Below are 115,343 nucleotides of genomic sequence, written 5' to 3' on the forward strand. Positions count from 1 at the left end.
AGCTGCCGGAGGACGGCTCGGTCATCATCGACGCCGGCACCACCACCGGCCGCCTGGTGCAGATCCTGCCCGCCGACCGGGAGCTCACGGTCGTGGTCAACTCACCGCCGCTGGCCACCGCGCTGGCCGCCCGCGCCAACCTCAGCGTCATCGTGCTCGGCGGCCGGCTGCGCGGCCGGACGCTGGCCACCGTGGACGACTGGGCGCTGCGGCCGCTGTCGCAGTTGCACGTGGACGTGGCGTTCATGGCGACGAACGGCTGCTCGGTCGCCAAGGGCCTGACCACGCCGGATCCGGCGGAGGCGGCGATCAAGCGGGCGATGGTGTCGGCCGCGGAGCGCAGCGTGCTGCTGGCCGATCACACCAAGTTCACCAACACCTACCTCGCGAGCTTCGCCGAGCTGAGCGAGATCGACGTGGTGATCACCGACGCGGGCCTCGACCTGGCGCTGGCCGCCGACCTGTCCGCCGCGGGCCCGGAGGTGGTTCGGGCATGATCCGTCACTCAGACCTCGGCAGTGGTTCGGGCATGACCTCTTACGGAAACCTCGGCGGCGGGTGGCGGCCATGATCCTCACGCTGACGCTCAACCCCAGCCTGGACCGCACGATCGAGATCGGCTCGCTCGACCGGGGTGCCGTCATCCGGGCCGCCGCCGCCCGCCTGGACCCCGGTGGCAAGGGCGTGAACGTCTCGCGCGCGCTGCTCGCCAACGCGGTCGCCTCGCGCGCCGTGGTCCCGTTCGGCGGCGACGAGGGCAGGCAGCTCGTCCGCCTGCTCACCCTCGAAGGGCTCGACATGGTGACGGTCCCGGTGACCGGCACGACCCGCTCGAACGTCACCCTGGCCGAGCCCGACGGCACCATCACCAAGATCAACGAGCCCGGCACCGCTCTGTCCCCCGGTGAGCTGGACACGATCGCCGACACCGTACTGGCCGCCGCGCACGAGGCCGACTGGGTGGTGGCCTCGGGCAGCCTGCCGCCGGAGGTACCCGCCGACGTCTACGCCAGGCTCTGCCGCCGCTTCGCCGGCGCGGGCATCCACGTCGCCGTCGACACCAGCGGCCCGGCGCTGGCCAACGCGCTGGCCGCCGGCCCGGCCCTGGTCAAGCCGAACCTGGAGGAGCTCGCCGCCGCCACCGGCATGCCGATCCGCTGCCTCGGCGACGTGGTGGAGGCCGCGGGCAAGCTCCGGGCGGCGGGGGCGCGTACCGTCCTGGCCAGCCTCGCCGCCGACGGCGCGGTTCTCGTCGAGGACAGCGGCATCTGGTACGGCCACGCCACGGTGACGGAGCCGCGCAGCTCGGTCGGGGCCGGAGACGCCATGCTGGCGGGTTTCCTGGCCGGCGGCGCGCACGGCGAGCGAGCGCTGGTCGAGGCGCTGGCCTGGGGCGCGGCGGCGGTGTGCCTGCCGGGCAGCCGGATGCCCGGGCCGGGCGACATCCGCCGCGACGGCGTCCGCACCGGCCCGCCCCTCCTGACCCGTCCCCTGGAATCCCCCGCCGACCCCACCTGACTCGACATACCAGGAACCTGCTCATCCCCCCGAAGGAGCATGTCCAATGGCCGAAACCTACACACCCCAGGTCTATGGGACCGGGGCCAAGGCCACCATCCAGCGCATCGGCGGCCATCTGGCCGGCATGATCATGCCGAACATCGGCGCGTTCATCGCCTGGGGGCTGATCACCGCGCTGTTCATCCCCACCGGCTGGCTGCCGAACGCGGCGCTGGGCGCGATGGTCGACCCGATCATCAAGACGCTGCTGCCCATCCTCATCGCCTACACCGGCGGCCGGATGGTCCACGGGCAGCGCGGCGCGGTGGTGGGCGCGGTCGCGGTGATGGGGGTGATCGTGGGGTCGGACATCCCGATGTTCCTGGGCGCCATGATCATCGGCCCCCTCACCGCCCTGATCCTGAAATATGTGGACAAGTTCACGGAGGACCGGACCAAGTCCGGCTTCGAGATGCTCGTTGACAACTTCACCGCGGGCATCGTCGGCGCCCTCATGGCCATCGTGGGGATGTGGGCCATCGGGCCGGTCGTCCGCGTCGTGACCACGGCCGCGGGCAACGCGGTCGAGTGGCTCATCGTCAACAACCTGCTGCCCCTCGCCTCGGTCCTGATCGAGCCCGCCAAGGTCCTGTTCCTCAACAACGCCGTCAACCACGGCGTCCTCGGGCCGCTCGGCGTCGCCGAGTCCGTCAAGCACGGCAAGTCGATCCTGTTCATGCTGGAGTCGAACCCGGGCCCCGGGCTCGGCCTGCTCATCGCGTTCCTGCTGTTCGGCCCGCGCCCGCTGCGCCCGAGCACGCCCGCCGCGATGATCATCCACTTCTTCGGCGGGATCCACGAGATCTACTTCCCGTACGTCCTGATGAAGCCCCGCCTCATCCTCGGGGTCATCGCGGGCGGCGCGGCCGGCGTGTTCACCTTCATGATCACCGGCGCCGGGCTGGTGGCGACTCCTTCACCGGGCAGCATCTTCGCCTACCTGGCGGTGACCCCGAAGGGCGGCTGGCTGGGCGTGCTCGCCGGCATCCTCATCGCCACCGCCGTGTCGTTCGCGGTCTCCTCGCTCCTGCTCGGCTTCGGCCGCGGCGAGAAGGAGGAGCCGCCGGAGGACACCCCGCAGGCCGCCGCCGCCGACGCCGGTGTCCCCGAACCCGCCGCCGACCGCGTCGATGAGAGCGGCCGCGTCGGCGAGACCGGCGACAACGACCGCGAGACCCAGGCCCAGCCCGTCGCCAAGGAGGCGTGAACCATGGCCAGCATCGACAGCAAGGACATTCACAAGATCATCGTGGCCTGCGACGCGGGCATGGGCAGCAGCGTCATGCTCGCCAGCCAGCTGCGCAAGCAGCTCAAGGACACCGGCGTCACCGTGGAGCACACGCCGGTGAACGAGATCCCGGCCGACGCCGACGTGGTGGTCTGCCACTCCGGGCTGGCCGCCCGGGCCAGGGTCTCGGCGCCGGGCAAGGTACTGGTGCCCTTCCAGATCTTCCTCGGCGACCCGGCTGTGACCAAGCTGGTCGCCACTATCAAGAACGGTGGCACGGTCGATGCGTGAGGACCTGCTCGACCCACGCGCCGTACTCCTGCACGAGAGCGCGGCCGACCGGGACGAGGCGATCAGGCGGTGCGGGCGCGCCCTGGTGGACGTGGGCGCGGTCGCCGAGCCGTACATCGACGCCATGCTCGAACGCGAGCAGACGATCTCCACCTACGTCGGCGAGGGCGTGGCCATCCCGCACGGCACCGCGGCCGCCAAGGAGGTCGTCCGGCACGACGCGATCTGCGTCGTCCGCTTTCCGAACGGCGTCGACTGGGGCGGCGAGCCCGTCACCCTCTGCGTCGGCATCGCCGCGAAGAACGACGGGCATGTACAGCTGCTGGCGGCGCTCGCCGACATCCTGCTCGACCCCGAACGCGCCAGAGCACTCCGTGAGGCGACGGAGGTCGGCCAAGTGATGAAGGAGCTCAGATCGTGAAAGTCGCCCGATTCCATGCCCCCGGGGACATCCGGGTGGAGGACGCGCCGGAGCCGGTCGCCGGTCCCGGCGAGCTGAAGATCCGGGTACGCAACTGCTCGACCTGCGGCACCGACGCCAAGATCTTCAAGCACGGCCACCACCACATCCGCCCGCCCCGGGTGATGGGCCACGAGATCGCCGGCGAGGTGGTCGGCACGGGCGAACGCGTGCAGGTGATCGCGGCCATCCCGTGCGGCACCTGCGAGGAGTGCCGGCGCGGCCGCCTCACCGTCTGCCCGAACCAGGAGTCGATGGGGTACCACTACGACGGCGGTTTCGCCGAGTACATGGTGATCCCGGCGAAAGTACGGGCCGTGAACGGCGTCAACGTCATCCCGTCCGGCGTCGGGTTCGCCGAGGCGTCGGTGGCCGAGCCGCTCGCCTGCGTGCTGAACGGCCAGTCGCTGGCGCGGGTCGGCCCGGGCGACGACGTGGTCGTCATGGGCGCGGGCCCGATCGGCTGCCTGCACGTGCGGCTGGCCCGCGCGCGCGGCGCCGCGCGGGTGTTCCTGGTCGACGTGAACGCCGACCGGCTGGCGATGGCGGCGGAGCTGGTACGCCCCGACGCGGTCGCCGACACCGACGCGGTGGACCAGGTGCTCAAACTGACCGGTGGCCGCGGCGCCGACGTGGTGATCACGGCGGCGGCCTCCGGCGCGGCCCAGGAGCAGGCCCTGCGCATGGCGGCCAGGCAGGCCAGGATCAGCTTCTTCGGCGGTCTGCCCAAGGACGACCCGATCATCGCCCTGGACTCCAACCTGGTGCACTACCGCGAGCTGACCATCGTCGGCGCCAACGGCTCCAGCCCGGCGCACAACGCCGAGGCCCTCAAGCTGATCGCCGAAGGTCTGGTGCCGGTGGCGGACCTGATCACCCACCGGCTGCCGCTCTCCCAGGTGCTCGACGGGATCGACCTCGTCAGCCGGGGCGCGGCCATCAAGGTCACGATCGAGCCCTGAGGGGGGTTGTGATGGCACAACGTACGGTGACGGTGGCATCGGCGAGCGGCCTGCACGCGCGGCCCGCGAAGCTGTTCGTCCAGGAGGCGGTGCGGCTGGGGGTTCCGGTGCGGATCCGGGTGGGCGAGAAGTCGGTGCCCGCCAACAGCATGCTGGGCGTGCTGTCACTCGGCGCCACCCACGGCACCGAGGTGACGCTGGAGTCGGACGCGCCGGGCGCGGACGCCGCGCTGGACGCGCTGGTGGCGCTGCTCGCCCAGGACCTGGACGCGGAAGGGGCCCTCGATGGCTGACCCCGGCCGGTCGGCCACGCCGGGCGAGAGCCCACCAGGTGCCGAGCCGGCGGGTGCCGAGCCGGCGGGTGCGGAGTTGGCGGGGCTGGGGGTCAGTCAGGGGCGGGCCGCCGGGCCGGTGATACGCATGGCGCCGCCGCCCGTACTTCCCAGCCCGCGGCAGGTCGCCGACCTGGCCGCGGAGGCCGCCGCGGTGGGTAAGGCGCTGGAGTCGGTCACCGCCGACCTGCGGCAACGCGCGGCCAGCGCCGCACGGGGCGCGGGCGGTGGCGCGACCCCGGAGGGCGGCGAGGGGTCGGCTCCAGCCGGTGGCGGCGACGCGGCGGAGATTCTCGACGCGCTCGCCATGATCGCCGACGATCCGATGCTGCGCGAGGACGCCGAGGCCGCCGTCCGCGACGGCCTGGACGCGCCCCACGCCCTGGACGCCGCCTTCACCCACCACCGCGAGACGCTGGCCGCGCTGGGCGGCTACCTCGCCGAGCGGGCCGCCGACCTGGACGACCTCAAGCACCGCGCCATCGCCGCCTGCCTGGGCCTGCCGATGCCCGGCATCCCCGCCCCCGGCCACCCGTACATCCTGGTGGCCGAGGACCTCTCCCCCGCCGACACGGCGGGCCTGGGCACGGACGTGGTGGCACTGGTCACCGAGAAGGGCGGCCCGACCAGCCACACCGCGATCCTGGCGCGCGGCCGCGGCCTGCCCGCCGTGGTCGCCTGCGCGGGCATCACCGCCCTGACCGACGGCACGGTCATCTCGGTCGACGGCAAGACCGGCCGGATCGGCGTCGGCCTGACGGACGAGGCCGTGGCGGAGGTCCTCAGGAGCGACCGGGAAGAGCGCGAGCGCCTGGCGAACAGCAGCGGCCCCGGCCGGACGGCCGACGGCCACCCGGTCAAGCTGCTGCTCAACATCGGCTCGGCCGCCGACCTCCGGCCCGGCGCGGAGGGGGTCGGGCTGTTCAGGACCGAGTTCCTGTTCCTCGACCGCAAGCAGGAGCCGTCGTTCGAGGAGCAGGTGGCCGCCTACGCCGCGGTGTTCGCGCGGGCCGGGACGGTCGTGGTGCGCACGCTCGACGCGGGCACGGACAAGCCGCTGCCGTTCCTCGCTCTGCCGCCGGAGCCGAACCCGGCGCTCGGCATCCGCGGCCTGCGGGTGGACCGCGTGCTCCCGGCCGTACTGGACACGCAGCTCGACGCGATAGCGGAGGCGGCCCGCGCGACGGGCGCCGACGCCTGGGTGATGGCCCCGATGGTCACCACCCCGGCGGAGGCGGCCGGCTTCGCCCGCCGCGCCCGTGCCCGGGGCCTCACCAGGGTCGGCGCGATGGTCGAGGTGCCGGCCGCCGCCCTGCTGGCCGACCGCCTGCTGGCCGAGGTGGACTTCCTCAGCATCGGCACCAACGACCTCAGCCAGTACACCTTCGCGGCCGACCGCCAGCACCCGGGCCTGGCCGATCTCCTGGACCCCTGGCAGCCCGCGCTCCTGAAGCTCATCGCCGCCTGCGCGGACGCCGGCCGCGCCGCCGGCAAGCCGGTCGGTGTCTGCGGCGAGGCCGCCGGCGATCCCCGGCTCGCTCCGGTGCTGGTGGGATTGGGGGTGACGAGCCTGTCCATGGCGGCGGTGTGCGTGCCGTCCGTACGCGAGGAGTTGTCCCAGCACACCCTGGAGGAGTGCCGCAAGCTGGCGGCACTCGCCCTGTGACGGTCAGGGGCGCCGGCGGAGTTTCGCCTCGGACAGCTCCGGGGGCTGCCAGCCCTCGTCGCCCGGGTTGATGGTGACGCCCGGCGCCACGATGGCGTCGATCCTGTCCAGTACGTCGTCGCCGAGCCGGACATCGGGGGCGGAGAGCTGGCCCTCCAGGTGTTCCATCGTGCGCGGCCCGATGATGGCCGAGGTGACCGCCGGGTGCCTGATCGTGAACGCCAAGGCCAGCTCGATCAGCGTGTGCCCGGCCTCCTCGGCCAGGACGGCGAGCTGTTCGACGGCGTCGAGCTTGCGCTGGTTGACCTCCAGCTTCATGTCGTAGCGGTGCGGCAGCCTGCTCGCGCGGCGGCTCTCCGGAAGTTCCTGGTTCTTGCGGTAGCGGCCGCTCAGCCAGCCGCCCGCCAGCGGGCTCCAGACGATGGCGCCCATGCCGTACTTCTGGACGGTGGGCAGCACGTCGGCCTCGATGCCGCGGGCGAGCAGGGAGTACGGGGGCTGCTCGCAGACGAAGCGTTCGAGCCCGCGCCGCTCGGCCGCCCACTGGGCCTCGACCACCTGGTGCGCGGGGAAGGTGGAACTGCCGATGTAGCGGACCTTGCCCTGCCGGACGAGGTCGGTGAGGGCGCCGAGCGTCTCGTCGATGTCGGTGGCGGGGTCGGGGCGGTGGATCTGGTAGAGGTCGATCCAGTCGGTGCCGAGGCGGCGCAGGCTGTTCTCGACGGCCTGGAAGATCCAGCGCCTCGAGTTGCCCCCCTCGTTGGGGCCGTCACCCATGGCGCCGTGGCACTTGGTGGCCAGAACGACGTCGTCTCGCCTGCCCGACCTGGCCAGGGCCTGGCCGACGAACTCCTCCGACTGGCCCCGCGAGTAGACGTCGGCGGTGTCGACGAAGTTGATGCCCGAGTCGAGGGCGCGGTCGATGATGTCGGCCGACTTCTCGGCCGACTCCTCGCCGAACCCGCCGAACATCATCGCGCCGAGGCAAAGAGGGCTGACCTTGAGACCGGTATGTCCGAGTACGCGATATTCCGTCATTCCCTCACTCTGGCATGACCGCCTCGTCGGATTGGACGCGGCGTGGCCGCCCGCGATGAGGACGTCCATGGCGGCCGTGGTGTCATGGAGCCATGACGGAGTTCTCCCACGCACCCACGTTCCCGCAGGCACCCACACCGGCGTTCCTCTTCGACCTCGACGGCACCTTGATCGACAGCGTCTACCAGCATGTCATCGCCTGGCGCCAGGCGCTGTCCGGGCTGGGCATCGACCTGTCGGTGTGGCGCATCCACCGCCGCATCGGGATGAGCGGCGGGCTGTTCGTGAGCGCGCTGCTGCGGGAGACGGGGCTGAAACTGTCGGCGGAGCAGATCGACGAGTTGCAGACGATCCACGGTGACGCCTACACCGAGCAGATCGACTCCGTCCGCCCGCTGCCGGGCGCCGCCGAGTTGCTGAGCGAGCTGACCGGGCGCGGCGTGCCGTGGGCGATCGCGACCAGCGGTTACGCGCGTACGGCCCGGCTCGCGCTGGGCATGCTGGGCCTGCCGGAGGACACCCCGATGGTGACCCGCGACCTGGTGCGCAGGGCCAAGCCGGACCCCGACCTGTTCCTTGCGGGTGCGGCGCTGCTGGAGATGGATGTGCGGCATGCGATGGTGGTAGGAGACAGTGTCTGGGACCTGCTCGCCGCCCGCCGTGCGGGGGCGCTCGGGATCGGGGTGCTGTCCGGTGGATACGGCAGGGATGAGCTGGAGCGCGCGGGTGCTTTCCGCGTGTACGCCGACCCGGCCGACATGCTGCATCGGCTCGACGAACTGGGCGTACGCCAAAGCGACTGAAATATTGGAATATCCAGCCGAACCTCTACCGCTGGATCATGCGTATCCCCCACAGAGGAGCTTGATATGGACTTGGCAGATATCGGGGTCACCGGCCTGGCGGTCATGGGCAGGAACCTGGCGCGCAACCTGGCCAGGCACGGTTACGCGGTGGCCGTGCACAATCGCACGCCCAGCCGGACGCAGCAGCTCGTCAAGGAGTTCGGCGGAGAGGGCACGTTCGTACCGTCGGAGGAGCTGGCGGACTTCGTGGCCTCGCTCAAGCGGCCGCGACGGGCGATCATCATGGTGAAGGCGGGTCCGGGCACCGACGCGGTGATCGACCAGCTCGCCGAGCTGATGGAGCCGGGCGACATGATCGTCGACGGCGGCAACGCGCACTTCGCCGACACCCGGCGGCGCGAGGCGGCCCTGCGCGACAAGGGGATCCACTTCGTCGGCACCGGCATCTCCGGCGGCGAGGAGGGCGCGCTCAACGGCCCGAGCATCATGCCCGGCGGCTCCAAGGAGTCGTGGGAGGCGCTCGGCCCGATCTTGCAGGACATCTCGGCCAAGGTCGACGGCGTCCCGTGCGCGGTGCACGTGGGTCCCGACGGTGCCGGACACTTCGTCAAGATGGTGCACAACGGCATCGAATACTCGGACATGCAGCTCATCGCCGAGTCCTACGACCTGCTGCGTCAGGCTCTCGGCGCCACCCCGGCGGAGCTCGCCGGAGTGTTCCGCGAGTGGAACGAGGGCGAGCTGGAGTCCTATCTGATCGAGATCACCGCCGAGGTGCTCGACCAGGTGGACGCGGCCACCGGCAAGCCCTTCGTGGACATCGTGGTGGACCAGGCCGAGCAGAAGGGCACCGGCCGCTGGACCGTGCAGGGCGCGCTCGACCTGGGCGTTCCGGTGACGGGCATCGCCGAGGCGGTGTTCGCCCGCGCGCTGTCGGGTCACCCGGAGCAGCGCGCCGCGGCCGCGTCCCTGGAGGGGCCGAAGCTGTCGGGCGTCGGCGGGCGGGAGCTGATCGAGGACGTACGGCAGGCGCTGTACGCCTCCAAGATCGTCGCCTACGCGCAGGGCTTCGACCAGATGGCCGCCGCCTCCAAGGAGTACGGCTGGGACCTGGACCTGGGCGCCATGGCCACGATCTGGCGGGGCGGCTGCATCATCAGGGCCCGCTTCCTCGACCGGATCCGCGCCGCCTACGACACCGACCGGGCGCTGCCGACGCTGCTGGCCGACCCGACGTTCGCGGCGGCGCTGAACCTGGCGCAGGAGTCCTGGCGCCGGGTGGTGACCACGGCGGTGCAGATCGGCGTGCCGACGCCGGGCTTCTCCTCGGCGCTGGCCTACTACGACGGGCTGCGCCGCGAGCGGCTGCCCGCCGCGCTGATCCAGGGGCTGCGCGACTTCTTCGGCGCGCACACCTACCTTCGGGTGGACCGTGAGGGCGCCTACCACACCGACTGGTCCGGCGACCGCACCGAGCGCCCCGCGTAGTTTTCAGCCGATCCGTTCTTCAGCTTTTCAGCGGGTCCGCAAGGGGATCGGGTTGGCCACGGCGGTCACGAGGCAGAAGCCGATCGGCCCGGCGGCGTCGTGCAGGGTGCACTGCCCTGTGGCGACGCCGCCGTCGCTGAGGTGCCCGGTCGCCTCCACGCCGACCAGTTCCCCCTCGGGGACCCGGCCGAGCGTGATCGTGTAGTCGGCGTTGATGAAGTGCACGCCGCCGGTGCCGCCGGTGCTGAGCGGGCTGGCGAAGTCGGCCGCGAGCGCCACCCTGGTGAACGGCGTGACCGGCTCGTCGTCCACGAGCGGATGGGTCTCGCGCAGCCAGACCCGGTTGGGGCCCGGCTCGCTCCAGTCGGTCAGCCGCCACAGGTGGAACGGCGGCTCCCACTCCCCGCCCGTCACAGGCGGTCCGGCGGGCGGCGGCTCGTCCCACGCGGGCGTGTCGTTCCGCTCGCCGTCCGGCTGCTCGCCCTGCCTGAGCAGTACGGCACTGGCCCGGCCGATCACGCCCTGGTCGGTGCGGATCGTCACGTCGGCCACCCGGATCCGGCGCCCGTCCCTGACCAGCTCGGTCTCGACGGTGACCGCAAGCATCGGGCTGTTGCGGAACAGATCGACGGTGAGGCGGGCGAACCGCAGGTCCGGCTCACCGTACTCCTGCTCGACGGCCATGGCGGCCAGGCCCCCGAGCAGGCGGCCGTGGAGCATGTCGGGCGACCAAGGGCTGCGGGCGCGCGGAGCGGGCACGAACTCGCCCGTCTTACGCGTGAAGAACGCTGACGTCACAGAATGAGATTCTAGAGGGTGGTGAGGCGCCGCCCGAGCCCGCGCAGCCGTTCCTTGAGTTCGACCGGCTCCAGCACCTCGAAGTCGAGGTCGAGGAAGGCCACCACCACGGCGATCAGATGCAGGTCGTCGCCGCGCAGGGTGAGCACACAGGTGTCGTCGCCGACCGGCTCGACGACGCCCGCCGTACGGCCCGCGACCTGATCGGCCGGGGCGTACAGCAGGACGCGGGCCTGGATCGGCCACATGTCGTGGCCCAGCCGGCGCTCGACCCAGGCGGCGACGTCGCCCCCCGGCGGCTCGCGCGGCGTGCAGCGGGGACCGTTCGGCGTGCGCAGGCGCAGGCGGTCGGCGCGGTAGGTGCGCCAGTCCCGCCGGTCGACGTCCCAGCCGACCAGGTACCAGCGGCGCGACCAGTTGACCAGGGTGATCGGCTCGGCCTTGCGCTCGGTGGTGACGCCGTCGCGGCCGGTGTAGTCGAAGCGGAGCTGCTCGTGGTCGCGGCAGGCGGCGGCCACGGCGGTCAGCACCTCGGCAGCGACCGTCGGACCGTCGGGGGTGATCGGCACGGTGTGGGTCTGCAGCGCGTTGACCCGCTGCCGCAGCCGGGCGGGCAGCACCTGCTCCAGCTTGGCCAGCGCGCGCAGGGACGTCTCCTCGATGCCCGTCACCGTGCCGCCGGCGGCCGTGCGCAGGCCCACGGCGACGGCCACGGCCTCCTCGTCGTCCAGCAGCAGCGGCGGCAGTTCGGCGCCCGCGCCCAGCCGGTAGCCACCGGAGACACCCCGCGTGGAGTGGACCGGATAGCCGAGGCCGCGCAGCCGCTCGACGTCGCGGCGCACGGTCCTGACCGCGACGCCGAGCCGTTCGGCCAGGTCGGCGCTGGGCCAGTCGCGCCGCGCCTGCAGCAGGGACAGCAGGCGGAGCAGCCTGGCCGAGGTGTCCAACATGAGGGCAATTGTGTCCTGATCCTGGCCGCAATGCCGCCTAGCTTGGCGACATGGAGAAATTCGTGATCGATGTCCCGCAGGCCGAGTTGACCGATCTGGCGGAGCGGCTGCGCCGTACTCGCTGGCCCGACGCGCTGGAGGGCGTGGGCTGGTCGTACGGCGTACCGCCGGAAGCGGTCCGCGAGCTGGCCGATTACTGGCTCGACGGCTATTCCTGGCGTGCGCACGAGGCCCGGCTGAACGCCCTTCCGCAGTACACGACCATGATCGACGGGCAGCGCGTGCACTTCGCGCACCTGCGCTCCCCCCGCGAGGATGCCCTGCCGCTGCTGCTGACGCACGGATGGCCCAGCACGTTCGCCGACTTCGCGCGCGTCGCCGAACCCCTCAGCCGCGACTTCCACCTGGTCATCCCGTCGATCCCCGGCTTCGCCTTCTCGGGACCGACGGCGGAGACCGGCTGGGGCGTACGGCGCGTCGCCGCCGCCTGGGCGGAGCTGATGAGCAGGCTCGGTTACGCGCGGTACGGCACGCAGGGCGGCGACTTCGGGTCGCTGATCTCCCCGGAGGTGGCCAGGCTCGACCCCGACCACGTCGTCGGAGTGCACCTGAACGCGCTCACGACGCTCATCAACGACGACCAGGCCGGGCTGAGCGCGGCCGAGGTGGAGCGGGCCAAGGGGGTGGAGCGCTGGCACCGCCACTACTCCGGGTACGCCATGATCCAGGGGACCAGGCCGCAGACCCTGGCCTACGGCCTGGCCGACTCGCCGACCGGCCAGCTCGCCTGGAACCTCGACGCCTACGCCTCCTGGGGCCAGGACATCGGCGGCCTGTCGCGCGACGACATCCTGACCAACGTGACGATCTACTGGCTCACGGACACGGCGGGCTCCTCCGCGCGCCTCTACCGCGAGGGCGCCTCAGCCTGGGAGCCGCCCGCCGAGCCGGGCAGGACGCCGACCGCCGTGGCGGTCTTCCCCGGCGACAGCTCGGTGCGGCGCTACGCCGAGGTCGCGCACAACGTGGTGCGCTGGTCGGAGTTCCCCTCCGGCGGCCACTACGCCGCGCTTCAGGCGCCGCTGCTGCTCGCCGAGGACATCAGGGAGTTCTTCATGGCGCTCAGCCCCCGATCCATGAACTCGGCGACGACGGGCACCGCCTCCTCAGGATAGAGATCCGCGTGCCAGACGAACCGCGAACGGCCGTCGCCCTCGTCCAGCACCGTCGAGGACGCGTTGTGGTGCCGCAGCCCGAGCGGGCTGTCGACTATGGCGTAGGCGATGCGGCGGGCCGCGTCGTCGACGTCCACGATGAGCTCGTGGGCGACGGCTCCGTTGAAGAACGTGACGATCCTGACATCACCCTCCATGCGGCACTCGAGCACGAACCCGGGCGCGAGCCGGTCAACCCGGCCGACCTCGCGCAGAGCCGCCCACACCCGCTCGGCGGGGACGTCGAGCAGCGCCTCCTTGTGAATGGCGGCCATGGGGTCAGCCACCTGCCGCGACGCAGAACGGGTGGCCCTCAGGGTCGGTGAGCACGGTCCAGTCGGCGCCACCCGGCTGGAACTCCGGTACGGCGGCACCGAGCCCGACCAGCTCCTTGACGGCGATCTCGACGTCGGTCACCTGGAGGTCGAGGTGGACGTGCTTGGCGTCGTCGGGCCAGCCGGGGCTCCGGTAGCCGGAGACACGCTGGAAAGCCAGCCCGACGGGGCCGCCCTCGACGGTGGCGAAGTCGTCGTCGCTGTGGCTGATCCGGCCGCCGGTGGCCTTGGCGTAGAAGTCGGCAAGGACGGCCGGGTTCTGGCAGTCGAAGATCACGCTGGAGACCGTGATGGTGGTTGTCATGGGTCCAGGGTGGGGCGGGGTGGGCGACCGGGTCTTGAACATCCTTGCGACACCGCTGGGCGTTCGTGGACTGGCGGCGACGGCGCTGAGCGGCACCGCGCCAGCGCGACGGCGCCAGGAATGTCGTAGCCGGAGCGTAGGGTTCGGCACGTGCGTTCAGCAGTCCGTCTCGGCACCGGGCCCGGGTTCACCCTCGACGCGGTGACCTGCCACGACGATCACCGCAGGTGGTCGCCGCCCGAAACGAGCTCCGACTACCGGGTGGTGCTGGTGCGCCGCGGCCGCTTCCGCCGCAAGGCCGACGGTCGGGCCGCCGTGGTCGATCCGACGATGGCCTATCTCGGCATTCCTGGCGAGGAGGAGCATTTCGCACATCCGGGGGGTGGCGACGTGTGCACCTCCCTGTGCGTGACACCGGACCTGTGGCGCTCGCTCGCGGGCGACAACATGGCGCCCTCCCGCTCCACCGTCTACGTGGACGCCCGCCTCGACCTGGCGCACCGCCACTTCCTGGCCGCCGCCCGCACCGGCGACACGGCTTTCGAGCTCGCCGAAGCCCTGCTGCCCCTCCTGTCCACCGCCCTCGCCCAGCTCGCCCCCATGCCGGTGCGGCGCGGCCGGGCTCCGGCGAGCTCGGAGATGATCGTGGAAGGTGCCCGGGAGGCCATCGCCGCAGGCCATCCCGCCGCCGACGGGCTCCTGCCGCTGGCGGAGTTCCTGGCCGTCTCGCCGTACCAGCTGAGCCGGGCCTTCACCCGAGAGCTCGGCATATCCCTGACCCACTACCGCAACCGGGTGCGCGTCGGACGGGCTCTCGACCACCTGGAGGGCGGCGCGGCGAACCTGGCGCTGCTGGCCGCCGAGCTGGGATTCGCCGATCAGGCCCATCTGACCCGCACGGTCCGCCGCCACGCCGGTCGCACCCCCGCGGCCCTGCGCCGCCTGCTCGCCCCTCCAGGCTCGCCGACGCAGGGCCCTCGTGGCATCCGGGGATAGCCGCACCGGATTCGATCAACGACGGCCGGGTGGCGTAAGCTCCCTCGCGTGCGTGATTCAGGTGAGGACCCCCGGCCCGCCCGCGGTGCGGTGCGGGAGATCCACTCGCTCAGCCAGGCGGCGACCCTGTCCTACTCCCCCGACCTCGACGGGCTGGCCGACCCCGGCGAGATCGTCTGGGCGTGGGTGCCCTACGAGGAGGATCCGGAGCGCGGCAAGGACCGGCCGCTGCTGATCGTGGGCCGCACCGGCCGCAGGCTGCTGGGCATGATGCTGTCCAGCCAGGGCGACGACGGCCCCGACTGGCTGGAGGTCGGCGTCTGGGGGCGCGACGGCAAGACGTCATACCTGCGGCTGGACCGCGTGTTCGCCCTGGACGAGGACGACATCAGGCGTGAGGGCGCGGTGCTCGACGGCACCCGGTTCGCCCGCGTGGCGAGCCACCTCATGAAGGCGTACGGCTGGACCGCAGGCGGCTGACCCGCTTCGTTCGGCGTCCCCCTGGCTGAGATCATGGGCACATGCGTGTTGCGGTGATCGGAAGCGGGATCGTCGGAGCGGCCGCGGCCTGGCACCTGAGCGGGCGCGGGGTCTCCGTGACGGTGGTGGACGGGGCTTTCACCGGGCGGGCGACGGAGGCCGGCGCGGGGATCGTGTGCCCCTGGGTGGACCATGCCGACGACGACGCCTGGTACGCGCTGGCTCGTGAGGGGGCTCACCGCTACCCGGCCCTGGTCTCGGCGCTGGGCGAGGACATCGGGTACGCGCGAGTGGGGGCGCTGCTGGTGGCCCCGGATCCGGCCGAACTGGATCCGGTACGCGCCCTCCTGCTGCGCCGCCGTCCGCAGGCACCCGAAATGGGGGACATCACGGATGTGGCAGCTCCGTCGGCACTGTTCCCGCCGCTCAGGGAGGGTCTGAGCGCGATCCACGTGCCGGGGGCCGCTCGAGTGGACGGTCGGGCGGTACGTGATGCCCTCCTCCGCGCCGCCGTCCGCCAAGGCGCCGACCTCCGTACGGGCACCGCGACCCTCACCCCCGACGGCGACCTGCTCCTCCGCACCACCACCGGCACGTCCGTCCCGGAGCCGACCACGGAGCCGCAGTTCGGGGAGGCGGGGATACCGAGCAACAGGCTCAAGTCCTCAGCCGAAGGACCAGGGACCCCCAGCGAGAGGATCCTCGCGCCGGGCGATGGAGCAGGAATCCCCAGCGACAGGTTCAGGTCCCCGGCTGAGGGACCAGGGATGCCCAGTCAGAGGGTCCTCGCGCCGGGCGAGGAGGCCGGGGTGCGGGTGGCGGCGGATGTGGTGATCGTGGCCGCCGGGGCCTGGAGCGGGGAGGTTTGCCGGGGACTGGGGGTGGAGATCCCGGTGTTCCCCAGGCGGGGGCAGATCGTGCATGCCGCCCTCGACGGTGTGGACACCACCTCCTGGCCGATCGTGCTGCCCCGGAGCGGGCCGTACCTGCTGGGGTTCCCCGGCTCGCGGCTGGTGGTCGGCGCGACCGTGGAGGACGCCGGGTTCTCGCCGTACGTCACCATCGGCGGCGTCCACGAGGTGCTGGCGGCGGGCCTGCTGCTGGCGCCCGGCTTGGACGGCGCGAGGGTGGTGGAGACGAGGGTGGGCCTGCGTCCGGTGTACGCGGCGGGCACGGCGCTCATCGACCGGCTCACCGAGCGGGTGGTGGTGGCGACGGGCCTGGGCGCGTACGGCCTGACGGCCGGCCCGTTCACCGGCCAGATCGCCGCCGCGCTCGCACTAGGCGAGACGCCACCCATCGACATCAGCCCGTACGCGCACATTCCCGCCTGAGCCCGCCCATCGGCATCCGGCCCCTGGACTGCGGGCAGAACGACTAACCCAAGCCCCGGTCAGTGCCCACACCACGTAGCAGAGTGTCGACCAGGAGTGTGGCCAGGGTGTCGGCGTCGTCGCCCTGGCTCTGCGCGGCCTCGTGGATCAGCGCGTAGTAGACGCGCCTGGCCCAAGCCGGATCCACGTCGGCCCGCAGCAGCCCGGTGGCCTGCGCCTTGAGGAACAGCCGCTCGCACCTGTCCTCGACCTCCGAGTGCACGCGGGCCACCTCGGGATCCGACGACGCGCGGCTCATCGCGAATCCCCAATCGATCTTCACCCGCAGCACGCTGGCCGTGACCTGGTAGAGCGCGACCAGCGGCGGCGCGGTCTCGGGGTTGGCGGAGTCGACCGCCGCCGCGAACTGCCGCGTCGCCCACCCCTCCATCGCACTGACCAGGGCATCGCGGGACGCGAAACGCCGGTGCACGGTCGTGCGGGCGACCCCGGCCGCCTCGGCGATCTGCTCCATGCTGGCCGACGGATTCTTGCTGAGCACGCGCTCGGCCGCCTCCAGGATCGTGCGTACGGTCCGTTCGGCGTCGGAACGCAGCGCGCGCCCCTGCTGACTCGCTTCCACAGTGCAACCATACACCCCGGACTTGCAACACTGATGTTGCAAGTGCTACGTTCTTGGCATCACCAGCGATGCACTTACGGAGGAATCCATCATCATGGACATGCGACTCACCGGCAAGACCGCCGTCGTCACCGGCGCCAGCAGGGGCCTCGGTCTCGCCATCGTCGCCGCGCTGCGAGCGGAGGGGATGCGGGTGGTGGCCGGTTCGCGGACGATCTCGCCCGAGCTGAAGGAGACCGGCGCCACGGCGATCGCGGTCGACCTGTCCAGCGCCGAAGGCCCGGCCGAGCTGATCGGCACCGCCCTGGCCGAGTTGGGCGAGATCGACCTGCTGGTCAACAACGTCGGCGGCGGCGACGGTGGCGAGGGACAACTGGACGGGTTCCTGGGCTTCACCGAGGAGCAGTGGCACCAGGCCCACGACCTCAACTTCCTCAGTGCCGTCCGCGCCACCAAGGCCGCCCTGCCCAGCCTGCTGCGCCAGGGCGGGACCGTGGTCAACATCTCCTCCAACGGCGCCCGCATGCCGCACGCCGGCCCGATCGTCTACACCACGGCCAAGGCCGCGCTGACCGCTTTCGGCAAGGCGCTGGCCGAGGAGTTCGGGCCGCAGGGGGTGCGGGTCAACACCGTCTCCCCCGGCGCCTGCCGCACTTCGATGTGGGAGGACCCCAACGGTTACGGTGCGGCGCTCGCGGCCAAGATGGGCCTGGAGCACGACCAACTCCTGGCCGGGCTGCCGTCGAGCACGGGGATGACGACGGGTAGGTTCGTCGCTCCCCAGGAGGTCGCCGCCCTGGTGACCTATCTGGCCTCACCGCACGCCGCGAGCGTCAACGGCGCCGATTACGTCATCGACGGCGGCGCGATCAAGACGGTCTGAATCTATCGCGATATATCGTCCAAATCGGGAACATCGGAGATATCGCGATCAGTTGAGTGGTGTGGACCGACTTTCAGGGGAGTGTGAGCGATGGCGAGACTGCGGACGATACGACGGCTTCTCGTAGGCGGGGCGGCCTTGGCCGCGGCGGGCTGGGCCCTGCGCGACGTGCCCGCCGAGCTGGGCGTGCGGCCTTTGACCTCGGGACCGGACCGGGCGGCCAGGGTGCGGCGCTCGCCGCAGTTCAAGGACGGCGCCTTCTACAACCCGATGCCGGAACCCACCACCATGCTGTCCGCGCCACCCGCGGGTCTGCTGCGCGAGATGTCCAAGGACAGGGACCAGCGCCGCCCGTCCGGCCCCGTTCCGCTGCGCGTCCCGCCGACCGGTGACCCGTCGCCGACCGGGCTGAGAGCGATCTGGTACGGCCACGCCTCCACGCTGGTGGAGATCGAGGGGCGTCGAGTGCTGTTCGACCCGGTGTGGAGCAGGCGGCCGTCTCCGTCGCAGCTTGTCGGGCCGAAGCGGCACCACCCGGTGCCCATCCCGCTGAACCGGTTGCCGCAGGTCGACGTGATCGCGATCTCACACGACCACTACGACCACCTCGACATGGGGACCGTGCGCTCGCTCACCGCGACGCAGAAGGCGCCGTTCCTGGTGCCGCTGGGCATCGGCGCCCACCTGGAGCGGTGGGGCGTGCCCGCCTACCGGATCATCGAGCTCGACTGGAACGAGGAGGCCGAGGTGGCCGGGCTGCGCTTCATCGCGACGGCCGCCCGCCATTTCTCCGGCCGCGTGCTCACCCGCAACGACACGCTGTGGGGCTCCTGGGTGGTGGCCGGAGCGAACAAGCGGGTCTTCTACGCGGGCGACTCCGGCTACTTCGAGGGCTACCGGGGCATCGGGTCGGCGCACGGCCCGTTCGACCTGACGCTGATGCCGATCGGCGCCTACAGCCCCTCCTGGCCCGACATCCACATGAACCCGGAAGAGGCGATCAACGCCCACCTCGACCTGGGCGGCAGGCTGCTGCTGCCGGTGCACTGGGCGACGTTCACGTTGGCGCTGCACCCGTGGTCGGAGCCGGTGGAGCGGCTGTGGCGCGAGGCGAAGGCCCGCGACGTCGAGATCGTGGTGCCGCGCCCCGGTGAGGCCGTGGACACCGACGGCGCTCCGGCCGTCGACGGCTGGTGGGAGACCCTGGGCTGACCTCCTTCGACCACACCCGGCGGGCCTGCTACGCCGGATATGTCACCCAGGCCATCGTCAACAACCTGGCGCCGCTGCTGTTCATCGTCTTCCAGACGCGCTACCAGGTGCCGTACGAGATGCTGGGCCGCCTGGTCCTGCTCAACTTCGCCACTCAGCTCATCACCGACCTGATCGCGGTCAAGGTGGTGGACCGGACGGGTTACCGGGTGCCCCTGGTGCTGGCGCACGTGTTCAGCGTGGCCGGGCTGGCACTGCTGTCGGTCGCTCCGTCGGCGCTGCCGTCGCCATACGCGGGGCTGGCCGTGGCGGTGGTGGTCTACGGGATAGGCGGCGGTCTGCTGGAGGTCCTGGTCAGCCCGGTGGTGGACGCCCTGCCCGCGCCGGCTGAGCACCGGGCCGCCAGGATGAGCCTGTTGCACTCCTTCTACTGCTGGGGCCAGGTCGCCGTCGTGCTGGGCACGACGCTGGTGCTGGCCTGGGTCGGCGACGCGGCCTGGCAGGCGCTGCCGCTGCTGTGGGCGCTCGTACCATTGGCCGGCCTTGTGCTCTTCCTGCGGGTCCCGCTGCCCGCGACGGTGCCCGACGAGCACCGGACCGGGCTCGGGGCGCTGCTGCGGACCCCGTCCTTCGCTGCGGCGCTGCTGCTGATGCTCTGCGCGGGCGCGGCCGAGCTGACCATGTCGCAGTGGTCCTCGCTCTTCGCCGAGCAGGGGCTGGGTGTGGCCAAGGTGTGGGGGGACCTCGCGGGACCGTGCCTGTTCGCGGTGCTCATGGGGTTCGGCCGGATCGCCTACGGTCTCTGGGGGAGCCGGATTCCCCTGCTGCCGGCCGTGATCGCCTGCGGTGTGCTGGCCACCGCCTGCTACCTCACCGCCGCCCTGGCCCGGGACCCGGTGCTCAGCCTGGTCGGGTGTGCGCTGTGCGGGCTGGCGGTCAGCCTGATGTGGCCGGGGACGTTCAGCCTGACGGCCGCCCGCTTCCCGCTGGGCGGGACCGCGATGTTCGGGGTCCTGGCGATGTTCGGCGACGCGGGGGCGGCGGCGGGTCCGTGGCTGGCGGGCGCCGTCGCCCAAGGTGGCCTGCTCGGCGACGGCGCCCTCACCCAAGGAGGCCTACTCGGCGATGGCTCCGGACTCCGTGCCGGACTGCTGGTCGGCACCGTCTTCCCGCTCGCGGTCGTCGTGGTGGGCATCGCGCAGTCGCTCCTGGTCCGCCGCCGCGCCCCCGCTCCCGCCGGGAGCTGATCCATGCCGTCGTACTCCGCCCCGCTTCCGCTCCCACTCTCCCTGCCGCACCGCCCCTGCTGAAAGCTGATCCATGGCGTCGTACAGTGCCGTCGTACAGTTCATTACGTGAGCAACCTGGAGCAGGACCCCAACGAGATCCGCTGCGGCGCCGGGAGCGGTGGTGAGACCGAACTGCTCGCCGGGCGCGCGGTGCCGCTGGGCGGCCCGCGCGGCATGTCGGTGAGCAGGACACTGCCCAACGCGCACCGCCGCATGATCGGCGCGTGGTGCTTCGTGGACGCCTACGGCCCCGAGGTGGCGGTGATGCGGGTGCCTCCGCATCCGCACACCGGCCTGCAGACCGTGAGCTGGCTGCTCGCCGGCGAAGTACTGCACCGCGACAGTGTCGGCAGCCTCCAGGAGGTACGCCCCGGCCAGCTGAACCTGATGACCGCCGGGCGCGGCATCTCCCACTCGGAGGAGTCGCCCGAGACGCTGCTGCACGGCGTTCAGCTGTGGGTGACGCTGCCCGGCGCGGACCGGCGGACCGGGCCCGGGTTCGAGCACCACGCGTCACTGCCCGTACGGTCCGGCCCCGGATTCGACGCTACGGTGATCATGGGGTCGCTCGGCGGCGTTACCTCGCCCGCGACCACCTACAGCCCCTTGGTGGGCGCCGAGGTGGCCGTCGAAGGGAGCGCCGAGGTGCCGCTCGACCCCGGCTTCGAGCACGGGGTGCTGCTGCTCGACGGGGAGGTCGAGCCGCTGGAGGCGGGACCGCTGCTCTATCTACCGCCGGGCCGCAGCCTGTTGCGGTTGAGCGGGCGCGGACGGGTGCTGCTGATCGGCGGCGAGCCGTTCGGCGAGGAGATCGTGATGTGGTGGAACTTCGTCGGCCGCGACCACGACGAGATCGTCGCGTTCCGCAAGGAGTGGATGGAGGGCGAGGGGTTCGGCACCGTCGAGGGGTTCGACGGCGGGCCGCTCCCCGCGCCCGTCCTGCCCGGCACCCGACTGCGGCCCAGGGGTCGCGTCCGCTAGCGCCGTTTCCACACATAGCGCTCTGTCGCGGGTCAGCCGCTATGGCTGATCCAGCACTCGATGTGATCGGTTCAGCTCGCGGACAGCGACGTGCGCAAAACAGGGCTCGTTGCGGTGGTGTGCGGAAGCCAGGGCCAGGTCCGGTGAGGTGCGGAAAACAGGACTAGTTTCGGGGATGTGCGAAAACGGGGCTAGTTTCGACGCGGGAAGGTGTAGATCACGTCCATGTTCGAGCTGTTCGTCGGTATCTCGGCCAGCAGGCGCACCGCGGTGCCCGTGAAATCGACCACCTGTATCTGCTGCTTCTCCGCGCTCGCGTCGGGCCTTGTCCAGCAGACCAGGTGGCTGTCGTCGTACCAGGTGGCCAGGCCGGTGCAGGGCGACTCGAAGCGCTTCAGCTCGGCGCCGGTCTGGGTGTCGTAGACGCAGTTGTTGCCGCTGCCCAGGCCGGGGCAGTTGGTGACGAACTGCTTGCCCGACGGCGAGAACAGCGACTCGGCGATGCCCGGGCCCACGTTCGGGATCCGGCGCAGCCGCAGCCCGTTCTCGTCGAAGAAACGCAGCGCCTGCTGCTTGGCGTCGTTGGACAGGGCCACCACGCCCGTGTCGGCCTGGTCGAAGCCATAACGGATGCCGTGCAGCGAGCCCTCCCTGAGCGAGGCGACCGTGGCCTGCCTGGTGGCGACGGTCACGATCGCGAACCCGGTCGACTGCCAGACGCCCTTCACCGGGTTGCCGACGTTGAACAGCAGGCGGCCGCTGTCACGCGACCAGCCCTGCACGTACGCGCTGAGCGGCTGGCGTGAGGTCTTGACCGTGAACGCCTCACCCGACACCTTGTCGGTGATCTTGACGCTGTCGTAGCCGTCGGCGAACTTCTTGCCGCGCTGGGCCAGGTACCGGCCGTTGGGCGACAGCATGCTTTCCCACATGTCTGGATATTTCGTGAACGGTCCGGCCAGCGAGTCCCGGGCGTAGTAGATCCAGTCCTGGGTCTTGGCGTCGCGGACCAGGTAGGTGGTGAGTCTGACGGCATCGCCCGGATTCTCGTAGATGACCGCGTCGGTGCCGGGAAGCGTTGAGGTGACCAGGTTCGCGGTGGGAACGACCGCAGGGGCCGCGGATGTGGCCGCACCTTCGGCGCTCGGTGTCGGGGTCGACGGGCCGGGCAGATTGGTCAGCGCGACGGCCACCACGGCGATGGTCGCGACAATGGCCACGACCGCGGCGATCGCCGCCACCACATAGCTCTTCTTGCCGCCCGATCGGGGTGACGGCACCTGCGGGCCGGAGCCGTACTGCGGGGGCTGCCCCTGCGTGGCCGGGGGGACCCACGGCGGCTGCTGGTGCGGCCCCGACTGTGCTTGCGGACCTTGTAGTGGCGGGCCTTGTAGTGGCGGGCCCTGTGGAGACGGGCCCTGTGGAGACGGACCTTGGAATGGTGGCCCGTACGGGTGCGCTGCCTGCGGTTGCGGTCCCTGGGGGTATGGCCCCGGCTGTGGTTGCGGTCCTGGGGAGTACGGTCCCGACTCCGCGTACGGAGCCTGGGGGTATGGCCCTTGAGGGTACGGCCCCGGCTGCGCGTACGGGACCTGACCGTATGAGGGCTGTCCATACGGGGGCCCCGACCCCGGCTGGGACGGAGGCTGAGGCTGAAACGGAGGCGGAGGCGGCGCTGCCGAGGGGTGAGACGGGGGCTGAGGCGGAACCGGGGGGTGAGACGGGAGGCCGCCGACCACGGCGGCCGCCTGCTCCAACTCCGCGGGATTCGACGTGGGATGCTCCAGCAGCCGCATGATCACCTGCTCGGCGGTGGGCCGCCGGACGGGGTCCTTGGACAGGCAGGCGGCCACGAGCTCGCGCAACGGCCCGGTCAGCGAGGACAGGTCGGGCTCGTTGTAGAGCACCTGGTCGACGATCTGCGGCACCGACTCCGCCTCGAACGGCCCGGTGCCGGTGGCGGCGAACACGATGGTGCTCCCCCACGCGAACATGTCCGCGGCCGGCCCCACGGGGTGTCCCAGAACCTGCTCCGGCGCCATGAACGCGGGCGTCCCCACCGGGGTGGAGGTGATCGTCGAAGTGGCGTCGAGCGCCTTGGCGATGCCAAAGTCGATCACCCGGGGACCTTCGCCGGCGAGCAGCACGTTGTTCGGGCTGAAGTCGCGGTGCACGATGCCCGCCTGGTGGATGGCGGCCAGTGCGGTGACGCTCCCGATGGCCAGCCGGTACAAAGCGGCGTCCGCGCGCGGCCCCTCCTCGGTCACCACCTGCCGCAGCGGCGGCCCATCGACGTACTCGCTGACGATGAACGGCCGCTCCTCGTGCACTCCGGTCGCCAGCACCTTCGCGGTGCAGAACGGCGCCACCCGCTGCGCCACGGCCGCTTCCCGCGCGAACCGCTCGGCCGCGACCACGTCGCCCGCCAGGTTCGGGCGTAACCACTTGATGGCGGCCTGGCCGCCCTGCTCGTCGACGCCCAGATAAACGACGCCTTGTCCGCCTTCTCCCAGCCGTCCGCGGATCTCATAACCTCCGAGACCGGCGGGATCTCCTGCTCTCAGCTCACTCATCGACGGCATGCCCAAATTATGGGCATGCTTCTTGCGAATGACTTAACTAGCTCTGTCCGGAAATTTCGTGTCAGTGCGCAGGGACGCCGGTGCGCGCGTGGCCATCGGGATCAGTGGGCCCGCGGCCTTGACGGGTCAGTGCGCAGGGACGCCGGTGCGCGCGTGGCCATCGGGATCAGTGGGCCCGCGGCCTTGACGGTGTGCAGTACGGGGGCCGTTTCGAGTGTGTGGATGGCGTCGAGACCACCCAGCCGACGGGTGAGGTAATCGTGCAGATCGGCGGGGCTGCGGCAGAGCGCGTTGGCCAGCAGGTTGGTCCGGCCGGTGGTGGCGGCCACCAGGGCGAGTTCACGGTGACCGGCCAGGGTGGTCGCGACGCGGTCGAGGCGTCCTGGCTGGACGGACATCCAGAGCAGGGCTTGGGTGGTGGCCCCGAGGGCGGCGGGGGCGACCTCGATATCGAAGAAGATCGTTCCGTTGGCGCGAAGTTCGGCCAGGCGGCGGGCGACGGTGGCTTGGGACACTCCGGTGGCCGCGGCGAGGTCGGCATGCGTGGCCCGGCCGTCGTGGCGCAGAGCGTCGATCAGGTCATGATCGGCGCGCGCCAGCGGCCGGTCGGACGGCTGATGGGTCGAGGATGGCCGGCGGGTCGACTGACGGATCGACAATGGCAGGTGGGCCGGCTGATGGGTCGGCGTTGACCGGCTGGTCGGCGGATCGGTCGGTGATGGCAGGCGAGCCGGCGAATCAGTGTCGCGGGCCTGTGCGAGCCGCTGTTGCTGCTGGTCGGTGAGGGTCTCGAGGCGGCCTCGCCACGCGGTCGGCCCGCCCAGATAGGTGTGCAGCAGGCAGTGGGCGGAGACCGCGGTGATGCCGGCCCTTCGGGGGATGTCGTGCAGCAACAGCGACGGTACGGCCTGCGCGCCGCTCGGCGCGTGGATGATGGCGAAGATCTCCGTGCCTCCGGAGGCCAGTTTGACCCACGAGGTGTCGGCTCGCCGGGCCAGCGAATGCGAAAGATCTCGCACGGCGGACGGGGTGGCGGTGAGCCGGATCAACCACTGGGTCTGGCCTGCCCGGTCCGGGTTGGGCAGCCCGACCACGCGCAGCGCGGCCTCGGCGCGCAGTCGTCGATAGCGGCGGGCCACGGTCTGCGCCGAGGTACCGAGCACCTCGGCGATGCGGCCGAAAGGTGCTCGCCCGTCAATGCTCAGGGCGTGGATCAACCCTCGATCCACATCGTCGAGCGTGAGCGTTTCCCGCGAAAAACCGTCGGACATGGAAGATAGTCTTCAACAATACGTTCCCGATGGAACAATCGCCCCCACCTCTCCACGCTGGGATCCCGCCCGTCGACAGCGCGGGCTCGCGGAGTTGGAGAGGAACATGGGATGCCGGTACATGTGTCATCGCCCCCGAGGGCGGCTTATCCGTGGCGGTGGGTGGCCTTGGCGGCGTTGCTGCTGGCCGAGGCCATGAATCTGCTGGACGCGACGATCGTGCAGGTCGCCACACCGGCGATCCGGGCCGACCTCGGTGGGTCTGCGTCGGACATGCAGTGGTTCAGCACGGCGTACACCTTGCCTTTCGCCCTGCTGCTGATCACTGGGGGCAGGCTGGGTGACATCGCCGGTCGGCGGCTGGTCTTTCGGATCGGTGTGGCGGGGTTCCTGGGCGCGTCGCTGGCCTGCGCCCTGGCGGACTCGGTCGGCATGCTGATCTGCTTCCGCGTCGTGCAAGGCGCCGCGGCCGCGGCGATCATTCCGCAGACCATCGGCCTGATCCGCGCCATGTTCGACGGCGAGGAGATGTCCAAGGCCTTGGGCAGTATCGGCCCCGTCATGGGTCTGGCCGCTGTCTGCGGGCCCATTCTCGGTGGCGTGCTGACCCAGGCCGACCTGTTCGGCTCGTCCTGGCGGTCAGCGTTCCTGGTCAACGTCCCGCTCTGCATCGCCGTGCTGGCCGTCGCGCCGGTCTTGATCGAGGACCACGCGCCGCGACGGCCGAGTCTCGACCCCGCGGGCACCGCACTGGCGATGCTCGGCACCGCCCTGATCGTCTACCCCCTGATCGGGGCCGGTACGGCGCACATGTCGACGGGGAGCTGGGTGGCCATCGGCAGCGGCCTGGCGGCCGTCTTCGGCTTCGGCCTGCAGCAGCGACGGAGAGCCGGACTTGGCCGCAGCTCGCTGGTGGAGACCAGCCTGTTCGCGCACCGCGCCTTTCCGGCCGCGTTGGTGACGTCCGCCCTGTTCTTCGCGGTGACGACCGGGCTGATGTTCGCCGTGGTCCTGCACCTGCAGCTGGGAGTGGGCTCCGACGCGCGGACCGCGGGCCTGACCATGGCGCCTTGGTCGGTGTGCCTGGCGGTGTCGTCGTGGGTCTCGGGCGCGTATCTGGTTCCTCGCTACGGGCGGCGGGTGATGTTCGCCGGGCTCGCCATGTTGGGGCTGGGCATAGTGGCCGCCATCGCCGTGTATCACGCGGCCGCCCCCATGACCTATCCCACGCCGCTGCTCGGCGCCCTGGGAGTCGCGGGCCTCGGCGTCGGGGTGTTCACTCCGTCGTTCTTCACCGCCGCGCTGAAACCCCTCAAGCCTCAAGAGATCGGCTCAGCCGCGGGCCTGCTCAACGCCGTCCAGCAACTCGGCGCCACGCTCGGCGTCGCCGTCCTGGGCAGCGTCTACCTCGACGGCTCCATGTCCGGCTCGCCTGGTGGCGCGGTCCAGGTGACCTGCGGCGTCGCGGGAGGCTTGCTCGTGGCAAGCTTCCTCTCCGCCGCGCTCATGACGGCGGCCGGGCCACGGTTACAGGATCTTCATCCCGGGAGTAAAGAAGCCCTCCTCGATCTCGACCTGTGACACAGCGTGATGTATTGATCACCGCTAGTATTCTCGGCATGACAACCCTCCAGGAGCTGGAGATCCGGGTGACTCGCCTTGAAGAGCGCTCGGACAACCAGCGAGAAGACATCCAGGTCATCGGCTCAGAGGTTTCCAAGGTCCTTCTGACTCAGGACGAGATCCTGAAGGTCCAGCGTACGCACACGGTGAAGATCGACGTGCTGGATGGGAAGCTCAACGAGCTCGCCACGGTGGTGGGTGGGCACAGTGAGACGCTAATCGGGCACACCCAAATACTGGCCGGGCATACCCAAACACTGGCCGAGCACACCCAAACACTGGCCGAGCACACCCAAACACTGGCCGGGCACACCCAAACACTGGCCGAGCACGGCCAGACGCTGGCCAAGCACACTCGGATGTTCGAGACGCTCTTCGCCCACTTCGGCATCCCCCTTCCCACCGAAGAGCACCAGCGCAACTAGCGCGGCGACCACGATGGCTCCCGGAGTAGTTCGCCACACGACCGTCCCGATCCCCCGTGACGGCCCGTGGTGGCTGGGACCCTTTTGGAGGGGAGCCTTCGTGGGGCAGGAAGAAGACGACCCGTCGAGGCACGGGCCCCGCGGAGGGACACCCCCTCCGGAGGAGGGGAAGAAGACGGCCCCTCGTACCTGGGGGTTCCCATGGAGGGATACCCCCTTCGGGGGAGAGGAAGAACGGATGGCCGGCTTCGCCTTTTGGCGCCCGGGGCCGGGAGGCCCCGGGCGGCTCGGCCCTTACTTGTCAGAAAGCTTGTGGCCGCGGAAAATCGGGTGGTCGGTCTCCCAGTAGCGCCAGCCTTCGATTCGCGAAGGAATGTCGGCGATACCGGTGGCGATTCTGACCTCGGCGCAGTTGTGGAGCCGGGCCCACTGCCCCCAGCCGATGCGGTAACCGAAGACGCGGTACCACATGTTTCCGTACTTGCCCTTGCTGATCGTCTGCGTGTAGTCGTGCCCCGTGAAGATCATGTGCCTCTTCTCGAGGTGTGGAGTGACCTCCCTGGTGAGCGCGCGAAGGATGGCCTCGGAGTCGACCGTGGTGCCGATCGTCTTGGCGACCGTGTCGGTGTCCGATCTGGTCTTGATCTTGTCGGCCTCCACGAACGCGAGCACCTCATACTCGTGGTGGACCGAGACGGTCATCTGGCCGCCGGGACCATCGGTGTACCTGGTGCGGGGAATGAAGAAGTTGTGGGGCCGCAGAGAGTGAGCCCTGATGAAGGTTCCCGGCTCGCAGCCATTCCCGCTGTCGGTCAGGACCGTCTTGTGGAATTTATGGAAGTGGTGGTGGAACCGATGATCCGGCAGCGGATCGGCGTTGGCCGGGGTGGTCGTGATGCCGGCAAGGGCCACGGACAGTGGGGCCGCCACGGCCAGCATCATCCGTCTTCTTGCCCGCCGCCTCGCCGGACGGGTCGGTATGCCTGTGGCGTCGGCTCTCGGAGCGTGCGTGAACATAGAGGTACCGTTTCTTTTGGAGCGCGGCCAGCGGTCGCGGCTAACCCATTGGCCGGGAAGACGGCCCATTTCTGCCCGCTGAGCAACCCAGCGTGACGATAAAGATGCTTACAGTCGCCGCCAGGCTCCTCCCGGCGCCACGCCGAAAGGGACTTCCCCGGACAGGGAAAGCAAAGGTGAATAAAACCTCTGTGTTTACCTGCCTCGGCTTGAAAAGGCACGGTACTGACCACCCCAGACGAAGGAGCCACGCCACTCCTACGACAGCCGCTGCGCCTTGCTCAGCAGCCGCTGCGCCACCACCACCAGCGCCAGGAACGCCCCACTCACCACCTGCTGAAAGGCCGACGTCAGGTTCCCCACCTGGTTGATCAGGCTCTGGATCACGCCCAGCAGCAGCACCCCCGCCACCGTCCCGGTGATCCCGCCCGCGCCTCCGGTCAGCAGGGTGCCGCCGATGACGACGGCGGCGATCGCGTCCAGTTCCAGGCCGATGCCCAGGATCGTCACCCCCGACGAGAGCCGCGCCGCGTTCAGCGCGCCGGCGAGGCCGGCCAGCAGGGCCGACATCACGTACACGGTCACCTTGGTACGCGCCACGGGCACGCCCATGAGCGCCGCCGCCTGCTCGTTGCCGCCGATCGCGTAGACGTTCTGCCCGAAGCCGGTCCGCTGCAGCAGCACCATCGCGACCAGCGCCAGCGCAGCGGTGATGTACACGGGGTACGTCAGCCCGAGCAGTTCCCCCTGCCCCAAGGACGCGAAAGCAGGATTTTTCACCAAATAGGTGGTTGCCCCCTCGCCGGAAATGGCGAGCATCAACCCCCGCACGCCCAACAAACCCGCCAATGTCACGATAAAAGGGGCCATACCGGTGCGAGATATGACCAAGCCCTGCAGTAAGCCGACGACCCCGCACGCGCCCAGCGGCAGCGCCAGCGCCACGAGCAGGCCGTACTGGGACCCATAGGCCGCCAGCACCCCGCCCAGCACGAACAGCGACCCCACCGACAGGTCGATCCCGCCGCTGATGATCACGAACGTCATCCCGATCGCGATGATCGCCAGGAACGACGACGAGACCACCACGCTGGCCGCGTTCCCCGCCGTGGCGAAGGAGTCGAAACCCACGCTGCCCACGATCACCAGCAGCGCCAGCACCATGAGCGCCCCGTGCTGCTGGAGCACCCGGCTCACCTGCTCACGTCGTAAAGAAGCAGAGGTCATCGGTTCGCACGCTCCCTGGTGGCGTAGACGGCGGCCAGGATGATGACCGCCTGGACCATCTGGGTCCACGACTGCGGCAGGTTGTGCTTGATCAGTGTCGCCGCGAGCAACTGCATGAGCAGCGCGCCCATGACCGTGCTGAGCACCCTGATGCGCCCGCCGGTGAGCGGAGTGCCGCCGACCACGACGGCGGTGATCGCCGACAGCTCGATGAACAGGCCGAGCGACGTCGGGTCACTGGCCTGCAGGCGGGCCGTCGCCAGCACCCCGGCCAGCGCGGCGAGCAGCCCGGAGATGACGTACACGATCAGCAGCACCCGTTTGACCGGCAGCCCGGACAGCTCGCTGGCCGACCGGTTGCCGCCGATCGCGACGACCTGACGGCCGAACGTCGTGCGCCGCACCACGAACAGCACGATCAGCGTCAGCGCCGCCGCGATCAGCACGATGACCGGGATCCCGGCCACCGAACTGCTGCCCAGCGCGATGAGGTCCGGATTGCGGAACTCGACGAGCTGCGGCACCAGGACGTTCGCGATGCCGCGTACGCCCACGAGCAGCGCCAGGGTGGCCACGATCGGCTGGACGCCCACGTAGGCGACCAGAGCCCCGCCCGCCGCGCCGACCACCGCCCCGCCGATCACGGCGACGATCAGCGCGGGCAGCGCGCCGTACCCCAAGTAGAGGGCGACGAGCGCGGCGGCCAGCGCCATGACCGAGCCGACGGACAGGTCGATGCCCTGCGTGCCGATCACCAGCGCCATGCCCAGCGACACGATCACGATGGGCGTGACCTGGACGAACTGGGTGCGGAAGTTCGAGGCGTCGAGGAAGTGCGGCGTGAACAGCACGTTGAACAGCAGCAGCGCCAGCACGGCGGCGTACACGCCGTAGTCCTGCACCCAGGCGAAGATCCGCGGTTTGAGGTCTGCCATCGACATCGCCCCCCTCTGGTGGGCCGGTTTCGAGGTGAGCTCAGTCATCGGGCCGCCCCGCGATCGTCGCCGTCGAGGTGAGCGCGGTCATCCGCGATCGTTGCCATGATCCTCTCCTCGGTCACCTCGTCGCCGGTCAGCTCCCCGACGACCGCGCCCTCGCGCAGCACCAGGATGCGGTCGGCGCCCTCGACCAGTTCCTCCAGGTCGGAGGAGATCAGCAGCACGCCCAGCCCCTCCTCGGCCAGCTCGTCGATCAGCGCCTGCACCTCGGCCTTGGCGCCCACGTCGATGCCGCGGGTGGGCTCGTCGAGCAGCAGTACCTTGGGGCGGACGGCCAGCCAGCGGGCCAGCAGCACCTTCTGCTGGTTGCCGCCGGACAGCTCCGACACGAGCTGGTTCGGCGAGGCCGCCTTGATGCGCAACCGCCGCATGAAGATCTCGACCATCCGGTCGATCTTCGCGTCGGACACCACGCCCGCCCTGGCCAGGGCGGGCAGGGCGGCCAGCGCGATGTTCTCGCGGACGGACAGGGTCGGCACGATGCCTTCGGCCTTGCGGTCCTCGGGCAGCAGGCTGACGCCCGCCCTGATGGCCGCGCTGGTGGAGCCGCCGCGCAGCGGCAGCCCGGCCACGAGCACCTGCCCGCCGTCCAGGGGCATCGCGCCGACGATGGCCTTGGCGGTCTCGGTACGGCCGGCGCCGAGCAGGCCGCCGAGACCCACCACCTCGCCGGGCCGTACGGACACGTCGATCCCGTCCAGGACGTGGCGCCGCGTGAGGCCGCGCGCCTCGACGGCCGGTGTCTCCCGGCCGTCGGCGGCCCGGTGGCGGTCGCGGGAGAACCTGGTCAGGCCATCGGCTTTGACCTCGTTCAGCTCGCGGCCCAGCATGAGCGAGATGAGCTTGAGCCGGTCCAGCCCGGCCAGCGGCCCGGTGTGCGCGACGCGCCCGTCACGCAGCACGGTGACCCGGTCGCACACCTGGTAGAGCTCATCGAGCCGGTGGCTGACGTACATGACGGCGATGCCCTCCTCGCGCAGCCGCCTGATCACCCCGAACAGCGTCTCGACCTCGCGCGGCTCCAGGGACGAGGTGGGCTCGTCCATGATGACCACGCGGGCGTCGACGGCCACGGCCCTGGCCAGGGCGACCATCTGCTGGGCTCCGATGCCGAGCGTCCGCAGCGGCCGCCGGACGTCGGTCTCGACGCCGTAGCCGGACAGGACGCGGGTGGCCTCGGCGTACATCTTCGTGGCGTCGATGACCCCGAATCGGCCGCGTGGCTCGCGGCCGAGCAGCAGGTTGCGGGCGACGCTCATCATCGGGACGAGGTTGACCTCCTGGTAGATGGTGGAGATCCCGGCGCGCTGCGCGTCGAGCGGCGTGCCGAAGGCGGCGGGCGCGCCGTGGTGGCGCAGCTCGCCGCCGTCGGGATGGTACACGCCGGTGAAGACCTTGATCAGGGTGGACTTGCCGGCGCCGTTCTCCCCCACGAGGGCGTGCACCTCGCCGGGGAGGAGGGCGAGATGCACACCGTCGAGAGCGAGTACGCCGGGGAAGCGCTTGCTGATCCCCTTCGCCTCGAGAACCGCTTCCAAATCAGTACGCCTCACCGAGGGAGTCCTTGGCGTTGGACGTGTCGTAGTCGCGGTCGGAGATGATCACCTTGTCGGGGATGGCCTGGCCGTCGAGGAACTTCTGCGCGGTCTCGAAGGCGAGCGGCCCGAAGCGGGGGTTCGATTCGATGACCGCGTGCAGCCAGCCGTCGGCGATGCCCTGGACGGCGCTGCGGGTGCCGTCGACAGACACGATCTTGATGGTGCCCGCCTCCTTGCCCGCGCCCTTCAGGGCGGTGACGGCGCCGAGCGCCATCTCGTCGTTCTCGGCGTAGATGCCGTTGATGTCGGGGTTGGACTGGATGAGCTGCTCGGTGACCTGCTGGCCCTTCTCGCGGGCGAACTCACCGGTCTGCTCGAACGAGATCGTGATGCCAGGAGCCTTCTCCTTGATCCGGTCCTTGAAGCCGTTCGTCCGCTCGGTGGTGACGTTGTTGCCGGGCGCGCCCAGCAGGATGGCGACCTTGCCCTTGCCGGAGAGGGCGTCGATCATCCGGTCGGCGGCCCGCTTGCCCTGCTCGTAGAAGTCGGAGCCGATGAAGGTCAGGTAGTCGTTGCACGCCTTGGCGTTGATCTTCCTGTCGACCGTGATGATCGGCACCTTCTTGGCCGCGGCCTGCTGGAGCACCGGCTCCCAGCCGTCGGAGTTCAGCGGCGCGATGACCAGCAGTTGCGCGCCCTGGGCGATGAGCTGCTGCACGTCGGTGATCTGCTTGGAGAACTGCGACTGGGCGTTGGTGACCTTCAGGTTGGCGATGCCGAGCTTGGCCGCCTCGTCCTTGATCGACTTGGTCTCGGCGATGCGGAACGGGTTGGCCTCCTTCTCCGACTGGGAGAAGCCGACGGTGGCCGTCTTGAGGTCGAACTTCTTGCCGCCGAACTGGTCGAGCGTGCACGTCGGCCCGGCCGAGCCGCTGGGGCTCTGCACGATCTGCTGCCCGGCCGTGCTGGTGGCGGCGGGCGCGCTCTGTGGCTCCTCCGCTTTGGCGCAGGCCGACGCGGTGAGGAGCACGGCCAGCGCCAGGCAGGCTGTCCGGAGATTCATGGGGGTTCCTTCCTATTCAGGCGCAAGCCGGGCTGATCTGCCCGGTGAGCGCCCGGTTGGCGGCGCTGACCCGCTGGACGTCGGGCTTGGTGACGGCTCTGTCGTAGGTCATGAGGCCGTTGAGCTCGGTCTCGACGTCGGTGGTCTGGGTGTAGATGGCGGCGCTGAGCTGATCGCAGGCGTGCAGCTTCTGGAGTTCCTGGATCATGCCGACGTAGCGGGTGGTGAGGGCCGCAGGGTCGGGCTCGACCGCGTAGCCCCAGCCGCCGCCCGACCAGGTGTGGCCGATGAGCGGAAGTCCCAGGCCGCCGTACTCGCCGATGACGACCGCCCGGGGGCCGGTGGGCTTTCCGGGGACGCCGGGGCCCGGGTAGATGTGGTAGTCCTTGACGTCGCCGTTGCCGCCGTCCTGGGCGCCGCAGCAGTTGATGCCGCTCATGTTGTCGACGAGGCGCGAAGGGTCCCAGCTCTTGACCAGGTCGGCGATGCGCGCCTGGTCGTACTGGCCCCAGCCCTCGTTGAACGGCACCCACATGACGATCGACGGGACGCTGCGGTGCTGGTCGACCATCTCCCGCAGCTCGGCCTCGAACTGGGGCTTGTCGCTGGTCCTGAACATGGCGGGCATGTCCTGCCAGACGAGCAGGCCCAGCTTGTCGGCGTGGTAGTACCAGCGGTCGGACTCGACCTTGGTGTGCTTGCGCACGGTGTTGAAGCCGAGCTTCTTGGTCTGCGTGAGGTCGTACTTGAGCGCCTCGTCGGTGGGGGCGGTGTAGATGCCGTCAGGCCAGAAGCCCTGGTCGAGCGGGCCGAGCTGGAAGACGGGCAGGCCGTTGAGCAGCATGCGGTTGTTCTTCAGCTCGATGGAGCGCATCCCGAAATAGGACGAGATCTCGTCCTTCTTGGTGCGGACCTTCAGGTCGTACAGGAAGGGCTTGTCCGGCGACCACAGCTTGGGGTTCGGGACCGGCAGCCTGAGCTCCGTGCCGACGGGGCCGGTCACGGTGCCCACGACGCGGTGGCCGTCCTTGGCGACCACGGTGGCCGTGCCCGCCGCGCCCTGGACGGTCACGCGCAGCGCCTGGCCCGCGACGTCGGGGACGGTGTCGACGCGCTCGATGTGGTCCTTGGCGACGGGCTCCATCCAGACCGTCTGCCAGATGCCGGAGACGGCGGTGTACCAGATGCCGCTCGGGTCGAGCCGCTGCTTGCCGATCGGCTGCGCGCCGGAGTCGGTCGGATCGGCGACGCCGACGACGAGCTCCTGCCGGCCACCGCGCTTGAGCGCGTCGGTGACGTCCACGGTGATGCGGTCGTAGCCGCCCTTGTGCGTGCCGACCTGCTTGCCGTTGACGTAGATCGTGGCGTCCCAGTCGACCGCGTCCAGGTGGAGGAGCAGCCGCTCACCGCTCCACGAGCGCGGCACCTCGAACGTCCTGCGGTACCACATGCGCTCCTCGTGGCGGCCGATGCCCGACAGCCGCGACTCCACCGGGTACGGCACGACGATGCGCTCGGCCAGGTCGCGGCCGGTCGGGGCGGCCTCGCCCTGCTTGGCGGCGGCGAACTGCCAGACGCCGTTGAGGCTGCGCCACCTGTCCCTGACCAGCTGGGGACGGGGGTACTCGGGCAGCGGATTCTTCGGGTCGACGTCCTTGGACCAGCGGGTGCTGAGGATGTAGGTGGAGTCGTTGACGACGTAGGCGTACGGGAATGCCTCGACCGGTGTGCCGTCGGCGTAGCTCAGGCCGGTGCCGTCGTAGGTGGCGCGGAGCGTGTTGCCGGCTTTTGCCGGAACCGGATATTGCAGCTTAAGCACCACTGTGTCCCCATTTTTCAGGACTGTGGAGGCTATAGGCCATTTGGTGCCTGCGACCGTCAGCGCCAGGTGCTCGCTCAGGGCGGCGGGCAGCGCGCTCAGCGGCTTGGCGAACGTCAGCGTGGCCAGGTCACCGGAGGCGCCGAGCGACGCGGCCGCCGGCCCGGGCGGGTCGAACCCGTCCGGCAGCGTGAACGCCGCCGCCGGGACCGCGGCCTTCGGCTGGCTGGCGCTCTGCCAGCGCAGGTGCAGATTCGCCCCGCCGAAGTGCTCGAAGTACTCGACCTTGATGTCGTAGTCCTTGCCCGCCTCCAGCGCGATGGGCGTGCCTGCCTGCTCCCTGTCCCAGTCGTCCACCCAGTGGTCGATGACGGCCTTGCCGTCCACCCAGAGCCGGAAGCCGTTGTCGCCGATGATCGAGAAGGTGTACGTCTCGGAGTAGGCGGGCCGGATCTTGCCGGTCCACCGGACGGTGACGTCGTCCTCCCTGCCGGCCAGCAGCTTGAACACGGGGTTGAGATCGCCCTGTTCGAGGCTCGGGTCCACGACACTGGCCTTGAGCTCAGCGAAGTCGAACGCGCCGGGTGCCGAGGCGAGGTAGTAGTCGCCGCGCAGCCCGTGCCGTTCGGCCGCGGCGCCCGCGGGGGTGGGCACCTGCCATAACACGGCCAGCAGCACGGCGATCACAGCCGCGAGTGACTTTCGCACAGGGTGTCCTTTCACGCTGAGGGACAGAGGTGGACGGGGGCGCCGGACCGTAGGAGGACGATGGGGGTGCTGCGCATGGCATGTCCTTCGATCAGGATCGGACAGGTTATGACCCTTTCTGGCTCCCAAATAAGCACCCGTGGACCGAGCCGGTCAAGATTTCCGATCAAATTCGTTCTCATATGATCAGAGGTGAGCCGGAGTTGAGCATTCGACTATGATCGGGGACGTGAGCGACACGCAGAGCGACGGCCGACGGCCGGTGTTCGCCGCGGAACGCCGGCAGCGCATCCTCGAATTGGTGCGCGCCAACGGCGCCGTGTCCCTGCGCGAGCTCGCCCAGTCCGTGCACTCCTCCGAGGTGACCGTCCGCCGCGACCTGCGCGCGCTGGAGTCGGAGGGCCTGCTCAACCGCCACCACGGCGGCGCCACCCTGCCCGGCGAGCTGTCGCGCGAAGCGGGCTACGCGCACAAGGTCTCGCTGGAGTCCGCCGAGAAGGGCGCGATCGCCGACCTAGCCTCGGCGCTGGTCGAGGACGGCGACGCCATCGTGATCGGCCCCGGCACCACCACGCAGGAGTTCGCCCGCCGTCTGACCAGGCACGCCGAGCTCGCCGTGGTGACCAATTCGCTACTCGTCGCCCAGGTCCTGGCCGGTTCGCCGCGGATCGAGGTGATGCTGACCGGCGGCACGCTGCGCGGCTCGATCCTGGCCCTGGTGGGCAGCGCGGCCGAGCACTCGCTGTCCGGGCTGCGGGTGCGCCGGGCGTTCATCTCCGGCAACGGGCTCACCGCCGAGCGCGGCCTGTCCACGCCCAACATGCAGGTGGCGGGCGTCGACCGGGCGCTGGCTGCGGCGGCCGAGGAGGTCGTGGTGCTGGCCGACCACACCAAGATCGGCGTGGACACGATGGTGCAGACCGTCGCCGCCGAGCAGATCGGCCACCTGGTCACCGACGAGGGCGCACCCGGCGACGTGCTCGACGAGCTGAGCGGCAGGGGCGTCAGACTGCACGTCGCCCGGATCTGATCGAATGTGACACTTCTGTTACTGAATTGTTTCCTGCCGCGACCACGATCGAGGCGGAGGCAACCGTGCTACAGGTGGCTGGAGTTCTCAAGACGTTCCAGGGCGTGACCGCGCTCGACCACGTCACGCTCTCCGTGCGCCCCGGCGAGGTGCACGCGCTGATCGGCGGCAACGGCGCCGGCAAGTCCACCCTGGTCAAGGTGCTCTCCGGCGTCTGCCAGCCGGACGCCGGCCAGCTGCGCTACCTGGGTGAGCCCGTCAGGTTCGCCAACCCGGCCGAGGCCAGGCAGGCCGGCATCGCCACCATTCACCAGGAGACGAACCTCGTCCCCACCATGAGCATCGCCCGCAACCTGCTGCTCGGCCGGGAGCCGCGCGGCCGCCTCGGGCTGATCGACTTCACGGCCGCCAACGCCCGCGCCGCGCGGATCCTGGCCGAGTACGGCCTGCGCACCGACGTCCGCAGGCCCCTGGGCACCCTGGGCGAGGGGGCCAGGCAGCTCGTGGCCCTGGCCAGGGCGGCCACCGCCGACGCCCGGCTGGTCATCATGGACGAGCCCACCTCGGCACTCGAACACGCCGAGCTGGAGACACTGTTCGGCGCGGTGGCCCGGCTGCGTGACGAGGGCCGCTCGGTCGTCTACGTCACCCATCGGCTGGAGGAGCTGTACGAGGTCTGCGACCGCGTCACCGTGCTGCGTGACGGTCGCGTCGTGCACACCGGTCCGCTGACCGGTTTGGATCGCCTCCGGCTGGTGTCGCTCATGCTCGGCAGGCCGTTCCACCCTGTCGAGGAGTCGCACTCCGCCGCCCAGCCCGACGAACCAGGCGACGACCCCGTCCTGGAGGCGAAGGGGCTCACCCGCCACCACGTGCTCGACGGCGTGTCGCTGGCGGTGCGCGCGGGCGAGGTCGTCGGCCTCGGCGGCCTGCTCGGCGCCGGGCGCAGCGAGACGGCCAGGGCGATCGCGGGCGTCATGCCGGTGGACGCTGGCCAGGTGACCGTGGCCGGGGCGGCGGCCCGCAAGTGGTCGATCAGGAGCGCCATCCGCGCCGGCGTAGGCCTCGTGCCCGAGAACAGGAAGACCGAGGGCATCGTCCCCACCCTCTCGGTACGCGACAACATCGCTCTGGCCGCCCTCCCCCGCCTGTCGCGGGCCGGAATCGTCTCCGACGCGCAGATCGACGCCATCGTGGAGACGTTCATGAAACGGCTCGGCATCAAGGCCGTCTCACCCCGGCAGCCCGCGGGCGAGTTGTCGGGCGGCAACCAGCAGAAGGTGCTGCTGGCTCGCTGGCTGGCCATGCACCCCAAGGTGCTGCTGCTCGACGAGCCGACCCGCGGCGTGGACGTGGCCACCAAGCTGGAGATGCAGGCACTGCTCGACGAACTGGCCGTGGACGGGCTGGCCATCCTGCTGATCTCCTCGGACGTGGCCGAGCTGGCGGGCAACTGCGACAGCGTGGTGGTCCTGCGCGACGGCGCGATCAGCGAGCAGCTCACCGGCGCCGAGGTGACCGAGGACCGGCTGCTCGCGGCGCTGGCGAAGGCTTAGCTCGCCGCCAGGCACACGCTCAGTACACCGATATGTGCGGGTGGTCGTAGTGGTTGGCCGTGGTGCCGCCGCGGTCTGACATCGTGCGCCAGGCACCGGTCCTGGCATGCCAGATCCGCTGGCGGTAGATGATGTACATGATGCCCAGCCGCTTGGCGTTCTTGATCGCCCAGGCGGCGATCTCGTTGCCGCGCGCCACCTCCGCGGCCGTCGGCATCGAGCCGCCGCGGCTCAGCATGAAGTCGCACGCTCTCCCGAGCGGGTGCTCGCCGCCGTCCTGGATCGCCCGGTAGCAGCCGATTCCGTTGGGTACGGCGAAATGCTCCTTCACGAGGGTCTTGACCAGGCGCATCCGGGGCGTGATGTTGTCGGAGCCCCCGGGGAGCTGCGGGACCCAGGTGCCGTCCGACCGCCGGACCCCGGGCGCCTGGTAGAGCTTGTCGATCTTGTCCTTGATCTTCTTGATCAGCTGCTCGGCCTTGTCCTTGCGTTTGCCGAGGTCGGCGACCTGGTCGCCGAGTTCCTTGGCGCGGGCGGCCGCCTCCTCCTCGGCCTTCTTGCGGTCGTCCCTGACCTGGGCGAAGCCGCTCAGCCTGGCGCTCTGCTGGTCGACCAGGTGATTGGAGAGCGCGAGGCGGCTCATGAGCGCGGAGGGGTCCTCGCTCGTCGAGAGCATGGTGGCGGGGCTCGGGGGGCCGCCGTTGGTGTACTGGGAGACGGCCATCAGCCTGAGCTCGGCCGACTCCCGGTCGTATACCTCCTGAGCGGCGGCCAGCTTCTCCTGGGCGGCCTTCTCCGCCTTCTCGGCCTTCTGGTGGGCGATGCGGCCGTTGTAGTACTCGGTGATCAGCTTGTCCGACTGCTTCCCCAAGGCGGCCAGCTCCTTCTTGAGCTGCTTGATCGTCGGCTTGGGGGCCGCGTGCCCTGGGGTGGCCAGGCTCGCTAACAGGAACACCGCTGTGATCATCGCGGTGAGCGCTTTGGTGAGGATCGGACGGCGCCGCCGGTCGGCGGGGCATGCAACCGCCACACTTCTCCTTCGCCCGAACTGCGGGGCTCAGAAGTACGCCCCCTATCCGAGGCTAGATAGTAGGGGATCACCTGTATCGGACGGCAAATCAGCAAATTTTGGTATGGGCGAAATGACGGGCGGGTGGAGCGGCAGGCGGGCGGTCCACGTGGACACCCACCGCCGACGGGCGGCGCGGGTCACCACTTGTCGATGTCCGGCGGAGGACAGGACGCCATGCGAGGAGGCCGGGCCCGCCTGGCTCTGCGGGCGGCCCAGTGGCGGCCGAGCAGCGCGGAGCCGGGGACCAGTACGGAGCCGAGCAGGCCGCTGCCGAGCCCGAGACCGAGGTCGACGTCGAGCAGGCCGTCCTCGCCCCTGAGCACGGGTACGTCGATCGACACCTTGACCGACACCGAGACCAGCGGCCCAGCGGCCTTGGTCGGGGCGGGGGCCTGGGTGGTCGGGGGGCTGGTGGTGGCCGGGCGGGTGGGCGGCTTGGGCTCGCTGGTGGCGGGCTTCGTCGTCGACGCCTGCTTGGTGGCCGGCCGGGTGGTCGGTTTGGCGGTGGCCGGTTCGGAGGTGGCCGGACGCGTGGTCCGCGTCGGCTCCGCCCCACGGGTGGGCTCCTGCGAACGGGTACGGACGGGCTCCTGCGAACGGGTGCGGGGGGGCTCAGTGGGCTCGGCGTGGTCCCCGGTGACCACCGGATCCGCGGCGTCGGTGCTGGGCGGGGGGCTGGCGAGGTCGCTGGGCCGCGCGGTGAAGATGGACGGCTCCGCCGTACCGGATGGCGTGGGGATCAGGACCGACTCGGCGGGCGCGCTGACCGGCGGGAGCCCGGCGAGGCGGTCCGGTGGCGCGTCGTTCCAGATCACGAACGCCGACGCCACCGCGGCGGCGGTCGTGACCACCAGGCCGCCCGTCACCGCGAACTTGGTCATCGGTGCCAGCGCGCTGCTGAACAGGCTCGTGCCGCCGCTCCCCGGCGTGGGTAACGGCCGCGACAGAGGCAGCAAAGAGGCGAGCGGTACGGTCAGCAGGCCGAGCCCGGCCCGGCCGCGTACCTCCCAGCCGGTGCCGTAGGCGGTGTCGGCGACCTCCTCCAGCTCCGCCAGGAACGCCTCGGCCGACTCCGGCCGGTCGGCGGGGTCCTTGGCCAGGCCGTGGCCGACCAGCGCCCGCATCGGCTCCTCGATGTCCTTCAGCGGGGGCACGGCGTGCTGGTGCTGGTAGGCGAGGGCGGCGAAGTTGTCCGCGATGAACGGCCGGTGCCCGCTGAGGCACTCGAAGAACACCACGGCCGCCGCGTACACGTCCGACGCCGACCCCGCCGGGGCGTCCGCCCACTGCTCGGGGGCCATGTAGGAGGGGGTTCCGGCGAGCGGGGCGTTCTCGCCGGAGTGCGCTGCGACGCCGAAGTCGACGAGCTTGCTCTGGCCGTCCTGGGACACGATCACGTTCTCGGGCTTGAAGTCACGGTGTACGACGCCGTGCCGGTGCGCCTCGGCCAGCCCGAGCAAGGCGCCCTTCAGTACGGCCAGCGCCGCCTCGGGGCCGGTGGCGCCCGCGTGCCGCAACAGGCGGCGCAGGGTGATGCCGTCCACCAGCTCCATCACGATGCAGACGTCTTCGTGGCCTTCGACGTAGTCGAGCAGGCGGGCCGTGTGCGGGCTGTCGAGCTCGCGGATCAGCCCGGCCTCCGCGCGGAAGCGTTCGACGAACACCTCGTCGTCGCGTAATCGCGCCGAGAGGTGCTTGATCGCCACGGGCGTTCCGTCGGACGTCCGTAAAGCGAGCATCACCCGTCCGGTCCCGCCGTGTCCAAGTTCCCGAATTTCGGTGTAGCCGGGAACATCCATCGGGGGGACCTCCAAAGACGGATAAAGATCCTTTCGCCCGACGCTATCCCGTGGTAACACCCTGTGTCGAGAGCGCTACCGACCTCTACCGCAATCGGTATTTTTACTACTTCTTATAGTAGTTCAGGCGGCCGGAACGGGGGCGCGGCAAGGGGGCGGCGGACGTCAGTAGGTCAGGCGGCCGCAATGGGGGGCCGCGGCGAGGAGGCGACCGATGTCAGTAGGTCAGGCGGCCGGAACGGAGGGGGCCGCGGCGAGGAGGCGGCGGACGTTCCAGGCAGCGGTACGGCCCGCGCGGTTGGCGCCGATCGTGCTCGCCGAGGGACCGTAGCCGACGAGTTGCAGGCGCGGCTCGGCGATCACCGCGGTGCCGTCCACCCTGATCCCGCCCCCGGGCTCGCGCAGCCGCAGCGGGGCGAGGTGGTCGAGCGCCGAGCGGAACCCGGTGGCCCAGATGATCGTGTCCGCTTCCACGTACCGTCCGTCGTCCCAGCTCACCCCGCCGGCGGTGATGCGGCCGAACATCGGCAGCCGCTCCAGCGCCCCCTTGGCCAGCGCCTCCCGGACGATCGGCGTGTACCCGAGCCCGGTCACGGCGACCACGCTCTGCGGCGGCAGTCCGGCGCGAACCCGCGCCTCGACCATGGCGACGGCGTCGCGGCGCGCGTCCTCGCCGAAGTCGTCCAGCGGGCGGAACACGGGCGGCCGGCGGGTGGCCCAGAGGGTGCTCCCGGCGACGCCGGCGATCTCGGAGAGCACGTGCGCGGCCGAGGTCCCGCCGCCCACGACGACCACCCGCCGCCCGGCGAACTCCTCCGGTCCCCGGTAGGCCGCGTAGTGCAGCTGACGGCCGCGGAAGGAGCGCGCGCCCGGGTAGTACGGCCAGTACGGGCGGGTCCAGGTGCCGGTGGCGTTGACGACGGCCCGCGCCGCCCACTCCCCCGCCCCGGAGGTGACGACGAGCCGCCCGCCCTCCCCCGGTGCCACGGCCGTCACCTTGACCGGCCGCAGCACGGTGAGCCCGAGCTCCCGTTCGTAGTCCGCGAAGTACTCGGGGACGACCACGGCGGCGGGCCGCCGCCCTGCCACCGGTGGATCGGGGCGCCGCACGCCGGGAAGATCGAAGATGCCGTGCACCTTGTCCATGGTCAGCGACGGCGACCGGTGCCGCCACGCCCCGCCCGGCCCGTCGCCCGCGTCCAGCACCAGCGGCTCGAAGCCGAACCGGCGCAGGAAGTAGGCGCTCGACAGCCCGGCCTGCCCGGCCCCGATCACCACGACGTCGATCTCGTCCACGTACGGATGCAACCGGCGAAACCCCGGCACTCTTCCCGGACGAACCCCCGGAAAGAGCCCAGAGCTCCGGGAAGAGCCCAGAGCACTGGGAAGAACGATCGGGCCCTGGGCTGCCGCCCGACCAGCCCGCAGACGTCGGGCACGTGCCGGCCCGGGTAGATGAGGCTGTCGAAGCTGCTCGCATAGTCGGACGCCTCCATCTTGAACTCCCCGTTGACCTGCGCCTCCACCACGTACACACCGCCCGCGGCGATGAGGTCGGGCATCATCGCGGGGAAGGAGATGTGGCCGTTGCCCGCGGAGAAGCAGACCGTGATGCCGCGCACCCGTATGGCCTCCAGCACCGCTAACTCCAGCGGCCGCAGGAAGTTGGCAGCCCGCCCGTTGGGTCGTAGCCTCAGCTGCTGGTCAGAACAGCGGGCGACAGGTCGGTGGCGGACCTGGCCAACGGCGGCCGCGCCCGCGCGGGCTCGTCAAGCTGAGGAGCCGTCGCACATCGCGGCCGTTCAGAGCGCGCGCACAGCGCGTCCGTTCAGAGCGCGCACGTCAGGACGGGGCGGCCGTTCAGAGCGCGCACGTCAGGACGGGGCGGCCGCGCACGCCGGGCTCGGCGGCGAAGAGCGCGCCCGCGGCCGGCTGCTCCACCCGGTCGACGTCGAGGGCCGAGGTGGTGATGAACAGCTGGTCGAGGTTGTCGCCGCCGAAGGCGACCGCGGTGACCTTGCGCACCGGGAGCCGGACCACGGCGTCGAGACGGCCCTCCGGGCTGTAGCGGTGTACGGCGGCGCCGCCCCACAGCGCCACCCACACCCCGCCCTCGGAGTCGACCGTGAGCCCGTCGGGGGCGCCGTCGGCCGGGTCCACGACCGCGAACGGCCGCCGCCCGCTGAGCCCGCTCTCCCGGTCGTAGTCCAGCACGTCGACCCGTCCGGTGGTCGTGTCGGCGTAGTAGGCGAGGTCGCCGGCGGGGCTGAAGTCCAGGCCGTTGGAGATCGTGACCTCCGGCAGCACCACGCGCAGCCCGCCGCCGGCCTCGGCCACATAGAGGGAGCCGCGGCCCGGGGTCTCGTCGTAGGCCATGCTGCCGATGTAGAAGCGGCCGTCGGGGTCGCAGCCGCCGTCGTTCATGCGTACCGAAGCATCGCTCCACGCCTCGCCGAGCGAGCGCAGCGGGGCGTCCAGCTCGTCGGAGTCGGCCAGCAGCAGCTCACGCTCGGCCGCGACCACATAGCCCGCGCCCGCGGCGCGCGGGCGGATCGTCGCGGCGACCGCGCCGACGTGGCGGCGGCGGACCGTACCGTCCGGGTCGAGGGCCAGCACGTCACCGGCCATCATGTCGACGAACCGGAGGCCGCCCCAGCGGTCGGACCACACCGGGCCCTCCCCGTGCTCGGCGACGGGTGCGGTCACGGTGTACGCGGCGATGGTCATGCCGATCTCCTCCAGCTGGGCTCAGACCTCCCTATTGTCGATCACGAACGGCTGACCGCGAGGTAGATCCACCGCCGGCCCGTCGGCAGGTTCACCAGGTCGGGTCCCTCCTCTCGGGCGTCCGCCAGGGACTTGGCCTCGATACCGCTACGCCGCGCTGCGACGAATGCCCGCACGCCCGCGAGCGGATCGAGGCCCGCATTTCGTGATGTACGCCGGTCGTCAGGCCGAGCAGGTGTCGAGCATCTCGATCAGCGCGGCCTTCTCCGCCTTCGTGATCCGCAGCGCGTAGTGCTGCTTGACGGTGATCCACGACCGGGCGTACGTGCACCAATAGCCGGTGACCGGCGGCCGCCAGGTGACCGGCGTGCTGCCACCCTTGTCGATGTTGGCGCTCTCGCTGACGGTGACCAGTTCGGGGCGGATCAGGTCGTTGGCGAAGGCGTGGCGCTGGGCGTCGGTCCAGGCGTCGGCGCCCGAACGCCAGGCGTTGGCCAGGGGGACGAGGTGGTCGACGTCGAGCTCGGCCTCGCTGGTGAGCAGCTCGCCGTCGTAGCGGCTGTACCAGGTGCCGGCCAGGACCCGGCAGGACGCGTCGCGCCGGACGGCCTCTCCGTCACGGTTAAGGACGATCTCTCGAGTGTCGCACGCGCCCCGCTGCGGGGCCCAATCGGGCATGAAGCGGATGTGGCTGTAGCCGTGGAGTGTGCCCCTCTTGGCGACGGTCAGGCCCGCGAGCGCTGTACGAGCGTCGGTCGTCGAGATCGGGACGGGCATCGCGCGCGCGGTCGCGGCGGCGCCGGCCGGCGGGACGAGCAGGAGAGTCGCGAGGAAGGGGACCACGAACCGCCCTGAGAAGATGGTCATGGCTTACCAGTAACAGCCACCCCGAAGGCGTGTCACGAGAAGTAATCGAGATGGCACCTAAAGTGACTCCATCAAGTGATTGACAGAGTGGCGGAGGCCGAACTAGTTTCGGTCCTGTGAGGGACAGCCACCAGGTCACCGTGATCATGAAAGTCGCGACGCGGCTCTTCGCGGAGCTCGGCTTCGACGGCACCTCCACCAGGCAGATCGCCGACGCGGCGGGCCTGAACATCGCCACCGTCAACTACCACGTCGGCGGCAAGCGGGAGCTCTACCTCGCCGTGATGGAGCGTGCACATCAGGCCGAGCGCGCCGCCCTGGAGGGGGCGCTTGGCCGCCTGGGCGGCGACGATCCGGTCGCCGGGATCCACCGGCTGATCGACGATTACCTGGACTTCTGCGTGGTCCATCCCGAGGTGCCGGCGCTGTGGATGCACCGCCGGCTCTCCGACGCCGGCGACCTCACCGAGCTCGAACGCCGCTACGTCCAGCCGCTGGTGGTCATGGTGACCGACGCCCTGCGCCCCTCGGTCGCGGCCGGGGTGATCGACCGCGCGGTCGACCTGGAGTACGCCATGTGGTCGGTGATCTGGTGCGTGCACGGGTTCGCCAAGGGCGGCGTGCTGGACGAGGAGGGTCACCGCCGGAGCGGGAGCGACACGGTGGCGCTGCGCCGCTTCCGCGCCCACCTGCACCTGACCGTGCACCGCATGCTCGGACTGCCCGGCGAGGAGAGCGCGTGAACCTGCCCGACACCGGCAGGACCACCGAGGGTCTGCCGGCCGAGGTGGCCCGGCTCAAGGAGCACGACCCGCCGGTCAGGGGCGGCCAGGTGACCGCCTACGTCTACGACAGCGGCCGGGACGGGGTTCACGAAGCGCGACGGGGTTCACGAGGCGGCGGCCCGCGCCTACGCGCAGATGCTGGAGGTCAACTGCCTCGACCCGACGGCGTTCCCCAGCGTGGTGGAGATGGAGAAGCTGATGGAGGCGTTTCCACGCGTTCGATAGGCGGAGCTCGAACGTCATTCCAAGGAAGGACACGGAACATCCTCGGGAAGGATGCCCCCCGCCGGGTCACGCGGGACCGTGGAAGCATGATTCGACTAGCCCGTATCGCCGCCTCGTGCGCCGTGGTCGCCCTGCTCGCCTCGTGCGGGACGGCCACCACGGCCACCCCGGCGGCCCACCCGAGCCATGCCGGGGGACATGGGGCCAAGGTCGCGCCGGTGGCCGCCCCCTTACGCGACGGCGAGCGGTTCGAGTCCCTGACGATGGCGGAGCCTTACACGCCGCACGCCCCCAACGGCGGCACCGACGACTACCGGTGCTTCGTCATCGACCCCAAGCTGACGAAACAGGCGTTCCTGACCGGAGCCCAGTTCCAGCCGCAGAACGCCGACATCGTGCACCACGCGATCTTCTTCCGGCTCGACCCCGAGCAGGCCGCCAAGGCGAAGACGCTCGACGACAGCACTCCCGGTCAGGGCTGGACCTGCTTCGGCGACGCCGGCGTGGCGCACTGGGCACCGGGCACCAACGAGAAGCTGCTGGACGCGCGCTACGGCTACGCGTTGCCGGCCGGCAGCAAGCTCGTCATGCAGATCCACTACAACACCCTGAACGTGGAAGGCGCTCCCCAGTCCGACAAGTCGGGCATCCGGCTGCGGCTCACCGACAAGAACCTGGAGCCGTTGGAGACCGCGCTGCTCCCTGGGCCGGTCGAGCTGCCGTGCACGCCGCAGGAGTCCGGCGCGCTGTGCGACCGGGCCGCCGCCGTCAAGGACGTGGCGCGCAGGTTCGGGCCGGGGTCCGAGGAGCAGGCCGACCAGCTGGCGAAGATGTGCGGCCCGCTCAAGCCGGGGCCGACGCAGCACTGCGACCGGCCCGTCCCAGGGCCCATCACGCTGCACGCGATGGCCGGGCACATGCACCTGCTCGGGCGCTCCATCAAGGTCGAGCTCAACCCCGGCACCCCAAAGGCGCAGACGCTGCTGGACGTCCCGAACTACGACTTCGACGACCAGGCGCTCCGCGTGCTGGCCAAGCCGGTCACGCTCAAGAAGGGCGACGTGCTACGGGTGACCTGCACGCATGACGCCGGGCTGCGCGCGCGGCTGCCGCAGTTGCGCAAGGTGCGACCGCGCTATGTGGTCTGGGGCGAGGGGACCAGCGACGAGATGTGCCTGGGCCTCGCCATCTGGTCGAAGGCCGCATGAGGCGAGCACAGGGGTAGGGCGCACGCACGCCGCCAGGCCGGTGTGCGTGCGCCCTTGGTCGGGTCAGCCGAGCATGACGTGATCCAGGCCGGGGGGCCGCCGCCCGCGGCCGGGGTCGGGATCAGCCCAGCGTGACCCGGTCCAGGTTGGGGCCGCCGCCCTCGGTCGTAGCCGTGAGGCGGATCGTGTTGGCCCCCGCCTGGAGGTCCACCGTGACCGTGCCGTCCGCCCAGGTGTCCCAGTTCGTGGTGGCGGGGAATGACCGGGTGGTCACCGCCGTGCCGTTCACCGCGACCTCCATGGGCCGGTCCACCGCCGTCCCGTTGGCGTACCGGATCGTCAGGGGGGTGGCGCCCGCGGCGGCGGCGTTGACGGCGAACTCGACGTAGGAGCCCACGAGGTTGTCGTAGTTGACGAAGCCGGTCCCGGTGAAGCCGGTGTGGTTGGACTCCGCCACACCCTGCGAGATCGTCGCGCTCTCCGCCTGGTACTCGGTGCCGGTCGGGGTGGCGGCCGACACGTCGATGTAGTCCGCGTTCGGGCCGCCGTTCGCAGTGGTGGCCGTCGCGCGGATGGTGTTGGCCCCGGCGGTCAGCGGCAGCGTGAACGTGGCCGTCGTCCAGGTGTCCCAGTCGCCCGTACTGGGGAAGTCGCGGGTCAGCGTGGTGCCGTTGGCGGTGATGGTCATCGGGCGGTTCACCGTCGTGCCGTTGGCGTACCTGAGGGTGACGTTGGCGTTGCCGGCCGCGGTGGCGTTGACGGCGAACTCGACGTAGGAGCCGGCGACGTTGTCGTAGTTGACGAAGCCGGTGCCGGAGTAGCCCGCGTGGTTGGACTCGACGACGCCCTGCGAGATCGTCGCGTTCTCCGCCTCGTAGTGGGGGGTCACGGTGGTGGGCCGGGCGCGGATGAGGCGGGTCTCGCCGGGGCGCAGGGTGGCGCTGTAGGAGGAGGCGACGGTGCCTTCTGAGCCGCCGGACCACAGGTTCGTGACTTCGGCCGGGCCGGTGAAGCCCACTTGCGACCAGGTGACGCTGACGGTGGAGTTGCCGGATGTTCCGGTGTTGTACAGCGCCACGATGTAGTCACCGTTCGACTCCCGTTTACGCCAGACCTGGTTGACACCACTGTTCACAACTCGGCCGGCCGCGACGCCGTCCTGGTCGACGGCGATGAGCCGGTCGTTGGTCAGCATGGCCAGGTCGGTCGAGGTGAGCGCGGTCAGGTCGGTGCCGAGCAGCAGCGGGCTGGAGATCATGGCCCAGTGCGTCATGTGCGTACGCCGCTGGTCTGCGGTGAGGCCGACCTGGTCGCCGTTGCCGACCTCCAGGGAGTCGTAGTCGTTCCAGCCGCCGGGACCGGCGTACTGCTGCCAGCTGGCGGCCGAGGTGAACCGGCTGGACACGTGCGACCAGTCGGTGAGGGGGAAGCCGCTGCCGTTCGCGCCCGGACCGCAGTAGCACTCGATGTCGCCCTGGGTGCGCCAGCTGTTGGCCAGCCGCTTCCAGGTGGTGGCCTGGGCGATGGGCAGGTTGTTGGACAGCGCGAAGTTGATCGGCCGGCCGGTCTGGCGCAGCGCCTTGTCCCAGGCTTCGACGTCGGCGACCGTCGTCGCGTCCACGCCGTCGATCTTCAGGTAGTCGACGCCCCACGAGGCCATCTGGTTCGCCCAGGAGTTGATGAACAGCTGCGCGCCGGGGTGGGAGTAGTTCAGCCGGTACATGTTCTTGCAGTTGTAGTTCTTGTGGGTCTGCGAGGTGTCGGCGATGTCCTGCGCGTGGTAGGAGGTGCCCTCCACAGGCTTGTTGGCGGTGACGGCGTTCTTGGCGATGCCGGGCGTGACGTAGAAGCCGAACTTCAGCCCCTTGGCGTGCACGTAGTCGGCCAGCGCCTTGATCCCGCCGGGGAACTTGGCGGTGTCGACGGCCCACCGCCCGAATCCGTCGACCTGGAAGCCGTTGGAGTCGCACTTCTGGTAGAAGTCGTCGAGGTTGACGTAGACGTAGCCGTGCGCGGCCAGGCCGCTGCTGACCAGCGCGTCGGCCTGGGCCTTCATCTTGGTCTCATCAGGCCAGCGCCGCACGAAGCTCCAGCTGCTCCACCCCATGGCGGGCCTGATCGACAGGCCGTTGTCGGAGGCGGCCGCGGGCTGCAGGCCCACGAACAGGCCCGCTAAGAGCACCGCCACCGCCGCGACTATCCCTCTCCCTCTCACGGGATTCTCTCCTTTGCTCGTACGGCCGGCCCGGTGGGCGCCAAGCGCCGTACGTGGCCGGGGACTGTCCAGGGAAACGCTCCTCCGGTGGAGCCGGCGCGCCGCCGCTACGTGCGCCTGCTGGGCCGTGGCCGCCGTTGGTGCCGGCCGCCGTGCGAAGCGTCCGCGCCCGCACGGCGGCCGGGGCTCAACCGATCGTGATGCGATCGAGGTTCGGACCGCCGCCGGCCGTGGTGGCGGTGGCGCGGATGGTGTTGGCGCCCGCGTTCAGCGGGACCGTGATCGACCTGGTCGTCCAGGTGTCCCAGTTCGCCGTCGGGTCGAAGGCGAGCTCGTCGGAGACGAGGGTGCCGTTGACCGTGACGTCCATCGGCCGGTTGGCCGCCGTGCCGTTGGCGAACCTCAGCGTCAGCGTGGCGTTCCCCGCCGACTCGGCGTTCGCCGCGAACTCGACGTAGGAGCCGGCGAGGTTGTCGTAGTTGACGAACCCGGTCCCGGTGAAGCCGGTGTGGTTGGACTCCGCCACACCCTGGGAGATCGTGGCGTCCTCGGCCTGGTAGTCGGTGGTGGTTCCGCCGCCGCCCGGTGTCACGTCCACGTCGATGTAGTCGATGTTCGGGTTGCCGTTGGCCGTGGTCGCCGTGGCGCGGATCGTGTTGGCCCCGGCGTTGACCGGGACCGTGAAGGTGTCGGTGGCCCAGGTGTCCCAGGTGCCGGTACTGCCGTAGTCCCGCCCGGCGAACACCGTCGTGCCGTTGACCGCGATCGCCGACGGCCGGTTCGTCGTGGTGCCGTTGGCGTACCCCATCTTGATCGTCGCCGTGCCCGCCGCGGCGGCGGTGACGGACCACTGCAGATAGGATCCGGCGGCGTTGTCACCGTTGACGTAGCCCGTGCCGCTGTAACCGGTGTGGGAGTTCTCGAAGATGCCCTGCGAGATCGTCGCGTCCTCCGCCTCGTAGCGGCCCGGCGGAGGTGTCGTGCCGCCGCCGGCCGCGTACTGGCCGCCGACCCACGCCTCGTCCACCCGCCAGCGGGAGACGCCGTGGTGGCCGGTCTTGGTGAGCCTGACGTAGCGGGCGGTGGTGGCGGTCAGGTCGATGAACTGCACGCCGCGCGCGTTCGGCACGGTGCCGGTCTTGACCGCGCTCCCCCAGCTCGACCCGTCGTTGCTGACGTACACCTGGTAGCCGGAGATGCGGGCCGACCCGGACGACGGATAGACGGTCGAGTCCTCCCGCTGGTTGACCGCCAGGTACTGGATCCGCTTGGCCGAGCCCAGATCGAACGTCAGGGACGCCGGCTCGGCGGCGTTGCTGTCCCAGTAGGTGAGGTAGTCGCCGTCGCCCGCGGCCGAGGCGCCGTGGCCGCTGGTGGAGGAGCTCGCCGACAGCGAGACGCCGCTGTAGATGCCCTCGCGGCCGCTGGAGATCACCTTGAAGACCGTGTCGTACTGGTCCCAGGAGGAGATGCCGCTCAGCGTCAGCGTCCCGTTGGCCTGCGTGAACGTCACCGGGGAGCCGGTGCGCAGGTTCGTCACCGAGCTGATCCGGTAGCCGTTGTCACGCACGGACAGCGTGCTGCCGGACGGCGGCGTGACGACGTGGATGTAGTGCCGGTGGGGATCGGTCTTGGAGATCGTGGTCACGCCGTGGGCGCCGTTGTTCCAGAAGCCCGGTTTGAGCCCGCCGAACATGTAGCCGCCGCCCTCGGTGCCGCCGAGCGACTCCCAGATCTCCTCCAGATAGGTGTTGGCGAAGTTGTTGAAGCTCACCTGCTGGGCGGGGAACTTGCCGTTGACCATCGCGGTCTCGGCCATCAGCGCCTTCACCGACGATCCGGCGTTGGTGATGAGCCGGCCCAGCGTGAGCTTGCGGTCCACCGCCTCGTCCGACCCGCCGTACCACCAGGGGCCGCCGGTCGGCAGCTTGAAGTCGGCCTCGATCAGCCTCGGCAGCGCCGTGTAGACCGCCTGCGGGTAGTCGTAGGAGGGCGACATGCCGGTCTTCTGCTCGTTGCTGATCATGTCCATGATCGGCGTGTCTTCGTTGTTGTTCGAGATCGTCATGTCCGGGCGCTGCTGGTAGATCTTGGCGTAGAGGTTGTTGCTCTCCCAGTAGGCGTTGTCGTTGTCGATCCAGAACCCGGCGAGCTTCGGATAGCGCTGCATCTGCTCGAAGAACTGCAGGTAGCTGAACTCCCCGAACCCGTCACGAGTGGTCAGGTCCACGTTGTGGCCCACGTAGCTGGAGAAGGCCGAGGAGTTGAGCCAGTCGCCAGAGCTGAGCCCCTCGTTGTGCCACTGCGGGTCGTCGGTCATGTAGTTGATGACCTTCAGCCCCTGCGCGTCGGCGGCGTCGATCAGCTCGCCCAGGAAGTCCCGCGTGGTGCGGCACGAGCCGGGGATCGACGACGGGTACGGCCTGGCGTAGCCGAGCCTGCTGTGGAAGGTGGCCAGGACGATGTACTGGGCGTGCAGCTTCTTGGCCTCGTTGACCCAGTAGGAGGCGCTCCAGCCGCCGTTGGTCACGTCGGCCTCCCAGCCGCTGCAGCTGGTGTGCTGCGGCGAGGTGCGCTCGCCCCAGTGCAGGAAGAGGCCGGCGATCGAGTTGCGCAGGAACGCCTGCCGCGGGTGTTGCAGGTCGGCCCGGGCGGGCAGTGCGGTCAGCAGGCCGAGCAGGAGGGCGAGTACGGCGAGGACCGCCGTACGCGACACACGGGACATATGCGCGCTCCTAGGGTCCGGTGATGTCGAGGTAGTCGAGGTTCGGGCAGCCGTTGGCGGTGGTGGAGGTGAGCCTGACCGTGTTCGCGCCCGCGACCAGGGTGGCGTTGACGGTCTTGCTCGCCCACGTGGTCCAGGCGCCGGTGCCCGCGAAGCTCAGGCCCGAGGCGACGACGGTGCCGTTGACCGTGACGTCCATGGGCCGGTCCGCGGAGGTGCCGTTGGCGTACCGGATGGTGAGGGTCGCGGGGCCCGCGGTGCCCTGCTGGAACCCCCACTGGGTGTATGCGCCCGCCACGTTGTCGGAGTTGACGAAACCGGTGCCGGAGAAGCCGGCATGGTTGGACTCGACCACGCCCTGCGAGATCGTCGCGTTCTCCGCCTCCAGGCGGGTCGCGGTGACCTGCACCTGCTTGTAGGCCCGCATGTTGCTGAGCAGCATGTAGCAGTTCTGCAGCGAGCCGGAGGTGTCGCCGAGCGAGCGGTAGATGCCCCACTTGGGGCGGACCCGGTCGCCCAGGAACGTGTCGCCGGTCTTGGTGGCGTCGACCAGCGTGGTGCTCCCGTCGCGCAGCACCCAGCGGACCGAGCCCGCGCTGCCGTCGCCGATCTTGATCTCGTACTCGGCGTCGATCCACTTGTCCTGCAGCGGCTCCAGGTTGGTCCGGCCGACCAGGATGTCCGGCTCGAAGATCTTGTGTTCGATGGTCTGCACCCCGTTCACCCGGCGCAGCGACGTGACGGTGATCGGGCTGGTGCCGGTGCCCGGCATCTTCGTCTGGCTGATGTGGGTGAAGGTCGTGGTCGCCTTCAGCGAGCTCGGGATGAACATCGAGTACGTGACGCGCCACGTCTCGCCCTTCAGCCACTGCAGGTAGCCGCTGGGGTTACGGGTGCCGGTCACCTCCTGACGCTGCCGGTCGGTACTGGTGTCCCGGTCGACCGTGTGCATGTTGAAGCGGAAGTTGTCACCTTCGGCGAAGATGTGCGGCTGGCCGGCGGGGTGCGAGTCGGCGCGGTCGTCCTCGATCGTCTCGAACGCGCCGAGCCCGACCGACGACGCCTCCGGCGCCCACATGAGCTGCCAGGCGAGCGCCGCCGCGGCCGGGCGGGCGGGCAGGTACGGGGTGAGGAGCGCGGCGCCTACGAGGGTTCCCAGCTGGCGTCGGGTGATGTCCATGGCTTCCTATCCGATTGTGATCTTGTCTAGGTTGGGGCCCCCGTTGGCCGTGGTGGCGGTCGTCCTGATCGTGTTGGCCCCCGCGGTGAGCTGGACGGTGAGCGTGGCGCTCTGCCAGGTGTCCCAGCTCCCGGTGCCGGTGAAGTCGCGGTCGACGGTGGTGCCGTTGACCGCGATGGCCAACGGCCGGTTGACCGTGGTGCCGTTGGCGTAGCGGAGCGTCAGCGTGGCGGCGCCCGCCTGCGCGGCGGTCACGGTGAACTCGACGTACGAACCGGCGACGTTGTCGAAGTTGACGAACCCGGCGCCGGTGAAGCCGGTGTGGTTGGACTCCACGACACCCTGGGAGATCGTGGCGTCCTCGGCCTGGTAGTCGGTGCCGCCCCCCGAGGCGGTCGCCACGTCGATGTAGTCGATGTTGGGGTTGCCGTTGACGGTCGTCGAGGTGGCCCGGAGCGTGTTGGCCCCGGCGTTGACCGGGACCGTGAAGGTGTCGGTGGCCCAGGTGTCCCAGGTGCCGGTGCTCGCGTAGTCACGACTGGGGAACACCGTCGTGCCGTTGACCGCGATCGCCGACGGCCGGTTGACCGTGGTGCCGTTGGCGTACCGCAGCTTGATCGTCGCCGTCCCCGCCGTCGTGATCGGGAAGGCCCACTCCACGTACGAACCGGACACGTTGTCGCCGTTGACGTAGCCCGAACCGCTGTAACCGGTGTGGGAGTTCTCGAAGATCCCTTGCGAGATCGTCGCGTCCTCCGCCTCGTAGCGGCCCGGCGGCGGCGGTGTGCTCGCGCCCGGCAGGCCCCAGGCGGCGCCCGGCTTGGCGATCGGCACCGGCGCGATGACCAGGTCGGGGACCGCGCCCGCGTACAGGAGCACCTCACGGTTCTTGGGCAGGGTGATGCCCAGGACGCCGCCGCCCAGGTCCGAGACCGTGGCCGGAGTGCCGTCGTCGAGCACGGCGGTGACCGTGCCGGTCAGGCCGTGGTCGAGCTTGAGCGGCTCACCCGCCAGGCTCCTGACCCGGACGAAGCGGGTCGTGCCAGCCTGCCGTACCGCGGAGACCAGGAAGGCGCCCTGCGTACGGAAGTCGTGCAGCGTGACGTCGGGCCACGAGCCCGGGATCGCGGGAAAGACGCGGACGACGCCGCCCCAGCTCTGGCAGAGCAGGTCGTGGATCGACTGCGAGGCCGACAACGGCGTCTCGATGACCGGTCCGGCCTCGGAGTAGTGGGTGTTGGCCCGGCACGGATAGGACGTCGAGGGGTCGAAGAACTTCATCAGGTAGGACAGCGCCGTGTCGCCCCGCCGCATCATGGCGTACATGGAGGCGGCGCCGGTGTAGCTGTAGCCCCGGTGGGCGCCGGTCAGGGCGTGCCACCGGACGATCGACTTCTCGATCAGCGAGCGGTTGCCGGTCTGATCCCAGTTGACCAGGTAGAGGGGATAAATCATCAGAAGGTGGGAGTAGTGGCGGTGGGACTGCGCGTACGGCGTGCTGCCACCGATCATGTAACCGTTCGTGTCCGTCGGGTACGACACGAGCGTGCTGAGCACCTGCTGCCACCTGGTCTTCAGCGGGTCGTCGATGCCCAGACGAGCCGCCGAGTCGAGCAGCGTCTGGCAGCCCCACCTGATGAGGGCCAGGTCGTAGTTGGTGTCCTGCGGCGGGACGGTCGGATACTCGGGCGACAACGTGCTCGGCAGGTGCAGCTTGCCGTCACTGCCACTGGCCAGGAAGTGCAGGTAGTAGTTGATCGCCCGACGCAGCAGCGGGAACAGCGTGTCCCTGAGCAGCCCGTCGTCCATCGTGTGCCGGTAGGACAGCCACACGTTGTGCAGCGCCCACGTCAGGTCACCGACCTCGGCGCCGCTGCCGGGCGTGCCGACGCTCCGGTTGGCGAACATGTCCGAGCTGCGGCCCACGCCCGAGGAGTCGCTCCGGTACGCGCTGCCCACGTTGGCGCTCAGCTGCGCCCGGTTCTGGTCGAGCGTGCTGGTGACCGAGTCGAGCTCCAGGTGGTTGGAGCCGTGGATGAGCCAGTACTCCAGCTGCACGTTGAGGTTCCACCACACGCCGGGCCACGGGGTGGGCTCCAGCCACGGGCCGGTCGTCGCCATCACCGGCGCGCCGGCGCGGGTGGCGGAGGCCACCTTGTAGAGCTGGATCCAGTGGAAGCTCTGCAGCCGCTGGTCCGGGAAGGACACGAAGCTCTTGCGGTAGAAGGCGTGCCACCAGGTCCGGTGCGCCGCCCGCAGCGTGTCGTACGTGCCCGCGTTCTGGATCCTGCCGAGCGAGGTCGTCTCGGCCGCGGTGTTGGACGGGAAGCTGTGGGCGACCGCCAGCAGCAGGAGGTTGCCGCTCTGCCGGTAGGCGGTGGCGCTCTGCCCTCCCCCGGCCAGCCCCTGGAGCACCTGCTTGACATCGCCGGTGGTCTTGGTGGTGTAGGCCGGGTTGTGCGTGTAGCCGGACGGCGGGTCCTCCGACGCCTGCCTGGGGCTGTCGGCCACCTCCGGGTGGAAGGTCCACCGGACCTGCTCACTGCCCGTGACCGAGGCGCTGGCCACGAACGTCTCGTCATGGATGAACGCGGTGAACGTGATCTTCCCCGACGAGGTGGTGATGGTGCCGGTCAGCTCGGCGTCCCACAGGCTCAGCCGCCAGTCGACGGCGGTGATGGTGCCGACGGGGTCGAGCGTGAGATGGCCGACGGGCAGCCTGCAGGTGCCGAACCCGCTGCCGAACTCCGGCCGGTGGTCCTGGACGCGGCCGTGCTGGGTGGTGAAACGGATCTTGTTGGCGTCCGGCTCCTTGTAGATCATGCTGCCGAGCAGGCCGTCGCCCAGGAACGGGCCCTCGTGCCAGAGCGTGGGCAGCTTGGCCCACAGCAGGTCCTGCTCCCGCAGGAACGCGGCCCACTGGGCGTCCGAGGTCATCCGGACGTCGAGCGTCCAGGGCGCCGCCTGCGCCTCGGCCTGAGCGGGGACGGGGGTACCGGTCAGCGCCGCCGCGGCCAGGGTGCCGAAGGCGCCGCCCAGCACCACCCGGCGCGTCGGCTTACTCTCACTGTCGTCAGGTTCCATCACGCGAGGTTCTCCAGCTGCTCGGGGGGTTGCTCCGGGGGGGTGACAGGCGGCCGCGCCGAAGCGCGGCCGCCGGGTGAGGGGGCGTGCGTCACTGGATGTTGGTGCGCCTGATCACGTCGGCGTCACCGCTGCCGTTGTTGTCGGAGTTGGTGGAGCCGAACCAGATGGCGCTGGCGTTCGGCACCTTCTCCACCGCGCGGAGCCGGCCGTACGTCCCGTTGAAGTAGGAGTTGACCGTCGAGACGTTCTCGCCGTTGAGCACGATCCGCCACAGCCGCGTGCCGCGCAGCGCCGCCATGAACACCGTGTTGTTCACGATGGCGATGCCGCTGGGCGAGGCCTCGGAGACGCTCCACGTGTACTTGGGGTTGGTCATGCCGGTCGTGCTGCAGGTGCCCTCACAGGTGGGCCAGCCGTAGTTCTTGCCCGGCTGGATCAGGTTGAGCTCGTCCCTGGAGGAGTTGCCCAGCTCCGACTCCCACAGCCGCCCGGCCGAGTCCCACGCCAGGCCCTGCGGGTTGCGGTGGCCGTAGCTGTAGACGCGGGTGCCGAACGGGTTGCCCGGGGCGGCCGCGCCCGTCTTGGTGAGGCGCAGGATCTTGCCGTTGAGCGAGTCGAGGTCGGGCGCGTTACTGCTGCTCTGCGCGTCACCGGTGGTGGCGTACAGGTAGCCGTCGGGGCCGAACCTGATGCGGCCGCCGTTGTGGTAGCGGTTCTTGTCGATCATGCCCTGCAGGATCGCGGTGTAGCCGCTGAGCGTGGTGCCGTTGAAGTTCATCTTCGCGATGCGGTTGCCCTCGGAGGCGGTGTGCATGAAGAACACCTCCTGGTCGGTCGTGCCGTTCCAGGTGGGCGAGAAGTCGAGGCCCATCAGGCCGCCCTCGCCGTCGGTGGTCACCACGTTGGGCACGGTGCCGACCTGTGTCTTGGTGCCCGACGGGGTGATCTTGAATACCTTGAACGAGTCCCGCTCGGTGACCAGTGCGTACGAGCCGTCCGGCGCCCAGGAGATGTCCCAGGGGACGTCCCAGCCGCCGGCGATCGTGGTCGGCGTCTGCGGCACGGTGCCACAGCTACCGGTCGTGAACGACGCGGAGGCCGCGCTCGGCGTGGAGAGCTGGTTGGCACTGTCACGCGCGACGACGTCGAGCTGGTAGGTGTGCGCGCATTCCAGCGCCACGCTGGAGCTGGTCGCGGGCGGCGTGCCGGTGACGGTCTGCAGCACGGTGCCGTTGGCGTGGTCGCGGATCAGGTAGGCGCGCACGCCGTTGTCATCGGTCGAGGCGGCCCAGGCCACGGTGGCCGAGGTGGGCTGCACACCGGTCACGGTGGGCTGGCCGGGCTGCGACGGCGGGTTGTCCGCGGGCGCGGGCAGCGTGCGGCAGTTCGCCTCCGGGCTGCTCAGCGACACGTTCCCGGAGGCGTCCCGGGCGAACACCGAGATCTGGTAGGCGAAGTCGGCGTTCAGCCCCGTCACCGTGTACGGCGGCGCGGGCGCGGTGGCGATCTGGGTGCCCTGGTGGAAGATGTCGTAGGCCACGACGCCGACGTTGTCGCTCGACGTCGGCCAGTCCAGCCGGATGCTGTTGTAGGTGATGTCGCTGCAGACCGGCTGACCCGGGGCGGTCGGCTTCTCGGTGTCACCGGGGCCGCTGACGCGCAGCCGGTCGAGGTTCGGGCCGCCGTTGGCGGTGGTGCCGGTGGCTCTGATCGTGTTGGCGCCGGCGTTCAGCGTGGCGTTGAGGCTGATCTCCTGCCAGGTGGTCCACGCGCCGGTGCCGGGGAAGGACTGGCCGGCCGCGATGGACGTACCGTTGACCGTGACGCTCATCGGCCGGTCCACGGTGGTGCCGTTGGCGAAGCGGAACGTCAGGGTCTGCGGCCCGGCGCTCGCGGCGCTCACCGCGAACTCGACGTAGGAGCCGGCCACGTTGTCGTAGTTCACGAAACCGGAGCCGGTGTACCCCTCGTGGTTCGACTCGACGACGCCCTGCGAGATCGTGCCGCTCTCGGCCTGGTAGTCGGTGAAGTTCGAGGACGAGGCGACCTCGGCCTCCAGGTAGTCCCAGTTCGGGTTGCCGCCCGCAGTGCTGGCGGTGGCCTTGATCGTGTTGGTGCCGGCGACGACCGGCGCGGTCAGCGTGACCGTCGCCCAGGTGTCCCAGTTCGTGGTGGCGTTGAACGCCCGCGCCGCGGCGACGACGGTGCCGTTGACCGAGATGTCGCTCGGCCGGTTGGCGCTGGTGCCGTTGGCATAGCGGAAGGCCAGCGTGGCGGTGCCCGCGCTGGGCGCGTTGATGGTCCATTCGACCGAGGATCCGGCGACGTTGTCGCCGTTGACGAAGCCGGTGCCGGAGTATCCGGTGTGGTTCGACTCCACGACGCCTTGCGAGATCGTGGCGCTCTCCGCCTCGTATCGGGTGGGCGCCGCGACGGCCGGAGGGGCCACGACCGTCAGCGCCCCGGCGAAGAGCGCGAGGACACCGGCGAGGACGCGGTACCTGCGTAAGTTCATTCGATCACTCCTGCGGGGGGTGGTATCTCGGCGAGAGATTGGAGCTTTTCATCGTGTTCCCACAAATAGTCACAACCGTCAACAGATTCTCGATCTTGGAACGCTCCAATCTTTAGGAAACTTTCCTAACCCCACTTATGGTCATCCGGAGCAGAGATCGGATGACCTGACGCCTGGACAGGGAGAGAGCCGGGATGTTTGGCTATGCGACAGGCGAAAGGTTGGATCTGTCTCTCGGCGCACTCGATGGCACGCCAGGCACTTCACCGCACTCAGGACAGCCGAGAGACATCACAGGTCAGAAGCTCACAGGTGAGACATAGGATGTCTCATCTGTGACGCTCACCAGCGTGAGGAGAGTCCCTTGCCCCTCAGAATCCGACATCGAGTCGTGGCCGTGGTGGCCCTCGGTGCCCTGCTGATCCAGCCCGTGCCCGCGGCCGTCGCCGCGGCCACACTCCACGAAGCCGAGAACGCCACCATCTCGCAGGGCGTCGTGGAATCCAACCACGCCGGGTTCACCGGCACCGGTTTCGTCAACTACGACAACGTGGCCGGCTCGTCGGTCGAATGGGCGACCGACTCGCCGCAGGCGCGCCAGGTGCGGCTGATCTTCCGGTACGCCAACGGCACCACCGTGGACCGGCCGATGAGCGTCACCCTCAACGGCACGACCATCGCGACCGGCCTGCCCTTCCCCGGCACCGGGGCGTGGACCACCTGGCAGACGGTGACCGTACAGGCCTCCTTAGTCGCCGGTCCGAACATCGTTCGGGCCACCGCGACGACCGCGAACGGCGGCCCGAACCTCGACTCGCTCACCGTCGACGACGGCACCACGGGCGGCGGGACCGACTGGTCCAAGGCCGTCGTCGACTCCACGATGGCCCGCTTCACCCCCAGTTCGCTGGGCGGCTGGAGCTACCCGCAGGGCCTGTACCTGTGGGGGCAGTATCTCGTCTGGCAGCGCACCGGCGACGCCCGCTACCTGCAGTACATCAAGGACTGGGCCGACCGGTTCGTCGACGGCTCGGGCAACATCTCCAACAGCTTCGGCAACCTCGACAGCATGCAGGCGGGCAACGTCCTGCTGGCCCTGTTCAAGGAGACGGGCCAGGCCCGCTACCGCACCGCCGCCACCAAGATCCGGAACCGGCTGAACACCTACCCGCGCACCTCCGACGGCGGCTGGTGGCACTCCACCTCCGACTCGCGGCAGGGCCAGCTCTGGGGCGACGGCGTCTACATGGCCGATCCGTTCCTGGCCCGCTACGGCGCCTGGGTCGCAGGCGACACCTTCACCAGCGCCGAGCCGGCCAAGCAGATCGAGGTCTATCACAGCCACCTGCGCCGCACCTCGGGCACGGCGGCCGGGCTGCTCTACCACGCCTACGACGAGCCCGGCGGCCTGACCGCCTCCTGGGTGAAGCCGTCGCTGGGCAACACGAACGGGATCTCCTGGTGCCGGGCCATGGGCTGGTTCGGCATGGCCACGATCGACATCCTCGACCTCATCCCGGCCGACCACCCACGCCGGGCCGCGTTGATCAACATCGTGCGCGACCTGGTGCCCGCCTACGCCCGCTGGCAGGACCCGGCGACCGGACGGTGGTTCCAGGTGGTCACCGAGACGACGAACTCGGCCAACTGGACCGAGACGTCCTGCTCGGCGATGTACACGTACACGATCTCCAAGGCGGTCGAGCGCGGGTATGTGGACGCCTCCTACCGCGTCAACGCCGACCGGGGCTACCAGGGGGTGCTGAACAAGATCTCACTCGGCCAGGACGGGCGGACGAACCTCGTGGACGTCAGCGAGGGCACCAACGCCAGCGACTCGCTCAGCTACTACTTCAACCGGGGCCGCCCGGTGAACGACTTCCACGGGCTGGGCGCCTTCCTCATCATGAACGAGCAGATGATGCGGGTCGGCCCCGGCAGCTGACCCGCACGGCTCCTCTGGGACCGGCGCGCACGTGTCGGTCCCAGAGGAGTTACAGCGGCCACGCACCCGATTGAGTCGTGATCAAAATGTTCCTGCTACTCGGAGATCACCCCCCATATCCGACTTACGCTACGACGGACGGCGCACGGGGGATGGGGATGGGGGATCACATGGGGACATTGATGACGCGGATGGCCGCTGCCCTGAAGGGAGAAGTCCGGGCCGACGAGCTCGAAGCCTACCGGCGGGCAGGCGGGCTCGTGTACACCGAGCTGGAGCAGGCTGAAAGCCTGCGGCGCCGGTTGGCCCTGGAGGGGGTGAACCTGTGGCACGGCCCGCAGGGGGCCGCCGGGCAGCTGCTGTGCGTGTGGAACGCGTTCGTCCTCCAGGCCATCGGCGAGCACCTGCTGGACGCCGACTACGCCGCCGACCCCCGCACCTCCGGATTCGTGCCGCCAGTGACCGCCCACCAGGTGGGCGCCTGCTTCGCGCAGGTCGAAGGCTGGGTATCGCGGGCGCGGCAGGCGGCGGGCAATCCCGGCTACCTGGTGGAGAAGGAATTACTCCTCCCGGCCGACCTGCCGGAGTGGGCCGAGGCCGACCCATGTCCGCTGCCGCACCTGCACGGCATGCTGGCCGCGTCCCGCTCGATCCGTCAGCATGCCGAGGTCGCGCTCGGCGTCTTCGAGCAGACGGTCGCCGACGCCGACCGGCACCTGGACGCGTTGCGGCGGCTGAGGCAGCTCGCCGCCGAGGCCGCGACCGCCGCCGACTACGCCGAGGGACTGCTGGACACCGACCCGAGCCCGCGGATGCACGAGGCGATCGAGCAGCGGCTGCAGCGGGCGCTGGAGATCTACTACCACCTCGGCCAGCTGATCGCGATGCCGCAACTCATCGCCGGCTACAAAGGCTTGGACGCGAGACGGGCCATGCCTCCCGTCGCGGTGCCGCCGGTGAACAACCGCGATTTCGATCCCTGGTGCCTGACCGACCCGCAAAAGCGCGGCGTCTGGCAGGCGGATCCCCGTGCCCGGCAAGCGATCAAGGAGATGTGGGAGTACGACCCTGACCGGGCCCACACCCTGCGTATCCAGGCCGAGATCGACACCGCGTTCACCAGTGGCGCCATCACCTACGCCACCGACGCCGGCGGCAAGCCGTACGGCAGCTACTACTGCTGCCCGTGGGCCGCCATTTACCTGGTCCGACGCCCGATCGTCATCGGCGGTACCCGGCTTCGAACGATGCAGCAGTTCACCTACGAGGTGTCGGCCGAGGACGTGCCAAAGGGCGGCCGGTTCAAACGCGAGATCATCGTGTCCAACTTCAGGCCCACGAACGAAGTCGACTACTGCGACCCCGACGGCCTGCACGGAGACTGACCAACTCCATCGCACTCCATCGCCGCAGCTCCATCGCCGCAGCTCCATCGCCGCTGGCCGAGTGTCGAGCATGCCCGATCGGATCCGGCATGCTCGGGCACCCGGCGTGGTGGCTCGTGATGGTGGCCTCGTGGCGCGGTGGCCTCGTGGCGCGGTGGCTCGTGGCGCGGTGGCCTCGTGGCGCGGTGCCTAGTGGCCCATCACCGGCTTTACCCCGGCGGACGGGATCGGCAGATGCTCGCGGATGAGCAGCCAGCTCGCGGCCAGCACCCACAGCGCGGTGAGCACCCCGGGCACGAACGCCACCAACGCGCCGCCGGGTGCCAGCGGACCGCCGGTGCTCGCGACCGTGAGCGCGCCCAGGACGCTGACCACGGCGACGATGATGGCGCACCAGGCCATCCACTGCGGAAATACGTGCGTGCGCATGATGGCGGCGGCCGAGGCCGCGAAGGGCACGGCCAGCGCGATACCCATGATGGCGTCCATCACGGTCAGCGCGATATACGGTCCTGCGGCGATGGCCAGCAGTGGCCGATGCGTGGTGACGGCGTAGGTCATCCCGGCGAACACGGATATCCCGATGAATCCGGTGGCAGCGAGGACAACGTATCCCGCGAGTACCATCGCGGGCGCGTCACTGGCCTCGTCCGAACGGCGGAAGACGGTGGCCAGCGCCACGCCGAACCACAGGAACAGCGCGATCGCGACGGCGTACAGCAGTGCCGCCGCCATAACCTGGGCCCGGCGCTCGGCCAGATATCCCGAGATCGTCATCGCGGATTCCGTGATCTGTGGCGCGTTCCCCATCACCAGGCGCCCGATGAGGGCGACCACTACGGCCGCGACGCCTGCTACTCCACCCCAACGGAGCTCATGACTCTCTTTCATCGAAATCACCTCCTACCTGCTATTATCCGGCGCCATCGCTCAGTTTGGCAGGGCCAAAGGCCCTAATCTTGCGAGGCGACCCACGCGCTGATCAGACCTTGCCGCTCTTCTGCAGCGCCTGGGTGAGCTCTTCCTTGGTCATGGATGAGCGGCCCGGGACCTTGGCCTCCTGGGCTCGGTGGTACAAGTCCTCCTTGCTCGGCTCCTTGGATCCTCGGTTCTGCTTCCTCGCCTTGTTACCGCTCCGCGTCTTGTTACCGCTCCGCGCCTTGTTACTGATCCCCGCCTTGTTACTGATCCCGGCCTTGTTACCGCTCCCCACCGGAAGACCATGCTGGATCTCCTGTGCCTTACGTTCGCTGAAGGCTCGGCCGAGCTCCTCCAGGCGCTCGCGAGGCACCGCCTTCTTGAGCGCTGGAAGGATCTCGCTCTCCTCCTCCTGAACGTGGTGAGTGACTGCCTGAACGAGCTCGTTCAGCAGCGTGTCGAACTGCGCCGTGTCGGTGTCGACGTCCAGAAGGTTGAGCAGCATCCGCTCGGCCGCGTGGTGTTCCTCCGCCCCCTCTCTGACCTGGTCCTTCTCGCTGGGTACGGTCTTGGCGATCTCCGGGTAGACCAGTTCCTCCTCCCCTCTGGAGTGAGCGACGAATTTGGCGGCCAGCTCGGCCAGGAGGGCCGGACGATCCTCGGTGTCCTTCTTGAGCCGGCCGAAAAGCCGCTCCACGTCGCGATGGTCCGACTTGATCATGCTGATGGCGTCCAATGCCATGGCTCCCCCTCTCTGGCGCCCCCGGTACCCGGCAAGGACGGTCGTACGCGAAGTTGAACGACAACGGAACAGTTGTTTGCGCTTCTTGGGCACTGGCCGCCGCGCTACGCGCCAACCGCTCCAGACGCCAACGATGTTCAGGAACGTTGTCAGGAGTAAAACGCGGTATCCGGATGTCCAGCGCGGATCTGCACCGGCTTCCTGTCCATCGCGCGACCCGCTACGGGGCAAGCTGACCAGATGACGCGCAGAAACGATGCAGCGACCGTCCACGCCTGGACTGCTCTCGGAGGGCCGGCAAGGCTGGCCGAGGAGGTGTCGTACGAAGGGGCGGGTGAGGTTCTGCCGGCCCGTCTGCCCGTGCGGGAGCTGGCTCGGGCAAGTGTGGGCGTGTGCTCGCTGGCAGCGGCGGAACTGCTGGCGCGGCGCAATGCGGGGCCGATACCCGCAGTTCAGGTTCGGGAGGCGACGGTGGCCACGGCCTTCGTCAGTGAACGGCACCTGCGCATCGACAGCCGCGCCCCGGTGTCCTTCGCACCGCTTTCCGGCCCGGCTCACCGGGGAGAACCGCCCGGGGGTTCTGGCACCGGCGTCGCTGCCGGCCGCCGGGGTGCGCGTCCTGGACCTGACCCGGGTCATCGCCGGCCCCGTCGCCACGCGCACCCTGGCCCTCCTGGGCGCCGATGTGCTTGGCGTCGACTCCCCTGGGCTGCCGGAGAGCACGGACGCCCACGCCGACACCGGGATGGGCAAACGGTCTACGCTGCTGGACCTGTCCGCCATCGACGACCTGCGCACCTTCGCCGACCTCCTGGGCTCGGCCGACGTCGTGGTCCTCGGCTACCGGCCCGGCGCGCTGGAGGCTCTGGGTCTCGATACGCTCCTCGCGCGGCGGCCCGGCCTGATCGTCGCCCAGTTGTGCGCCTGGGGCTGGTCGGGACCATGGGCGGCACGGCGCGGCTTCGACAGCCTGGTCCAGGCGGCGAGCGGTATCGCCGTGATCGAGGCCGAAGCCGACGGCCGCCCCGGCGTGCTCCCGGCGCAGGCGCTGGACCACGGAACCGGATATCTGCTGGCCGCCGCGGTCCTGCGGGCGTTGAGCGACCGGCAGCTCACCGGCGGTGGGCGGTGGCTGCGGCTCTCCCTCGCGGGCACCGCCTCCTGGTTGCTGCACGACATCCCTTCCACGCAGGTCGAAGGCGACGGCTACGACTCAAGGCCCTGGCTGTCGGAGACCGCCTCGCCGTACGGGTCGCTCCGCCACGCCCTGCCCCCGATCCACTACGGGGATGCGCCCCGGTCGTGGAGCGACCCGCCGACCCTGTGGGGTACGGATCTTCCCGTATGGACAGGCCGCGCCGGCGAGTAGGACAAGGAGGGCGGGGAGGGGAAACGGCGCTGCTCCACGGGCCGGTGACGTGCGGGGCCGTTCGGGCGGCCGGCCCGCTCGGGCGCGGCCTGGGCGGTGTGCGGGTTGCCGCCGACCTGGCTTTCCGGAGTGTCGATCGACACCATCCGGATCGACATCTCGATCTTCGGGCGTCGCTGTCGGTCGCCTCGACGAAGCGGTGTCGATGGCCGGTCGGCTGGGGCCGACAAAACCGAGATCCACCATCACCGCACTCCCGCGCTCTCGAAGGCTGATGCCGCTCAGGTGAACCTGACCAGACCTACGGCATTAAAACTCCCAGTCGATCAGCTTTCCGTTGCGGCTGACACGCCGACGCTCTGCAGGACGGTCGCGGGCGATCGCTCCTGCGAAAAGCCATCGGTCGTAAGGCAGGTCGCACGAGCGGCCACGCCTCGGCCTGCCTGAACTTCCCCCTCGTCAACTCCTGCCGCTCCGTCCGTTCCAGGAAGCTCAGGGACGCACGCGAATGACGGTCTTGCCCTTGCGCCGCTCGGTCGGGTTGAGCACAGGGACGGCGTCGTCGAGGGTCGCGACGATTCCAATGTGCGTGCGAAGGCGCCCGTCCCGCACCCGGTCGACGATCTCCACCAGCTGACTCGGAACGGACTCGACGACGAAGTCGACCGCGAGACCGTCGACAGGGCGAGTCTCAGCAGGCCCGACCACCGACACCAGCGTCCCGCCAGGCCGGATGATGCTCGCCGAGCGCCTCTGGATGTCACCACCGATGACATCGAAGACCAGGTCGACCCTTCCGATGTCTTCGAGATCCCCCTCGTCGAGGGCGAGGAACTCGTTCACGCCGAAGTCGAGCGCTGCCTGGCGGTCCGCCGCCCGCCCGGTACCGATGACGTAAGCGCCGAACTCCCGGGCGAGCTGCGTCACCACAGATCCGACCGCGCCGGCGGCGCCGTGTGCGAGGACGCTCTGCCCCGCCTGAAGACGACCATGCTGGAACAGGCCTTGCCATGCGGTCAGGCCGGAGATCGGCAGGCTCGCACCTACCGTGAAGTCGACGGCCCCGGGCAGCGGCGCGAGGTTGCGTGCCTCCACGGCCGCGTACTCGGCCAGGGTTCCATCGCGGTGCCAGTCCGTGATCCCGAACACCCGCTGGCCCAGCGAGAGTCCCGTCGTGCCGTAGCCGAGGGAGGTGACCACTCCGGCGAACTCGTGGCCGATGATCGGCTGGGCTCGGTCGTGACCGGAGCGATCGACCCATGTCGAGGGCCACTCCCACTCTGCCGGGACGAAGCCCGACGCATGGACTTCAACGACGACGTCGTTGATCGCTGGCGTCGGCTCAGGCCGCTCCGCCAGCTTGATCCCGGCCGCTTCCGCAGCCTGATCAGTCGCGACGATTGCCTTCATTTCTACCTCCGTATACCTCGTGCTCGCTGGCTCTATGCGCAGGTCTGTGACTGCGTGTTCCCCACTCCGGTGGAACTCGACGCGTTTCAGTGGTCCGTTCGTCCGTGGTGACGGATCGTCTGTGGTGACAGACCACGGAAGCTCGGGTGCCACAGAAGCTCACGGACAAGGGGCAGGCGACGGGAGCAATAGTCAGGACCTAATGGATCAGGTTCTTAGGCGGCTTCTGGGCGGTCGTCGGGGCGTTCGACGAGCTTGCCGTTGGTGAAGGTTGCTCCTGCGCGGACGAGGGCGACGAGGTGGGGTGCGTTGACCGCCCGCCAGCGGGTCTGGGCGGAATTCGGTGAGACTGGAGGCCCGCTCGTTCGTACGATGTTCACCCTGGTCAGCGGCCGAAACCGTCGGTCAAGATCGTTTGCCCCCTGTAGGATTCGAACCTACGCACCCGGCTCCGGAGAGGATTGCGGAGCTACCTAGCGTTGCCCGGTTGACCTGCAGAAGCATCCTGGCGGCCCACAGTCGGAGCCTCTCTGGTCCACGAGGGGTCCACGGACAGGGCAGGCTGTACTCCTCTCCAGAGGAGAGCCATAGCGAGACCGTGACGAGCAGACGTCGTCAGCATGCCGTGTGCGGCAATCTATGAGCAACGTCTGAACATCACGGAAAGTCCAGACCTTCCGCCAAAATGGGGGCGGTGTACGTTCCCATGGCAGGTCCTGGCTCACCGGCATCGTCACCTCAGGTCCATCTCGTCGATGACCGAACTGACATGGGGCTACGCGTCTACCGCGTCACGAAGTACGACCCGGCCGACCGCAATGAAGCCGGGCACTACGACGGTCCCGAAAACGTGGACAGCGACCACGGCCCTGTGGAAGCGGCCTACCTGGCGTCTGTGGCCGCTTTCGCCGAAGAAGCCGGCATCACCCACCTCACCATCCGGGACCCTGAGGTGAGCGGCTTCGTCAACTTCGGTGCAGATTCTCCGATCGACGGTCACGGCCTGGCCGGGCTCTTCCCGCCCGACCTGACCGGTTATCACGACGGGGCGCAGGTTCCGCTGGCTGTCGCCCTAGAATTGGTCCGGGCAATGCTGCGCGACAACGGTGCCTGGTGCCGCTTGGAGGCCGAGGACCAGTTCTTCGTTCACGTCGGTTACGACCAGTACGTCTATGTCGGCAGCGCACTACGGTGCTCACAAGCGGTGGCGCTTACCCAGCAGCGCGGGCTCTTCGCCGAACCGATCAACCAGTCACCGTACGACCCACAACTCGATGAAGACGATTCTGCACGGCGACGCCCCGCCGATGACGCATTCTGGGCCGAGCTGAATGCTCTCATCAGTAGGCAAGGCGCGGTGTTGCTTGAGGAGGGCTATCTCTCCAACGCCTCACGCTGGCACCGCATCACCCTCGATGAGGTGTCCCCGACACGGAGTCGGCTCGCCCCCCGGGCCAGGCTGCTGATTTGGCCCGACCTATCGACAGACGTGGACGCAGCCCTTGCCGGCCTTCCCCACGACGGCCTCATTGATATCGTCTGGCAAAACCTTCGAGGGGACATCGCCAGCCTCACGGTCGACGAAGCTGAATATCCGGCAGTGCCCGCCATGCTGGCTGAAGCCCGAGCGGTGCTGATTCTTTCCTGCCACGAGGACGAACGCACCCCGCTGATGGCCGCCGTGATGCCCGACACCGATGGCGTGCTCCGCGCACGATGGATGCCCTAAGCGCCAGCCTTCTTGGCTCCCGGCTTTTCCAACGGGGGACATGTTCGCCTACGTGGAATCGGCCACGCTCGCGTTCAGCGGCTACATCAGATCCAGCGCCTGGCCGTCGCCGATGGCGGCCACCTGGTGAATACCTGCCCAAGTAGCTAGGTTGTCCACACCTCGTCCGATTCTCACAGGGAGTGGCAGTCTTGCGGCAACAGCACAAGACCTTCCAGGCGATCGAGGTCGGCGACGGCGGCGACGGGCGGTGGGCCGCCTACGCCCGGGCCCTGTGGCAGGAGATGGAGGGCCTGCTGACCGAGGAGGGCCGGACTCCGGAGGGCGCGGATCGTGTTCGGGCGCTGTTCCGAGCGCACATGCCGGAACTGGTCCCGGTTCTGGACCGCCTGGCCGGCCAACTCGACCGGCCCGAGGCGGAAGTCTTCCTCACCCACGCGGCACTGCGGCCGTTCTCCCAGGCCTGCACCCAGATCGGCCAGAACGGCACTCTGCTGCGCAACTATGACCTACGGCCCGATCAGTGCGAGGGGACCATCGTCTCCTCCTGCTTCCTGCGCCCCGTGATCGGGATGCAGGACATGCTGTGGGGCATGCAGGACGGGATGAACGACGCCGGTCTCGCGATCTCGCTCACCTGGGGCGGACGTTCCGTCTACGGACGCGGCTTCGCCATTCTCATCCTCGTGCGCTACCTGCTGGAGACGAGCGACACCGTCGATGAGGCGGTCGACAGGCTGCGGTCCCTGCCGGTCGCCGTCCCCCAGAACCTCACCCTTGTCGATCCCACCAAGGCGATGACGGTGTTCGTGGGGCCGGATATATCGCCGACGGTGGCGCCGGACGCCTGCGCCGCCAATCACCAGCACCTGCCAGTGACCGACGAGCAGGAGCGGGCCATGCGGACGCAGGAGCGGCTGCGCGCCATCCGCGCCGCGGGTACGGACGTGGCAGCCATGCTGAAGCCGCCGCTGTACCGATCCGTCGACGAGCAGGGGTCGAGAACGCTCTACACAGCCCACTACCGGCCCGCCGAGGGCCTTGTGACGTACTACTGGCCCGGTGAGTCCTGGCAACAGTCCTTCGATGACTTCACACCCGGAACCCGCACCGTGACCTTGGGCCGGGCCGACTGAGAGGCTTCCCGGACTCCTGCTCACCCCTGCACGAAGATCTTGCAAGAACGTGATTTCACCCGCCGCCGATGGGCCCTCCCTCGGCCGGCCCTGCCACGGCCGCACGGTGGACCGGCAGGGGCTCGGCACCGCTCCAAGGGCCGGACGAGCGCCCCGCCCGATACCCCGACAAGGCGTCTCTCGCCACGTGGTCCCCAACCCACAGGTCTTGACAATTGCTCACGCCCTATGGCTAAGCGCCATAGAGATGTAGTCAGCTTAGGCAGATCGGTTGGCTGGGCTGGCTCCGGAGGCCGGTGCCGGGTGCCGGTTTTATCGCGCGGCCGCGAACGCCACAGCCGTGGTGGAGGCGATGGCCGTGGTGAGGACCACCATCAGGAGCACCGTCCCCAGCGGGTTCTTCCGCGGGCGCGGTGGCGGGGCGCGATGGGCGCGTACGTAGGTCACCGGAGGTTTGGGGGTCGGCTTGAGGGTCGGGGTGGGCTTCGGTGTCGGCTTCGCCGGCTTGACGCGGACGGGCTGGGGCGCGACGTGGCGCACCCGCACGGGGTTTCGGATCGGCCGGGAGGTCGGCCGCTGAGTCGGCTTGGGTTTGGTTGGAGGGGGCGTGATCACGACCCGCACCCTGGGCGTCGCCTTCGGGGTGGCCACCGGCTGCGGTTCCGGGGTGACGACGGTGGGCGGCTTCACGATCACCACGGTCGGCGGCTTCACCACGGTCGGCGGCTGCACCGCCGGTGACCCGCAGTGCCCGATGTGTACGCTCACCAGCGGCACGTCCAAACAGACGGTCGCCTCGACGCCGACCTCCACCGTCACGTCGCCCGGATCCGGATCGGCCGCGGCGGGAGCGCTCGCGGACAGCGCCAACAGCGTGCCCGCCAGGAGCAGCGGCATGCGCCAGGCCCCCACGGTCACACGCCTCCGGCTATCCGGGCGAACTCCTGCAGCGCGCCCTTGTACGCCTCGGGCCCCACGGCCAGCGGTCCGTCGAAGGCGTGGGAGATGTCCCAGGTGAGGTAGATGCCGAAGCCGAGCATCGCGGCCATCGCCAGCAGCGGCAGGACCGCCAGCCCGGTCGGCCGCGCTCCGGCCAGGAACGGGAACAGGACGACCAGCAGGCCGGTGAGGATCGTCAGGGCCAGCAGGCCGTCGGGCGGCGTCGCGGCGGCGTCGGCGGTGCGCTGGGAACGGGCGGAGGCGATCGCCGCGAGGTGGTCGAGCACCGCGGTCTTGGCCTCCTTCTGGTCGTCGGTCACCTGCAGCGCGGCGACTCGGGCCCGGAGCGCGTCGAGCCGCTCCGTGCCGACGGGATCCATCGAGCCGCGCTCCATGGCGGGCCACTCGTCCCTGACGACGAACGTGATGTAGTCGCGCAGCCCGGCGCGCACCACGTCAGGGGCGGTGCCGGGCAGGCCGGACGCCGACCAGTAGGCCTCCACGGCGGCCTGGCTCTCTGTGTGCGTGTTCTGGCTGGCGGAGTCGGCGGTGGTCCACGGCACGATGATCGCGATCGCGAAGACCAGGAGGAACAGGGCGGACAGCATCGCGCCCGCGTGGCCCGCCGACGGTCCGCCGGCGTCGTTGTCGTCGCTGCCCTTCTTCGTGAGCCTGAACAGGGTGGCCGCGAGCGCCACCACACCCACTGCGGCCACGGCCGCGATCACGTATTGCAGCATAAGGATCTCCCCAATCCCCACCGAACACCGAGCGTGACATTACTATCACAGACCGCATGACTACTCAGGGGATAGATTGCGGTACGGTACGTAACCGATCGGTAACAGTCCGGCGGAGTTTCCGCTGCGATGGTCAATCAGTTCCCGGTGGTCAGGACCATGCGGAAGCGGGCCTGGCCGGAGAGCATCTTCTGGAATGCCGCCTGGGCCTCCTCCAGCGGGACCTCCTCGGTCCACGCCCGGACACCGCTCTGGGCGGCGAACCTCATGGTGTCCTGGATGTCGACCGCGTTGCCGGAAGCGTGTCCGTACACCCGCCTGGCCGCCCCCACCAGCTGCAGGGGCGTGACGCGCAGCGGTTCCATGTCGACGCCGACGATGATGAGCTCACCGCGGGGCCCCAAGCCGTCGATCGTCGCGGACATCGCCTCGGCGTTGGTCACCGTCGCCAGCACCACGCTGGCTCCCCCGCACGCCCGCAGCGCGTCGGCCACGGGCGCGGTGGCGCTGTCGACGTAATGAGCGGCGCCGAGCTTGTGAGCCAGCGGCGCCTTGTCGGGACCGCGGGCCAGCGCGATGGTGTTGAAGCCCATCTTCGCGGCGAACTGGACGCCCAGGTGTCCCAGGCCGCCCACTCCGAGGATCGCGACGGTGTCGCCAGGACGCGCGGAGCTGTGGCGCAGCGCGTTGTACACGGTCACGCCGGCGCAGGCCAGAGGCCCGGCCTCCACCGCCGTGAGCTCGTCCGGGATCGCGGCCAGGGCGACGGCCGGCACCACGACGGAGTCGGCGAACCCGCCCGCGTACGCGGCGCCCGGCACCTGGAGCTCGGGGCACAGGATGCCGTCTCCCTGCCTGCAGGCGTCGCAGTGACCGCAGCTGCCTCCGTACCAGCCGACCGCCACTCGATCACCGACGGACCAGCCGGTGACGTGGTCGCCGATCGCGTCGACGCGTCCCGCGATCTCGTGCCCCGCCGTGACGGGAAAGGTGGTGCCCGGAATGTGACCGGAGGTGATCAACGCGTCGGAGTGGCACACCCCGCACGCCTCGACGGTGATCCGCACCTGACCCGGGCCCGGCTCCCGGGTGTCCGCCCGGACGGGAGACAGGTCCCCGCCAGGCTCGCTGACCTGCATGGAACGGTGCGTGGCCGAAGAAGACATGGCGTCTCCTTTTCTTCTCATGGGAATTCTTCTCATGGGAATTCGTCTCATGGGAAGCGGCGGCCCGCGGAGAGGCCGTCACAAGTCCATCGTTCCACTCGGCGCTTTGACTCCTTGTCTGACCCCTGGTAAGCCACGGCCAGCAGAGCCGGATTCCTGACAAGTCCCGTTTCGCAGCCCCGGCGGCTGGACGGATCGCCGAGGAGATCTCGACGTTCGGCGAGAAACGTCCAGCCTGACTCTCCGTGTCATGAAATATCGGGAGCATAGGCGGCGTGAACCTTCTCAACGGCCGCAGATTCGTGATGGTGAGTTCGACGGCGAGCGTGGTGGACCAGGAGCGGCCCACCGCGTTCGACTACTGGGAGGCCGACGGGGTGGTGTGGGGCAGCTACACCGGCGACACCGTCACGCATGGCCGTTTTGTCGGCACCAGGGACGGCGACCTGGTCTCCATCGCCTACGCGCACGCGCTCAAGGCCGGGGGCAAGGCGGGCGGCCAGAGCAACAGCCGCATCGAGACCGAGGCCGACGGACGGCTGCGACTGGTGGAGGAGTTCCAGTTCGAGGGCGACGACACCCGGCACGTCAGCGTGTGCACAGAGGTCGTCACCGGCTGACCTACCCGTCCTTGCGCAGGGCGGCCCTTCCCTCCGCGGCGCCGACGAAGCGCATCTTGCCGAGCGGCACGTCGCCGGGGGCCTCCTGGGCCGCCCGCCGTACCGGACGGGCCTTGTCACGGTCGCTGGGCAGCACGTACGGCCGCCTGAGCACCTCGTCCAGGATGAAGACCGTCTCGGTCGCCTTCACGGCCGGGATGTTGGCCAGCCGGTCGGTCACCATGGCGTGGACCTCGGCCACGTCCGACATCCGCACCTGGATCATCGCGTCGTGCTGGCCGGTGGTGATCGCGCAGTACTCGACCTCCGGCATCCTGGCCAGCTCGGCCCTGAACTGCTTCCACATCTGCTGCCGCACGGTCACGAAGATCAGCGCGGTGATGCCGAGGCCCGTCCTGACGTGGTCGATCTCGGCGGTGAACCGCTTGATCGCGCCGTCGGCGCGCAGCGCCTCGAAGCGGGTATAGGCGTTGGCCCGGGAGATGCCCACCCGCTCGGCCAGCGACGAGACCGAGATCCTGCCGTTCTCCCGCAGGACCTCGAGGATCTTCAGGTGGACGGCGTCGAGCTCCAGGCCGATGCCGATCCGTCCAGGTTGACCGCTACCGCTGGCACCATTCCTGGAAATTTCACTCATAGTTACCCCCAGCCCATTTATATACGTCTCAGCGACCGCACGGTGCCTGGACGTTCTGCCCGACAATCCTCGACATCTTTCGGCCAACCGTCCAACTGGAGGACTCAATGGCGACCCGCTCGCAGACGGCGGCTGTGCTGCTCGCCGGTGCACTCGCCCTCGCCGCCTGCGGAAGCGGCGGTTCCCAGACTCCCGCTGCCCAGAGCGGCGGCAAGACCCTGGTGATCGACACGTCCTTCGACCTCAAGACGGCCGACCCCGGGCGCACGTACGAGCCGACGGGCCTGACCGTCGAGAAGGCGATCTACGAGACGCTCCTGACCTTCGACGGCGCCGACGTGACCAAGCCGGTTCCGGCGCTGGCCGAGTCGTACGAGCTGTCCAAGGACGGCAAGGTGCTCACGCTCAAGCTCAAGCAGGGCGCGACGTTCGCCGACGGCTCCCCCGTCACCGCGGACGACGTGGTGTTCTCCCTGAACCGGGTGCGGGACATGAAGGGGACCCCTTCGTTCCTGCTCGACGGCGTCGAGGTGGCCAAGGAGGGCGACTCGACGATCACGCTGACCTCCAAGGCGGCCAACCCGGCGCTGCCGTTCATCCTGCCGAACCCGGCGCTCGGCATCATCAACAGCAAGCTCGCCAAGCAGCACGGCGCGACCGCGGACGCGCAGGACAAGGCCGAGCAGTACCTGAACGCCTCCTCCGCCGGCTCGGGCCCGTACACGATCGAGTCGTTCAACGTCAGCAGCCAGGTCGTACTGAAGGCGAACCCGAAGTACTACGGCACCAAGCCCGCCTACGACAAGGTCGTCATCCGCAACGTCGAGTCCGCCACGCAGAAGCTGAACGTCCAGCGCGGCGACAGCCAGGTGGCGCTCAACCTGTCGGGCGACCAGGTGACCGGCATGCCGGCCAACCTGCAGGTCAAGAAGACCGCCTCGGCCAACGTGATCTTCCTGCTGGCCAACCAGGACGACAAGGTCAGCAAGACGACGCCGAACGCCAAGTTCGTCGAGGCCGTGCGCAAGGGCGTCGACTACGCGGGTCTGCTCGAACTGGCCGGTGAGGGCTCCACGCAGGCCCCCGGCGTGATCCCGTCGCAACTGCTCGGCGCGCTGCCCGCCGACCAGGCGGCCAAGCGCGACGTCGAGGGCGCCAAGGCCGCCCTGGCCGCGAGCGGCGTGACCAACCCCACGGTGAAGCTGGAGTACCCGAGCGAGCTGACCGTGAACGGCCTGTCGTTCCAGCCGCTGGCCGAGCGCGTCCAGGCCAACCTCAAGGAGGTCGGCATCACGGTGGACCTGCAGCCCGCGCCGGTCACCACCGCGCTGGACAACTACCGCAACGGCAAGGAGGAGATGGGCCTGTGGTACTGGGGCCCGGACTACCCGGACCCCAGCGACTACCTCGCCTTCCTGCCGGGCAAGACGGTGGGCCTGCGGGCGGGCTGGAAGGCCGGGGCGGCCAAGGAGATCGAGGCCGCGGGTGAGAAGGCCGCGGTCGCGATCGGCGACGACGCGCGCAAGCAGGCGTACGCCGACGTGCAGACGAAGCTGAACGCCTCGGGCCCGTTCATCCCGCTGATCCAGCCGAGCCAGAACATCGTGACGGCCGCCTCGGTGACCGGCCTCGAGTATCACCCGGTCTGGACCGTCGACGTCGCCCACCTCGGCGCGAAGTAGGCATGCCCACCACGGCCGCCCCGCCCCGCCCGTCCCGGCGGCGCGGGGCGCATCCCCTCGCCCGGTTCCTGATCCGGCGGATCCTCATGGCGCTCCTGCTGGCCTGGGGCATCACGGTGGTGACGTTCGTGCTGACGAACCTGGTGCCCGGTGACCCCGTGGCCGCGAACCTGGGCCAGCGGGCCCTGGGCGACCCGGCCATCGTCGCGCAGTGGCGCAGCGAGCACGGTCTGGACAAGCCGCTGTGGGAGCAGTACCTGCTGCATCTCCAGGGCGTCGTCCACGGCGACCTCGGCACCAGCCAGCAGAGCCACCGGCCGGTGAGCCAGGACCTGGCGGAGTTCGTCCCGGCGACGCTGGAACTGGCCGGGGCGGCGATCCTGGTCTCGCTCGTGCTCGGCGTGGCGTTCGGCGTGATCGCCGCGCTGCGCAGGGACCGGCTGTCGGACCACGCGCTGCGGGTGCTGAGCCTGATCGGCATCTCGGTGCCGACGTTCTGGCTGGCGCTGGTGGCCTTCTACGTGTTCTTCTACCGGCTGCAGATCACCCCGGGCAGCGGCAGGGTCGACGCGGCGCTGGGCACGGCCCCGGCCGTCACCGGCCTGCAGACGGTGGACGCGCTGCTCGCGGGCCGGTGGGACATCTTCGGCTCGGCCGTCGGCCACCTGATCACGCCCGCCCTCGTGCTGGCCCTGTACACGATCGGGCTGCTGACCCGCTTCACCCGCTCGGCGGTGCTGGAGGTGCTCGGCCAGGACTACGTGCGGGCCGCCCGCGCCAAGGGCCTGCCGGGCCGGACGATCCTGTTCCGGTACGTGCTGCGCTCGGCGCTGGTGCCGATCATCACGGTCGCCGGCCTGGCGTTCGGCAGCCTGCTGTCCGGCACGGTACTGGTCGAGGCGATCTTCGCCTGGCCGGGCGTCGGCCAGTACGCCTACAAGAGCGCCACCACCCTCGACCTGCCCGCCGTCATGGGCGTCGGGCTGGTGGTCGGTGTCGTCTACCTCGTCATCAACCTGATCGTGGACGTGCTGTACGGCGTCATCGATCCCCGAGTGAGGTTGCAGTGAAACGGGATCCCCTGGCCCGCAAGGGCCTGACCGGGCGGCTCCCCCATGCCTGGCGGCAACCGCTGGCCATCGTCGGCGGCGTGATCGCGATCGCCTGGCTCGTGATCGCGCTGGCCGCGCCGGTGCTCGCGCCGCACGACCCGCTGGCCCAGGACCTGCCGCGCCTGGCCGCCCCCGGACCCGGACACTGGTTCGGTACGGACCAGCTCGGCCGCGACATCCTCAGCCGGGTCATGCACGGCGCGCGGTTGTCGATCCCGCTGACGCTGATGCTGGTGGCGCTGTCGGTGCTGATCGGCGGCCTGCTCGGCGCCTGCGCCGGATATTTCGGGCGATGGGTGGATGAGACGATCATGCGGGTGGCGGACCTGGTGTTCGCCTTCCCGACGGTCATCCTGGCCATGGTGGTGGCCGCGGCGCTCGGGGCCAGCCTGACCAACGCGGTGCTGGCCGTACTCGTCGTGGCCTGGCCCGCCTACGCCCGCGTGACGCGCGGGCTGGTGCTGGGCGTGCGGGAGCGGGAGTTCGTGCTGAGCGGGCGGCTGCTGGGCTTCTCGGCCTGGCGCTCGCTGCGCGTGGACGTGCTGCCGAACGTGACGGGTCCGGTGCTCGTCCTGGCCACGCTCGACATCGGCACCGCGCTGCTGCTGCTGTCGGGGCTGTCGTTCCTCGGCCTCGGGGCCAAGCCGCCGTCTCCGGAGTGGGGCGCGATGGTGGCCTCCGGGGTGGAGGTCTTCGACAGCTGGTGGGTGGCGACCTTCCCCGGCCTGGCGATCCTGACGGTGGTGCTGGCCTTCAACTTCCTCGGCGACACGCTGCGGGACGCCCTCGACCCCCGTACGGCCCGCGCCATCAAGGAGCGTGCGCTGTGACCCTGGACATCACCGATCTGAAGGTGACCATCGGCGGCAAGGAGATCCTGCGCGGCGTGGACCTGTCGCTCCAGGAGGGCCGGGTGCACGGGCTGGCGGGCGAGAGCGGGTCCGGCAAGACGATGACCGGCCTGGCCGTACTCGGGTTGCTGCCGCACGGCTCGCGGACCACCGGCAGCATCGCCCTCGGCGACCGCGAACTGCTCACGCTGCCGCCCAAGGAGCTGAACCGGGTGCGAGGCGGCGAGGTGGCCATGGTCTTCCAGGACCCGGCCACGAGCCTGCACCCGATGCTCACGATCGGCAAGCAGCTCACCGAGCACATGCGCCACCACCTCGGCGTCGACAAGCGGGAAGCCCGGCGGCGGGCCGTCGAGCTGCTCGGCAAGGTACGCATCCCCGGGGCCGAGGAGGCGTACGGGCGCTTCCCGCACCAGTTCTCCGGCGGCATGCGGCAGCGCGTCGCGATCGCCATCGCGCTGGCCTGCTCCCCCAAGGTGCTGATCGCCGACGAGCCGACGACCGCGCTGGACGTGACCGTGCAGGCGGGCGTGCTGCGGCTGCTGCGCGGGCTCTGCGACGAACTGGGGCTGGCCGTGCTGCTCGTCACCCACGACCTGGGCGTCATGTCGGCGGTGGCGGACGAGGTGAGCGTGATGAAGGACGGCCTGGTGGTGGAGACGGGGCCGCGCGGCCAGGTACTGCGCGAACCCGCTCACCCGTACACCCGCTCCCTGCTCGACTCCCTGCCCGAGACCTCACTGCCCGAGACCTCACTGCCCGACGCCGAACTGCCCGACGCCGAGCCCTCTCCCGCTCCCCGTTCGGAGGATTCATGACCCTGCTGGCGATCGACGACCTGGTCGTCGAGCACCGCTCGCCCGGGCGCCCGATCGTCAGGGCGGTCGCCGGGGCGAGCCTGTCGGTCGGGCCCGGCGAGGTCGTCGGCCTGGTCGGCGAGTCCGGCTGCGGCAAGTCGACGCTGGCCCGCGCCGTCTGCGGGCTGAACCCCGTTACCGAGGGCTCGATCACCTTCGACGGGCAGCCGGTCACACCGCTCGGGCTGCGGCGGCGGAAGCTGACGGGTATCCAGATGGTGTTCCAGGACCCGTACGCGTCGCTGAACCCGCGCCGCCGCGTGGGCGACCAGATCGCCGACGGGCTCCGTACCTCCGGCGACACCGCCACCGCGCCCGCCGACCTGCTGGAACGCGTCGGGCTGCCGCGCGACTTCGCGAGCCGCCACCCGCACGAGTTCTCGGGCGGCCAGCGGCAGCGCATCGCGATCGCCAGGGCGCTGGCGGCCCGGCCCCGGCTGCTGATCGGCGACGAGCCGATCTCGGCGCTGGACGCCTCGGCCCAGTCGCAGGTCGCCACGCTGATGCGCGACCTGGCCGTGGACTCGGGGGCGGGGCTGCTGTTCATCAGCCACGACCTGTCGGTGGTGCGGCTGATCGCCGACCGGATCGCGGTCATGTACCTCGGCAGGATCGTCGAGGTGGGAAACACGGCCGAGGTGTGGGCCAACCCCCGGCACCCGTACACGCAGGCGCTCCTGCGCGCCATCCCCAAGCCCGACGGGATGGGCGTGCTGCCCGCCGAACTGCCCGGCGACGTGCCGGACCCGGCGAACCCGCCGGCGGGCTGCCGGTTCAACCCGCGCTGCCCGCAGGTCATGGACGTGTGCCGGGACAAGGAGCCCGACTTCGGACCGGTCGCCTGCTGGCTGCACGAGCCCAAGTGACGGAACCCGTCGTGACGGAACCCCTCCTGGAGGCCGTGCGGGCGGCCATGGCAGAGGCCGAGGTCGACGCCCTGGTGCTGCGGCCCTCCCCCGACTTCAGGTTCCTGGGCGGGCACGGCGACGGGTTTCTCGTCGTCACCCGGGACACGGCCGCCGAGACCGCCGACCCGGCCCCGCTCGTACCCCGGGCCGCGCGGCGCGTCGGCGTGGACCCCGAGATGCGGGTCCGTGAGCTGTTCGGCCTCGCGATCGAGGCCGAGCTGGTGCCCGCCACGGCCGTGCTGGCACCGCTGCGGCTGCGCAAGCGGCCGCACGAGATCGAGGCGGTCCAGCGCGCCGTCGTGGCCGCGGAATCGGTGCTCGGCCAGGCTCGCGAGCTGTCCTGGTTCGGCGCCACCGAGCGGGCGATGGCGGCCCGGCTGCGGTTACTACTGCTGGAGACCGGCTGCGAGGAGGTCCTGTCGCTGCGGGTGGCCGCGGGCGAGCACACCGCGCGCCCCGCGCATCGCCCGGGCGGCCGGGTGATCAACCCCGGCGACGCGCTGCTGGTGTCGCTCTGCGGCCGATGGGACGGCTACTGCGCTGAGGTGGCGCGGGTTTTCGCCGTCGCCGAGCCGCCGGAGGACTTCGAGGCCATGTACTCGGTAGTACTCGCCGCACGGGCCGCCGCTCTACGCGCGGCGGCCCAGCCGTCGGCCGCCGCCGAGAGCGTGGCCAAGGCGGTCGGGGACGTGATCGACGACAGCGGGTACGGCCGTTTCGCCGCCACCCACTTCGGCCGGGGCGTGGGCCTGGGCCACGACGAGGGCCCGCGCGTGCAGCCCGGTGACGATACGCCGCTGGAACCGGGGATGACCCTGTGCCTGGAGCCCGCGATCTACGTGCCTGACCTGTTCGGCGCCCGGGTGGCCGACGTGGTCGCCATCACGGCGGCGGGCCCGGCCCCCCTCGGCTCCGCCCACCACACCCTCCAGGTCCTCGACCACTGACGCCCCACACCGCCTCTCTGGGACAGCTCGACCGCTGACGCCGCACCTCCGGGGGGCCGCCCCTCCGTGGCCTCGGCAAACGACCCGTCTAGGCTGATTGAGGCGATCATCGGAGGGCGTCGTGGACCAGTTCGTGCTGCTCATGCTCATCCTGCTGGGCGCCCTCATCACGGTGCCGCTCGGCGACCGGCTCGGGCTGCCGTCGCCCGTGCTGATGACCCTGCTCGGCATCGTCCTGGCCCTGCTGCCGTTCGTGCCGAACGTGGACATTCCACCCGACATCGTGCTGCCGCTCCTCCTCCCTCCCTTGCTGTACGCGGCGGTGCGGCGGACGTCGTGGCGGCAGTTCGCGGCGAACTGGCGGCCGATCTTCCTGCTCGCCGTGGCGCTGGTGTTCGTGACGACGGCGGCCGTCGCGGTGACGGCGCACGCGCTCATCCCGGGCCTGCCGATCGCGGCCGCGGCGGCACTCGGCGCGCTGGTGGCGCCGCCCGACCCGGTGGCGGCCACGGCGGTGGCGGGCCGGCTGGGGCTGCCCAGGCGGCTGGTGTCGCTGCTGGAGGGCGAGGGCCTGTTCAACGACGTCACCGCGATCGTGCTGTACAAGGTGGCGATCACGGCGGCGGTCACCGGGGTCTTCTGGTGGCCGGGCGCGCTGGGCGAGTTCGTGCTGTCGGCGGTGGTGGCGGTCGCGGTGGGGCTGGGGCTCGGCTGGCTGGCCGGCCGGCTGATGGCTCTGCTGGGCGATGCCACGCTGCAGGTGGGGCTGTCGCTGCTGGTGCCGTTCGTCAGCTACGCGCTGGCCGACAAGTGGCACGGCTCGGGGGTGCTGGCCGTACTGACCAGCGCGTTCTACCTGAGCGACCGCATGTCGGACGCCGACGACGTACACGGCAGATTCGCCTCCGCGACGTTCTGGCAGATCGTCGACACGCTCGTGACGGGCGTGGCGTTCGGGCTGATCGGGCTGGAGCTGCACAACGTGTTCGGCACGCTCGGCGGGCGGCTGATCGAGGTGCTCGGCTGGAGCGCCGCCGTGGTGGGCGTCGTGGTGGTGGTACGGCTGGTCTGGCTGCTGCCCGCCGCCTGGCTGGCCAGGAAGACCCGCCGGGCCGGGGACGACGACTCCGAGGTGCCGCTGAGCTGGCGTGAGACGGTGGTCATGTGGTGGGCGGGCATGCGCGGCGTCGCCTCGGTGGCGCTCGCCCTGGCCCTCCCGCTGAAGACGGAGGACGGGTCGCCGTTCCCGGAGCGGGCCGTCCTCGTGTTCATCGCGTTCGCGGTCATCCTGGTCACGCTGGTCTTCCAAGGTCTGACGCTGCCCTGGCTGGTGAGCAGGCTGGGCGTCAAATCCGACACCGCAGCCGAACGTGACCTGGAACGCCGCCTGGCCATCAGCGCCGCCAAGGCCGCCAAGCGACGGCTCAAGGAGATCGACGAGGCCGAGGACCTGCCCGAAGAGGTGGTCGAACTGCTCTCCAAACGGATGACGGACATCGGCATGCGCATCAGCGCCGAGGCCGCCGACGAGGAACGGCGCGCAGCCTACGAGAAGCGCGCCGAGCGGGTACGGACGGTCAGGCGCGTCGAGTCGGAGATGATGTCTGCCGCCCGCCAGGCAGTGCTCGACGCACGCCGCGACTCAACCGCCGACCCTGAGGTGGTCACGAGGGTGCTACGCCAACTCGACGCCCGGAGCATGCACTGAGATCTCTCCACAGCGCAAGTCGCAAGGTTCGTTCATCAGATAGTCGCATCATGCGCCGAATACTGTGGTGGTAGATCTGGCCATTTACGGCATCTGTGAGGTCGAGAGCCTCGATGACTCGGATCCCACAGATGTACATGGGGCCGCCGCCCTCCGAGCCGAGATCACCCTGCCTGGCGCGGTTCCGGTAACCGGCTGACGCACCTGTCCTTCCGCCATCGTCCCAGCGCGCAAGATCACGCACAGGAGCTTGAGAACTGACGGGTCACAAACGCGTTCCTCGACCGCTCGTAATCAACTCATCATGCGGATCGCAAAAAGCAGGACTGTTTGGCGCGGGAATTGAGGCAGCAGTATGCACTTGCGCTTCACGGGTCCGGAGTCCGGCACCGAGGGGATCAAGTCGCCGGTGAAAGCAGCTTTGTTCGGAACCAGAAGCACTCATGAACCCTGGAACACACCCACGCTAACGAGCGCTCCGGTATTGACACTTTGCCTTTTGATTGCCTCCCTGACCTCCGGGAGATTACTCTCTTCCGAATGACGGAACACGCTAACAGCAAGATTAGCGTCTTTCCACTTGGACGACTCCAAGAAGACATTGATGGACGAACCGTCTACGGAAATGGTCCAACTATGGCTGCGGAGGGATGCTACCGCCTTCTTCAGCGACTCCTCCTCGGTGTCACCGCCGACGTTGACCACGAAGGCATGGGTCACGACAAGCTCAGCCCCCATCATGCCTTCTTGACGCTTTTCCCACACGATCGTGCCGATCTTACGCACTTCTTCAAGCGCACCGCCTTCGACCTCCTCAGGCTGTTTTGCGCATCCCCAAGGGCAAGAGAGATGGCGAGAGCAACCATAGTCACTTTTCGGCCCTGCATGATACCCCACCTTTTCGCCTACCTGCCTGGCGGCGTCGGCCGACGAGCGATATTTTTACTGACTGTTCCAGCACGCAACTTATCCGCATCTCCAGAGTTCATCGGTGGAGTTCAGATCTGATCGCCGGCCGAGACCGGTTCGATGAGCGAGGTGGCGCGGTTCAGCGCGTCGAAGGTCTGCGTGGTGATGTGGCCTTCGGGGAGGTGGTGCTGGTCGGGTTGCCCCCGAGGTCGTAGCCGTAGCCGTAGGTGCGCTGCACCGCGGTGGTGTTCAGGTCTTTGACGGTGGTCTTGCGGCCGGCCAGGTCGTACTCGGCGACGCTGGCGTTGAGGTTCGGATCGGTGACCTTGGTCGGGCGTCCGGCCAGGTCGTAGTCCGTGGTGGTCTTGTTGGTTAGCGGATCGGTGACCGTAGTTGGTTCACCGGCCGCATTGACCGTGAAGCTGGTGACCTTGTTGCCCGGGGCGGTCTGCTTGAGCAACCGGCCCGCGTTGCGCGAGGCCGCCTCGGACGGCATCGATATCTACTTCGACAACGTCGGCGGCGAGCACCTCGCCGCAACGACCGAAATGGCCAGGCCCGGCGCCCGATTCGCCTTGTGCGGGGCGCTGAAGGATCAGCTCGGCAGCACGAGCGCCGCAATTCCGGTGGACCCCACCGAGATGATCGGCAAGAGGCTCACGCTGGCGAGGTTCCACGTGGCCAGCCATCGCGACCTGCAGCGGCCGTGGCTGGAGGACTTCGGCGACTGGGTGCGCGCTGAGCGGATCGAGGGTGCCGTAGGTGATCGTTCCCGGCCAGGGGGCCGCGCCGGAAGCGCTCCTGTTCCTGTTTCGCGGCCAGTACGCCGGGATGGTCGTGGTGTCTGTCATCTGACCAGGGCAGTGCGTGAGTGGGACAGCTGAACGTTGCTGACAGACATTTCGGCTGTGCCCGCTGGGGTCAGGTCGCCGACGAGGCTAACCTTCTCACCAGGCGGGCCCAGCGGGCACGGCCGGTTCTGAGGAGCTCCGGCGCTGCAAAGCGTCGGAGCTGCCCGACGAGGCCCAGTTCAGGCCGCTGCGCACCTTCGTGATGGGCAACTCCGACCATCCTCACTACACCAAGCAGACCGCAAACTCCAGGCATCCACCCGGCAAGAGATATATCAGTGCTCGACCGCTATCATATTGTCCCTTCGTACACATCAAGGTATACGAGCGGCTCCTCCTTTACGGAAGCCTTCTTAAGTTGCTCCAGGACTTCTGGCTTGTCTTCAAAGTACGCCGGATCAAACGGACGCAGAGTCGCGTACGTTTCGCCCCAGCGGGCGGATTCCATCAACACGATCGTCGGCCGGTTCTGCGTTGTGATCACCCACTTGCGGGCTGCCAGTAGATCAGCCGCCTTGTCGAGCGCCTCTCGGCCGCTCGTGGCCCCGACGTCGATAACGAGCTCTCGCGAGACCTGTGTCTTGCCGTCTCTCTCGCTTTCATGGCTGGCTTCCGCCCGCACCTCGCCTATTCCGCGAACGTCGTCGAGAGCGGCGGGATCGACCCGCAGCGTCACTTTGGCCGAGGAGAACACGCACCCCGAAGCCATGAGGACCGCACCGAGGACGGTGGCGGCGATCCGGCCGATGCGGGCCGCCTTCTCCGTGAACCCTGCTCTTAGTCGCACTTGTCCCAGCCCACGCGGTTGCACTCCCAATATTCGTCGACTGCGTTACCAGGCTTCAGCCACTCCAGCATCTGGTATCGGCGCTTAATTCCGGTAGCGGCGGTCGAACCGCCGAGCGCTTTGTCCGTAAAACCGTTTTCTGCCCATGCCCGGAAACGTTCGCTATTGAGCTCCGTATTTCCAGATATAGGATTGTCAACCCATACCCCGGAACAGCCACAGTAGGCGATCGCCGCCTCATTGTTGTCCAGATAATGCTTGGCGCCGTCCTTCATATACCACACGTTCTCTTTGAGGTGTTCCATCCATGCGGCAGCCAAGTGTATGGCCCTGTTCGGATCCAGCGCCTGCTTCACAAAATCCCCAATCGGCCGGCTGTTCCACTTTTCCTTCCCGTACCACTTCATCATCATCATGCGGACCTTGTAGATCTCCAGTTGAGCCAGTCCGACGGACGCGCCCACTCCCTCGTTCTTCTCTCTGTCATTGTAGATCCCTAATAACAAGTCGCCGGTTAGACTGAGTGCGCCGTACTTGTTCGCCAGCGTGTTCATCTCCCAAAGTAGAACGGCCGTCAGAGCCCTTCTGCTGACGTGGTGATTGTCGGCTGCTCGATTGATGGTTCCATGGTATTTCAGGAGGTTCTGATATATGCTGTAAAACTTGAAGCGGGATGCAGCGGTTCCGTCTTTTGACATCAAAGCAGGTGCCGCGCGGCCGCCGGACTGAAGCGACGCGGCAACCTGCTGCATCTCTCGCCATTGCTTGAGCTTCGCGCTCCCAGGGTTAACCTTCGCCGCCCGTTCCATGGCTGCGACGCTTTCCAGGCCGCCGGCCTTCACCCAATTGAACGCCAACTGCGCGTCGGTCAGTGTGGGGGACCATGCTGCCATATAGGCCAGCTGTACCTTTTCGCTGGCGAACCAGAAGTTGGGCTGATCGACAGGTCGGCCGTTGGGCATGACCTTCCATCCGAGCTGAGCGAGCATTGATTCGCCCATGAGAGGGGGTTTCCATTGAGCTTCGGCGACCACGGCTGGGTCAACGTCGGCGCTGGCGCAGGACCAGATGTCGCAGGCGATGGCACCGCTTGAGTAGTTGCCGATGGAGCCGCAGCTGCCGATGCACAACCCGCTTCCTGCGCCACCTCCTCCAGCCACGATGCCTTGCTGAGCATAGATACCGGTGGCTGTTTGGTAGTCGACGCCTGGCGTGTAGGGGGAGTTCCAGGTGCCGCCGATGGCGTCGCCGGAGATGACGGTGGAGTGGCCGGTGGGGTCGGTGCCGGTCAGGGGTGAGGCGTTGGCGTAGGTGTAGCGGTTGGCTTGGACGGATGGGCTGGGGTTGAGGTCTGCGGTGTCGCGGCTGGTGAAGGCTCCGGTGCCGGGTTGGTACCAGCGGGCGTGCATGTTGACTTTGCCGGTGTCCGGGTCGGTGTATTCGCCTTGGTAGCCGAGGGTGGTTTTGGTTCCGGTTTGGGCGGTGATGGTGCCGAAGGGGTCGTAGGCGGTGGAGGTTTGCAGTGTGGTGGTGTAGGTGGCGACGAGGTCGCCGTGCATGTCGTTCAGTGCCGCTACCGCTGCGCTGGTGCCTTCCTTGAGGCCGAGCAGGGCGCCGCCGGGGTCGCGGCCGTACGTGGCTTGGATGGCGCCGCCGCTGTCGGTGATGACGGCCAGGTCGTTGCCGAGCCCGGAGTAGGCGAAGGTCTGCTTGGCGGTGCCGCGAATGCGGGAGGCGAGGCGGTCGAGGGCGTCGTAGCTGTAGAGGCTGTCGCCGTCGGCGATGAGCCGGTCGAAGGCGTCGAAGGTATAGGCGGTGGTGGCGCCGGCCTTGGTCTGGCCGGCCAGGGTGCCGCGCGGGGTGTAGGTGTAGTCGGTGCCATCGCCGGTGGTCAGACGGTTGCGTTCGTCGTAGGTGAACGTCGCGGTGCCGGCCTTGGTGCGGTTGCCCGCCTTGTCCCACTCATAAGCGGTGACTGCGCCGCCGGGGGCGGTCCAGGATGTTAAGCGCCCGGCGTGGTCGTAGCCGTAGGTGTTGGTGCCCGCCCCGGCGGTGCCCGCGGTGGTCTTGGTGGTGAGGTTGTCATCCTTGTCCCACCCGTAGGTGATCTTCGCGAGTTGGGTGCCAGTGCTGGTGCCCTTGCGCAGGGTCTGGGTTTCCAGCCGGTTCAGCTTGTCGTAGGTGAAGATCTGGGTGTCGACAGTGGTGGTGCCGGTCGTGGCGGTCAGCGAGGCCAGGTTGTTCTTGTCGTAGCCGTAGGTGATCTTCCGGCCAGTGACGGGGTCGGTGGCGGTGGCCGGGCGGTTGGCGTTGTCCCAGGTGAAGGTGGAGGTGCCGGCGGCGTCGATGCGCTGGGTGGGGTTGCCGAGCGCGTCGTAGCCGTAGGCGGTCTCCTGGGTGGTGCCACGGGAGACCTTCAACGGCAGGCTGCGGTCGTTGTAGTCGACCGTGAGATCGCCTGCGGTGGTGCGGCGTCCGGCCAGGTCGTAGCCGAAGGTGCGCTCGGCGCTCGCGGCGCCGCCGCCTGCGCCGGTTTCCTTGGTGAGGCGCTCGAGGTGGTCGAAGGTGCGGTCGATGCGTACGCCGCCGGGCTGGATGGTGGCCTTCTGGTTGCCGGCCGCGTCGTAGATCTGGGTCCAGGTGCGGTCGGCCAGGTCCGGGTGCGCCGTGGTGGCCGGCTCGGTCACCGTTTCGGCCAGGCCGAGGCTGTTATAGCTGATCCAGGTGGCGTTGCCGCGACCGTCAGTGGTGCGGGTGCGGGCGCCGGTGGCGTCGTAGCCGAAGCTCGTGGTGATCTGCTCGCCGGCCGAGACCGGTTCGATGAGCGAGGTGGCGCGGTTCAGCGCGTCGAAGGTCTGCTGGGTGATGTGACCTTCGGGGGAGGTGGTGCTGGTCGGGTTGCCCGCAAGGTCGTAGCCGTAGCCGTAGGTGCGCTGCACCGCGCCGGGGGTGTTCAGGTCTTTGACGGTGGTCTTGCGGCCGGCCAGGTCGTACTCGGCGACGCTGGCGTTGAGGTTCGGATCGGTGACCTTGGTCGGGCGTCCGGCCAGGTCGTAGTCCGTGGTGGTCTTGTTGGTTAGCGGATCGGTGACCGTAGTTGGTTCACCGGCCGCATTGACCGTGAAGCTGGTGACCTTGTTGCCCGGGGCGGTCTGCTTGAGCAACCGGCCCGCGTCGTCGTACTCCATGGTGGTGGTGTAGCTGGCGGTGGCGGGCTTGCGCTCGATCTGCGTGGCGGTGATCTGCCTGCCCAGGTCGTCGTAGGTGGCCTGGCTGCGCGCGCCGGTGGGGTCGATGCCGGCCAGTTTCTCTCCGGCCATGTCGTACTCGCTCACCCAGGTGCCCGCGGTTTGTCCATCGGGAGCGGGGTCGGTGACGCGGACCTGCCGGCCGAGCTGGTCATAGTCGTAGGAGGTGACGTTGCCGTTCGGGTCGGTGGTGGTTTTGCGCTGCCCGGCCGCGTCGTAGGCGTGCCGGACGGTCGTGGTGATCGCGCTGCCGCCCGGCGGCGTGTACGCCGGCGCGCCGGCGCTGGTCAACCGACCCACCTTGTCGAAGGTGGAGACGAAGGTGCGCCCCTCGGCGTCACGCTGGTGCGTCTGATTGCCCACCACGTCATAGCCGACCATGGTAGACGGGCGCGCCTGGGCGGCGGTGCCGTTTTTGTCCACCTGCACCTGGGGAGCGGTGGTCTCCACCAGCCGGTCCAGCGCGTCGTAGCGCAGCGTGGCGGTGTAGTCGGCGGCGTTCGCCCCGTCGGCGTTGCCACGCGGATCGGTGGTGGAGGTGACCAAGCCGCGATCGTCGTAACCGGTGGAGGAGACGATGTCCTGGGTGCCGTTCTCGACGGTCTGCTTGGTGGGCTGGTTGAGCTTGTTGTAGGCGTAGCTGGTGGTCTCGGTTCGGCCGGTATCGGTGGCGGCCGTCCGGGACGACTTGGTGATGTTGCCGTTGGCGTCGTAGGTCAAGGCGGTGGCGCGGGCCAGCCCGCCGGGGTCCAGGACCTGCTTGGTGAGCCTGCTGGCCGCGTCGTAGGTGAAGGTCGTGATGGTTTTGCCGTTACCGGTCATCTGCTCGGTCAAGTTGCCGGCCGCGTCGTACTCCTCGGCCTTGACCACCACATCGCGAGGCGTGGCAGAGGGGCTGTTCAGCCTGGCGCCAGCCGCGATCTGCTCCTGAAGCCGGTTATCCATCCAGTACTTGTTGGTGGTCTTGCGGCCCATCACGTCCACGCTGGTCTGCAGCCGCCCGCCCGCGTCGTAGCCGCGGGTCTCCAGCACCACGTCCTTGGCCGCCTCCGGGTTGACCGGGCTACCGGTCCAGCCCTTCAAAGTGCTGGAGATCAGCTCACCACGCTCGCTGTAGCCCGACTCGATCACCGTGCCACGCGCGTCAGTGGTGCGGATGGGCTGGCCGAGCGGGTTCCAGTCCTGCCGGGCGATGCCGCCCTCGGGGTTGGTGATGGAGTCCTGACGGCCGTGCGTGTCGTAGGTGTAGGTGGTGACGCGGTCCGGATCGCCGCCGGTCAGGTCGGCGATCGTCTGCGTCAGCGTGTTACCGTCCGGGTCATAGGTAGTACTGGTCTGCGCCGTATGCGTGACGTTGCTGAGCTCGTTCTTCACCGCGGGGGCGGTACTGGTGACCAGGCGGCCGCGATCGTCATAGGTGAAGATCGTCTTGGCGCCGTTCAGGACCGTCTGCGAGACGCGGGTGCTGGCCGTCATCCGGCCCAGCGAGTCGTAGTCCAGCTTGGTGACCAGGCCTTGGGGGTCGCTCTGCTCGGCCAGGTCACCTGCTGAGGTGTAGCGGTAGCTCCACTGGCTGCCCAGGGCGTCGGTCTTGGTCTTCACCAGACCGGCCGGAGTGCTACCGCCGCCGATCGCGGGCTCACTGCCGTCGGTGTAGACGGTGCTGATCGAGCGGCCCTGCGGGAAGTCCGCGGTGGCCGGGGTGGTCTGCTTGGTCTGCTCGCCGTAGGTGTTGTAGTCGGCCTTCGTGGCGTAGGTGTTGTCGGTGTCGCCAGCCGAGCGGCCGTCCCGGTAGGCCGTCACCTGGTCGTTGCGCGGGTCGAACGAGTCGTTCGGGTTGAGGTAGTAGGTCCAGAACTCGATCGCGCACTCGCCCGGCGCCCGGCAGTACTGCCGGCCCAGGGTGTTGCCGCGCTTGTCCTGGTAGATCTCGTTGGCGATGTCGTTGCGGTCGATCACCTTTTTGAGGAAGCCCGCCTGGTCGTACTCGTGCCAGGTGGTGTAGTTGCGCTGGTCGGTCTCGCCCCGGATGCGGTAGCCGCGCCAGGCGTCGTAGAGGTACGTGAGCGGCTTGTTGTTCGGGTCGGTCACGCTCACCTGCGCCTCGCCGGACTGCTGTTCGGTGGCGATGGCGCCGATCTTCCAGGTGCCGCCGTTGTTGTCGACGTGGGTGGCGATCCGGTCGCTCTTGTCGTCGTAGGTGTTGGAAGCCCAGACCCGGCCGGACGGCAGTGTGACCTTGGCGAGCTTGAACGGCGCACCGTTTCGGGCAGCGTAGTGGCCCCCCACCTCGGCCGCGGTGAGCGGCTGACCGTACAGCGCGACCTCATCCAGCTGGCCCTGAAACGGGAACGCCCCCACGGTCGAGGGCACGGCCGGGGACTTGGCCGGGTCGGTGACGCCGTTGCCGATGGTGGCGAACGTACGCCAGCCGGTCGCCGTCCCGGTCATGGTGCCGACCTGCTGGCCATCCAGGTACAGCGTCTGGTTCTGCCCGGCCACGCTCAGCGCCACGTGATGCCACTGACCCTCGTTCACCGCCGCAGCGGAGGTGATCGGGGTCATCACCGCGTCCAGCGAACCGCGCAGCTTGCCGTCGGTGCCCACGTACAGCATCGCCCCGCGCGCCAGGCTGCTGGTCTCGGCGGTGCCCGCGGCCATGATCACGCCGGACTGGGTGGTCTTGAACCACGCCTCCACCGACAACTGATCGCCCAGATGCGGGATCGTGCTGGAGGGCAGCTTCACCACCGAGCCCGCCTTGAACATGGCCGAGGTGTCGGTGGTACCGGCCAGCGCACCCTGCTGCGCCAGCGTGATGCCCTGGTAGGTCAGGTCCCCGGCGCCGGTGCCCAGGTCATCTCCGCTCGTGCCCGACGCCTCACCGAGCCGCCAGTAGCCGAACGGGTCGGAGTTGAGCACGCTGCTGCGATACAGCGACCCGCTGCCGTACTCATACGAGGTGCAGTTCGGCGCCGCCACCGGCGCGCACACCTGCGTCAACCTGCCGCCGTCATAGCCATACGTCCAGGTCAGCGCCTTGCCGTCTACCGGATCGCTGGAGATCGACGCCACCTGGTTCCCCTGCCAGGTGAACGTCAACGACCGGCCCCCGACACCGGTCACCTTGGCCAGCTTCCCCGCCGTGTCGTAGGTCAGGTTCTGAGCGCGGCCGCGCCCATCAGTGATCGACGTCAACCGGCCGACAGCGTCGAAGCGGTAATTGGCGGCCACCTTGTCCATCAACCGCCACGTGCCGCCGCTCTGCTCGGCCAACGTCGCATACATACCAGGCGGCGGCTGGAACGTGCCATCACCATTGGCCCGGAACCGCACCTGCCGCCCGCCCGGGTAGGTCACCAGCGCCGACGTCGACCCGCCGCGCACCTCCTTGACGACCTTCATGTCCCAGCGCGTCGACCAGCCCGCACCGAACATCCCGTCCGTCCGCGGATCCATGCTGTTGTAAGTACGCGCCACCGACAACGGCGGCCCCGCCGTCACCACCGTCAGATCAGTGGACGTGGTGGTGTAGTTTCCCGTCTGCTGATCGAACTCATGCCCGTCAACACCGCGATTGGCCAGCCCAGAGGTCACCGCCGGCTGCCGCACCCCGGTCACGAACGTCAACACCGGCGACACCGTGGTCGATGAATCCAACGAATCCTTGACGGTGACCGTCCACCAGTACTGCTTACCCCACGCCAGCTTGCTCGCCGGAACCTTCCAACTGTTGCCGTTGCCCGCCACATACCCCGACGTCGTACACCCGGTGCCGGACATCGACTCGACATCACACACCTTGAACGAATACGACAACGCGGAACCGCCGTTGTTGCTCTGCCCCCACGCCCGCAACACCGGCGTCAACGAATCGACCAGATACCCCTGCTTGGGATAGACATCCACCAACCCCGGCACGGCCAGCACCGACCGCTCCGCCGCCTCCGCCCTAGCCACCCCCGCCGGCAGGCCGTCCTGCTTGGCCTCGACCGTCGCCGAATCCAAAGTCCGGTCCTCACCTGGCACCGCCCCCTCAGGCACCTGCACGTCAGATCGCCAACCATCCGCAGGCGCCAGCGCTGCTGACACTCTCGTAGTAGGCAGCAGCGACGGCAAACCCTCAGCCGACCCAGCCATCTGCACCGGCACCATCAGCGAGGAACTACCACCGCCCATGGCGCCAACCACAGGGACCGCCACAGCAGGCGGCGCCTGCAACACGAGCAGGCCAGACGCCAGACCCGCGAGCGCAAAGATCGTTCCAACCGAACGCCGCCATGACGAGACCCGACGCATGCGTCACCACACTCCGAACCACACGAAGGACGCCGACAAGGCGCCAACCTTCGCTCTCCGCCGCAGCGAAACACACGTCCCCCGCGCAGCTCGGAGCCGATCATCATTCGATGATCAACGTAAGTAATTCCGACCTATCCGACAAGAGAGCCCGACCCGGTTGGACAGGTGCTTGCGGAGGGAGGCCGCGCTGCCCAGACCGCTCTTTTCGGCCACCTGATCCATGGGCAGCTCGGTGGTCTCCAGCAGTTCCCTGGCCCGGTCGACGCGCCGGTGCAGCAGCCACTGGAGTGGGCTCAGCCCGGTCTCCGCGTGGAATCGCCTGGTCAGGGTACGCACGCTTGTCTTGGCGTGTCCGGCCAGGTCGGCCAGGGTGAGTGGGCGATCAAGGTGCTCCAGCGCCCAGGCCCGGGTGGGAGCGAGTGAGGTGCCGCGCTCGGGAGGCAGCGGTGTCTCGATGAACTGGGACTGGCCGCCTGGCCGTACAGGAGAGACGACCGCGAGCCGCGCGGCCGCGTTGGCCACCGCCGCGCCATAGTCGAGCCTGACCAGATGCAGGCACAGGTCAATGGCGGCCGCGGCGCCCGCCGAGGTGAAGATGCCGCCGTCCTCGACGAAGAGGACGTCGGGCCGTACCTCGATCGACGGGAAGCGGGTGGCGAGGTCGTCGGCCAGCCCCCAGTGGGTGGTGGCGCGGCGCCCATCGAGCAGGCCGGCCTGGGCCAGCACGAACGCGCCCGTACACAGCGAGGCGATCCGGGCGCCGCCGGCCGCGGCTCCCCTCAAGGCGTCGAGAACTTCCGGGGGCGCCTGCTCGCCGCCGCTGCCGACGGCGAGCACCGTGTCCGCGCCGTCCAGCGCGTCCAGACCGTCCGCGACCACGACGTCGGGACCCCCGACGGTCGGCAGCGGGCCGGGCCGAGCCGTACAGACGCGCACGTCATAGTGCGGAACGCTGTTGAAGACCATGAAGGGGATCGAGATGTCGAAGCTCAGCACGGGGGGCACGACGACTGCGGCGACGCGGTGCATGGCCAGATCCTCCGGATAGTTGGCATTCCGGCCACTATGCCAGGAGGCCACGGGTCGGCACCGTTGTAGTCATGAAATTTCATGTGATCGTGGGTCGTGGGGCCACCGCGTCGAAGACCGCTCTGCTGCTGGCCGAGGACGGCGAGTGGGTACGGATGATCAGCCGCACCGGCGGTGGGCCCGAGCATCCGCTCATCGACAAGGTCGCCGCGGACGCGACCGACACCGATCGGCTCACCGAGCTGACCGAGGGGGCGGACACGCTGTTCACCACCGCCGCGCCGCCGTACCACACCTGGCCCGAGCTGTTCCCGATCCTGTCGGCGTCACTGCTCACCGCGGTGCAGCGGACCGGAGCCGCCTACGTCATGCTCGGCAATCTCTACGCCTACGGGTCGGTGGACGGGCCGATCACCCCAGACTTCCCGCTGGCCGCCGCCGGACCCAAAGGACGGGCCAGGGCGCGGGTATGGGATGAGGCCGCCTCCTCAGGGGTGAAGGTCACCGAGGTGCGGGCCGGCCAGTTCTACGGCGCCGGAGCCTTCTCGGTGTTCAGCTTCATGGTGCAGCGGCACGTACTGGAGGGCAGGCTCGTCCTGGTGCCGCAGGAGCTCGACGTGCCGCACAGCTACACGGCGATCGGCGACGCCGCGCGCACGCTGGTCGCCGCGAGCCGCGACGATCAGGCGTACGGCAGGGCGTGGCACGCGCCCACCTCGACCCTGTCGGTACGGGAGCTGGCCGGGCGACTCGCCGAACTCGCGGGGGCGCCGGAACCACGGATGGAAGAGATGACCGAACGCGACCGGACCCTGCTCGCGTACACCGACCCGCTCTGGGGGGAAATGCACGAAGTGCTCACCAAGCCCGGCCACCCGTTCGTCATCGACTACTCCGAAACCGAGAAGATCCTCGGCGTGAGTGCCACCCCGGTCGACGACGTGCTCCGCGAACTGATCTAGCGCCGGGAAGGGCCCTGGAGCGTGTTGCCCAGGGCCTGGGCGTGCCTTTATGGAGTTCCGGGCAGCGTCTTCAGCATGAATGGGAGAAACCGGTCAAAGACCATCATTGGCACCATCTTCGCGGGCTCGGCCTTGCTCGCGGCCGGGGCCTGCGGAAGTGCCCACCCTCAGTCCGGCACCATGAAGGCGGAGCCCGCGCGGGTTGTCATCCCCCTGCCCATGTCGACGCCGGGCGGTCCCCAGCAGGAACCCGGCGACATGGCGAGCCTCGAGAAAGCGGCCACCGCGGCCACGAACTCCGCCGAGGGCTCCCATGTCCTCTCGGTCCAGTCAGAGAACGACGGCAAGATCTGGGAGGTCCAACTGGCCGGACCCGATGGCACCGAGCGACTACTGGAAGTGGACGCGTCGGGAAAGGTGGTCTCGGAAGCCAGGTCCAAGGACACCGGTAAAGGGGAGAAGGCCAGGGTCATGGGGCTGATCAAGGACGCCAAGGTGACCTTCAAGGACGCGATGGAGAAGGTGTCGTCCTCGGTGTCGAAAGGCAAGATCACCCACATGAGTCTGGACAAGTACAACAACGACCTCCTCGTCTGGGATGTCGATGTCGTCAGCCCGGACGGCACCTGGCAGGGGCTCAAGATCGACGCCAAGACCGGCGCCGTGACCAAGAACGACTAGAGGCGGCGAGTCCGGCACTACGGTGTTTCGAGGCCGATCTGGTAGCGGCCGTTACGGTCGCGTTCCAGCGCGCCCCACGCGACCAGCTCACCGACCAGGCGGCGCGCCGTCGTCAGCGGCATCCTGGTCCACCGGCTGATGTCGGGACAGGGTCAGCCGGCGGCGTTCGCCGGAGAACGCGTCCAGAACACTGAGCACCCGGCTGGCCACCGACCGTGGGAAGTGGCCAATCGGCGGTGCACCGGCTGCTAACGCTTCCCAACGGGCATTCCCCCGTATGGGGGAGGTTTTTCACCCAGGAGAGGGAGATCGCCAGAGGATGGCGGGCATTACCGTGGGCGGCCATGAGATCACGTACGCGGCCGACGCTGCTGGGCGCAGGCTGGGCAGGAGCGGCCGCGCTCACGCTGGTGGCGCCGGGAAACCTGGTCATGCGGCTGGCGTTCGGCAAGCTCGGCGACCCCGCGCTCGTCTGGCAGGTACTGCTTGCCGCACTGGGGTTGCTGCTCGCGCTGACTACCACCTGCTACGGCACACGCACCGCCCCACGCCCGCACGAGCGCCGGGCCGATGGGACGATCCGTCCCGCGCTCTGGGCCAAGGTGGTGACCTGGGTGGCGGCCGGCGTGCCGGTGCTGGGCTTCTCGGTTCCGCACCTGTTGTGGGGGCTGGGCGTACCGCTTGGTGTAGCGGCGGACTCCCGCTCCGGCTTGACAGAGCTGGGCGGCTCGGCGGTGTTCTGGGCTTTGCTCGTTGCCGGACCGGCCGCCGGGGCCCTGCTCACGCTGGGTCTGATCAGCCGATGGGGCCAAGTCGTCCCGGGGTGGGTGCCGTTCGCGGGGCGGCGCCGGGTACCGCGTGGCCTGGCGGTCGTTCCAGCGGCGGTGGTGGGTCTGCTGGTCGGCCAGTACGGGGCGATGATGACCAAATGCCTGGCGTTCGGCATGACCCGTACCTGCGCGCCCGACGGCGGTGCCATGATCCTCGACGGGAGCTGGGGGTTCGCAGGGACCTATCCGGTCTTCCTGGTCTGGGGCGTGTTCCTGCTCGCCGCCACCGTGGGCTACCTTCACACCACTGAGCAAAGAGCCTGACAGCCGGGCATGACGGCCGATGTCGCCATGCCCGGCTGTCGAAGCCAACTGGTCAGAAGTGCTTCTCGACCTGGGTCATGCCTTCGTACCAGGGCTTGGCGTAGGTGTTGCCGGGCGCGGCGACGTCGCTCGCGCAGGTCAGGAAGGCCGCTGGGGTTCGGGCAGCGCGAACTCCACCGGAGCACCCGCGCTGCCGAGCCAGGCCGTAGGGCTCGGCGACGAAGAACCCTCCTGTCTTGGTGAACCGGCACGAATCCGGCCGCCCTCACTGTGGCGTACGGTCGCGGGTGACATCGACTACTCGGAGGGCCGGCAGGTTGATCGCGGTCAGGGAACTACACGAGATCGCGGAGTTCGAGGGACTGTTCGCGCTGTTCGACGGCATCTGGCGGTTCGACCAGGGCGGGCAGCCGATCACGGTCGAGCTGATGCGGGCGCTGTCGCACGCGGGCGGCTACGTCGCGGGCGCCTTCGACGGCGACCGGATGGCCGGCGGGTCCGTCGGGTTCCTCGCGGCGGGCAACGCGCTGCACTCCCACATCACCGGCGCCTCCGCCGGACGCGGCATCGGGTTCGAGATCAAGCTGCACCAGCGCCGGTGGGCACTGGAACGCGAGCTGGGACGGGTCACCTGGACCTACGACCCGCTGGTGCGCCGCAACGCCCATTTCAACCTGGCCAAGCTGGGCGCCCGGCCGCGCGAATACCTGGCCAGCTTCTACGGCATCATGGACGACGAGATCAACCAGGGCGACGAGTCCGACCGGATGCTGGCCGTCTGGGAGCTGTCCGCGCCGCATGTCGAGGCCCTGGCCAGGCGGCAGCCGTGGCCGGTCCACGTGCCGGGCGACGCGGTGGTGGGCCTGGCCGACGACGGGGGCCGGCCGGTGCCGGGCCGTACGGACGCCGCGGTGGTGCTGGTGGCCGCGCCTCCCGACATCGAGGGGTTGCGCCGGGCCGACCCGGGAACGGCCAAGGCATGGCGTCACGCCATGCGGGACGTCCTGGGCGGCATGATCGCCGAAGGCCGCGTCGTCACCGGGTTCCATCAGAAGTCCTTTTACGTAGTGGAGAAAGCGTGAAGATCACCGGAGTTGAGCTGCGGCGGATCGCGATGCCGTTGGTGGCGCCGTTCCGCACCTCGTTCGGCACCGAGACGGCCCGTGACGTGCTGCTGGTACGGGTCGTGACGCCCGACGCCGAGGGCTGGGGCGAGTGCGTGGCCATGTCGGAGCCGCTCTACTCCCCCGAGTACGTCGACGGCGCGGCCGAGGTGATCCGGCGCTTCCTGCTGCCCGCCCTGCCCCGCACCCTCGACGCGAACGCCGTCGGCCGTGCCCTGGAGCCGATCAAGGGGCACCGGATGGCCAAGGCCGCCCTGGAGACGGCCGTGCTGGACGCCCAGCTCAGGGCGTCGGGCGAGTCATTCGGCCGGTTCCTCGGCGCGGACCGTGACCGGGTGCCGTGCGGGGTCTCCGTCGGCATCATGGACTCGATCCCGCAACTGCTCGACGCCGTCGAGGGCTACCTCGATGAGGGGTACGTGCGGATCAAGCTGAAGATCGAGCCCGGCTGGGACGTGGAGCCGGTCAGGGCGGTGCGCGAGCGGTTCGGCGACGACGTTCTGCTCCAGGTCGACGCGAACGCCGCCTACACGCTCGTGGACGCCCGCCAGCTGGCCAAGCTGGACGACTTCGGCCTGCTGCTCATCGAGCAGCCCCTGGCCAACGACGACTTCGTCCAGCACGCCAAGCTGGCCAAGCAGTTGCGGACGCCGATCTGCCTGGATGAGTCGATCGAGTCGGTCGAGCACGCCGCGGCGGCGATCGCGCTGGGCTCGTGCTCGATCGTCAACGTCAAGCCCGGCCGGATCGGCGGTTACCTGGAGGCCCGCCGCATCCACGACCTGTGCCGGGCGAACGGGATCGCGGTGTGGTGCGGCGGCATGCTGGAGACCGGGCTCGGCCGGGCCGCGAACGTGGCGCTGGCCGCGCTGCCCGGGTTCACGCTGCCGGGCGACACCTCGGCCTCGCGCCGCTACTTCGCCACCGACATCACCGAGCCGTTCGAGCTGAGCGACGGCCACCTGGCGGTGCCGACCGGGCCGGGGCTGGGCGTCGCGCCCATTCAGGCCGTGCTCGACGAGGTCACCACCTCCACGGAGTGGATCACCCTCTGAGCCCTCCGATAAGTCCTCCGGTGACCACGCGGGTGAGCACTCCGGTGACCACTCAGGTGAGCCGGGGCACCGCCTCCAGGAGTGCACGCGTGTAGTCGTGGGCGGGCTCGCCGACCACCCGCTCCGTGGGCCCGGACTCGACGACGCGGCCCTGGTGCATGACCGCGACGACGTCGGAGACGTACCGGACGACCGCCAGGTTGTGCGAGATGAACAGCATCGACAGGCCCAGCTCGTCGCGGAGCGAGCGCACCAGGTTGAGCACCGCGCCCTGGACGGACACGTCGAGCGCGCTGGTGATCTCGTCGGCGACCAGCAGGTCGGGCGCGGCGCCGAGCGCCCTGGCGATGGCGACCCGCTGCCGCTGTCCGCCGGACAGCTCGCGCGGGTAGCGCCGGGCCAGGTCGACGGGAAGCGAGACGAGCCCCAGCAGCCGCTCCACCTCGGCCCGCCTCGTCGCACGGTCCGCCCGCACTCCCTCCCCCACCGACCCGCCGACCGTCATGCGCGGGTCCAGGGAGGCGTACGGGTCCTGGAAGACCATCTGGACGTTGTTCGCCCCGTCGATCCGGCCCGTGTACGGCACCAGGCCGCTCACCGCCCTGGCCAGCGACGACTTGCCCGACCCCGACTCGCCGACGAGCCCGACGATCCGGCCAGGAGGGATCTCCAGCGTGACCCGGTCGACCGCGGTGAACGCGCCGAAGCGCACGGTCAGGTCTTCGATGATCATTTGACCTCCCAGCAGGCCACGCGGCCCGCCTCGCCGTACGGGATGAGCGGGGGACGTTCGGCGGAGCAGCGGGCGGTCGCCAGGGCGCACCGGTCCGCGAAGGCGCAGCCGGGGCCCACGTCCGCGGGGGCGGGCTGGCGGCCGGGGATGCTCGCGAGAGGTTTGTCCCGGTCGGTGGCCATGTCGGGCAGGGAGGCGATGAGCGCCCGCGTGTACGGGTGCGCGGCCTCGGCGGCCAGCCGGGAGACGGGCAGCTCCTCCACGACCCGGCCCGCGTACATGACCATGACCCGGTCGCACAGCTCGCCCACCACGGCGATGTCGTGCGTGATGAACAGCGCGGCCGCGCCGCTCCCCTCGGTGACCTCGCGCAGCAGCCGCAGGATCTGCCGTTGCACGGTCACGTCGAGCGCCGTGGTCGGCTCGTCGGCGATGATCAACCGTGGCGTGGCCATGAGGCCCATCGCGATCACCGCGCGCTGCCGCATGCCGCCGGACAGCTCGTGCGGGTGCTGCCGAGCGCGCGCGGCCGGGTCCGGCAGGTGGACGTGGCCGAGCCGATCCACGGCCCGCCGGTTCGCCTCGGCCCGCCCGGCGCCCTGGTGCACCCTCGCCACCTCGGCGAGCTGCCCGCCCACCCGCAGCGCCGGGTTGAGCGAGGCCATGGGGTCCTGGAACACCATGGCCAGCGCCGTGCCGAGCTCCTTGCCCGACAGCGAAGCGACGTCCCGGCCACCGAGCAGCAGCCGCCCGTAGGCGACCGTGCCCGGGTAGGGGACGAGCCCGCCGATCGCGGCGGCGGTCAGGCTCTTGCCGCTGCCCGACTCCCCCACCAGGCCGACGATCTCGCCGGGAGCGATGGTCAGCGACAGCCCGCGCACCGGTGTCACGCCGCCGGGGAACGCGACGGTCAGGTCCCTGACCTCCAGCACCGCGCCGGGGTCCGGCTCGCCGGGATCGGGCGCTACCGCCGCGTCCGACGCCTTCCCGGCCGCGGCGGTACGGGCGGCGGCCTTGGCCATGGCGTCGCCCAGCAGGTTGAACCCGATGCCGGCGAGCGCGATGGCCGCCGCCGGGCCGAGGGCGACCTCGGGCGTCACGTAGATGCGGGCGAACCCGTCGAACAGCAGCCTGCCCCAGTCGAACGACGGCGGCTGCACGCCCAGGCCGAGGAACGACATCCCGGCCAGGCCGAGCAGGGCGCCGCCGAGCGCCTGGGTGAGCTGCAGGATGAGCGGCTCGGCGATGTTGGGCAGTACGTGCCCGGTCAGGATCCGGCGGCGGGGCACGCCGAGCATGCGCGCGGCCGACACGTAGTCGGATCCGGCGACGGTCGCGGCCAGCGTCTGGGTGAGCCGGGCGAATCCGGGCGCGATGGCGACCCCGATGCCCAGGACCGCGCCGCGGGCGCCCAGCCCGGAGACCACCGCCGTGAACATGGCCAGCAGCAGCCCGGGGAAGGCGACCAGGGCGTTGACCGCTCCGGTGATCAGCCGGGCGGGCCGGCCCGGCAGCACGGACGGGAGAGCGCCGAGCACGATCCCGGCCAGACCGCCGATGAGCGTGGCGGCCAGCGCCAGCGCCAGGGAGAAGCGGCCGGCCACGAGCACCCTGGCGAGCAGGTCGCGGCCCAGGCTGTCGGTGCCGAGCGGGTGGGCGGCGGACGCGCCCTGGAGGATGGCCGCCGCATCGATGCGCTCGGCGCTCGTGCCCCAGATGGGCGGCCCGACGACGGCCAGCACGATCATGGCCGCGACGAGCACCGCTCCGGCGACCGCCGCGGGCGTGCGCGGCAGGCGGGGCTTCACGCGGAACTCCTTGGCTGTAGGGCCTTCACGCGGCACTCCCCGCGCTTGTGCGGCGGGCGGGGTTTCACTTATGCCTCCCTGATCTTGGAGGTGGGGTCGAGCGCGGCCAGGGCCAGGTCGACGGCGAGGTTCACGACGAGCACGATCGCGCCGTAGACGAGGATGACGCCCTGGGCGACCGGATAGTCCTTCTGAGTGATCGACTCGACGATCTTCAGGCCGAGCCCCGGCCAGGCGAAGACGTACTCGACCAGCACGCTGCCCGCGATCAGCGCCGAGAGCAGCAGGCCGCCCAGGGTGAGGGTGGCGGTGAGCGTGTTGGGCAGCACGTGCCTGAGGTAGAGGCGGGCGGCGGGCAGGCGTTTGGCGCGCGCCAGCCGTACGTAGTCGGTGCCCAGCTCGCGCAGCGTCTCCGCGCGGGAGATACGGGCGATCATCGCGATCGGGCCGATCGCCAGAGCGAGGACGGGCAGCACGTACGAGACGGCGCCCGCCTTGCCCGCGGGCGGGAACGCGCCGAGGCCGATGGCGAAGACGGTCACCAGCGCGATCGAATACAGGAACTCGGGCACGGCGACGGCGGTGCCCGTCACGGTGGTGAAGGCGTATTCGGTGCCCCGGTTGCGGCCGTTCTCGGTGCGGACGGCCGCCCACATGCCGAGCGGCACCGCCACCAGCAGCGCCACCACGGTCGCCAGCAGGGCCAGGGCCAGCGTGTTGGGGAGCCGGGCGGCGACGATCTCGACTACCGGCTCGCCCGACAGGAACGAGGTCCCGAAATTTCCGGACAGAACGTGGCCCGTGTACGTGAGGAACTGCTCGGGGATCGACCGGTCGAGCCCCAGCGCCGCCGTACGCGCCTGGACGAGCTCGATCGGCGCGGCCGGCCCGAGCGACGCCCGTACCGGGTCGCCCGGGATGAGGTGGATCATCGCGAAGGACGCGACGAGCAGCGCGGCGAGCGAGACGGCGAACCGCACGACCTGCCGCACCACCCACCGCGACCCGCGTGACCGCACCCGGCGCGGCGAGCCGGGTCCGGTCGTGTGGAGCTCGCGCACTCAGCCTCCCCGCGTGAGGCGGATCGAGGTCGGCACGAGGTCCCCTGCCATCATGCGGAAGGTGCCGCCCTTGCCGGCGGCCAGGATGGTGTTCTCCACCACCGGCACCAGATCACTGTTCTCGAACAGGGCCGACTCGGCCTCCAGCCACAGCTTGCAGCCTTCGGCCGCCGGCTTCCCCGAGGCTTGCGTGACGAGCGAGGTGTAGCGGGAGTTGGTCAGGTGCGCGAAGTTGGCGCCCTTGGGCGCGGCCGGCCCCGACAGGAAGCCGACGAGCTGGCTGGGCAGGGTGACGGCGATCGGCAGCCAGATGGCGTCCCAGTCCTGGGTGACGTTGAGCGACTCCGCCAGCTTGGCGTCGATGATGCCGTTCAGCTTCACCTCGACGCCGACCTTCTTCCAGGCGGCGCCCAGGTACTCGGCCGCCGCCTGCACCCCGGATCCCCTGGTGGTGGGATAGACGAAGCGCAGCGTCAGCCGCTTGCCGTCCTTGACTCTGACGCCGTCGGCGCCGGCTCGCCACCCCGCCGCGTCCAGGGCGGCGGCGGCCGCGGCCGGGTCGGTGGCGGGCACGTGCCCGGTGACCGTGTCGCCCTGGCAGGGCCGCGGGTCGAGGACGAGCCCGGTGGCGGGCCGGCCGGTCCCGCTGGCGGCGATCCCGGACAGCTCCTTGAGGTTGACGGCCTGGGTGAGCGCCTTGCGTACGGCCGGGTCGTGGGTCGGCCGGTCGTCACCCTGGTGGTAGAAGAACTGGCCGTTCCCGTGGGGCAGGACGTTCTTGACGACTCCCGGGGTGGCCGCCACGCGGGCGCGGTCGGGGCCGTAGAAGGTGGCGCCGTTGAGCGTGCCGGCGACGAGCAGGTTGGCGGCGGTCTGCTCGTTGGGCACGACCTTGAGCGTGACCGTCTCAGGCAGGTCCTTGGCCGTGGCCCCGCCGGGACCCCAGACGTACTCCCTGCGGACCTTGAAGGTGTAGTGGTCTCCCGAGACCGACTCGGTGAGCCGGTAGGGGCCGGAGCCGGAGGTGCCGTGGGCGAGCACCGAGCGGTCCTTGACGCCCTTGCCGCACACGATGAACATCTGCTGGGTGCTCTCCATGATGAAGCTGAAGGGCTCGGGCGTGGACAGGGTCACGGTGCCCGCCGCGTCGTCCGCCTTGGCCTTCATCCCGGTGGGCACGAGAACGCCGTAGATGGGCGACTTGGTGGCGGGGTCGGCGATGTGGTTGACGTTCTCGGCCACGTCTGAGGGGGTGAGCTTGGCGCCGTCGGAGCACGTCGCGTCCTTGCGCAGGGTGAAGGTCACCGAGTCGGGCTTGACCTGCCACTTCTCGGCGAGTCCCGGGACGATCCGGCCGTCGGCGCCGACGCCGACGAGTGTGTCGTACGCGAACGCGAGCACCTGGTTGGTGACCGACAGCACGCCCATGGCGGGGTCGAGCACGCCGGGGTCGGCGCTGATGGCGAAGGAGAACGTGCCGCCGGTGACCGGCGCGCCCGTCCCCGAGCCGGTGCCTGTTTCTGTGCCCGCAGTGCCGCCGCAGGCCGCGGCGAGCAGGGCCAGCGCGACGAGCGCGGCTGGTTTTCTCATGTGGGGCGCTCCAGGGGAGTGGGATCTGAGGCACCACCCTGGTCGCTGACCGTAGATCGTTCTTCGTGCGCTGTAACGAAAAGCGCGGCTGGCGTGGTGCTATCGCCCGAAGATGCGCATCTGGAGCATGACGGTGAGCCGGGCGTCGGCATCGGACAGGTCCAGCCCGCTGATCTCGGTGAGCCGCTTGAGCCGGTACCTGAAGGTGTTGGCGTGTACGTGGACCCTGGCCGAGGCGGCGTTGACGTCGCCGAACGCGTCGAGGTAGGCCCGCAGCGTGGCGACCAGGTCACTGCCGTGCTCGGCGTCGTGGTCGAGCAGCCGCTGGTAAGGGCCGGTCGGCGCCTGATCCTCCGCCGCCGCCACGTCGGCGACCTGGAGCAGCAGCGACTCGAAGTGCACGGCGGTGTAGCCGGCGACCTGGCCCGTCGCGCCGCGGGCGAGCAGCACGCGCAGCGCCCGGTCGGCGTCCGCGCGGGACCTGGCGACATGGGCGAGGCTGGCGGCCAGGCGGCCGACGCCGATGCTGGCCGAGTGCCGGGGCCCGACTCTGGCCAGGAAGCTCTCCGCCACGCGTACGGCCCGCGCCTCCTCCTCACCGCCCGCCTGCAGCGGCAGCACGGCGTAGGCCACCGAGCCGACGAGCGCGGCGGCCGCCTTGGGGTGGATGGCGCCGACGTGCAGCGCGAGCGCGTCGGCGAAGCGCTGCCGGTCGCTTTCGGCGCGCGCCGGGTCGTCGTCGGCGGGGTGCGCGAGCTGGACGGCGAGCACGCACAACCGGGCGGTGGCGATGCCGAGCCGCGCGGCGGCCTCGGGCGCGTCGGCGCCGCCCGCGAGCACGGTGGACAGCAGGTCGCTGCGGAGCCGCCGCTGGGTGTCGGCTCCGGCCCGCTCGCGCAGCAGCTGCAGGGCGACGATCTTGGCCGCGTCGGCGAGCGCGCGCTGCCGCTGGGGCGTGAGCGGCTCGCGGACGGCGGCCCAGATGGAACCGAGGATCTCGTCACCCGTCCGCACGGCGACGGCCGCCCGGTTGATGCTGTCGCCGTCGAGTTCGAGGTAGACGGGCTCGTGGCTCTGGTAGAGCAGCTTGAAGAAGCCGTTCTCGTCGAGCATCCGCTGGTAGCGCTCGGGCACCTGGCGGCCGAGCACGGTGTCGATCCGGCCCTGGTCGGCCTCGTCCTGCCGTTCGGAGTAGGCCAGCACCCGCGCGGACCTGTCCTCGATCGTGACGGGCGCGTCGAGCAGCGCGCAGACCGCGTTGGCCAGGGAGAACAGGTCGCCCTGCGGCCCCTCCCCCGGCCCGCCCAGGTCGCCCTCCGCCAGCAGGGAGCGCAGCAGCGCGGCGACCTGGGCCCAGGAGGCGGCCCTGGTGAGGCCGAGTACGGCCACACCGGTCTCCAGCACGGTCGCGCGCACCTGCTCGTCGGCGTCCACGGGCAGCTTGACCACCACGCCGGCCGCCGCCGGGGCCCGCGTGATCAGCTCGCAGATCTCCGCCGTGCCCTGCACGCCGACCGCCAGCAGGATGCCGCCCGGCGGGACGATCAGCTCGTCGAGCGGATCGAAGATGTGCACCCCCGTCACCTCGGCATCGAGGTCGCCCGGCGAGGCGGCCACGTCGATCACAGTGCTGCCGAGGTCGTGCAGGATCCGTCCTAGGCTGGCGCGCGGGCGCTCGTTCATCCGCTCACCGTAGTCCGGTCCGAGGCCGGTGAGTGTGCGGCCGTATTCGGGTCCGAAGCCGGTGAACGGGCGGCCGTGGTCCGGCCCGGAGTGGGTGAGCGGGCGGCCGTCCGCCCGCTCACCGTGGCCCGGCATGTTCAGCTGATCTTCGGAGTGGCGCGCGCTCCCACGTGGATGTACGGCGAGCCGTCCTCGAGCCGGAAGAACACCGCGGACATCCAGTCCGGATCCTCCTCCCGGCGGCAGACGAAGGTGACCTCGTCCACGGGGACGAGCCGCATCTCCATCGGCTCCTGGAGCGCGGCGAGAGCGCCGGTGGCCTCGCTGTAGATCCACAGCTCGCCGTCGCGGACGCTCAGCGTGGCGCGGAACCCGGCTCGCTCGTAGACGCCCACATAGCCGTCGACCTCGACCTGGACGGGCGTCTCGGGCGGCCCGAGCCTGCGCGGCACGGTCAGGCCGTCCAGCTCGGCGAACAGCTCGGTGGCCACGGCGTGCGTGAACGCGCCGCTGTGCCCGCCGTTGGCGGTGACGCACACGATCGTGCCGGTGTCCGGTACGGCCCAGAGCATGGCGTGCTGGCCGATGGTGTTGCCGCCGTGGGAGATGACCTGGTGACCGTCCCATTCGTCGAGGATCCAGCCGATGCCCCACTGCCTGCCCAGCGCGTACGGGTTGGGGATGTCGACCTGCGGCTCCCACATGGCGCGCGGGTCGTCCAGGAGGCCGCCTTCGAGGTGGGCGCGGGCGAACGCGACCACGTCGGCGGGCCGGGCGCAGATGAGCCCGGCGGGCCCGGCCGAGCGCATGAGGCCCCACACGGGGGCGGTCACGCCGTCGACGTGGCCCATGGCGGCGCGGAAGCGCAGCACATCCTCCGGCAGGGTCCAGGTGTGGGTGAGGCCGAGCGGTTCGACGATCTGCTCGCGCAGCACGTCGTCCCAGCGCTTGCCCTCGAGCTTCTCCAGGATCCGGCCGGCGATGGTGAAGCCGGAGTTGCAGTAGGACTGGGTGGCGCCGAGCGGGTGGTTCTGGGCCAGGTCGGCGCAGGCGGCGACGTACTTCTCCACGCAGTCGTCGCCGCGCCCGGTGTCGAGGAAGAGGTCGCCGTCGATGCCGCTGGTGTGGGAGAGCAGGTGCCTGACCGTGACGGTCTTGGAGACCTCCGGGTCCGCCACCCTGAACTCGGGCAGCACCTCGGCCACCGGCGTGTCGAGCGTCAGCCGGCCGCGCTCGATCTGCCGCATGAGCAGGGTCGCGGTCCACACCTTGGTGACGGAGCCGATCTGGAACAGCGAGTCGGGGGTCGCCTCGACGCCGGTGTCCTTGTTGAGCGTCCCCGCCGCGAACTCGTGCACCTCGCCCCGGTGCAGGTAGGCCAGCGCGGCCCCCGGAACCTCGTGCTCGGCGATCAGCTCGGCGAGCCGGTGACCCATTGCTCCAGCCACGTGATGATCCTTTCGTTGAAGTCGTACCGGTGTGAGGGGCGCCCGTTGAGAATGAACAGGTGCGAGGCGTCCGGATAACGGACCAGCCGGACCGGTACCCCCTGCTCGCGCAGCGCGGCGAACCACTGCTCGGCCTGGCCGACGGGACAGCGGTCATCGCTGTCGCCGTGCAGGAGCAGCGTAGGGGTGGTGACGCGGGCCACCTGGGCGATCGGCGACTGGGCCTGGAGGTCGCCCCGGCATTCGTAGGCCTTGATGAGGAACCCGAGGTCGGACGTGCCCCCCATGCTGGTGAGGTCGCTGACGCAGCCGCCGGGGATGGCCGCCTTGAACCTGTCCGTCCTGGTCGACAGCCAGCACGCCATGTAGCCACCGTAGCTGTAACCGGCGACGGCCAGCCGATCAGGGTCGGCGACACCCTCCGCCACCAGGTCGTCCACGGCCGCGAGGAAGTCCTGCTCGTCGGCCAGCCCCCAGGCGCCGACCGTGGCGGTGAAGAAGTCCTCGCCGTACCCGTCGCTGGCCCGCGGGTTGACCAGCAGGACGGTCCACCCGCCGGCGGCGAGCTGCTGGTGGTAGAGGTGAGCGCCGTCGAAGGCGGGCGACCACGCGTTGTGCGGGCCGCCGTGCACGTCGAGCAGCAGCGGGCCGGGGGTGGTGCGCGTCTCGTCGCGCAGCACGAAGCCCTCGATGGTGGTGCCGTCGGGGGCGGTGAAGGTACGGGGGCGCGGGGTGAACAGCTCGACGTCCGGGAGGGCGTGGTGGGTGAGGGGCTCGCCGTCGAGGTAGACGTCACCGGCGCTGAGCGGGGAGGAGGCGACCCAGGCGACCCGGCCGGCGGCTACGGACACGCCGGACACGGTGAAGTCGTCGCCGACGATCTTCTCAGCCTTTCCGGCTGTTGACCCGTTCGGCAGGCGGTACAGGTGCGTGCGGCCTTGGTCGCGGGCGCAGAACAGCAGGTCGTCGCCCAGTAGCGCGGGGACGGCGCCGGGGTAGCCGGGGGCGCCGGTCATGACGTTGCGGTCGAGCCCGGTCTCCACTTCGTCGAGGGCGCCAGGGCCGAGCGTGTACAGCCGGGTGTGGCCGATGGCCTCGCGCAGCCCGGCCACCACCAGCCGGTCGCGGTCGGGGGCGGCGAGCCACCAGGCGCCGGTGCAGATGATGTCCGGCCCGGTGAGTCGCTCGGGCTTGCCCGGCGCCGGGCCGGTGGCGTCCACCGCGTACACCGCGCTCTCCACGACCAGGTCCCGGTCGGGCGCCATGCTCGCCGCGAACGCCAGCCGCCGCCCGTCCGGCGACCACGACGGCTCGCCCACGTGGAAGCCGCCCTCGGTCACCTGGACGGTGTCCCCTGTCGCCACGTCCACCACGAACAGGTGCGTGGTCAGGCCGCGCAGCAGCCCGGCGCCGTCGGCCTTGTACTCCAGGGTGTCGGCCACGACCGGCGCGTGGGGGTCGAGGTCTCCGTGCGGCCCGCTGTAGGCGATCCGGCTGCCGTCCGGCGACCACACGGGCGCACCGGCACCGAGCGGCGCCGAGGTGAGCCGGCGCGGCTCGCCGCCCTCCATCGGCAGCAGGTGGATCTGCGCCTGCCCATCGACAGGACGCAGGAAGGCGAGCAGCCGGCCATCGGGCGACCAGCGCGCCGTGCTCCCGGAGGCGAGACGGCGCGGCTCGGATCCGGGGGCGGCGAGCCAGATCTCGGCCTGGTTCTGGTCGGAGTCGCGGTCGGCGGTGGTGAGCGTGTAGGCGACGGCGCCGCCATCGGGGCGCAGCCTCGGGTCGGAGGGGACCGCGATGCGGTAGAGGTCGTCGAGGACGAGGCGTGGCATGACCGTACGGTAGGCCCGGCCAGGTCACGGCATCTTCGGCACATCCTACGAAGGCCACCGCTCCCGTTGTGCGAAACACCAATGAACGCGACCGCGTAACGCGAATCACTGGGCCAGGCAGACAACGCGCTCAGGAGTACCGATCGCACACCGTGAACGACACGCTCTTGCGGTCCTTCGAGGGTGTCAGCAAGTGGAAGACGATCGTGTGCCGGCCAGGCTCGAAGGCGCCGAAGGGGTTGCGCTGGTTCTTGACCGTCCCGGTCACCCAGTCCGTCTTCCATCCCTCGTCCTGGCCGTCCACCACCCAGCGGTAGCCGTACTCGATCTGCTTGCCCGACGGGCCCTTGAGCAGGGCGACGGGGAAGAGGCTGGGCGAGTAGCAGTTCGGTCCGGTCAGCTGACCGTCCAGCGTCAACGACGCCAGGCGTACGGTCCCCGCGGCCGCGGCCGTGGTCGTGGTTTTCCGCGGGGAGGCCGTGGGTTTGGGCGTCGGCTGCCGCGAGACGGAGCTGGTGGGGTTCGAGCCGCCGGTCCGGGTGGGGCGCGACTTCTTGGCCGGCGTGCTGGGTGTCTTGCCGGTGCCACGTTTCTTGGCCGGCGGACTGGGCGTCGTGGAAGCCTTCTGCTCCGTGGCCGACGGGATGGGCGCGGCCGTCGGCGTTCGGTCCGGCAACAACATGATCGCCCCGGCCACCAGGGCTCCGGACACCGCCAGCGACCCGGCGCCCGCCAGCATCGCCTTCCAGCGCGGGCTACTCACGGGAGGACCCGCCGTACCGCCTCGACGGCCAGTCAGATCGTCTGCCGTACCGGCGGGCGGGGCGCCGATGAGCCGGAGCAGGACGTCCTGCATGGCGGGCCGGGCGGCGGGGTCCTTGGCCAGGCAGGACAGCACGATCGGGCGCAGCGGGTCCGGCAGGTCGCCCAGATACGGCTCGTCGTGGAGGATGCGGCGGATCACCACGGGCAGCGAGTCGTTGCCGAACGGCGGGCTACCTGTCGCGGCGAACACGATCACCGACGCCCACGCGAAGACGTCCACCGCGGGGCCGAGCGGGGCGCCCGCGATCTGCTCCGGCGCCATGTAGGCAGGCGTGCCGACGATGCTGCTCGTCACCGTCAGCGAATGACCGGAGGCGCGGGCGATGCCGAAGTCGATGACCCGCGGCCCATCCCTGCCGAGCAGCACGTTGGCGGGTTTGAAATCGCGATGCACCACCCCGGCCCGGTGGATCGCCACCAGCGCGGTCGCGGTCGCCACCGCGAGCCGCTGCAGGTCGGCGCCGACGTGACGGCCCGCCTCCTGGAGCGTGGGCCCCTCGACGTACTCGGTCACGATGTACGGCCGGCCGCCCAGCGAGGCGTCGAGCACCTGAGCGATGCAGAACGGCTCCACCCGGCGGGCCGCGTCGATCTCCTTGGCGAAGCGGTGATCATCGGCCAGGCCGTCTTCTAACAGCTTGACCGCGACCGGCCTGCCGTCGGGCCCCTGGCCCAGATAGACCACCCCTTGGCCGCCCGCGCCCAGACGCCTGAGTAACCGGTAAGGGCCCACGGCCGGGGGATCTTCTGGCAGGAGAGGGTTCATCAGTCGCTCGGGCAGATGGTGAACGTGAAAGCCTTCGACACCGCTTGGGGGGAGGTGAGGCGGAGGGTGACCCGGTGAGGGCCGTTCGTCTGCACGAGCGGGCCGGTGACCTGCTGGGTGTGACTTTCGGCGATGACGCTCTCAGAGCGCGACACCACCTTCCCGTTCAGGACCCATTCGTAGCGGAAGTTGGTAGCCAGCTTGGTCCCCTCGACCAGGCCGGAGATGTTGCCATGGTTGAACACGCAGCCCGGGGAGTCGGCGTGCAGGGGACCGATGACTCGCACCCACACGATCCGGAAGGAACCGCTGCCCGATGATGCCTTCGACGGCGAGGTCGTCGGTTTGGAACCGGTCCGCGTCGGCTTCACGGTCTGGGTTGGCTTCACAGTCTGCGTCGGCTTCGCGGTCTTCTTGATGGTCGGCTTCGTCGTGGTCGTCGGGTTCCCGGTGGACGAACCCTTGGTCTTTTTCGGGCGCTGGTGCGTTTTCGTCGAGATTGGCGTCCCTGTCGAGGTGAGTGCCTGTGGCTGCGGACTCGATCGCGGTGCCTGGAGACCCCAGACGCTCATGGCCCCCCAGACGGCGGCGCCCGCGACAGCCAGTGCTCCCACCCCGGAGACGCCCGCGACGAGCACCGTCCTGGTTCCGCGCCGCCGCCCGGGAACCGTCGCCGGACCGCGGCCGCCGACACCGTCCGGACGCCCGGGGGCGTGTCCGAGGCCACCGGCACCGTCCGGACGGCCGGGGGTGGGGGCGTGCCCGCCCAGGAGTTGCAGCAGCACGTCCCGCATGGCCGGCCGACGCGCCGGATCCTTGGCCAGGCACTCCAGCACGATCGCGCGCAAGGGTCGCGGAAGCTCGCCGAGCTGCGGCTCGTTGTGCAGGATCCGGTTGATCACCGCGGGCAGTGAATCCTCACCGAACGGCGGCACCCCGGTGGCGGCGAACACGATCACCGACGCCCACGCGAACACGTCGACGGCCGGCCCGATCCCCTCGCCGGCGAGTTGCTCGGGCGCCATGTACGCGGGCGTCCCCACGATGCTGCTGGTAGCCGTCAGCCCCGATTCGACGGACCGGGCGATCCCGAAGTCGATCACCCGGGGGCCGCCCTGTCCGAGCAGCACGTTGGCGGGCTTGAAGTCGCGATGAACGATGCCGGCCTGATGAATGGCCGCCAGCGCGGTCGCGGTCGCCACCGCGAGCCGCTGCAGGTCGGCGCCGACGTGACGGCCCGCCTGCTGCAGCGAAGGCCCCTCGACGTACTCGGTCACGATGTACGGCCGGCCGCCCAGCGAGGCATCGAGCACCTGAGCGATGCAGAACGGCTCCACCCGGCGCGCCGCGTCGATCTCCTTGGCGAAGCGCTCATTGGCGAGTCCCTCGCGCAGCACTTTGACCGCGACCGGCCTGCCGTCGGGCCCCTGGCCCAGATAGACCACCCCTTGGCCGCCCGCGCCCAGGCGCCCGAACAGCCGGTAGGGACCCATGGCAGTGGGATCGCCCTCCCGGAGGGGTTCGACGTGCGCCATGGGGCTCCTGTGACAAGGGTAGGGGATCTTCGGCACCATAGCGGTAAATGTCAGATCTAGTGAGCCAGTCGGGTAAACCCGACTTTCTGGGATGCGCCATTCACAGGCGGACGACGAGCAGGGCGATGTCGTCGCGGGCGCCACTGCTGACGTCCATGCCGGACAGGAGGGCGTCGGCGAGGTGCCCGGGGTCGAGCCGGCCGGAGCGAGCGAGTACGTCGGCCAGTAGGGCCAGGCCGACGTCGATGTCCCGATCGCGGCGTTCGATGAGACCGTCGGTGTACAGGACGAGGGTGTCGCCGGGCGCGTAGGACAGTGCGGCCTGGGGACGGGTGACATGTTCGCGACGGGCACCTAGCGGCGGGTCGGTGGCCTGGTCCAGCAGCGTGCAGGAGTCGCCCAGGTTGAGCAGGATGGGTGGCGGGTGGCCGGCGCTGCTGTAGGTGATGCGGCGCCTGCTGGTGTCGATCACGGCCTTGACCGCCGTGGTGGCCAGCGCCCCTTCGAGCGAACGGGCGTACAAGCCGAGCACTTCCAGTGCCGGGGCCGGCTCCTTCAAGGCGCGGATCGCGGCGCTCAGCGCGCTGCGCAGCATCCCCATGGACGTGGCGGCTTCCAGTCCGTGCCCCACGACATCGCCGACCGCGACGGCGAAGCAGCCGTCCGGCAGGTCGACGACGTCGTACCAGTCGCCGCAGACGTTCAGCGCCTCCACCGCGGGCAGGTAACGCACCTCGATCTCGGGGGTGCAGATCCAGGTCGGGGCAGCGCAGCATGGCCTCCTGCAAGGCGAGCGCGACCTGGTGTTCACGGGTGTGGGCCAGGCGGAGTTCCTCGTTCAGCCGCTGCAGTTCCTGTGCCCTGCCGTACAGTTCGGCCTCCATCTCCGCACGCCCCGGTGAGCGGCGGGCACCGGCCCGCCGCTGACCGAAGGAGCGGACGAACTCCGTCACGTCCTCGACCCGGTGGATGATCCACGCCAGCGTCCCGTCCGGTGCCAGGACGGGGGTGTTGATCGGAGACCACCAGCGCTCCTCGAACGCTCCAGGACAGCCGGCGAGGGGGATGTCGTACTTCTGCAGCGCCATCGTGTCCGGTTCCCGGTCGGCCAGCACCCGGTGCAGCGAGGCGCTCAGATTCTTCACGCCATTGGCGTGGGGATCTTCGGGGTTGTCGGGAAAAGCGGCGAAGATGTGCTGCCCGATCAGGTCCTCGGCAGTGCGGCCGGTCGCGCGCAGATAGGCGTCGTTCACATCGACGATCATCAGCTCCGGGTCCAGCACCAGGCATGGGGACGGCGTCACGGCGAACAGGGCCGCATAGTCGACCATCGGTGTGGTCGGCCTTCGCGTGCCCGGCGGGCGAGAGCTGGTGAGCCTGCTCACGCCCCCCACTCTATGAGGTGTTTTGCCTGGTCACCATAGGTGAGGCCGTCTTACGGCATACCGCCCTGCCTCTCCCGGGAATATTGCGTTGCGTGATGGTGCTGAGCCCCTCACTATGGTCCTCATGTTCTGGCACGATCACCTCGCGACGCCCGCCCACGCGGGCGCGTTCGAGCGTGCCTGCGACGGCCTGGAGCGCTGACCTCTTCCCGTAAGTCCTGTGTGTGACCCGGCGGGGGGAGGTAGTCGGCCCCGTTCGGGTCACAGCACATCCAGGACTCAAAAGGAAGAGATCATGGCCAAGCAGGCCTATATCCGCAACAAGCCGCATCTCAACATCGGCACCATGGGCCACGTCGACCACGGCAAGACCACGCTGACCGCCGCGATCACCAAGGTGCTCGCGCAGCGCGGCCAGGCGACGTACACGCCGTTCGAGCGGATCGACCGCACGCCCGAGGAGGCCGTGCGCGGCATCACGATCAACATCTCGCACGTCGAGTACGAGACCGACACCAGGCACTACGCCCACGTCGACATGCCGGGCCACGCCGACTACGTGAAGAACATGATCACGGGGGCGGCGCAGCTCGACGGCGCGATCCTCGTCGTGTCCGCGCAGGACGGCATCATGCCGCAGACCAGGGAGCACGTGCTGCTCGCCCGGCGGGTCGGCGTCCAGCACCTGGTCGTCGCGGTCAACAAGGCCGACGGCGCCGACCCGGAGCTGACCGACCTGGTCGAACTGGAGCTGCACGACCTGCTCGCCGAGCACGGCTACCGCGACGTCCCGATGGTCCGGGTCTCCGGGCTACGGGCGCTGGAAGGCGACCCCGAGTGGACGGCGTCCATCGACGCGCTGCTCCAGGCGGTCGACGACCACATCCCGGTGCCGGTCCGGTACGTGGACGCGCCGTTCCTGATGCCGGTGGAGAACGTGCTCACGGTCACCGGCCGGGGCACGGTCGTCACGGGCGCCATCGAGCGTGGCGCGGTCCGCGTGGGCGACTCGGTGGGCGTCGTCGGGTTCGACGACGAGTCCGGTACGGGATTCAGCGCGGTGGTGACCGGGGTGGAGACGTTCGGCAAGACGATGGAGCGGGGTGAGGCGGGTGACAACGCCGCCGTGCTGCTGCGCGGTGTCCGCCGCGACCAGGTGCGGCGGGGCATGGTGCTGGCCGCGCCCGGCAGCCAGCGGGCCCGCCGGTCGTTCACCGCCCGGATCTACCTCCTCACGCCGGAGGAGGGCGGGCGGCGCCGGCCGATCGCGTCCGGCTACCGGCCGCAGTTCTACCTGCGCACCACCGACGTACCCGGCCGGCTCCTCCTGGACGACCCCGCCCAGCCGGGCGACACGATCGAGGTACGGGTCGAACTGGGCAAGGCCGTCCCTCTGGAGCCGGGCCTCGGCTTCGCCATCCGCGAAGGCGGCCTGACGGTCGGCGCGGGCACCGTACTGGAGGTGCTGGACGTGGTGGACGCGCCTGCTTGACGTCCGGCGCGAGCACGGTCCACGCGGCCGGGGCGGGCACGGTCGACGTGCCCGCTCCGGCATGTCGCTTTCTGTCACTAGACCTTTTGACGGCTGACCTATGAGCTGACGTGCGCCCCAGATAAGCAGCCCGCCCGGCTCCGGGTACAGCGGATACGGATAGTCCTCTGGAAACTCGTCCCGGACAGTACGTTCGCCATCCAGCAGCCGGACCGCGTAGTCAATCAGCGTGCACTGCCCGAACGGCGGATACGTGAAGAGGAGATCGCAGAACTCGCCTCGACCGTACCGCCGCACCAGCGCCTTGAAGTCGTCTGGCAGGCCCAACCCCAGTGCCGTCTCCGCGACTCGCCAATCCCCGTGCCCGTCCACCGGTACCGCAGGTGGCGGCACTCGCCGCACAAGATCATCCAGTGCCGTCATAGAGGCCAAGGTACTGCGGCTCAGCACTCCTCGGTCGCGTTGTAGACAAGCCCCACGAGATCAAACGCATCGTGGATCGGCTCGGCTGCGTACGCAGCGCGGCGCTTCCCGACAGCCGCGTCACCCCGCGCGACACAGAGCAGCCCGACATCCAGCCGTGGGTTCTCCGCCAGGCCGTCTGGGACAAGTTCATAACCGGCGCGAAGAACGGCCTGTTCGATTGACCACGCGGCCCCGGCGATCCGCCCGGGGCCGTCGTGTCCTGTCAGACGCGGGTCCCGGTCGCGAATCGCACCGTGCGGGGTAGCACGAATGTCTCGTACGCCAGGGCGTCCTCCAGGGCTGCCCTGGCCTCCGGGTGGCGGGCCTCGGGGATCGTCTCCAGGGAGGCGCGGCGGGCGGCCGACCACAGCCAGTCCCACACCTGTCCGGCCTCGACGACCACCTCGAACACCACGTCCTCGCAGCGGACCCCCTCCAGGCCGCCCGCCACGAGCAGCTCGGTCAGCTCCTCGGCCGTGTTGAGGGTGCGGTGGAAGGGGGCGGTGCCCGCGTCGGCGGTGTACGGGGCCAGGGCCCGCGCCACGAGGCCGAGCAGTTCGGCCTCGGCCGGACTCGCCTGGGCCAGCAGGCTGGCGGCCAGCCGACCGCCGGGCCGGAGGAGGCCGGTCATGGAGCGTACGGCGGCCAGCGGGTCGGGCAGGAAGTACAGCATCATCCCGGCCAGTACGACGTCGAACCGCTCTCCGGGCAGCAACTCCTCGGCCCGTTCCGCATCACCCTGGAGGACCGTCGCGTGCGTCAGGCCGTGCCGCTCGATCTCGGCCGTGGTGGCGGCGACCATCCCCGGCGCGAGGTCCAGCCCGACCACCCGGCCCGTCGGACCCACCGCCCCTGCCGCCGGGACGAGCGAGGCGCCGGTCCCGCATCCGACGTCCAGCACCCGGTCACCCGGCTCCGGCGCGGCCTGCCGTACCAGCTCGGCGGCCACAGGGCCGAAGAACGGCACGCCGACCTGTTCGTAGGTGCCGGACGCACGGTCGAACACACCGGCCATGTACTGCTTGGCATCCATGACGACTCCTTAGCGACAGAGGGGGGGTTATTGCGCAGGAAAGGGAGACTCGCGGCGGGCAACAGGCCTGAGGGCGGGGGGTGAGACCTCAGGCCATCAGGCCCCGGGCCGTCAAGCCCGAGGCCGTCAGACCCGAGGCCGTCAGGCGTCGGGTGCTCCCGTCGGGGTGAGGCGGAGACGGAAGGTGGCAGGCCGGGCGTGGAGTTCGTACTGCGCCAGCGTGGCCGGACCGCACGATGCGGTGCCGACGCCGTGCTGAGCGAAGTCCAGGTTGACGTGCACCCGGTCACCCGGCTTCAGGTCCGGCCGGTGGCGGGCCGTCTCCAGCTCCGCGGTGGTCCACCGGCGGG

At 69.9% G+C, this 115,343-nt stretch carries 96 protein-coding genes and 1 pseudogene (2 of these 97 only partly in view); 45 read left to right on the plus strand and 52 right to left on the minus strand.

Annotation, left to right across the window (positions count from 1 at the left end; all coding sequences use genetic code 11):
* The 8 genes from AB0H88_RS17300 to ptsP form a co-directional block, all read left to right on the plus strand.
* Window positions 1–497, plus strand: the 3' portion of a protein-coding gene (locus AB0H88_RS17300) for a DeoR/GlpR family DNA-binding transcription regulator (protein WP_357645404.1). 265 nt of this gene lie to the left of the window's left edge; 497 of the gene's 762 nt are visible here — the last part of the coding sequence; its start codon lies beyond the left edge, outside the window; the stop codon is at window positions 495–497.
* A gap of 70 nt (window positions 498–567) precedes the next feature.
* The gene (pfkB, locus tag AB0H88_RS17305) at window positions 568–1,518 is read left to right on the plus strand and encodes a 1-phosphofructokinase (protein ID WP_357645406.1); all 951 of its coding nucleotides are present in this window, start codon (window positions 568–570) and stop codon (window positions 1,516–1,518) included.
* Window positions 1,519–1,564: 46 nt separating this feature from the next.
* Window positions 1,565–2,767 carry a PTS mannitol transporter subunit IICB gene (locus tag AB0H88_RS17310; protein ID WP_357645408.1) on the plus strand — a complete coding sequence of 401 codons (1,203 nt, stop codon included), beginning with the start codon at window positions 1,565–1,567 and terminating at the stop codon, window positions 2,765–2,767.
* A gap of 3 nt (window positions 2,768–2,770) precedes the next feature.
* Window positions 2,771–3,079: a PTS lactose transporter subunit IIB gene (locus AB0H88_RS17315; RefSeq protein ID WP_225292943.1), complete on the plus strand. Its 309-nt coding sequence runs from the start codon at window positions 2,771–2,773 to the stop codon at window positions 3,077–3,079.
* Window positions 3,072–3,500 carry a PTS sugar transporter subunit IIA gene (locus tag AB0H88_RS17320; protein ID WP_357645410.1) on the plus strand — a complete coding sequence of 143 codons (429 nt, stop codon included), beginning with the start codon at window positions 3,072–3,074 and terminating at the stop codon, window positions 3,498–3,500. The genes AB0H88_RS17315 and AB0H88_RS17320 overlap by 8 nt, the downstream gene beginning before the upstream one ends.
* Window positions 3,497–4,501, plus strand: a complete 1,005-nt coding sequence (locus AB0H88_RS17325) for a zinc-dependent dehydrogenase (RefSeq protein WP_357645412.1) — start codon at window positions 3,497–3,499, stop codon at window positions 4,499–4,501. The genes AB0H88_RS17320 and AB0H88_RS17325 overlap by 4 nt, the downstream gene beginning before the upstream one ends.
* 11 nt (window positions 4,502–4,512) lie before the next feature.
* Window positions 4,513–4,794, plus strand: coding sequence for an HPr family phosphocarrier protein (locus tag AB0H88_RS17330; RefSeq protein ID WP_357645414.1), 282 nt, complete (start codon window positions 4,513–4,515; stop codon window positions 4,792–4,794).
* Window positions 4,787–6,499, plus strand: a complete 1,713-nt coding sequence (ptsP, locus tag AB0H88_RS17335) for a phosphoenolpyruvate--protein phosphotransferase (protein ID WP_357645416.1) — start codon at window positions 4,787–4,789, stop codon at window positions 6,497–6,499. The genes AB0H88_RS17330 and ptsP overlap by 8 nt, the downstream gene beginning before the upstream one ends.
* Window positions 6,500–6,502: 3 nt before the next feature.
* Here ptsP and AB0H88_RS17340 read toward each other — a convergent pair whose 3' ends face one another.
* On the minus strand, window positions 6,503–7,537 hold the full coding sequence (locus tag AB0H88_RS17340) for an aldo/keto reductase (protein ID WP_357645418.1): 1,035 nt from the start codon (window positions 7,535–7,537) through the stop codon (window positions 6,503–6,505).
* Between the two features lie 92 nt (window positions 7,538–7,629).
* On the opposite strand from AB0H88_RS17340, the gene AB0H88_RS17345 reads away from it, so the two are divergent.
* Both AB0H88_RS17345 and gndA read left to right on the plus strand, forming a co-directional pair.
* Window positions 7,630–8,340, plus strand: coding sequence for an HAD family hydrolase (locus AB0H88_RS17345; RefSeq protein WP_357645420.1), 711 nt, complete (start codon window positions 7,630–7,632; stop codon window positions 8,338–8,340).
* A gap of 66 nt (window positions 8,341–8,406) precedes the next feature.
* Window positions 8,407–9,831, plus strand: coding sequence for an NADP-dependent phosphogluconate dehydrogenase (gene gndA / locus AB0H88_RS17350; protein ID WP_357645422.1), 1,425 nt, complete (start codon window positions 8,407–8,409; stop codon window positions 9,829–9,831).
* Between the two features lie 27 nt (window positions 9,832–9,858).
* Here gndA and AB0H88_RS17355 read toward each other — a convergent pair whose 3' ends face one another.
* Together AB0H88_RS17355 and AB0H88_RS17360 are read right to left on the minus strand one after the other, a co-directional pair.
* Window positions 9,859–10,629 (minus strand): thioesterase family protein, encoded by a 771-nt coding sequence (locus AB0H88_RS17355; protein WP_357645424.1) that lies wholly within the window; start codon window positions 10,627–10,629, stop codon window positions 9,859–9,861.
* Window positions 10,630–10,640: 11 nt separating this feature from the next.
* Window positions 10,641–11,579, minus strand: a complete 939-nt coding sequence (locus tag AB0H88_RS17360) for a YafY family protein (RefSeq protein WP_357645426.1) — start codon at window positions 11,577–11,579, stop codon at window positions 10,641–10,643.
* A 50-nt stretch (window positions 11,580–11,629) separates the two neighbouring features.
* Between AB0H88_RS17360 and AB0H88_RS17365 the strand changes: the two genes are divergently transcribed.
* Window positions 11,630–12,754, plus strand: a complete 1,125-nt coding sequence (locus AB0H88_RS17365) for an epoxide hydrolase family protein (protein WP_357645427.1) — start codon at window positions 11,630–11,632, stop codon at window positions 12,752–12,754.
* On the opposite strand, the gene AB0H88_RS17370 is transcribed toward AB0H88_RS17365, so the two are convergent.
* Both AB0H88_RS17370 and AB0H88_RS17375 read right to left on the minus strand, forming a co-directional pair.
* The gene (locus AB0H88_RS17370) at window positions 12,652–13,068 is read right to left on the minus strand and encodes an SRPBCC family protein (protein ID WP_357645429.1); all 417 of its coding nucleotides are present in this window, start codon (window positions 13,066–13,068) and stop codon (window positions 12,652–12,654) included. The two genes, AB0H88_RS17365 and AB0H88_RS17370, sit on opposite strands and share 103 nt — an antisense overlap.
* A 4-nt stretch (window positions 13,069–13,072) precedes the next feature.
* On the minus strand, window positions 13,073–13,432 hold the full coding sequence (locus tag AB0H88_RS17375) for a VOC family protein (protein ID WP_357645431.1): 360 nt from the start codon (window positions 13,430–13,432) through the stop codon (window positions 13,073–13,075).
* A 150-nt stretch (window positions 13,433–13,582) separates the two neighbouring features.
* Here AB0H88_RS17375 and AB0H88_RS17380 point away from each other — a divergent pair, with 150 nt between their 5' ends.
* Genes AB0H88_RS17380 through AB0H88_RS17390 form a run of 3 tightly spaced genes read left to right on the plus strand, consistent with a single transcriptional unit; the run spans window position 13,583 to window position 16,242 of the window.
* Window positions 13,583–14,428 (plus strand): AraC family transcriptional regulator, encoded by an 846-nt coding sequence (locus AB0H88_RS17380; RefSeq protein ID WP_357645433.1) that lies wholly within the window; start codon window positions 13,583–13,585, stop codon window positions 14,426–14,428.
* A 48-nt stretch (window positions 14,429–14,476) separates the two neighbouring features.
* The gene (locus tag AB0H88_RS17385) at window positions 14,477–14,908 is read left to right on the plus strand and encodes a type II toxin-antitoxin system PemK/MazF family toxin (protein ID WP_357645434.1); all 432 of its coding nucleotides are present in this window, start codon (window positions 14,477–14,479) and stop codon (window positions 14,906–14,908) included.
* Between the two features lie 41 nt (window positions 14,909–14,949).
* On the plus strand, window positions 14,950–16,242 hold the full coding sequence (locus AB0H88_RS17390; protein ID WP_357645436.1) for an FAD-dependent oxidoreductase: 1,293 nt from the start codon (window positions 14,950–14,952) through the stop codon (window positions 16,240–16,242).
* 43 nt (window positions 16,243–16,285) lie between these two features.
* Here AB0H88_RS17390 and AB0H88_RS17395 read toward each other — a convergent pair whose 3' ends face one another.
* Window positions 16,286–16,864, minus strand: coding sequence for a helix-turn-helix domain-containing protein (locus AB0H88_RS17395; RefSeq protein ID WP_357645438.1), 579 nt, complete (start codon window positions 16,862–16,864; stop codon window positions 16,286–16,288).
* 94 nt (window positions 16,865–16,958) lie between these two features.
* Here AB0H88_RS17395 and AB0H88_RS17400 point away from each other — a divergent pair, with 94 nt between their 5' ends.
* The 4 genes from AB0H88_RS17400 (at window position 16,959) to AB0H88_RS17415 (ending at window position 21,229) form a co-directional block, all read left to right on the plus strand.
* Window positions 16,959–17,747 carry an SDR family oxidoreductase gene (locus AB0H88_RS17400; protein ID WP_357645440.1) on the plus strand — a complete coding sequence of 263 codons (789 nt, stop codon included), beginning with the start codon at window positions 16,959–16,961 and terminating at the stop codon, window positions 17,745–17,747.
* 90 nt (window positions 17,748–17,837) lie between these two features.
* Complete coding sequence (locus tag AB0H88_RS17405) at window positions 17,838–18,959, plus strand: MBL fold metallo-hydrolase (protein ID WP_357645442.1); 1,122 nt, start codon at window positions 17,838–17,840, stop codon at window positions 18,957–18,959.
* Entirely contained in the window at window positions 18,941–20,206 is a 1,266-nt protein-coding gene (locus tag AB0H88_RS17410) for an MFS transporter (protein WP_357645444.1), read from the plus strand. The genes AB0H88_RS17405 and AB0H88_RS17410 overlap by 19 nt, the downstream gene beginning before the upstream one ends.
* A gap of 108 nt (window positions 20,207–20,314) precedes the next feature.
* Window positions 20,315–21,229: a pirin family protein gene (locus AB0H88_RS17415; RefSeq protein ID WP_357645446.1), complete on the plus strand. Its 915-nt coding sequence runs from the start codon at window positions 20,315–20,317 to the stop codon at window positions 21,227–21,229.
* A gap of 191 nt (window positions 21,230–21,420) precedes the next feature.
* Here the strand turns inward: AB0H88_RS17415 and AB0H88_RS17420 are convergent, their stop codons facing one another.
* Window positions 21,421–23,811, minus strand: a complete 2,391-nt coding sequence (locus AB0H88_RS17420) for a protein kinase (RefSeq protein WP_357645448.1) — start codon at window positions 23,809–23,811, stop codon at window positions 21,421–21,423.
* A gap of 101 nt (window positions 23,812–23,912) precedes the next feature.
* Window positions 23,913–25,082, minus strand: coding sequence for an Lrp/AsnC family transcriptional regulator (locus AB0H88_RS17425; protein WP_357645450.1), 1,170 nt, complete (start codon window positions 25,080–25,082; stop codon window positions 23,913–23,915).
* Window positions 25,083–25,193: 111 nt separating this feature from the next.
* Between AB0H88_RS17425 and AB0H88_RS17430 the strand changes: the two genes are divergently transcribed.
* Both AB0H88_RS17430 and AB0H88_RS17435 read left to right on the plus strand, forming a co-directional pair.
* Window positions 25,194–26,663: an MFS transporter gene (locus tag AB0H88_RS17430; RefSeq protein WP_357645452.1), complete on the plus strand. Its 1,470-nt coding sequence runs from the start codon at window positions 25,194–25,196 to the stop codon at window positions 26,661–26,663.
* 38 nt (window positions 26,664–26,701) lie between these two features.
* On the plus strand, window positions 26,702–27,130 hold the full coding sequence (locus tag AB0H88_RS17435) for a hypothetical protein (RefSeq protein WP_357645454.1): 429 nt from the start codon (window positions 26,702–26,704) through the stop codon (window positions 27,128–27,130).
* Window positions 27,131–27,424: 294 nt separating this feature from the next.
* On the opposite strand, the gene AB0H88_RS17440 is transcribed toward AB0H88_RS17435, so the two are convergent.
* The 6 genes from AB0H88_RS17440 to AB0H88_RS17465 form a co-directional block, all read right to left on the minus strand.
* A complete protein-coding gene (locus tag AB0H88_RS17440) occupies window positions 27,425–28,072 on the minus strand; it encodes a hypothetical protein (protein ID WP_357645456.1) in 648 nt (215 codons plus the stop codon).
* 333 nt (window positions 28,073–28,405) lie between these two features.
* Window positions 28,406–29,374 carry an ABC transporter permease gene (locus tag AB0H88_RS17445; protein WP_357645458.1) on the minus strand — a complete coding sequence of 323 codons (969 nt, stop codon included), beginning with the start codon at window positions 29,372–29,374 and terminating at the stop codon, window positions 28,406–28,408.
* Window positions 29,371–30,315: an ABC transporter permease gene (locus AB0H88_RS17450; RefSeq protein ID WP_357645460.1), complete on the minus strand. Its 945-nt coding sequence runs from the start codon at window positions 30,313–30,315 to the stop codon at window positions 29,371–29,373. Before AB0H88_RS17450 ends, AB0H88_RS17445 begins: the two co-directional genes overlap by 4 nt.
* Before the next feature lie 38 nt (window positions 30,316–30,353).
* The gene (locus AB0H88_RS17455) at window positions 30,354–31,925 is read right to left on the minus strand and encodes a sugar ABC transporter ATP-binding protein (protein WP_357645463.1); all 1,572 of its coding nucleotides are present in this window, start codon (window positions 31,923–31,925) and stop codon (window positions 30,354–30,356) included.
* On the minus strand, window positions 31,912–32,973 hold the full coding sequence (locus AB0H88_RS17460; RefSeq protein WP_357645465.1) for an ABC transporter substrate-binding protein: 1,062 nt from the start codon (window positions 32,971–32,973) through the stop codon (window positions 31,912–31,914). Before AB0H88_RS17460 ends, AB0H88_RS17455 begins: the two co-directional genes overlap by 14 nt.
* Before the next feature lie 16 nt (window positions 32,974–32,989).
* The gene (locus AB0H88_RS17465; protein WP_357645466.1) at window positions 32,990–35,500 is read right to left on the minus strand and encodes a PA14 domain-containing protein; all 2,511 of its coding nucleotides are present in this window, start codon (window positions 35,498–35,500) and stop codon (window positions 32,990–32,992) included.
* A 229-nt stretch (window positions 35,501–35,729) separates the two neighbouring features.
* On the opposite strand from AB0H88_RS17465, the gene AB0H88_RS17470 reads away from it, so the two are divergent.
* Together AB0H88_RS17470 and AB0H88_RS17475 are read left to right on the plus strand one after the other, a co-directional pair.
* Window positions 35,730–36,530, plus strand: coding sequence for a DeoR/GlpR family DNA-binding transcription regulator (locus AB0H88_RS17470; RefSeq protein WP_357645468.1), 801 nt, complete (start codon window positions 35,730–35,732; stop codon window positions 36,528–36,530).
* A gap of 74 nt (window positions 36,531–36,604) precedes the next feature.
* A complete protein-coding gene (locus AB0H88_RS17475; protein ID WP_357645470.1) occupies window positions 36,605–38,086 on the plus strand; it encodes a sugar ABC transporter ATP-binding protein in 1,482 nt (493 codons plus the stop codon).
* Between the two features lie 19 nt (window positions 38,087–38,105).
* On the opposite strand, the gene AB0H88_RS17480 is transcribed toward AB0H88_RS17475, so the two are convergent.
* The 7 genes from AB0H88_RS17480 to AB0H88_RS17510 form a co-directional block, all read right to left on the minus strand.
* Window positions 38,106–39,116, minus strand: coding sequence for a hypothetical protein (locus AB0H88_RS17480; protein ID WP_357645472.1), 1,011 nt, complete (start codon window positions 39,114–39,116; stop codon window positions 38,106–38,108).
* 179 nt (window positions 39,117–39,295) lie between these two features.
* Entirely contained in the window at window positions 39,296–40,957 is a 1,662-nt protein-coding gene (locus tag AB0H88_RS17485) for a protein kinase (RefSeq protein ID WP_357645474.1), read from the minus strand.
* A 225-nt stretch (window positions 40,958–41,182) separates the two neighbouring features.
* The gene (locus tag AB0H88_RS17490) at window positions 41,183–42,253 is read right to left on the minus strand and encodes an FAD-dependent oxidoreductase (RefSeq protein ID WP_357645476.1); all 1,071 of its coding nucleotides are present in this window, start codon (window positions 42,251–42,253) and stop codon (window positions 41,183–41,185) included.
* The gene (locus tag AB0H88_RS17495; protein ID WP_357645478.1) at window positions 42,229–42,597 is read right to left on the minus strand and encodes a hypothetical protein; all 369 of its coding nucleotides are present in this window, start codon (window positions 42,595–42,597) and stop codon (window positions 42,229–42,231) included. The genes AB0H88_RS17490 and AB0H88_RS17495 overlap by 25 nt, the downstream gene beginning before the upstream one ends.
* Before the next feature lie 220 nt (window positions 42,598–42,817).
* On the minus strand, window positions 42,818–43,684 hold the full coding sequence (locus AB0H88_RS17500) for an SMP-30/gluconolactonase/LRE family protein (protein WP_357645479.1): 867 nt from the start codon (window positions 43,682–43,684) through the stop codon (window positions 42,818–42,820).
* Window positions 43,685–43,725: 41 nt separating this feature from the next.
* Complete coding sequence (locus tag AB0H88_RS17505; RefSeq protein WP_357645481.1) at window positions 43,726–43,860, minus strand: hypothetical protein; 135 nt, start codon at window positions 43,858–43,860, stop codon at window positions 43,726–43,728.
* 46 nt (window positions 43,861–43,906) lie between these two features.
* A complete protein-coding gene (locus AB0H88_RS17510) occupies window positions 43,907–44,551 on the minus strand; it encodes an HNH endonuclease family protein (RefSeq protein WP_357645483.1) in 645 nt (214 codons plus the stop codon).
* Between the two features lie 116 nt (window positions 44,552–44,667).
* Here AB0H88_RS17510 and AB0H88_RS17515 point away from each other — a divergent pair, with 116 nt between their 5' ends.
* Window positions 44,668–45,294, plus strand: a complete 627-nt coding sequence (locus AB0H88_RS17515) for a TetR/AcrR family transcriptional regulator (protein WP_357645485.1) — start codon at window positions 44,668–44,670, stop codon at window positions 45,292–45,294.
* 353 nt (window positions 45,295–45,647) lie between these two features.
* Window positions 45,648–46,769, plus strand: a complete 1,122-nt coding sequence (locus tag AB0H88_RS17520; RefSeq protein ID WP_357645487.1) for a monooxygenase — start codon at window positions 45,648–45,650, stop codon at window positions 46,767–46,769.
* Between the two features lie 121 nt (window positions 46,770–46,890).
* On the opposite strand, the gene AB0H88_RS17525 is transcribed toward AB0H88_RS17520, so the two are convergent.
* The 5 genes from AB0H88_RS17525 to AB0H88_RS17545 form a co-directional block, all read right to left on the minus strand.
* Window positions 46,891–48,984, minus strand: coding sequence for a CBM35 domain-containing protein (locus AB0H88_RS17525; RefSeq protein ID WP_357645489.1), 2,094 nt, complete (start codon window positions 48,982–48,984; stop codon window positions 46,891–46,893).
* A gap of 187 nt (window positions 48,985–49,171) precedes the next feature.
* The gene (locus AB0H88_RS17530) at window positions 49,172–51,709 is read right to left on the minus strand and encodes a carbohydrate-binding protein (protein WP_357645491.1); all 2,538 of its coding nucleotides are present in this window, start codon (window positions 51,707–51,709) and stop codon (window positions 49,172–49,174) included.
* Window positions 51,710–51,719: 10 nt separating this feature from the next.
* Window positions 51,720–52,889 carry a carbohydrate-binding protein gene (locus tag AB0H88_RS17535; protein ID WP_357645493.1) on the minus strand — a complete coding sequence of 390 codons (1,170 nt, stop codon included), beginning with the start codon at window positions 52,887–52,889 and terminating at the stop codon, window positions 51,720–51,722.
* A 6-nt stretch (window positions 52,890–52,895) separates the two neighbouring features.
* Complete coding sequence (locus AB0H88_RS17540) at window positions 52,896–55,973, minus strand: carbohydrate-binding protein (RefSeq protein WP_357646394.1); 3,078 nt, start codon at window positions 55,971–55,973, stop codon at window positions 52,896–52,898.
* Between the two features lie 91 nt (window positions 55,974–56,064).
* Complete coding sequence (locus AB0H88_RS17545) at window positions 56,065–58,491, minus strand: PQQ-dependent sugar dehydrogenase (RefSeq protein ID WP_357645496.1); 2,427 nt, start codon at window positions 58,489–58,491, stop codon at window positions 56,065–56,067.
* A 364-nt stretch (window positions 58,492–58,855) separates the two neighbouring features.
* Between AB0H88_RS17545 and AB0H88_RS17550 the strand changes: the two genes are divergently transcribed.
* Window positions 58,856–60,436 (plus strand): glycoside hydrolase family 88 protein, encoded by a 1,581-nt coding sequence (locus tag AB0H88_RS17550; RefSeq protein WP_357645498.1) that lies wholly within the window; start codon window positions 58,856–58,858, stop codon window positions 60,434–60,436.
* A 170-nt stretch (window positions 60,437–60,606) separates the two neighbouring features.
* Window positions 60,607–61,821, plus strand: coding sequence for a hypothetical protein (locus AB0H88_RS17555; protein ID WP_357645499.1), 1,215 nt, complete (start codon window positions 60,607–60,609; stop codon window positions 61,819–61,821).
* 189 nt (window positions 61,822–62,010) lie between these two features.
* Here the strand turns inward: AB0H88_RS17555 and AB0H88_RS17560 are convergent, their stop codons facing one another.
* A complete protein-coding gene (locus AB0H88_RS17560) occupies window positions 62,011–62,712 on the minus strand; it encodes a hypothetical protein (RefSeq protein ID WP_357645501.1) in 702 nt (233 codons plus the stop codon).
* Window positions 62,713–62,803: 91 nt separating this feature from the next.
* On the minus strand, window positions 62,804–63,481 hold the full coding sequence (locus AB0H88_RS17565; protein WP_357645503.1) for a hemerythrin domain-containing protein: 678 nt from the start codon (window positions 63,479–63,481) through the stop codon (window positions 62,804–62,806).
* A 490-nt stretch (window positions 63,482–63,971) separates the two neighbouring features.
* Here AB0H88_RS17565 and AB0H88_RS17570 point away from each other — a divergent pair, with 490 nt between their 5' ends.
* Window positions 63,972–64,850, plus strand: a complete 879-nt coding sequence (locus AB0H88_RS17570; RefSeq protein WP_357645505.1) for a CoA transferase — start codon at window positions 63,972–63,974, stop codon at window positions 64,848–64,850.
* 492 nt (window positions 64,851–65,342) lie between these two features.
* Here AB0H88_RS17570 and AB0H88_RS17575 read toward each other — a convergent pair whose 3' ends face one another.
* Window positions 65,343–66,260 carry an NADP-dependent oxidoreductase gene (locus AB0H88_RS17575; protein WP_357645507.1) on the minus strand — a complete coding sequence of 306 codons (918 nt, stop codon included), beginning with the start codon at window positions 66,258–66,260 and terminating at the stop codon, window positions 65,343–65,345.
* A 769-nt stretch (window positions 66,261–67,029) separates the two neighbouring features.
* On the opposite strand from AB0H88_RS17575, the gene AB0H88_RS17580 reads away from it, so the two are divergent.
* Both AB0H88_RS17580 and AB0H88_RS17585 read left to right on the plus strand, forming a co-directional pair.
* Window positions 67,030–67,989, plus strand: coding sequence for an RNA-binding protein (locus tag AB0H88_RS17580; protein ID WP_357645509.1), 960 nt, complete (start codon window positions 67,030–67,032; stop codon window positions 67,987–67,989).
* Between the two features lie 191 nt (window positions 67,990–68,180).
* On the plus strand, window positions 68,181–69,125 hold the full coding sequence (locus AB0H88_RS17585; RefSeq protein ID WP_357645511.1) for a C45 family peptidase: 945 nt from the start codon (window positions 68,181–68,183) through the stop codon (window positions 69,123–69,125).
* Between the two features lie 312 nt (window positions 69,126–69,437).
* On the opposite strand, the gene AB0H88_RS17590 is transcribed toward AB0H88_RS17585, so the two are convergent.
* The 3 genes from AB0H88_RS17590 to AB0H88_RS17600 form a co-directional block, all read right to left on the minus strand.
* The gene (locus AB0H88_RS17590) at window positions 69,438–70,043 is read right to left on the minus strand and encodes a hypothetical protein (protein ID WP_357645513.1); all 606 of its coding nucleotides are present in this window, start codon (window positions 70,041–70,043) and stop codon (window positions 69,438–69,440) included.
* On the minus strand, window positions 70,040–70,804 hold the full coding sequence (locus AB0H88_RS17595; protein ID WP_357645515.1) for a hypothetical protein: 765 nt from the start codon (window positions 70,802–70,804) through the stop codon (window positions 70,040–70,042). Before AB0H88_RS17595 ends, AB0H88_RS17590 begins: the two co-directional genes overlap by 4 nt.
* Before the next feature lie 137 nt (window positions 70,805–70,941).
* Entirely contained in the window at window positions 70,942–71,970 is a 1,029-nt protein-coding gene (locus AB0H88_RS17600) for an alcohol dehydrogenase catalytic domain-containing protein (protein ID WP_357645517.1), read from the minus strand.
* Between the two features lie 275 nt (window positions 71,971–72,245).
* Here AB0H88_RS17600 and AB0H88_RS17605 point away from each other — a divergent pair, with 275 nt between their 5' ends.
* Window positions 72,246–72,590, plus strand: a complete 345-nt coding sequence (locus AB0H88_RS17605; protein ID WP_357645519.1) for a hypothetical protein — start codon at window positions 72,246–72,248, stop codon at window positions 72,588–72,590.
* A 1-nt stretch (window position 72,591) separates the two neighbouring features.
* Here AB0H88_RS17605 and AB0H88_RS17610 read toward each other — a convergent pair whose 3' ends face one another.
* Window positions 72,592–73,227, minus strand: a complete 636-nt coding sequence (locus tag AB0H88_RS17610; RefSeq protein ID WP_357645521.1) for an Lrp/AsnC family transcriptional regulator — start codon at window positions 73,225–73,227, stop codon at window positions 72,592–72,594.
* Window positions 73,228–73,334: 107 nt separating this feature from the next.
* Here AB0H88_RS17610 and AB0H88_RS17615 point away from each other — a divergent pair, with 107 nt between their 5' ends.
* From AB0H88_RS17615 to AB0H88_RS17645, 7 genes are all read left to right on the plus strand, one after another.
* Window positions 73,335–74,909, plus strand: coding sequence for an ABC transporter substrate-binding protein (locus AB0H88_RS17615; protein WP_357645523.1), 1,575 nt, complete (start codon window positions 73,335–73,337; stop codon window positions 74,907–74,909).
* Between the two features lie 2 nt (window positions 74,910–74,911).
* Window positions 74,912–75,979 (plus strand): ABC transporter permease, encoded by a 1,068-nt coding sequence (locus tag AB0H88_RS17620; protein ID WP_357645525.1) that lies wholly within the window; start codon window positions 74,912–74,914, stop codon window positions 75,977–75,979.
* Window positions 75,976–76,851: an ABC transporter permease gene (locus tag AB0H88_RS17625; protein WP_357645527.1), complete on the plus strand. Its 876-nt coding sequence runs from the start codon at window positions 75,976–75,978 to the stop codon at window positions 76,849–76,851. Before AB0H88_RS17620 ends, AB0H88_RS17625 begins: the two co-directional genes overlap by 4 nt.
* Window positions 76,848–77,690, plus strand: a complete 843-nt coding sequence (locus AB0H88_RS17630; RefSeq protein WP_357645529.1) for an ABC transporter ATP-binding protein — start codon at window positions 76,848–76,850, stop codon at window positions 77,688–77,690. The genes AB0H88_RS17625 and AB0H88_RS17630 overlap by 4 nt, the downstream gene beginning before the upstream one ends.
* On the plus strand, window positions 77,687–78,595 hold the full coding sequence (locus tag AB0H88_RS17635; RefSeq protein WP_357645531.1) for an ABC transporter ATP-binding protein: 909 nt from the start codon (window positions 77,687–77,689) through the stop codon (window positions 78,593–78,595). The genes AB0H88_RS17630 and AB0H88_RS17635 overlap by 4 nt, the downstream gene beginning before the upstream one ends.
* 11 nt (window positions 78,596–78,606) lie before the next feature.
* Window positions 78,607–79,584, plus strand: coding sequence for a M24 family metallopeptidase (locus tag AB0H88_RS17640; RefSeq protein ID WP_357645533.1), 978 nt, complete (start codon window positions 78,607–78,609; stop codon window positions 79,582–79,584).
* Between the two features lie 121 nt (window positions 79,585–79,705).
* Window positions 79,706–81,292 (plus strand): Na+/H+ antiporter, encoded by a 1,587-nt coding sequence (locus tag AB0H88_RS17645; protein WP_357645535.1) that lies wholly within the window; start codon window positions 79,706–79,708, stop codon window positions 81,290–81,292.
* Between the two features lie 441 nt (window positions 81,293–81,733).
* On the opposite strand, the gene AB0H88_RS17650 is transcribed toward AB0H88_RS17645, so the two are convergent.
* Together AB0H88_RS17650 and AB0H88_RS17655 are read right to left on the minus strand one after the other, a co-directional pair.
* The gene (locus AB0H88_RS17650) at window positions 81,734–82,078 is read right to left on the minus strand and encodes a hypothetical protein (RefSeq protein WP_357645536.1); all 345 of its coding nucleotides are present in this window, start codon (window positions 82,076–82,078) and stop codon (window positions 81,734–81,736) included.
* 262 nt (window positions 82,079–82,340) lie between these two features.
* Complete coding sequence (locus AB0H88_RS17655; protein WP_357645538.1) at window positions 82,341–82,697, minus strand: hypothetical protein; 357 nt, start codon at window positions 82,695–82,697, stop codon at window positions 82,341–82,343.
* Here AB0H88_RS17655 and AB0H88_RS17660 point away from each other — a divergent pair.
* Complete coding sequence (locus AB0H88_RS17660; RefSeq protein ID WP_357645540.1) at window positions 82,672–83,085, plus strand: hypothetical protein; 414 nt, start codon at window positions 82,672–82,674, stop codon at window positions 83,083–83,085. The two genes, AB0H88_RS17655 and AB0H88_RS17660, sit on opposite strands and share 26 nt — an antisense overlap.
* 259 nt (window positions 83,086–83,344) lie before the next feature.
* Here the strand turns inward: AB0H88_RS17660 and AB0H88_RS17665 are convergent, their stop codons facing one another.
* The 3 genes from AB0H88_RS17665 to AB0H88_RS17675 form a co-directional block, all read right to left on the minus strand.
* Complete coding sequence (locus AB0H88_RS17665) at window positions 83,345–83,839, minus strand: hypothetical protein (protein WP_357645542.1); 495 nt, start codon at window positions 83,837–83,839, stop codon at window positions 83,345–83,347.
* Window positions 83,830–91,095 carry a LamG-like jellyroll fold domain-containing protein gene (locus tag AB0H88_RS17670; RefSeq protein WP_357645544.1) on the minus strand — a complete coding sequence of 2,422 codons (7,266 nt, stop codon included), beginning with the start codon at window positions 91,093–91,095 and terminating at the stop codon, window positions 83,830–83,832. Before AB0H88_RS17670 ends, AB0H88_RS17665 begins: the two co-directional genes overlap by 10 nt.
* A 405-nt stretch (window positions 91,096–91,500) precedes the next feature.
* Entirely contained in the window at window positions 91,501–92,418 is a 918-nt protein-coding gene (locus AB0H88_RS17675; protein ID WP_357645546.1) for a helix-turn-helix domain-containing protein, read from the minus strand.
* A 71-nt stretch (window positions 92,419–92,489) separates the two neighbouring features.
* On the opposite strand from AB0H88_RS17675, the gene AB0H88_RS17680 reads away from it, so the two are divergent.
* Complete coding sequence (locus tag AB0H88_RS17680) at window positions 92,490–93,380, plus strand: NAD-dependent epimerase (RefSeq protein WP_357645548.1); 891 nt, start codon at window positions 92,490–92,492, stop codon at window positions 93,378–93,380.
* A 180-nt stretch (window positions 93,381–93,560) separates the two neighbouring features.
* The gene (locus tag AB0H88_RS17685) at window positions 93,561–94,061 is read left to right on the plus strand and encodes a PepSY domain-containing protein (RefSeq protein ID WP_357645550.1); all 501 of its coding nucleotides are present in this window, start codon (window positions 93,561–93,563) and stop codon (window positions 94,059–94,061) included.
* A 17-nt stretch (window positions 94,062–94,078) separates the two neighbouring features.
* On the opposite strand, the gene AB0H88_RS17690 is transcribed toward AB0H88_RS17685, so the two are convergent.
* Window positions 94,079–94,201: a hypothetical protein gene (locus AB0H88_RS17690; protein ID WP_357646396.1), complete on the minus strand. Its 123-nt coding sequence runs from the start codon at window positions 94,199–94,201 to the stop codon at window positions 94,079–94,081.
* Window positions 94,202–94,405: 204 nt separating this feature from the next.
* Here AB0H88_RS17690 and AB0H88_RS17695 point away from each other — a divergent pair, with 204 nt between their 5' ends.
* From AB0H88_RS17695 to menC, 3 genes are all read left to right on the plus strand, one after another.
* A complete protein-coding gene (locus AB0H88_RS17695; RefSeq protein WP_357645552.1) occupies window positions 94,406–95,155 on the plus strand; it encodes a hypothetical protein in 750 nt (249 codons plus the stop codon).
* 287 nt (window positions 95,156–95,442) lie between these two features.
* Window positions 95,443–96,237 (plus strand): GNAT family N-acetyltransferase, encoded by a 795-nt coding sequence (locus AB0H88_RS17700; RefSeq protein ID WP_357645554.1) that lies wholly within the window; start codon window positions 95,443–95,445, stop codon window positions 96,235–96,237.
* The gene (gene menC / locus AB0H88_RS17705; RefSeq protein WP_357645556.1) at window positions 96,234–97,334 is read left to right on the plus strand and encodes an o-succinylbenzoate synthase; all 1,101 of its coding nucleotides are present in this window, start codon (window positions 96,234–96,236) and stop codon (window positions 97,332–97,334) included. The genes AB0H88_RS17700 and menC overlap by 4 nt, the downstream gene beginning before the upstream one ends.
* Window positions 97,335–97,386: 52 nt before the next feature.
* Here the strand turns inward: menC and AB0H88_RS17710 are convergent, their stop codons facing one another.
* From AB0H88_RS17710 to AB0H88_RS17760, 11 genes and pseudogenes are all read right to left on the minus strand, one after another.
* On the minus strand, window positions 97,387–98,067 hold the full coding sequence (locus AB0H88_RS17710; RefSeq protein WP_357645558.1) for an ATP-binding cassette domain-containing protein: 681 nt from the start codon (window positions 98,065–98,067) through the stop codon (window positions 97,387–97,389).
* Window positions 98,064–99,875 carry a dipeptide/oligopeptide/nickel ABC transporter permease/ATP-binding protein gene (locus AB0H88_RS17715; RefSeq protein WP_357645561.1) on the minus strand — a complete coding sequence of 604 codons (1,812 nt, stop codon included), beginning with the start codon at window positions 99,873–99,875 and terminating at the stop codon, window positions 98,064–98,066. The genes AB0H88_RS17710 and AB0H88_RS17715 overlap by 4 nt, the downstream gene beginning before the upstream one ends.
* A 68-nt stretch (window positions 99,876–99,943) precedes the next feature.
* Entirely contained in the window at window positions 99,944–100,936 is a 993-nt protein-coding gene (locus AB0H88_RS17720; protein ID WP_357645563.1) for an ABC transporter permease, read from the minus strand.
* Window positions 100,937–102,526 (minus strand): ABC transporter substrate-binding protein, encoded by a 1,590-nt coding sequence (locus AB0H88_RS17725; RefSeq protein WP_357645565.1) that lies wholly within the window; start codon window positions 102,524–102,526, stop codon window positions 100,937–100,939. It lies immediately after the preceding gene.
* Between the two features lie 99 nt (window positions 102,527–102,625).
* A complete protein-coding gene (locus AB0H88_RS17730) occupies window positions 102,626–104,344 on the minus strand; it encodes a helix-turn-helix domain-containing protein (protein ID WP_357645567.1) in 1,719 nt (572 codons plus the stop codon).
* A gap of 2 nt (window positions 104,345–104,346) precedes the next feature.
* The gene (locus AB0H88_RS17735; RefSeq protein WP_357645569.1) at window positions 104,347–105,657 is read right to left on the minus strand and encodes a serine hydrolase domain-containing protein; all 1,311 of its coding nucleotides are present in this window, start codon (window positions 105,655–105,657) and stop codon (window positions 104,347–104,349) included.
* Window positions 105,621–107,492, minus strand: a complete 1,872-nt coding sequence (locus AB0H88_RS17740; RefSeq protein WP_357645571.1) for a S9 family peptidase — start codon at window positions 107,490–107,492, stop codon at window positions 105,621–105,623. The genes AB0H88_RS17735 and AB0H88_RS17740 overlap by 37 nt, the downstream gene beginning before the upstream one ends.
* 130 nt (window positions 107,493–107,622) lie before the next feature.
* Entirely contained in the window at window positions 107,623–109,083 is a 1,461-nt protein-coding gene (locus tag AB0H88_RS17745; RefSeq protein ID WP_357645573.1) for a protein kinase, read from the minus strand.
* Entirely contained in the window at window positions 109,083–110,618 is a 1,536-nt protein-coding gene (locus AB0H88_RS17750) for a serine/threonine-protein kinase (RefSeq protein WP_357645575.1), read from the minus strand. The genes AB0H88_RS17745 and AB0H88_RS17750 overlap by 1 nt, the downstream gene beginning before the upstream one ends.
* 100 nt (window positions 110,619–110,718) lie before the next feature.
* Window positions 110,719–111,351: a PP2C family protein-serine/threonine phosphatase gene (locus AB0H88_RS17755; protein WP_357645577.1), complete on the minus strand. Its 633-nt coding sequence runs from the start codon at window positions 111,349–111,351 to the stop codon at window positions 110,719–110,721.
* A gap of 214 nt (window positions 111,352–111,565) precedes the next feature.
* Window positions 111,566–111,949, minus strand: a pseudogene (locus tag AB0H88_RS17760) (PAS domain-containing protein); the annotation flags it as partial.
* 349 nt (window positions 111,950–112,298) lie between these two features.
* On the opposite strand from AB0H88_RS17760, the gene tuf reads away from it, so the two are divergent.
* Together tuf and AB0H88_RS17770 are read left to right on the plus strand one after the other, a co-directional pair.
* A complete protein-coding gene (gene tuf, locus AB0H88_RS17765; RefSeq protein WP_357645579.1) occupies window positions 112,299–113,495 on the plus strand; it encodes an elongation factor Tu in 1,197 nt (398 codons plus the stop codon).
* A 494-nt stretch (window positions 113,496–113,989) separates the two neighbouring features.
* Window positions 113,990–114,142 (plus strand): hypothetical protein, encoded by a 153-nt coding sequence (locus tag AB0H88_RS17770; protein ID WP_357645581.1) that lies wholly within the window; start codon window positions 113,990–113,992, stop codon window positions 114,140–114,142.
* Between the two features lie 41 nt (window positions 114,143–114,183).
* Here the strand turns inward: AB0H88_RS17770 and AB0H88_RS17775 are convergent, their stop codons facing one another.
* Together AB0H88_RS17775 and AB0H88_RS17780 are read right to left on the minus strand one after the other, a co-directional pair.
* Window positions 114,184–114,993, minus strand: a complete 810-nt coding sequence (locus tag AB0H88_RS17775; RefSeq protein WP_357645582.1) for a methyltransferase domain-containing protein — start codon at window positions 114,991–114,993, stop codon at window positions 114,184–114,186.
* A 141-nt stretch (window positions 114,994–115,134) separates the two neighbouring features.
* Window positions 115,135–115,343, minus strand: the 3' end of a protein-coding gene (locus tag AB0H88_RS17780; protein WP_357645584.1) for a glycoside hydrolase family 2 TIM barrel-domain containing protein. Its footprint extends 2,701 nt past the window's final position; only the last 209 of its 2,910 coding nucleotides appear in the window; its start codon lies beyond the right edge, outside the window — the gene reads right to left on this strand; its stop codon occupies window positions 115,135–115,137.

The sequence above is a fragment of the Nonomuraea sp. NPDC050680 genome, from assembly GCF_040654555.1.
In the GTDB taxonomy this organism is placed as follows: domain Bacteria; phylum Actinomycetota; class Actinomycetes; order Streptosporangiales; family Streptosporangiaceae; genus Nonomuraea.

Excerpts from the sequence above, each read along its gene's own strand:
- pfkB (WP_357645406.1), top strand. The coding sequence starts at position 568 with ATGATCCTCACGCTGACGCTCAACCCCAGCCTGGACCGCACGATCGAG.
- AB0H88_RS17310 (WP_357645408.1), top strand. The coding sequence starts at position 1,565 with ATGGCCGAAACCTACACACCCCAGGTCTATGGGACCGGGGCCAAGGCC.
- AB0H88_RS17315 (WP_225292943.1), top strand. The coding sequence starts at position 2,771 with ATGGCCAGCATCGACAGCAAGGACATTCACAAGATCATCGTGGCCTGC.
- AB0H88_RS17320 (WP_357645410.1), top strand. The coding sequence starts at position 3,072 with ATGCGTGAGGACCTGCTCGACCCACGCGCCGTACTCCTGCACGAGAGC.
- AB0H88_RS17330 (WP_357645414.1), top strand. The coding sequence starts at position 4,513 with ATGGCACAACGTACGGTGACGGTGGCATCGGCGAGCGGCCTGCACGCG.
- ptsP (WP_357645416.1), top strand. The coding sequence starts at position 4,787 with ATGGCTGACCCCGGCCGGTCGGCCACGCCGGGCGAGAGCCCACCAGGT.
- AB0H88_RS17340 (WP_357645418.1), bottom strand. The coding sequence starts at position 7,537 with ATGACGGAATATCGCGTACTCGGACATACCGGTCTCAAGGTCAGCCCT.
- AB0H88_RS17345 (WP_357645420.1), top strand. The coding sequence starts at position 7,630 with ATGACGGAGTTCTCCCACGCACCCACGTTCCCGCAGGCACCCACACCG.
- gndA (WP_357645422.1), top strand. The coding sequence starts at position 8,407 with ATGGACTTGGCAGATATCGGGGTCACCGGCCTGGCGGTCATGGGCAGG.
- AB0H88_RS17360 (WP_357645426.1), bottom strand. The coding sequence starts at position 11,579 with ATGTTGGACACCTCGGCCAGGCTGCTCCGCCTGCTGTCCCTGCTGCAG.
- AB0H88_RS17365 (WP_357645427.1), top strand. The coding sequence starts at position 11,630 with ATGGAGAAATTCGTGATCGATGTCCCGCAGGCCGAGTTGACCGATCTG.
- AB0H88_RS17370 (WP_357645429.1), bottom strand. The coding sequence starts at position 13,068 with ATGGCCGCCATTCACAAGGAGGCGCTGCTCGACGTCCCCGCCGAGCGG.
- AB0H88_RS17375 (WP_357645431.1), bottom strand. The coding sequence starts at position 13,432 with ATGACAACCACCATCACGGTCTCCAGCGTGATCTTCGACTGCCAGAAC.
- AB0H88_RS17390 (WP_357645436.1), top strand. The coding sequence starts at position 14,950 with ATGCGTGTTGCGGTGATCGGAAGCGGGATCGTCGGAGCGGCCGCGGCC.
- AB0H88_RS17400 (WP_357645440.1), top strand. The coding sequence starts at position 16,959 with ATGGACATGCGACTCACCGGCAAGACCGCCGTCGTCACCGGCGCCAGC.
- AB0H88_RS17405 (WP_357645442.1), top strand. The coding sequence starts at position 17,838 with ATGGCGAGACTGCGGACGATACGACGGCTTCTCGTAGGCGGGGCGGCC.
- AB0H88_RS17420 (WP_357645448.1), bottom strand. The coding sequence starts at position 23,811 with ATGCCGTCGATGAGTGAGCTGAGAGCAGGAGATCCCGCCGGTCTCGGA.
- AB0H88_RS17425 (WP_357645450.1), bottom strand. The coding sequence starts at position 25,082 with ATGTCCGACGGTTTTTCGCGGGAAACGCTCACGCTCGACGATGTGGAT.
- AB0H88_RS17430 (WP_357645452.1), top strand. The coding sequence starts at position 25,194 with ATGCCGGTACATGTGTCATCGCCCCCGAGGGCGGCTTATCCGTGGCGG.
- AB0H88_RS17435 (WP_357645454.1), top strand. The coding sequence starts at position 26,702 with ATGACAACCCTCCAGGAGCTGGAGATCCGGGTGACTCGCCTTGAAGAG.
- AB0H88_RS17440 (WP_357645456.1), bottom strand. The coding sequence starts at position 28,072 with ATGATGCTGGCCGTGGCGGCCCCACTGTCCGTGGCCCTTGCCGGCATC.
- AB0H88_RS17445 (WP_357645458.1), bottom strand. The coding sequence starts at position 29,374 with ATGACCTCTGCTTCTTTACGACGTGAGCAGGTGAGCCGGGTGCTCCAG.
- AB0H88_RS17450 (WP_357645460.1), bottom strand. The coding sequence starts at position 30,315 with ATGTCGATGGCAGACCTCAAACCGCGGATCTTCGCCTGGGTGCAGGAC.
- AB0H88_RS17460 (WP_357645465.1), bottom strand. The coding sequence starts at position 32,973 with ATGAATCTCCGGACAGCCTGCCTGGCGCTGGCCGTGCTCCTCACCGCG.
- AB0H88_RS17485 (WP_357645474.1), bottom strand. The coding sequence starts at position 40,957 with ATGGATGTTCCCGGCTACACCGAAATTCGGGAACTTGGACACGGCGGG.
- AB0H88_RS17500 (WP_357645479.1), bottom strand. The coding sequence starts at position 43,684 with ATGACCATCGCCGCGTACACCGTGACCGCACCCGTCGCCGAGCACGGG.
- AB0H88_RS17510 (WP_357645483.1), bottom strand. The coding sequence starts at position 44,551 with ATGACCATCTTCTCAGGGCGGTTCGTGGTCCCCTTCCTCGCGACTCTC.
- AB0H88_RS17520 (WP_357645487.1), top strand. The coding sequence starts at position 45,648 with ATGATTCGACTAGCCCGTATCGCCGCCTCGTGCGCCGTGGTCGCCCTG.
- AB0H88_RS17530 (WP_357645491.1), bottom strand. The coding sequence starts at position 51,709 with ATGTCCCGTGTGTCGCGTACGGCGGTCCTCGCCGTACTCGCCCTCCTG.
- AB0H88_RS17535 (WP_357645493.1), bottom strand. The coding sequence starts at position 52,889 with ATGGACATCACCCGACGCCAGCTGGGAACCCTCGTAGGCGCCGCGCTC.
- AB0H88_RS17540 (WP_357646394.1), bottom strand. The coding sequence starts at position 55,973 with ATGGAACCTGACGACAGTGAGAGTAAGCCGACGCGCCGGGTGGTGCTG.
- AB0H88_RS17545 (WP_357645496.1), bottom strand. The coding sequence starts at position 58,491 with ATGAACTTACGCAGGTACCGCGTCCTCGCCGGTGTCCTCGCGCTCTTC.
- AB0H88_RS17555 (WP_357645499.1), top strand. The coding sequence starts at position 60,607 with ATGGGGACATTGATGACGCGGATGGCCGCTGCCCTGAAGGGAGAAGTC.
- AB0H88_RS17560 (WP_357645501.1), bottom strand. The coding sequence starts at position 62,712 with ATGAAAGAGAGTCATGAGCTCCGTTGGGGTGGAGTAGCAGGCGTCGCG.
- AB0H88_RS17565 (WP_357645503.1), bottom strand. The coding sequence starts at position 63,481 with ATGGCATTGGACGCCATCAGCATGATCAAGTCGGACCATCGCGACGTG.
- AB0H88_RS17575 (WP_357645507.1), bottom strand. The coding sequence starts at position 66,260 with ATGAAGGCAATCGTCGCGACTGATCAGGCTGCGGAAGCGGCCGGGATC.
- AB0H88_RS17580 (WP_357645509.1), top strand. The coding sequence starts at position 67,030 with ATGGGGCTACGCGTCTACCGCGTCACGAAGTACGACCCGGCCGACCGC.
- AB0H88_RS17595 (WP_357645515.1), bottom strand. The coding sequence starts at position 70,804 with ATGCTGCAATACGTGATCGCGGCCGTGGCCGCAGTGGGTGTGGTGGCG.
- AB0H88_RS17600 (WP_357645517.1), bottom strand. The coding sequence starts at position 71,970 with ATGTCTTCTTCGGCCACGCACCGTTCCATGCAGGTCAGCGAGCCTGGC.
- AB0H88_RS17610 (WP_357645521.1), bottom strand. The coding sequence starts at position 73,227 with ATGAGTGAAATTTCCAGGAATGGTGCCAGCGGTAGCGGTCAACCTGGA.
- AB0H88_RS17615 (WP_357645523.1), top strand. The coding sequence starts at position 73,335 with ATGGCGACCCGCTCGCAGACGGCGGCTGTGCTGCTCGCCGGTGCACTC.
- AB0H88_RS17620 (WP_357645525.1), top strand. The coding sequence starts at position 74,912 with ATGCCCACCACGGCCGCCCCGCCCCGCCCGTCCCGGCGGCGCGGGGCG.
- AB0H88_RS17635 (WP_357645531.1), top strand. The coding sequence starts at position 77,687 with ATGACCCTGCTGGCGATCGACGACCTGGTCGTCGAGCACCGCTCGCCC.
- AB0H88_RS17655 (WP_357645538.1), bottom strand. The coding sequence starts at position 82,697 with ATGCCGTCCGAGGCGGCCTCGCGCAACGCGGGCCGGTTGCTCAAGCAG.
- AB0H88_RS17675 (WP_357645546.1), bottom strand. The coding sequence starts at position 92,418 with ATGCACCGCGTCGCCGCAGTCGTCGTGCCCCCCGTGCTGAGCTTCGAC.
- AB0H88_RS17680 (WP_357645548.1), top strand. The coding sequence starts at position 92,490 with ATGAAATTTCATGTGATCGTGGGTCGTGGGGCCACCGCGTCGAAGACC.
- AB0H88_RS17685 (WP_357645550.1), top strand. The coding sequence starts at position 93,561 with ATGAAGGCGGAGCCCGCGCGGGTTGTCATCCCCCTGCCCATGTCGACG.
- AB0H88_RS17695 (WP_357645552.1), top strand. The coding sequence starts at position 94,406 with ATGAGATCACGTACGCGGCCGACGCTGCTGGGCGCAGGCTGGGCAGGA.
- AB0H88_RS17710 (WP_357645558.1), bottom strand. The coding sequence starts at position 98,067 with ATGATCATCGAAGACCTGACCGTGCGCTTCGGCGCGTTCACCGCGGTC.
- AB0H88_RS17725 (WP_357645565.1), bottom strand. The coding sequence starts at position 102,526 with ATGAGAAAACCAGCCGCGCTCGTCGCGCTGGCCCTGCTCGCCGCGGCC.
- AB0H88_RS17730 (WP_357645567.1), bottom strand. The coding sequence starts at position 104,344 with ATGCCGGGCCACGGTGAGCGGGCGGACGGCCGCCCGCTCACCCACTCC.
- AB0H88_RS17740 (WP_357645571.1), bottom strand. The coding sequence starts at position 107,492 with ATGCCACGCCTCGTCCTCGACGACCTCTACCGCATCGCGGTCCCCTCC.
- AB0H88_RS17745 (WP_357645573.1), bottom strand. The coding sequence starts at position 109,083 with ATGAACCCTCTCCTGCCAGAAGATCCCCCGGCCGTGGGCCCTTACCGG.
- AB0H88_RS17750 (WP_357645575.1), bottom strand. The coding sequence starts at position 110,618 with ATGGCGCACGTCGAACCCCTCCGGGAGGGCGATCCCACTGCCATGGGT.
- tuf (WP_357645579.1), top strand. The coding sequence starts at position 112,299 with ATGGCCAAGCAGGCCTATATCCGCAACAAGCCGCATCTCAACATCGGC.
- AB0H88_RS17775 (WP_357645582.1), bottom strand. The coding sequence starts at position 114,993 with ATGGATGCCAAGCAGTACATGGCCGGTGTGTTCGACCGTGCGTCCGGC.